Here is a 113,770-nt window from a genome sequence, read left to right on the forward strand (position 1 = left end):
CCGCTCCCCCGTCGTCACCGCCGGGCTGCTCGCCCGGCTCGGCCTGCCCGCCCTCCAGCCGTGGATCGACGTGCTCGCCGTCCGGCCCGCCGGCGAGGCCCTGCGCACGGTCTTCGCGCAGATGCTCGACGACGCCGCCGCGCCGCTGCGCGCCGAGGTCGAACGCGCCCTCGCCGGCGGCTCCGACCCCGAGCTGGCGCCGTACGCCGAGATCGCCGCGGCCTGCCCCGGCGACCCGGGAGTGGTGGCCGCCCTCCTGCTCAACCACGTCGACCTGCTGCCCGGCCAGGCCCTCTACCTCGGCGCCGGCGTGCCGCACGCCTACCTGGGCGGCGTCGGCGTGGAGATCATGGCCAGCTCCGACAACGTCCTGCGCTGCGGGCTGACCACCAAGCACGTCGACGCGCCCGAGCTGATGCGGGTGGTCGACTTCACGCCCGCCGAGCCGCACCTGGTCGAGCCCGAGCGTCCCGCCCGCGGCGAGCGGCGCTACGTGCCTCCGGCCCCCGAGTTCGCCCTCACGCGGTACGACCTGACCGGGGCCGACGCCTTCGAGCTGCCCGCCGGGCCGCCCAGGATCGTGTTGTGCCTGGAGGGCGAGGCCCGGCTCGGCGAGCTGACGCTGCGACCGGGCGAGTCGGCGTTCGTCCCGGCCGTGGCGGGTACGGGCCTGTCGGGCAAGGGCGTGGCGTACGTGGCCGAACCGGGCGCCTTTACGGTGTAGATCAGCACAACAGCGACATTTCGGCCGCCGGTTGAACGTCGCCTTCCTAGGCTCCCCCCATGAACACGGCAACCCTCGGCCACGTCGCCATCGAACCCAGCATCCTCTACTTCGGCACCCCGGTCGTGCTGCTGACCACGGAGAACCCGGACGGCTCGACCAACCTGGCCCCGATGTCGTCTGCCTGGGCGCTCGGCCGCACCGTCGTGCTCGGCCTCGGCTCCGAGGGGCAGACCGCGCGCAACCTGGCCGAGCGGCCCGACCTGGTGATCAACCTGCCGGCCCCGCACCTGTGGCCGCAGGTGGAACGCCTGGCGCCGCTCACCGGACGCGACCCGGTGCCCGCCACCAAGGCGGCCGGCTGCCGGTTCGAGCCCGACAAGTTCGGCGCGGCGGGCCTGCGGCCGGAGCCGTCGGAGACCGTACGTCCGCCGCGCGTGGCCGAGTGCCCCCTCCAGTTCGAGGCCGTGGCCGCGCAGATCCGGCCGAACGAGTCCGACGACTTCGTCATCATCGAGGCCGTCGTGCGCAAGGTGCACGCCGACCCGCGCATCGTCGTCCCCGGCACCCAGCACGTGGACCCGTCCGCGTGGAGCCCGCTGCTGTACAACTTCCGCCACTACTTCGGCCTCGGCCCGGAGCTCGGCCACTCCTACCGCTCGCAGACGCCGCACCCGGCCTGATGACCCGCGCCGGATCAGCCGGCCGACGAGGCGCAACCGGCGTAAGCCGACCGTACCGCCGCCTGAACGGGAGACTGGGCCGCCGACAGCGCCGACGGCTCCTCCAGCCCGCGCGGCGGCGGCGTGGGACGGTCGGCCGCCACGGTCAGCACGAGATGGCCGAACCGGCGCCACCACCCGTGCGTCACCCCGCGCCCGCCCGCCCGAACGGTCACCCTGCTCCATCCGTCGGAGGGCCGCCCGCAGCCGAGGGAGACCTCCAGCGCCCGGCTGTCGGCGCGGCGCAGCACCTTCGCCGCACTCTCCTTGGCCGACCACAGCAGGCTGCCCAGCAGCGGATCGTTGCCGATGATCCGCTGCTCCTGGCGGGTGAACCGGTCGGCGACGAACCCCGGGCCGCGCGGCTCGACCACCTGCAGGTCGCAGCCGACGGTCCCGGGCTCCAGTCCGAGCAGGCACACCGCCCATCCGTCGCGGCTGGTGAGCGAGATGCCCACCGGCAGCGGGCGGCCGTCCCGCCACGCCTCGGCCGCGCCGTCGGGACGCCGCCGCAGCTCCGGGTCGCCGGCGGGGCCGGGACAGACCAGGTGCAGCGCCTGACTGACGGTCCAGCGGGTGAGCGGGTGCTCGGCGGGCCACCCGTCGCCCGCCCGGCCCTCTCCCGCCGGGAGTTGCCCCTCCCTGCGAGCCAGCCACCTCATCGAGCCTCCATTCCGCGCTCCAGCGCTAGGGATGACCTCCGGCCGCGGCAGGGCGGCCGGGATCGCGTGATCGACCGACCCGGCCGCCACGCCCGGGCGGCCGTCTCGCGCAGCTTCCCCGCCCGCACCTCCTCGAACGCCTCGAACGCCTTGTACGGCGGCGGTCGCGCCCGGCGCCGCCCCGCGTGCGTGCTTCCCCGTACGTGCCCGCGCTCCGCCACCGGACACCCGCGGGACCTCTCGACTAGTGTGATCTTGTGACCGGAATTTTCACAGTGTTCCCAGCCTCGCCGGGCGACGGTGAGACGCTGGGAGAGATCCACGCCGAATCCTGGAAGGCCGCCTACGCCGGCCTCTTCGCCACGGAGTTCTTCGACCAGGCCGTCAGCCACCGGCGCGGCAAATGGCACGACGTGCTCGCCGAGACGCCGGGCGGCCTGGTGCTCGCCGCGCTCGACGGACGCCGGCTGGCCTTCTGCTCCTTCGGGCCCTCGCCGTCCCGGGCGGGCGCGGCGGAGATCTTCGGCTTCTACGGCCATCCCGACGGCTGGGGCACCGGCGTGGCCGCCGCCCTCATGACCGACACCCTGCGCCGCATCCGCGACGAGGGCTTCACCCGGGTGCACCTGTGGACGCCGCGCGACACGCCGCAGTCACGCCGTTTCTACGCCAAGAGCGGCTTCACCGAATCGGGCGCCACCCGCGCGTACGACTACGGCGACGGCAACCCGGTCGAGCAGGTGGAGTACGAGCTGTCCTTCCCCTGACCCGCCGGCCCTCCTCCCACGCGCGCCGACTTGACAGAGTTCCCCGGCGTATTTCGCGGTGCACAGCCCGGCGCGGGCTCTTTCGTTGACCGTCCCCATGGCCCATGACAACCATTCTTGAGTATGGCCAAGCGGGCACGAGAAACGGTCGAGTGATCGCGTGAGAGGAATGGCATGAGCGCGAATGCTTTGTACGCCGGTCGAGACTGGAAACTCGACCACGACAAGCGAGTCAAGGTCAGCAACGCGGAACTTCGTTACACGGTCGTGGGCCGCGGCGAGCCGGTCCTGTGCATTCACTGCACCTCCATTTCGGACGGCCTCATCACGCCGCTCCTGAAGTACAACCCGGAGCTGCTGGACAAGTACCAGTTCATCAGCTATTACCGTGCCGGTTACAACGGCAGCACGCTGGAGAAGGACAGCCTCAGCATCGAGGAGGGCGCCGAGCACGCCAAGCAGCTCCTCGACCACCTCGGCATCGACAAGGCGCACGTCATGTCGTACTCCTTCGGCGGGGTGATCGGCTTCCAGTTCATGCTCTCCTACCCCGAGCGCACGCACTCGGCGGTGCTGCTGGAGCCGTACCTGCCGCGTGAGGGCGCCGAGGCCGAGAAGGCCAACAACGACGCCGTGATGACGGCCATCGAGCTGGTGCACAAGGGCGACAAGCTCACCGCCGCCTGCGACTTCATGGCCGCCGTCTGCGGCCCGAGCTACCTCGGCTCCGTCGACATGAGCTGCCCCCTCGACGTGTGGGAGCGGGTCGAGGAGTGCGCGGACGTCACGTTCAAGGTGGACTTCCCGGCGCTGGGCGGCTGGGGCTTCCGCATGTCCAAGGCCGACCAGCTCGTGCCGAACAAGCCGCAGATGCCGGTGCTGGCCGTGATGGGCCTGGACAGCGAGGCGGCCATGCCCGGTTTCCGCGAGGCGCAGCACTTCCTCATGAACTGGCTGCCCCAGGCCGAGCGCTGCGGCATCGTCGGCGCCACCCACGGCCTGCAGATCATGAACCCGAGAGCGGTCGGCGAAGGCGTCTCGGCCTTCCTCGCCAAGCACCCGATGCAGTAGCACCCGACGCAGTGAGAGGAGAGCGATGTCGGATCTGACGGCTGAGCGACTGGCGGCGGCACACCAGGCGTTGCGCTCCGGCGACCGCGAGCGCGCGCTGGAGTACTGGCACCCCGACGTGCGGTTCCAGTCCCCCGGCAACCACCCGTACGCCGGATGGCACGACGGCCTCGACGCCTTCATGGGCTTCATCAAGACCTGGCAGCGGCTGGCCGGCGGCACCCTGCGCATGGAGCAGATCGCCTGCCTGGTCAACCCGGTGGACGGCTACACCATCGACGTCAACCGGTGCACCGCCGTGCGCAAGCGCACCGGCTCGGACGGCACCTCCTTCTACGAGCACCTGCAGATGGAGGGGGTGGACCTGATGCGGTGGGAGAACGGCCGCGTCGTGGAGGGCCGCGGCGGCATCTTCGGCGACGGGACCGCCAACTTCAGCTCCTTCTTCGGCCCGATCGGCCCCGACGGGCGCAGATCCGACGACTGAGCGGGCAATCCGGGCGGGCCGGTGACGACCGGCCCGCTTTCTCATGCCCGCGGTCGGCCCTCGCCGCCTTTGTGCCCTTTTCCCCAGGAACGCGCCCACAGGAGAAGACATGACCCGTTTCCGTGGCGTCCTCCGCGCCTCCGCCGCCGCCCTGGCCGTCACCGCCGCGCTGGCGGCGGCCGCACCGGCCCAGGCCCTCCTGGCCCCCGCCGTCCGGGCCGTGGACCCGCCCGGCGACCCCACCACCCTCTGGAACGTGGACGTGCTGGACGCCACCCACGCCTACGCCGTCGGCTGGCGCGGCTACGACGGCTCGCCGGACACCTCCGTGCTGCGCTGGGACGGCTCGGCCTGGAGCAGGCTGCCGCTCACCGCCGGGTACGACGTGCCCAGCCCGTGCTGCGTCGCGGCCGTCGCGCCGGACCAGGTGTACGTGACCGGCAGCCGGAGCATCGCCGACGTCTCCTGGCCGCGCTCGGCGTACTGGAACGGCTCGGCCTGGTCGGAGATCCCGCCGCCGCCCGGCTGGACGCCCCCGCTGCCCGGCGACGAGTGGACCGGCCCGATCGCCGCCACCAGGGACGGCTCGCTCTGGTCGATCAGGTTCAGGAACACCGGCGGCACCGACATCCTGCGCCTGCGCCAGGGCGTCTGGACCGTCTACCCGCGCACCGAGAACCTGGGCCTGCTGCGCGCCGTCGACGGCGGCGACCAGATCGTCTTCGCCGCCGAGAACGGCGTCGTCCTGTGGGACGGCACGGCCCTGCGCTCCCTGGGCAGGCCGGGCCTCAGCCCCAGAGGCGTGTACGTCGAGGGCCCCGGCCGGATCTGGGTCAGCGGCTACCAGCCCCGCCCCAACCGGCCCGCCACCCCCGCGATCGCCCGCTACGACGGGGCCCGCTGGACCGTCTCGGCGCTGCCCGGCGACCCCGGCAACGGCTCGGCGAGCATCAGCGGCGACGGCGAGGGCCACCTCGTCGTCCCCACCGGCGGCGGCACCACCGCCCCCGCCTACCTGTACTTCGACGGCACCTCGTGGACCCGGGTCAGCGGCCCGGCCCGCCCGTCGGCCGGGTACGCGGGCGCGTACGCGGTGGACCGCGTCCCCGGCACGTCCACGATCCTGTCGGTGGGCGGCGCCAACGTGACCAACCTGACCGGGTTCGCGATCAGTGAGCTGATCAGCCCCCGCTGAGCGGGCCGGCGCGGACCCCCGGGCGGGGAGGGGCGGCAGGCCCCTCCCCGCTCACGCGCGCCCTGACGCCGCCGGAGTACGGCCCGCGCGGACCGCCGCGAGCAGCGTGCCGGCCAGCAGCAGCGCCGAGGCGGCCGTCAGGACGACGCCCAGCCGGTGCAGGCCCTCGTCGGTGGCGCGCTCGCCGTAGGTCACGCTGATGAGCAGCGCCGAGCAGATGGCCCCGGCGTACTGCGAGGTGCGCAGCAGGCCGGCGGCCATGCCGATCTGGCCCGGCGGCGCCTGGGCGTACATGGCGGCCTGGTTGCCCACGATGTTCAGCCCGTTCTGCACCCCGAAGACCATGCTGAGCAGGCACAACGACAGGACGGACGCCTCGCCGTCGAGCGCCGGCAGCCAGGCGCAGCCCGCCAGCAGGAACGCCGCGCCGGCCGGCAGCATCCAGCGCGCCCGGCCCGAGGCGCCGTCGGCCCGCGCGGCCAGCCCCGAGACCACCGCGCCCACGGCCGAGGTGGGCATGAGCAGCAGCCCGGCGACCGCCGCCGTCAGCCCCCTGCCCTGCTCCAGCCACTGCGTCCAGCCGTACAGGAAGCCGTAGGTGGCCATGAACGTCACCGCGTTGCGCAGGTAGGTCACCAGCAGCGGCCGGTTGCGGGCCAGGTCGCGCAGGCTGCCGCCGCCGCCCGTACGGGCGCGCTCGTACGGCTCGTCGCGCGGCAGCCACACCAGCGCCGAGACCACCCCGGCCGCGGCCATCGGCAGGTTGACCAGGAAGATCCAGCGCCAGCCGCCGAGCGCGTCGAGCAGCCCGCCCAGCGGCGGCCCGAGCACCATGCTGACCTGCCCGGCCATGGCCAGCGCGCCCATCACCGAGGCGGGCGCGGCCCCGCCGGACCGCTCGGACCTGCGGCGGACCATGCTCATGGCGGCCGGGTAGGCGGCCGAGGTGCCGAGGCCGATCAGCACGCGGGCGGCCACGAGCAGGCCGAGGGTCGGCGCCCAGTAGCCGAGCAGCCCGCCGGCCGCGACCGTGACCAGCCCGGCCAGGTAGACGCGGCGCGGGCCGAGCCGGTCGGCCAGCCGGCCCAGCACCGGCTGGCCGATCGCGGTGGCCAGGTACAGGCCCGACACCAGCCAGGACGTGGCGTCCGCGCCCACGCCGAAGTGGTGGGCGATGGGCACGAGCGCGATGGCGATGATCGAGGAGTTGATCGGGTTCAGCAGCGAGCCGACCGAGACCGCCGTGACGAAGCGGGGGCCGAAGGGTGCCTGGCCGGGCTCGCTGTCCGGCCGGGGCGGCGCGGTCACAGCTGGTACTTCTCCTCAAGCTTCTCGTAGATCTCGATCTTGTAGTCGATGGCGGCCAGGTCGTCCTTGAGCTGGGAGATGCGCTTGGCCACCTCCTCGCGGTGGGTGAGCAGGATCTGCTTGCGCTCGGCCGCGGTGCTCTCGCCCGCGCGGACGAGTTCGGCGTAGCGGCGGACGTCGGCGATGGACATCCCGGTGCCCCGCAGCCTGGTCAGGAACCGGATCCAGGCCAGATCACGTTCGGTGTAGCGGCGGTGCCCGTTCCCGCCGCGCGGCGGCGTCTCCCGCATCAGGCCGGCCTTCTCGTAATAGCGCAGCGCGTGGGCGCTGAGGCCGGTCTCGGCTGCGACTTCCGCGATCGTCAGGCTCTGACTCATACCGATCATTGTCGCCCTTCGAGCGCGATCCAAGTCAAGTGCATTCGGCCGAATTCCGGTGAATGCGAGCCCGGACTTGACGGAATGGGATCGGCTACCTCCATACCGCCCGGTCACCGCCGGGCGGCGCGTTGACGCGTTTTCCGGCGGCTGGACATGATTTCCCCGTAGCGCCGGACGAAATGGTGGTGCCAATGGCGAAGAGCGAATTCGTGAGATTCCTCGGCGACCTCCGGGAGAATCCGCAAAGACGCGCTGAGTATAGCGCGAGAAATCTCAGTCAATTGTTGTTCCACGCCTCCGACGAGGGCTTCCGGTTCACCGCCGAGGAGCTGGTGTCGGTGGTCGGGGCCCTGGAGATCGAGGTCATCGTCGCCAAGGACGGCGAGCCCGTCGACGGCGGCAGCACGCTCTGGCGGCACATGTGGGGCAGGCGGTACCTGGACTACCTCCTCGATCACGTGGTGGCCAGGTTCGGCGAGGAGGAGCTGCGCGGGTTCGCGGCCGACGAGAGGCGGCCGGTGGCATGAGCGGGACGAACCTGATCGCGTTCCTGCGCCTGGCGGGCTCGCGTCCCGACGTGCTGGAGTCGCTGAAGGCCAAGAGCAAGGCGGAGGTCGTCGCCGCCGCGGCCGGGCACGGGCTGCCGTTCACCGAGGCCGACTTCGACGGCGTGGTGTGGGAGCTGGAGGAGCGCCTGGCCGACCTGCGCGGGGAGCCCTTCGACGCCACCTTCCCGCTCTGGCGGACGATGTGGGGCCGGCACTACCTGGAGTTCCTGGTCGGCGACCTGCTGCCCGCCCTGGAGCGGGCCCGGCTGCTGGAGTCGTCGTGAGCGCCTACGACTACATCGTGGTGGGCGCGGGCAGCGCCGGCTGCGTCCTGGCCAGGCGGCTGCTGGACGCGCTGGGCTGCCGGGTGCTGCTGCTGGAGGCCGGCGGCCCGGACGTCGCCGAGTCCGTGCACCGTACCGACGTGCCGTCGATGACCTCGATGTGGGGCTCGCCGGAGTTCGTGTGGGACTACGCGACCACCCCGCAGCCGGAGCTGGGCGGCCGGGTCGTGCCGATCCCGCAGGGCCGCGTGGTGGGCGGCGGCAGCTCGGTCAACGCCATGATGTACGTGCGGGGCAACCGCCGCGACTTCGACGGCTGGGCCGCGCTGGGCAACGACGGCTGGTCCTACGACGAGGTGCTGCCCTACTTCAGGCGTTCGGAGGACTACCCGGGCGGTTCGCCGGAGTACCGGGGCAGTGGCGGGCCGCTGAAGGTCGTCGACTACGGCTCGCCGTCGGACGCCTCGCGGGCCTTCGTCCGGGCGGCGATCGCCCGCGGCCGCGCCGACGGCACCGGCGACTACAACGGCCCCCGGCAGGAGGGGCTGGCCTTCTTCTACCAGTCCACCCGGGACAAGGACGACCGCCGGTCCAGCACGTCGGAGGCGTTCCTGGCGCCGGTGCTGGGCGAGCCCGGTCTGACGCTGGAGACCGGCGCCGTGGTCACCCGCCTCACCGTCGAGGGTGGCCGGGCCGGCGGCGTGGAGTACGTCAAGGACGGGCGTACGCACCGGGCCACCGCCGGGCAGGAGGTCATCGTGGCCTGCGGCGCGCTGGGCTCGCCCGCGCTGCTGCTGCGCTCGGGCCTCGGCCCGGCCGCCCACCTGCGCGAGCACGGCGTCGAGGTGGTCGCCGACCTGCCGGGCGTGGGCCGTAACCTGCAGGACCACGTGCTGTTCGGCATCGGCTACGAGAGCCTGCGCGAGCTGCCCTTCCCCGAGCTGCTGGCCGAGGCGGGGCTGTTCACCAACGTCCTGGGCGGCGACGGGCCGGACCTGCAGTTCTTCTTCGGCCCGGTGCAGTTCATCGACGACCGGTACAGGACGGACGGCCCGGGGTTCACCTTCGCGCCGATCCTGCTGCGGCCCGAGAGCAGGGGCGAGGTGCGGCTGCGCCCCGGCGACCCGCTGCGTCCCCTCGTCGACCCGCACTACCTGGAGGCCGCCGCCGACCTGCGGCTGCTGACCGAGGCCGTCGTCCTGGCCAGGGAGCTGGTCTCGGACGCGGCCTTCGACTCCCTGCGCGGCCGGGAGCTGGCCCCGGGGCCCGGCGTGACGAGCCCGGCGGCCCTGGCCGCGTACGTGCGGGCCAGCGCCTCGACCGTGTGGCACCCGGCCGGCACCTGCCGGATGGGCCGCGACGGCGAGGCGGTCGTCGAGCCCGACCTGCGGGTGCGCGGCGTGGACGGGCTGCGCGTGGCCGACGCCTCGGTCATGCCGGTCATCACCCGGGGCAACACCAACGCGGCCACGATCATGATCGCCGAGAAGGCCGCCGACCTGGTCGCCGCATCGGCACGGAGGTGAGCTGAGATGACACAGACCTTCGACTTCGTCGTCGTCGGCGGCGGCACGGCCGGATCGGTCGTCGCCGCCCGGCTGAGCGAGCTGCCCGGGGCCCGCGTGCTGGTCCTGGAGGCGGGCGACACGAAGATCACCGACGCGGTCGAGGACCCCGCGCGGTGGAACGAGGTGCTGCTGACCGAGCTGGACTGGGCGTACATGAGCGAGCCTCAGCCGGGGCTCGGCGGGCGCCAGGTCTATTCGGCGGCGGGCCGCGGCCTGGGCGGGACCTCGAACGTCTACCACATGATCCACACGCGCGGCCGTCCGGCGGACTTCGACGCCTGGGCCTACGACGGCTGCCCCGGCTGGTCCTTCGCCGACGTCCTGCCCTACTTCCAGCGCCTGGAGGGACAGCGGGACGCCACCAACCCCACGGCCGGCCACGAGGGCCCGATCAGGATCGTCAACGCCCGGGACATGGGCAACCCGGTCTCCCGGACGTTCGTCGAGGCCTGCGTGGAGCTGGGTTACCCGCAGGTCGAGGACTTCAACGCCGACAGCTTCGGCGTGAGCTGGCACCACGTCGACATCGACGTGGAGAAGGGCACCCGCTGCGGCGTGCGCGCCGCCTACCTGGAGCCCGCGCTGGAGCGGCTCAGCGTTGAGGTGGGCGCACTGGCCACCCGGCTGCTGTTCGACGGCGAGCGCTGCGTGGGCGTGGAGTACCTCAAGGACGGCGGGCTGCGGACCGTCAGGGCCGAGCACGAGGTGATCGTCACCGCGGGCGCGATCCAGTCGCCCAAGCTGCTGCAGCTGTCCGGCATCGGCCAGGCCGGGGAGCTGGCCGCGCTCGGCATCCCGGTGGTCGCCGACCTGCCCGGCGTGGGCGCCAACTTCCACGACCACCCGCTGGTCATCGGCCCGATCGGGTACATGGACAAGGCGGCGCCCGACCCGCGCGGCCAGGTGACCGAGGTCGGGCTGTTCTGGGGGTCGGAGCCGGGGCTGCCGGTGCCCGACATGGAGATCTGCCTGGTGCACCGGGCGCCGTTCGGCGACCAGTTCTTCGCCAACGTCATCAAGCGGGTGGAGACCGGGCAGCCGCTCACGCCGGTGCGCGAGCTGGTCGACCCGAAGATCGTGCTCACCCTGCCGGGGCTGGTCCGGCCGCTGTCGCGGGGCAGCGTACGGCTGGCCGGCACCGACCCGACGGCCTACCCGAGGGTCAGCGCGAACTACTTCGGCGAGCGCTCGGACCTGGAGCGCACGGTGACGATGGTGGAGATCGCCCGCGAGATCTACGCCAGCTCCGCCTTCCGGCGCGACTGGGGGCTGACCGAGGTCGCGCCCGGCCCGGACGTGCGCACCCGCGAGCAGCTCAGCGCGTGGGTGACGGAGAACGTCGGCTCGTACTACCACTTCGCCGGCTCCTGCAAGATGGGCTCCGACAGCCTCGCGGTGGTGGACACCCGGCTGCGGGTCCGCGGCGTCGAGGGGCTCCGCGTCGCCGACGCCTCGATCATGCCGACGATCGTCTCGGCCAACCCCCACACGACCACCGTGATGATCGGCGAGCGCGCCGCCGAGTTCGTCGCGGCGGACTTCCGCCCGGCCCGACAGGAGGCTACGCGATGATCCACCAGTTCATCTTCGGCGCTCCCAAGCCCGGCTTCACCGCCCAGCAGTTCCAGGACTACTGGGTCAACGTGCACGCGGTGAAGTTCGCCGGCAAGATCAAGCAGATCAGGCAGTACCTGGTCGACACCCGCATCCCCTTCGACGGCGACGTCGGCCGGCCGGCGCTGCCGCACCAGGGCATCGCCGAGATCTGGCTGCGGAACGCCGAGGAGCAGCTCGCCTCGCTGCAGAGCGAGGAGTTCCTCCAGGGCGCCCGGCTGGACGAGCCCAACTGGGCGGCGTTCTGGTCCACGATCGTGGTCGACACCGTCGCCCACGAGCTGGTGCCCGGCCCCAAGCCCCGGCCGGAGAGCTGGGTGAAGGTCACCACGCTGATCAAGCGGCGGCCCGGCCTGCCGCTGGACACCTACCGCAAGCAGTCCCTGGAGTCCTACGCCGCCGCGGTGGCCGGGCTGCCGGGCCTGCGCAGGCACCTGCACTGCCACACCGTGGACGGCGCGTACACCTTCGGCGAGGCCGGCTTCGACGCCGTGGACCAGCTCTGGTTCGACGACGTGGACGCGCTGCGCGCCGCACTGGCCTCGGCCCACCACGCCCGCCGGGTCAAGCCGGAGCTGGAGGCGATCGCCGACCCGGCCCACGTGTTCTCCATGACCTGCAAGGAAAACTGGATCATCCCCGGGGAGTCGGCATGACCAAGCGCGTTCTCGTGATCCTCTCGGAGTTCGGCTACTGGGGGGAGGAGCTCGTCGGCCCGCTGTCGGCCTTCGACGAGCGCGGCTACGACGTCGTGTTCGCCACGCCGACCGGCAAGCAGCCGCACGCCCTGCCGCCCAGCATGGACAGCGACTACGTCGACCCGCCGCTCGGCCGCTCGGTCACCACGCCCGAGGTGGCCAAGCTGACCCGCGACCTGGACGAGTCCGGCCGCCTGGCCAACCCGCTCAACCTGTCGGCGTGGGCGCCCGAGCGTCCCTACACCAGCAGCCCCGACTACCTGCGCCGGCTGGAGGCCTACCACCGGGCGGTGGCCAAGCTGGAGGCCGAGCTGGTGCCCTACGACGCGGTGCTGATCGTCGGCGGCAGCGGGCCGATCGTGGACCTGGCCAACAACGAGCGGGTGCACGAGATCGTGCTCGCGTTCGTCCGGGCGGGCAAGCCGGTGGCCGCCGAGTGCTACGGCGTGGCCTGCCTGGCCTTCGCCCGCGACTGGGAGGACCGCAAGAGCATCATCTGGGGCAAGCGCGTCACCGGTCACTGCAAGGAGTACGACTACAAGGACGGCACCGGGTTCCTCGGCGTGCCCGACTTCAACATGGGGCCGCCGCCGTACCCGCTGGAGTACATCCTGCGGGACGCCACCGGGCCCGAGGGGCGCTACGTCGGCAACTTCGGCCGGGAGACCTCGGTCATCGTGGACTTCCCGTTCGTCACCGGCCGGTCCACGCCCGACTCGTTCCTGACCGGGCAGAAGATCGTCGAAGTGCTAGAGGGCGGCCTGCGCCGCTTCGGCTGGTGATGGCGGGCCATGGCCAGGGACGGCAACACCGCGATCATCGAGCAGTTCCTCAGCGACGGCATCACGTACATGTTCGGCAACCCGGGGACGGTCGAGCAGGGCTTCCTCGACGCGCTGGAGGGCTTCGAGGACTTCCACTACATCCTCACCCTCCAGGAGACGGTGGCGGCCGGCATCGCCGACGGCTACGCCCGTGCCACGGGCGGTCCGGCGCTCCTGCAGCTCCACAGCGGCGTGGGGCTGGGCAACGCGATCGGCATGCTGTACCAGGCCAAGCGGGGGCACTCCCCGCTGGTGGTCGTCGCGGGTGAGGCCGGTGTCGGCTACGACGCGATGGACGCCCAGATGGCCGCCGACCTCGTGGCCATGGCCCGGCCCGTCACCAAGCACGCGATGCGCGTGATCGACCCGGGCTCGGTGCTGCGGGTGCTGCGGCGGGCGGTGAAGATGGCGATGACGCCGCCGCGCGGCCCGGTCTTCGTGGCGCTCCCGCTCGACGTGCTGGACCAGCCCAACCACGAGCCGGTCGAGCCGTCGGTGCTGCCGCACTCGGCCGTGCTGCCCGCCCCCGAGCTGGTACGCCGGGCCGCCGGGCTGCTGTCCGGCGCCCGGTCCCCGATCATCCTGGCCGGCGACGGCGTGTCGGTCTCCGGCGCGCAGGCGGAGCTGACCCGGGTGGCCGAGCAGCTCGGCGCGGACGTGTGGGGCGTGGAGTTCTCCGAGGCGAACATGGACGGCCGCCACCCGCTCTTCCGGGGCCAGCTCGGCCACATGTTCGGCCAGGTCAGCGCGGACGCGGTCAAGGACGCCGACGCCGTGCTGGTGGTGGGCACGTACCTGTTCCCCGAGGTGTTCCCCTCGCTGAGCAGCCCGTTCGGCAAGGACGCGCGGATCGTGCACATCGATCTGGACTCGTACGAGATCGCCAAGAACCACCCGGTCACGCTGGGTCTGGTGGCCGACCCGCGGCTCACGCTGGCGGCGCTGTCGGCGGAGCTGGAGGGCACGCTGAGCGCGGCCGACCGGCAGGCGGCGGCGGCGCGGCTGGCCCGGCGGACGGCCGCGCCGCGCCCGGCGCCGGCCGAGGACTCCATCCTCAACGCGTTCATGCGCGAGCTGGCCGCGCGGGCCCCCGAGGACGTGATCGTCTTCGACGAGGGGCTGACGGCCTCCGGCGTGATCGGCTCCTACTTCCCGCCGCGCGGGCCGGGGAGCTGGTTCCTGACCCGCGGCGGCTCGCTGGGCGTGGGCATCCCGGGCGCGATCGGGGCCAAGCTCGCCCACCCGGACCGCACGGTGATCGGCTTCACCGGCGACGGCGGCAGCATGTACACCTTCCAGGCCCTGGCCACCGCCGTCCGGTACGACGTCGCCGCCAAGTTCGTGATCTGCAACAACCACAGCTACCGGCTGCTGGACAACAACATCGAGGAGTACTGGCGCGGCCGGGGCATCCCCGGTCACCGTTTCCCTCGCTCCTTCGACCTCTCCTATCCCGATCTCCAGTTCACCGACCTGGCCAGGGGTTGCGGCGTGGACGGGCTACGGGTGGAGAAGGCCGACCAGATCGAGGAGGCCGTCGAGCGGCTGCTCGGCCACGACGGCCCCTTCCTCATCGACCTCGTCACCGAACCGGGGAGGCCATTGTGAGCGGCATCGAGCCACGGGCCGGCGCGGCGCTGAACGGCCGCAAGGTCGCCGTCCTGATGGAGAGCGACTACGTCGAGCCGGAGATCTTCTACTACGAGCGGCGCTTCGCCGAGGCCGGCGCCGAGGTGCACTTCATGACGCGCCTGTGGGGGCAGCCGTCGATCACCTTCACCGGCCACGAGTGGCGGGTGCCGTTCACCGTGGACCGCGGGTTCGAGAACCTCACGGACCGGGAGCTGCGCTCCTACGCCGCGGTGATCGTCCCCTCCGGCATCGTCTCGGACCGGCTGCGCTTCACCGACGACGTCAACCGGCTGGCGCCGGCCACCGCGTTCGTGCGGCGGGCGCTGGAGGAGCCGTCGATCATCACGGGCGTGATCTGCCACGGCCTGTGGCTGATGGCGGCCGCCCCCGAGACGATGCGCGGGCGCAAGGTCGTCGCGCACAACAACCTCGTGGGCGACGTGCGCAACATGGGCGCCGAGTACGTGGACCAGGACGTGGTCATCGACGGGAACCTGATCACCGGGCGCAGCGTGTACCACTGCCATCTGTTCGCCCACACCATCATCGGCCAGCTCGCCGAGACGCTGTAGGAGCAACGATGAACTTCACCTTCATGGACACCGTGGCCGGGCGGGTCGAACGGTTCGACGCCGGCTCCGGCTCCTTCCGGCTGGCGACCATCGACGGCCGCGTGGCCGAGGTGCGCCTGGACGGCGAGGTCTCGGCCGAGGTGCTGCGCAACCTGGGCGAGCCGTACGTGGACGCGGGCGACCACGTACGCGACATGCTGACGCCGGGCCGGCACCTGTTCGTCTACGGGATCTTCTACCCCGAAGGCGATGAGCCGGTCTTCTCGGCCAAGCGGCTGATCTTCCTGGGCCGCGGCCCGGGCGAGTACCGGTTCGAGCAGCCCGACTGGTGGATCAACCAGCTCGACGAGATCGCCGCGTTCTACCGCCGCGCCCAGTTCGGGCAGGGGCCGGTCGACTTCCGCGACTACCGGACGATCCTGCGCCTGGGCGGCGACAAGACCGCCAGCCACGTGCAGGAGACCGACACGATCTCGCGGCTGGTGTACGGCATGGCCTCGGCGTACCTGCTGACCGGCGACGACGCCTACCTGGAGGTGGCCGAGCGCGGCACCCGCTACCTGCGCGAGCACATGCGCTTCGTGGACCCCGAGAACGACGTTGTGTACTGGTACCACGGCATCAAGGTGGACGGCGAGCACGAGAAGAAGCTGTTCACCTCGGAGTTCGGCGACGACTACGACGCCATCCCGATGTACGAGCAGATCTACGCCCTGGCCGGCCCGACGCAGACCTACCGGGTGACCGGCGACAAGCGCATCGCCTCCGACGTCGACGCCACGCTGCGGCTGTTCGAGAAGTTCTTCCGCGACCACCGGCACGGCGGCTACTACTCGCACGTCGACCCGATCCTGCTCAACCCGCACCACGAGTCGCTCGGGCCGAACCAGTCGCGCAAGAACTGGAACTCCATCGGCGACCACGCCCCGGCCTACCTGATCAACTACTACCTGGCCACCGGCGACGAGCGTCACCTGGAGATGCTGGAGCGCACCTTCGACACCATCGTCGAGCACTTCCCCGAGCCGTCGAGCCCGTTCGTCAACGAGCGCTTCCACGACGACTGGAGCCACGACCTGACCCACAGCTGGCAGCAGGACCGCGCGGTCGTCGGGCACAACCTGAAGATCGCCTGGAACCTCCTGCGCATGAACGGCGCCCGCCCCAAGGACGCCTACCGGGACCTGGCCGAGCACCTGGCCCGCACGATGCCGGCGGTCGGCAGCGACCAGCAGCGCGGCGGCTGGTACGACGTCGTCGAGCGGCACCGGGCCGAGGGCCAGCGGTGGCACCGCTTCGCCTGGCACGACCGCAAGGCGTGGTGGCAGCAGGAGCAGGCGATCCTGGCCTACCTGATCGTCGCCGGCGAGCTGGGCGGCGACGACCACCTGGAGCAGGCCCGCCAGGCGGCGGGCTTCTACAACGCCTTCTTCCTCGACCACGACGAGGGCGCGGTCTACTTCAACGTGCTGGCCAACGGCCTGCCGTACCTGCTCGGGACCGAGCGGTTCAAGGGCAGCCACTCGATGAGCATGTACCACTCCTCCGAGCTGTGCTATCTGGCGACCGTCTACACGCGGCTGCTGGTCAACCGGCAGCCGCTCACGCTGCACTTCAAGCCGGGCCCGGACGCCGAGCGCATCCTGCGCGTCGCGCCCGACCTGCTGCCGGCCGGGCGGGTGCTGCTCACCGAGGCCGAGGTGGACGGCAAGCCGTACGAGGTGCTGGACCCGGTGGCGATGACCGTGGAGCTGCCGGACTCCACCGAGGCCCTGCGCGTCAAGGTGACGCTGACCCCGGTGCAGGAGTGAGCGTGCCGACCATGGAGATCACGACGGACACGATCGGCCCGGTCACCGTGATCGGGCTCACCGGCCAGCTCGACAGCAGGTCGGCGCCGGCCGCGCAGGAGCGCATCCTGTCGCTGCTGCCGGCCGGCCGCCCGGTGCTGCTGGACCTGACCGGCGTCGGCTACCTGTCCAGCGCGGGCCTGCGCACGATGCTGCTGGTCTACCGGCGGGCGCGGACCGTGGACAGCTTCATCGCCCTGGTGGGCCTGTCGGCCGAGCTGCGCGGGGTGATGGCGGCGACCGGGTTCCTGCGCTTCTTCGTCGTCGCCGACTGCGTGGCGGACGCGCTGGAGATCGTCCGGGCCGCCGAGCCGCGGGAGGAGGCCACATGAGCGTCGAGGCGCAGGGCGTGCCCGGCAGGATCGACTCCTTCCCGACGGCCGAGCTGGCCGGGTTCGGGGTGCGGGCGGGCCATCCGATGCCGTTCGGCGCCACGCTGGTGCCCGGCGGGGTGAACTTCTCGGTCTACTCCAGCGGCGCGAGCGCGGTCTCGCTGGTGCTGTTCCGGCACGGCGAGCGGGAGCCGTTCGCCGAGCTGCCCTTCCCCGGCGAGTACCGGATCGGCGGCGTGTGGGCCATGACGGTGTTCGGCCTCGACCACGAAGGCGTCGAGTACGGCTACCGCGTCACCGGCCCGGACACCCCGTCGCCGGGCGACCGGTTCGACCCGGCCAGAATTCTGGCCGACCCGTACGCCAGGACCATGTCGGGCCGGGACGTGTGGGGCGCCGAGGTGGACTGGGACGACCCCTACCCCTACCGGTCGGTGCTGGCCTCCGACGACTTCGACTGGGAGGACGACCGGCCGCTGCGCGTCGCTCCGGAGGACCTGGTCGTCTACGAGCTGCACGTGCGCGGCTTCACGGCGGACCCGTCCTCGGGGGTGTCGGCGCCGGGCACGTACGCGGGGCTGATCGAGAAGATCCCCTACCTCAAGGCGCTCGGCGTCAACTGCGTGGAGCTCATGCCGGTCTTCGAGTTCGACGAGTTCGACATGAGCCGGGTCAACCCGGTCACCGGCGAGCGCCTGTACAACTACTGGGGCTACTCGACGCTGGGCTTCTTCGCGCCCAAGGCGGGCTTCGCGGCCACCGGCAGGTACGGGATGCAGGCCGACGAGTTCAAGAACCTGGTCAAGGAGCTGCACCGGGCCGGGATCGCGGTGGTGCTGGACGTGGTCTTCAACCACACGGCCGAGGGCAACGAGAACGGCCCGACCATCCACTTCCGCGGCCTGGACAACGGCACGTACTACATGCTCACGCCGGAGGGCTACTACTACAACTTCAGCGGCACCGGGAACACCTTCAACTGCAACCACCCGGTGGTGCGCGACTACGTGCTCGACTGCCTGCGCTACTGGGCCGGCGAGTACCACATCGACGGCTTCCGCTTCGACCTGGCCGCGATCCTCGACCGCGGCCAGGACGGCGCGCCGCTGGCCGACCCGCCGCTGATCGAGACGCTGGCCCACGACCCGCTGCTGCGCGACTGCCTGCTGATCGCCGAGGCGTGGGACGCCGGCGGCCTGTACCAGGTGGGCTCCTTCCCCGGCTACCAGCGCTGGTCGGAGTGGAACGGCCGCTACCGCGACGCGCTGCGCCGCTTCCTGAAGGCCGATCCCGGCTCGGCCGGCGAGCTGGCCACCCGGCTGGTCGGCTCGCCCGACCTGTACGCCTCCCGCGGCACGCTCGCCTCGGTCAACTTCGTCACCTGCCACGACGGGTTCACGCTGGCGGACCTGTTCGCGTACGACGGCAAGCACAACGAGGCCAACGGCGAGGACAACCGCGACGGCAACGACGACAACCTGAGCTGGAACTGCGGCGCCGAGGGCCCGACGCGGGACCCGGAGGTGCTGGCGCTGCGCGGGCGGCAGGCCAAGAACGCGATGCTGCTGCTCCTGCTCAGCCAGGGCATCCCGATGATCCTGGCCGGCGACGAGGTCGGCCGCACCCAGCACGGCAACAACAACGCCTACTGCCACGACGGGCCGCTGTCGTGGTTCGACTGGGGCCTGGCCGAGCGCAACGGCGAGCTGCTGCGGTTCGTCCGCGAGTGCGTGGCCTTCCGCGCCGCGCACCCGATGGTGCGCGACCGCCGTCACCCGTGCGGCGACGAGGGCGCCGGCGGGCTGCCGCAGGTGTCCTGGCACGGCGAGCGGGCCGGCGAGCCCGACTGGTCGGAGGGCAGCGCGCTGGTGGCGATGCTGCGCAGCGGCACGGCGGCCGGCGGCGGCGGCGAGCACCTCTACCTGGCCGCCAACGCCCACTGGGAGGCGCGGGAGCTGGAGCTGCCCGCCCTGCCGGACGGCGCGGTGTGGCACCTGTTCGCCGACACCGGCGCGGCCGCCCCCGAGGACGTCCACACACCGGGCCAGGAGCCGCCGCTGGCCGACCAGCGGCGGATCGTCGTCGGCCCGCGGGCCGCGGTCGCGTTGGTCGGCCGCGCCCATCACTGAGATCCATGGAGGAGATCCCATGTCGTTCAACGCGATCCTGACCCACGACGGCAGCACCGCACTGATCACGCTGGAGGGCGAGCTGGACGCCCTGACCGCCGAGACCTTCAGGAGGGAGGTGGAGCGCGCGGCCGAGGCCGCCGCCGAGCTGCTGGTGCTGGAGATGTCGCAGCTCAGCTACATGTCCTCGGCGGGGCTGCGCGGGCTGGTGTTCGCCCGGCAGAAGCTGGCCGACGACGTGCGCATCGTGCTGGTCGGCGCCAACGACGCCATCGAGCAGACCATCCGGCTGGTCGGCTTCCATCACAGCGTGGACTTCAGCGATGCGATCCCAGAGTAGGCAGGCGATGGAGCGGCTCAGGCTCCCCGCCGAGCCCGAGTCGCTGGACGAGCTGATGGCCTACGTGCAGACGTTGAGCGCGCTCGGCGGGCTGACCCGCACGCGCGCCCACTGGCTGCGGCTGGCCGCCGAGGAGCTCATCGTCAACATCATCACCCACGGCCACCGCGACCGGCCGGGCGAGCTGGAGCTGACCGGCGGGGTCGAGCCGCGCCGGGTGTGGCTGCGCCTGTCCGACGCGGCGCCGCCGTTCGACCCGACCGCCTATGAGGCCGTTCCCGACCTGGAGCGGCCGCTGGGCGAGCGCCGGCCGGGCGGGCTGGGCGTCTACCTGGCCCGTACGGTCGCCGACGAGGTCCGCTACGAGTACAGCTCGGGTCGTAACGAGACGACCATCATCATGAACCGCGTCTAGGAGGTGCCGATGGATGCGGAGGCGACCCTCGTCGTCAGCGGCCCCTCACCAGCCGCGGAAGAGCTGTGCCTGCTGCTGGCCGCGGACGGCGCCCCGGTGGCCCGGCGCACTCCCGAGCAACTGCTGGCCGAGGCGCCTCCGCCCGCCGACCTGCTGCTGGTGAACGCGAGCCTCGACGTGGAGGTGGTGCGGGAGGTGACGCGGGTCGTCCAGGCGGGCGCGCGGCCTCCGGTCGTGGTCGCGTTCTCCGACGGCGACCTGCGCCAGCTCGCGCCGCACGTGCTGGCCGGGCTGGACTACGTCGTCCCGCCCTTCGTGCCGGAGCTGCTGCATCGCAGGCTGCGGGCGGGACAGGTGTTCGGCCGCCACCCCGGCGCCGAGGAGGAGGCGCTGCTGAAGTACGAGCGTGAGCTGCAGATCGGACGGGAGATCCAGGCGGGCTTCCTGCCCGACGCGCTGCCGGCCCGCGCCGGTTGGCAGCTCACCGTCCGGTTCCAGCCGGCCAGGGAGGTCGCGGGGGACTTCTACGACGCCCTGGAGCTGCTGGGCGGGGCGCGGATCGGGCTGGTGGTGGCCGACGTGTGCGACAAGGGCGTCGGCGCCGCCCTGTTCATGGCCCTGATCAGGACCCTGCTGCGGCACACCGCCGCCCATGTGGAGACCGGCGAGGCCGAGCCCGTCCAGGACGACGTCACGCCGCTGCTGCGCGCGGTGATCGCGACCAACGACTACCTGACCGCCAACCACCTGCGCCAGGGCTACTTCGCCACGCTGTTCTTCGGCGTGCTCGACCCGGTCACCGGCGCGCTCGTCTACATCAACTGCGGGCACAACCCGCCCATCATCCGCCACGCGGGCGGCGGCCACACCCTGCTGCGTCCCACCGGACCGGCGCTGGGGCTGGTGCCCGACTCCGTCTTCGAGGTCGGCAGGGCCCACCTGGACCAGGGGGACCTGCTGTTCGCCTACACCGACGGCGTGCCCGAGGCCAGGGACGAGTCCGGCCGCTTCTTCAGCGAGGAGCTCATGCTGACCCTCGTCTCGCAGCCCGCCACCGGGGCGGACGACCTGCTGGACAGGCTCGAACGGGAGATCAGCGCGCACATCGGGTCCGCCGAGCAGTTCGACGACATCACCATGATCGCTCTACGTAGGACACCCACGGGGAAGTACGGACAATGAACGAGATCGCCGGAATCGCACTGGCGGGCGGACAGGGCCTCCGGGCCCGGCCGCTCACCCTGGAGGCCCCCGGCCACCTGCGGAGCAAGGCCACGGTCTGCTTCGCCGGACGGCCGGTCATCGAATGGCAGATCATGGCCCTGCGCGACCAGGGGGTCAGCGACTTCTACTTGATCGCCAACGGCCGGGAGAACCGCTACCAGGCCAAGGACGTGCTCGGACACGGCGAGGGGCTGGGCGTGCGGGTGCGCTACTCGCGGCCCCGGATGGACTGGACCAACACCGGTTCCGGCGAGGCGACGCTGAGCAGCCTGGACTACTGGGAGCTCGACGGGCTGGCGCTGGTCTTCCCGACCGACTCGCTGTTCGAGTTCGACCTGGCCGAGCTGGTACGCCGCCACCGCGACAGCGACGCGGTGGTCACCGTGGCCGTGGTCGAGCGCCCGGCCGAGGAGGTGGCGGGCAAGTACGGGACGATGGTCACCGACGCCTCCGGGCGCATCCGCCGTTTCGTGGAGAAACCGCCGCTGGCCGAGGTGCACGCCCTGGCCGCCGACCCGGCCCGGGTGCCCGTCAACGCCGGGCTCTACCTGGTCGACTGCGGGCGGCTGCGGAAGCTGGCCGGGGAGCCGGCGCTGGCCGAGCTGGCCCGCGACCGGCTCGACTGGGGGCACGACCTGCTCCCGTGGCTGGTGGGCGCCGGGCACCGGGTCGGCATCGCGCCCATCGCCAAGCTGGGCGACCTGGGCAACCTGCGCGACTACCTCGACACGCTGACCGACGCGCTGAGCGGCGGCTACCCGCACGTGCTCAAGGGCATGCTGCGGGCCTACCCGGGCAACGTGCGCATCCACGAGTCCTCCCTGCGCCAGCGGGACGCGACGTCGGGCATGACGCTGGCCGAGAAGATGAGCGCCGGGCTGGTCAGGATCGGCCCGAACGTGCACATCGGCCGGGACGTCGAGATCGGCCCCGGCGTGGTCGTCTCCGACTCCGCGATCGGCGACGGCGTGGACCTGCACACCGGGTGCCGGCTGCAACGGGTGGCCTGCCTGGACGGCGCGATCATCGGGCCGTGGGCCCGGCTCACCGACACCCACGTGGGGACGATGGCCACGGTGGAGTCGTTCGTGGACTGCGTCACCGTGCTGAGCGGCTACAGCGCGCTGGGCAACGGGGTGACGGTCCAGGCCGGCGTGCGGCTGTCCGGGGTGACGGTGTACCCGGGGCTGACCGTGCCGGCGCACTGCGAGGCCGCCGCCGGCACCTCGATCGAGACGCTCGCCGACCTCCAGGACGCGTGACACATGACTGAGACGCTGGTGCTGACCGAGATCTCCGAGATCGTCGCGGGCCGCGTGCCCGTCGTGGGGGTCCGTCCCGTCGTGGCGGGCGGGTGCCGGCCCGCGCGCGCGGTGCCGGGCGAGCCGTTCGAGGTGTCGGCGACGCTGTTCAGGGAGGGGCACGGCGTGGTGGGCGCGAACGTCGTGCTCACCGACCCCGACGGCAAGCAGGCCGCCTGGATCCCGATGGCGGCCCTGTCCCAGGGCTCCGACAGGTACGCGGCCGAGGTGGCGGCGCACCGGGAGGGCGAGTGGACGTTCCGGGTGGAGGCGTGGAGCGACCCGGTCGCGACCTGGCTGCACGTGGCCGAGGTGAAGATCCCCGCCGCGATCGACGTGGCCGTGACGATGGAGGCCGGCGCCCGGCTGCTGACCAGGGCCGCCGCCCAGCCCGAGGTGCCGCCCGCCGACGCCCGGCTGCTGCGGGTGGCCGCCGCGACGCTGCGCGACGGCGAGCTCGACCCCGAGGCGCGGCTGGCGATCGCGCTGGCCGAGCCGGTGCTGCGGACGCTGGCCCGCCGGCCGCTGCGCGACCACGTGACCGCCGGGGAGGAGCTGCCGCTGCTGGTGGAGCGCGAGCGGGCGCTGTTCGGGGCCTGGTACGAGTTCTTCCCCCGCTCCGAGGGCGCCGTGGTCGACCCCACGGGGTGTCACCCGCCGCGCTCGGGCACCTTCCGGACCGCGGCCGCGCGGCTGCCCGCCGTCGCGGCGATGGGCTTCGACGTCGTCTACCTGCCGCCGATCCACCCGATCGGCCTGACCAACCGCAAGGGGCCGGGCAACTCGCCGATCGCCGGGCCGCACGACCCCGGCTCGCCGTGGGCGATCGGCTCGGCCGCGGGCGGGCACGACGCCGTCCACCCCGACCTGGGGACGATCGACGACTTCGACTTCTTCGTGGCCAGGGCCGGCGAGCTGGGCCTTGAAGTGGCGCTGGACTTCGCGTTGCAGTGCTCGCCCGACCACCCGTGGGTACGGGAGCACCCGCGGTGGTTCGAGCACCGGCCCGACGGCAGCATCGCCTACGCCGAGAACCCGCCCAAGAAGTACCAGGACATCTACCCCGTCTCCTTCGACGCCGACCCCGGCGGCATCCTGGCCGAGTCGCTGCGGGTGCTGCGGCACTGGATGGGCCACGGAGTGCGGATCTTCCGGGTGGACAACCCGCACACCAAGCCGGTGTTCTTCTGGGAACGCCTGATCGCCGAGGTCAACCGCACCGACCCGGACGTGCTCTTCCTGGCCGAGGCGTTCACCCGCCCGGCGATCATGCACACGCTGGCCGCCGTCGGCTTCCAGCAGTCCTACACCTACTTCACCTGGCGCAACGCCAGGCCGGAGCTGGAGAGCTACCTGGGCGAGCTGGCCGGGGAGGCGGCGGCGTACATGCGGCCGAACCTGTTCGTCAACACGCCCGACATCCTGCACGCCTACCTCCAGGAGGGCGGGCCGGCCGCGTTCCGGGTGCGGGCCGCACTGGCCGCGACGGCCTCCCCCACCTGGGGCGTGTACGCCGGGTTCGAGCTGTGCGAGCGCGAGCCGGCCGCGCCGGGCAGCGAGGAGTACAAGGACTCGGAGAAGTACCAGTACCGGCCGCGCGACTGGTCGGCGGACGGCACGCTGGCGCCCTTCCTGACCGCGCTGAACCGGGTCCGGCGCCGCCATCCGGCCCTGCGCCTGCTGCGCAACCTGCGTTTCCAGCACGCCGACGACGACGCCGTGCTGTGCTTCGCCAAGCAGGCCGGGGAGGACACCGTGATCGTGGTGGTCAACCTCGACCCGCACCACGTGCGGCAGGCCACGGTGACGCTGGACCTGCCCGACCTCGGGCCCTCCTTCCGGGTGCGCGACGAGCTGACCGGCGAGGTCTACCAGTGGGGGGCGCGCAACTACGTGCGGCTGGACCCGTCCCGGCAGCCCGCCCACATCCTGACGGTGGAGAGGTGATGGACGTGCTGACCGGCGGGGGCCCGTCCGTGCTGGGCGAGCTGGACCTGCACCTCATCGGCGAGGGCAGGCACGAGGAGCTGTGGCGGGCGCTGGGCGGGCGCGTCCGCACCGTGGGCGGCGTGGCGGGCGTGTCGTTCGCCGTGTGGGCGCCGGGCGCGCGCGAGGTGCGCCTCGTGGGCGACCTGAACGGCTGGGACGGCGCCGGGCACGCGCTGCGCCGGGCGCCCGGCGGCGGCCTGTGGGAGCTGTTCGTGCCGGGGGCCGGCGACGGCTGCCGGTACATGTACGAGATCACCGGCGCGGACGGCCGTACCCGGCGCAAGGCCGACCCGCTGGCCCTGGCGGCCGAGCACCCGCCGCGCACCGCGTCGGTGGTGTTCACCTCCCGGCACCGCTGGCGCGACGGCGCGTGGCTGGCGGCCCGCGGCGACGGCCCGGCCCGCGAGGCGCCCATGAGCGTGTACGAGCTGCACCTCGGCTCCTGGCGGCGCGGCCTGACCTACCGCGACCTGGCCGAGCAGCTCCCCGGGTACGTGCGCGGCATGGGTTTCACGCACGTGGAGCTCATGCCGGTGGCCGAGCACCCGTTCGGCGGCTCGTGGGGCTACCAGATCTCCTCCTACTACGCGCCGAGCTCCCGCTACGGCACCCCGGACGACTTCCGCGCCCTGGTCGAGGCGCTGCACCTGGCCGGGATCGGGGTGATACTCGACTGGGTGCCCGCGCACTTCCCCCGCGACGACTGGGCGCTGGCCCGCTTCGACGGCGGCCCGCTGTACGAGCACCCCGACCCGCTGCGCGGCGAGCACCCCGACTGGGGCACGCTCACCTTCGACCTCGGCCGCCCGGAGGTGCGCAACTTCCTCATCGCCAACGCCCTGTACTGGTGCGCGGAGTTCCACATCGACGCTTTGCGCGTGGACGCCGTCGCCTCGATGTTGTACCTGGACTACTCCCGCCCGGACGGCGCCTGGCGGCCCAACGCCCACGGCGGCAGGGAGCATCTGGAGGCGATCGCGTTCCTGCGGGAGCTGAACGACACCGTCCACCGGCTCTGCCCCGGCGTGCTGACGATCGCCGAGGAGTCCACGGCGTGGGAGGGGGTGACCCGGCCGACGTCCGCCGGCGGGCTGGGGTTCGACTTCAAGTGGAACATGGGCTGGATGCACGACACGCTCGGCTACATGCGGCGTGACCCGGTGCACCGGCCGTACCACCATCACGCGCTGACGTTCGGGTTGACCTACGCGTACGCGGAGGACTTCCTGCTGCCGCTCAGCCATGACGAGCTGGTGCACGGCAAGGGGTCGCTGGCCGGGAAGATGCCGGGCGACGAGTGGCAGCGGCTGGCGAACCTGCGCGCGTACCTGGCCTTCATGTGGGCGCATCCGGGCAAGAAGCTGCTGTTCATGGGCCAGGAGTTCGCGCAGCACAGCGAGTGGTCCCACGATCGCGAGCTGGACTGGGCGCTGCTGCGCGACCCCCGGCACAAGGGCGTGCGCGACCTGGTCAGGGACCTGAACCGGCACTACGCCGCCACCCCAGCGCTGTGGCGGCAGGACTGCTCCCCCGACGGGTTCACCTGGATCGACGCCGACGACGCCGGTTCCAGCGTCTACTCCTTCGTCCGCTGGGACCGGCAGGGGGCGCCGCTGGTGTGCGTGAGCAACCTGTCCCCGGTGCCGCGGCACGGGCACCGGCTGGCGCTGCCGTCCGGCGGACGCTGGCACGAGGTGCTCAACACCGACGCCGCCTGTTACGGCGGGGGGAACCTCGGCAACCTGGGCTCGGTCACGTGCACGGAGGGGGGTGCGGTCGCCGAGGTGCTGCTGCCGCCGCTGGCGACGCTCTGGCTGGCCCCCGGAAAGGAGGCGTCAGAGCGTCAGCAGTGAGGCGGCCATGGCCTTGTTCACCGCGTCGAGGCGGGAGGTGGCGTCGAGCTTGGTGAAGATGTTGCGCAGGTGACGCTTGACCGTGCCTTCGGCGATCATCAGCCGGGTGCCGATCTGGGCGTTGCTGAGGCCCTGGGCGGCCAGGGACAGCACGCTCAGCTCCCGCTCGGAGAGCTTGCCGGCGCGCGGCCGGCGGGACATCATCAGGCTCTCCCGCGACACCGACAGGACCACGCGCTCGGCGTCCGCGCAGACGCCGCGGATGGCCTGCACCAGTTCCTCCCGGCCGACGCTCTTGAGCAGGTAGCCGCGCACGCCGTGGGCGATGAGCTCCTGCACGAGCACCGGGTCGTCGTACATGCTCAGCACGATGACGCGGGACCGGGGCGAGACCCGGTGGATGTGCGTGGTGGTGCGCACGACGCCGTCCCCCGGCATCTCCACGTCGAGCACCACGACGTCCGGCCGCAGCGCCTCGGCCGACTTCACCGCCGCGCGCGCGTCCCCCGCCGTGGCGACGACACGAAGGTCGGGTTCGAGCTCCAGCGTCTGCTTGAGCGTCTCCCGCAGGATCGTGTGGTCGTCGGCGATGAGGACGTCAATGCTGCCTTCTCTTTGCATCCGATGTTTCCTTCGGCCGCTCGTCCCGGACAGCCCGGACAGGGGCACGGAAGACGACCTCGGTGCCCTTCCCGGGGGTGCTCTCTATCGTCACCAGGCCGCCCAGAGCGACCCCGCGCTCGCGCATGGAGGTCAGGCCGTTCCCATGTTTCGCGCGCCAGCCCGAGAACCCCCGGCCGTTGTCACGCACAATTGCTGTGATCCGGTCGTGCGCAATCTTGACGCACACTTCGAGCAGGTCGGCGCCCGCGTGGGAGATGCTGTTGGTAATGGCTTCGCGTAATATGAGGAATAACTCGTCCCGAATGTGCGGAGGCAGGCCGTCGACATCGCCGATAAGGGTGATCCGATGCTCCAGCCGAGGGTCCACGACCGTTGTCATGAGCCGCACAAGCGCTTGCTCCATTCCCGGCCAATGGGCATGAACGCGCAGGTCGGATAAGACGTCGCGGATTTCCTGGTGAGCCCGGAGCAGCGCCGCCTTCGCTTCTCTCACATGCACCGGGAAACTTCCCCTGCCACGTGCGTGCCCGATTTCGGCGAGCTCCAGCTGCCGGCTCGCCACGCTGATCTCGTGGCCCACCCGGTCGTGCAGGTCGCGGGAAATTCGCCGCCATTCCCGCGCGTCGGCGCGGCCGCCGTCCATTAGCGCGGTCAAGGCCCCGCCGGAAGGCTCCGTAGCGGCCTTGAGCCGGGCCACGATCAGGTCGAGGAGCTCTTCCGCCAACTCCGTGAACTCGTCCGGAGCGGCGCCGGAAGTTGATTCTTCAATTTCGCCGCACAGCTGTGCCAAGATCTCAGCCTTATGAGCTTCGATCCGTTCGGCTATCACAACCGTGGGCTGGATGTTGCATTGCACTGGTCATCCCCCGTAGTGTGTGTCGCCTTACCCAGTCACCGGCGCAGATCCCCGCATCATATGATCACATGATTCCGGCGGATGCAAGAGTGCACTCCAGACTCATCGGGCCTCCGATCCATTACCCGCACGCCCGACTGAGGCCGCATGTGACGTAATACCGGGTTATCGAAGAGCACTCCGGAGATGCCTCTCGGAGTACTCCCTTTAATACGCCTGGACAGCTCCGCTGCCACCTTGGTGTTACTCTCTTGTGCGCACTCGAACTTAACTGCGATCCTGACCGCGTTCGCCATTACGGATCTTCTCTAATGCAGGTGAGGGGCGGTCATGAGAGAACTCGCGGTGAACGAACGCGAAGAGTTCGCGGAATTCTTCGCGACGATATTCGGCTCGCTGCCGCGCTCCGACCAGCGTAGCGCGGCGGAGTCCTACGTGCTCGGCCTGCTGCACGCGGGCGGACGCAAGTCCATCCAGCGCATCGCCGACGAGGTGGGCGGCCCGCACAACGGCCAGTCGCTGCAGCAGTTCGTCAACCAGAGCCGCTGGGACCCGCGGCCGGTCCGCCGTACCGTCGCCGACGTGCTGTCGGCCGGCGCGCCCCCGGCCGCGTGGCTGGTGGAGGAGGTGGCCTTCGCCAAGCACGGCCGCTGGTCGGCGGGCGTGGAGCGCCAGTACGTGCGCGGCCTCGGCCGTACGGTCAACTGCCAGGTGGGGGCGGCGGTGCTGATGAACTCCGGCGAGGCGTCCGTGCCGGTCAACTGGCGGCTGTGCCTGCCGCAGTCGTGGGAGGCCGACCACGACCGGCGGGCCAAGGCGCACGTGCCCGACCAGGAGCGCCACCGGCCCTTCGGCGAGCACGTGATCGACCTGGTCGACGACCTGACGCTCGACTGGGGCACGCCCGTCGCGCCGCTGGTGGCCGACTTCACCCACGTCCGGGGCGCCGCCGACCTGGTGCGCGGCCTGGAGGACCGGGGCCTGGACTACGTGGTCGAGGTCGACGCCCGCCACCGGGTCAGGGCCTCGATGAGCGTGGTGCGCGGGGGCGGCCCGCGGGCCCGCGTCACGCTGGCCGAGGCGGCGCAGGCCGCGGCCGGGCTGGAGCGGCGCACGGTGGCCTGGTGGGAGGGGCCGCGGGGGCGGTCGCTGCGCTCGCAGTTCGTCCTCCTGCCGGTCTCCGACGAGCAGGCGCGCTCACGCCGGCTGCTGATCGAGTGGCCGCTCGGCCGCCCCCGGCCGCGCACGTTCTGGCTGACGAACATGTCCGCGCCGGCGCAGGAGCTGGTCGCGCTGGCCAAGTCCCGCTGGCGGGCCGCCCACGCCATCGCCGAGCTGGCCGACGGCTTCGGGCTGTTCGACTACGAGGGCCGTTCCTTCCACGGCTGGCACCACCACGTCACGCTGGCCTCGGCCGCCTACGCCTTCGACGTGCGCTGGCGGCTGGCGGCCGGCGCCGAGCCCGCGCTGCTGCCCGCGTGAGCACCCGTACGACGCACGAGGAGTCACACCGCTCGATGAAGCCGAAAGCAGACAAGCAAGTCACCTGGGTCGAGCTCTTCTTCGACCTGGTGTTCGTGTTCGCCGTCACCCAGCTGTCCGACCTGCTCCACCGCGGCCACGGCTGGGGCAGCGTCGGGCAGGCCGTCGTCGTGCTGGTGCCGACGTACTGGGCCTGGGTGGGCATGGCGGTGCACGCCAACACCCGCGACGTCAACAACACCCCCGACCGGCTGGGCATCCTGGCGCTCAGCCTGTGCGGCCTGTTCATGGCGCTGGCCACCCCGCTGGCCTACGAGGAGCGCGGCCTGATGTTCGGCGCCGCCTACTTCGCCCAGCGCTCGCTGCTGGCCGTCCTGTACTTCCGCGGGCGGCCGTTCGAGCTGGTCAACCCCTTCACGCTCTCGGTGTGCGTGACCGGGCCGCTGCTGCTGGCCGGGGGCCTGCTCGACAGCGGCACCCGGGTGTGGGTCTGGGCCGCGGCCGCCGCCATCGACCTGGCCGCGCCGGTGCTGACCCGCAGCCACCTGGTACGCGTCACCTTCCACCCCCATCACTTACCCGAGCGGTTCGGCCTGTTGCTGATCATCGCGATGGGCGAGCCGATCCTGGCCATCGGCGCGCAGGCGTCGGCGGCGCGCCCGCTCGCCGTCGGCTCGATCACCGCGGTCGCCGCGACGTTCGTGCTGGCCTGCGCCCTGTGGTGGGTGTACTTCATCTTCGCCGCCGAGTCGCTGCCCAAGGCCCTGGACGAGGCCGTGATCCGCACCGACCTGATCCGGCGCGTCTTCTCCTACGGCCACCTGTCCTTCATCGGGTCGATCATGGCGATGGCGGTGGGCATGGCCGAGGTCGTCTCCCATCCCGGCCAGGTCTTCACCGCCCCCGTGACCGCTCTGCTGTTCGGCGGCTGCGCCCTGTACTTCGCGACGTTCTGCTACGCCCGCTGGCACATCTTCGGCAGATGGTCGGGACCGCAACTGGCCATGCCGGTGGCCATCCTGGCCGTCATCCCGATCGCGTTGCAGGCGCCGGCGCTGCTGTCCGTGGTCGTGCTGGCGCTCGTGGTGATGACGTTCAACTTCCTGGAACATTCGCGGGCCAGATCCGAGAGCGACGCCTTGACTTAGCGCGCGCTCTAACCGGCAGGGTATGGGCGGCGGCGCCGGTCGTACGGGCGCCCGCAGGACCGGAGCCGAGGTGGAGAACTGAGGAGCGTCATGAAGAATCCCGCTGTTCGAGTCGCGGTCGCCTACCTGGTGTCCGCGGTCGTCGGCGCCGTGATCATCGGCTCGTTCGTCGGCGCGCTGCACCACCCGGTTCCGCACGGGGTGCCGCTCGCCGTGGTGGGCCCCGACGCCGCCCGGCTGGAGCAGGCCGCGGGCGGGGCCGTCGACGCGCGCCCGTACGCCGACGCGGCGGCCGCGCGGACGGCGGTGCTCCGGCGCGAGGTCGAGGCCGCCTACCTGGGCGGCGAGGGCCGCCTGCTGGTCGCGAGCGCCGGCGGCGACACCGCGGCCCCGCACTTCACCGCCCTGATGCAGCGCGCGGCCGGACGGCAGCTCGCCGTCGAGGACGTGCGCCCGCTGGCCGAGGGTGACTCCTCCGGCGTGTCCGGCATGTTCTACGTGCTGGGCCTGCTGCTGACGGCGCTGGCCACGACCGTGCTCACCATGCGCATGCAGCCGATGCTCAACCGGGGGCTGCGCCTGGCGGTGCTCGCGCTCGGCGCGGTGACCGGCGGCCTGGCGCTCACCTGGGTCGTGAACGGCCTGCTCGGCGCGCTCACCGGCGCCCCGCTCGGGCTCCTGGCCGTCTCCGGCGCGGTGATCTTCCTGGTCTCGGTCGCGGTGAACGGGCTGATGCGCCGCTTCGGGCCGCGCGGCGTGATCGCGGCGGCGGTGCTGTTCATCCCCATCGGCCTGCCGGCCAGCGGCGGCCCGTTCGGCGCCGCGTTCATCGAGCCCTGGTACGCCGCCCTCGGGTACGTGCTGCCCACCCGGTCGGCGCTCGAACTGGTGCGCAGCGTGGTCTACTTCGACGGCGCCGCCCTGGCCGTCCCGCTGACGGTGCTCGGTGTGTGGGCGGTGCTCGGCCTGGTCCTGATGGCTCTGCCGCCACGGCCGATGCCCCGCCCGGCCGCGCCCGCCGCGCCGGCGGTGCCCGCCGCCGGGGCCGCGCCCGCAGCCCACTGACCGGCCTCTCCTGGACCGGCGCGGCTGCGGGTGCGGGAGTCCGCGTCCGTGGTCGCGCCCTCATCGGGGTGTCAGCTGGCCGCCGGAAGCGCGAGGACCAGCCGTACGCCGGGCCGCAGCGGCTCGGCGCGGACCGATCCGGCGTGCGCCTCGGCGATCTGCCGGACGATGGCCAGGCCGAGCCCCGAACCCGGCAGGGAACGGGCCGACTCGGCGCGGTAGAACCGGTCGAACACGAACGGCAGGTCGTCGGGCGCGATGCCGGGCCCCTGGTCGGCCACCGACAACACGCCCGCCGCGTCCACCCGGACGAGCACCACGCCCCCGGGCGGGCTCCACTTGATCGCGTTGTCCACCAGGTTGGAGGCCGCCCGCTCGATCGCGTCGGCGTCGGCCGTCACCAGGCACTCGGCCAGCTCGGCGCGCAGCCGGACGTGCGGGGCGCGGGCCGCGGCCCTGGCCAGCACGCGATCGGCCACCAGGTCGAGCCGCACGTCCTCCAGGTGCAGTTCGGCGTCGCCGTGCCTGGCCAGCTCGACCAGGTCGTTGACCAGCACCCGCAGCTCCTCGGCCTGCACGCGGGCCTCGTGCACCAGGGCCGGGGCCTGCGGGTCGGCCGTGCCGCGTCCCTCCTCCAGCAGTTCCAGGTTCGTGGTGAGGCTGGTCAGCGGCGTGCGCAGCTCGTGGGAGGCGTCGGCGACCAGGCGGCGCTGGGCCAGCACCGACTCGCGCAGCGCGTGCGTCATCGTCGTGAACGAGCCGGCCAGGCGGGCCACCTCGTCCCGTCCCGCGCCCATGCCGTCCAGGCCGTCGGCGGTGAGGGTGCCGGTGGCGGTGACCCGCTCGACCACCGCCGTCAGCCGGGCGACGGGCCGCAACGCCCGGCCGGCGAGCCAGCGCGCGCCCGCCGCCGCGACCAGCGCGCCGCCCAGGGTCAGCGCCGCCAGCAGCAGCTTCAGCCCGTTCAGGGTCTGCTCATCCAGGTTCAGTGGGAACGCCGTCCGCACCAGGACGCCCTTGCCCAGGTTGAGCGGCGCGGTGTAGAGCCGGTAGCGCACGCCCTCGTACGTCACGTCCCGGAAATAGGGGGGCAGCTTGCCGTACGCGACCGCCGCGTCCTGCTCGTCCAGCGGCACGAAACCCTTGGTCGGACCGGTCAGCAGCGGGTCGGGGCAGAACTGCAGCAGCGTGTTGCCCAGCGGGAGCGGCGTGGCCGGCAGCGGCGAGTCGGCGGTCTTCAGGGACTCCAGCAGCCGCGGCGCCTGCCCGGCCGCCAGCACCAGCTCGCCGTCGTGCTGCCCGGCCAGCCCCGCCGCGGTCGCCGGGTAGACCACCAGCGAGACGGCCACCAGCGCCGCGGCCACCACGGCGGCGACCGTCAGCGCGACCCTGGTACGCAGCCTCACGGCTCCTCCCGCAGCACGTACCCCAGGCCGCGGACGGTCTGGATCAGCCGCGGCTCTCCTCCGGCCTCCAGCTTGGCCCGCAGATAGCTGATGTAGACCCACAACGCGTTCGAGGACGGCCCGAAGTCGTACCCCCAGACCGAGTTGAAGATGACCTCGCGGCTGAGCACCCGGCCGGGGTTGCGCAGGAACACCTTCAGCAGCGTGTACTCGGTCCTGGTCAGGTCGAGCGGGCGGCCGCCGCGCGTGGCCCGGCAGGCGGCCGGGTCCAGCTCCAGGTCGGCGTGGCGGAGCAGCCCCTGCGCGGGCGCGCTGCGACGCAGCAGCGCGCGCAGCCGGGCCCGCAGTTCCTCCAGCGCGAACGGCTTGACCAGGTAGTCGTCGGCACCCGCGTCCAGCCCCGCGACCCGGTCGCCGACCAGGTCGCGGGCGGTGAGCATCAGGATCGGGGTGCGATCGCCGACGGCCCGCAGGCGGCGGCACACCTCCAGGCCGTCCAGGCCGGGCATCATGATGTCCAGCACGACCGCGTCCTGGCGGCCGCCGGTCGCCGCCTCCAGCGCGCGCAGGCCGTCGGCGGCGACGCTGACGTCGTAGCCCTCGCGGGTGAGCGCGTGGGTCAGGGAGCGGCGGACCGCCTCGTCGTCATCGGCAACAAGGACGTGCATGGTGCCACTCTCCCCTCCGCACCCCCGGCTGAGGAAGATCGATGGCGGTCTCTATGCGGGCCCGGACTTGGCCAGCGAGCGCTTGACGTTCCGCAGCGCCCGCTCCAGCCGGTCCGGCGTGACGCCGAGGTGCTCGGCCACCGCGCGGAACCCGGCCGAGCCCGGGTCCACCCGGCCCTTCTCCGACAGCGCGTCCAGTTCCTTGACGGCTCGCAGGGCGCGGTCGTGGGCGACGCCCAGCTCGGCCGCGAGAGCCTTGGCGATCGCCTCCTGGGAGATGCCGCGGTCCTTCTTGTCCCCCTTTCCCGGCTTACCCGACTTGTCGGGCTTTCCGGGCTTGTCCGGGCCGCAGCCGGGCTTGCCGTCCCGGTGGCGGTCCTCGCGGCCGGGCTTGCCGTCGCCGGGGTCCTTCCGCACGTCTCCGGACTTCTCGTCCGCGGGGTCCTTCCGCACGTCCACGACCTTCTCGCCCGCGTGGGCCTCGGCCACGTCGGCGGGCGAGCAGGTCGCCGAGACCTGGGCACACGGGCCGGCCGCCGCGGCCGGCAGCGCTCCGGAACCGGTCAGCGTCAGCGCCGCCGCCGTCCCGAGGGCCAGCGCGGTCTTTCGTGCGTTCATGTCGGTCGCCCTTCTGGCGGCCGGTCCCCAGTGGCCCGGCCCGCTGCGGGCAACTCAACCGCGACGACCTTCACCCCACCGTCGGGGAACCTTAGAAACGCCATAGAAGCGTCGCGGCTCCACCACGAACGCCCCCGGCGGCGGGGAATTGTGCCGGGCCCCTGGGGAAGAGACCCATCCGCCCAGCGGAAGGGAAGGCGAGGACCCGTGAGACTTCTGGTGATCTGCAACCGGCAGGCCGGCGGCGTCGGCGAGGACGGCACCCGGGAGGTGCTGCGGCTGCTGCGGACGGAGGCCGACGTGCGGGTCTGCGACGGCGGCGCGGAGGAGGCCGCGCGCTCGCACGACGACCGGGTCCCGGTGGTGATGGGCGGCGACGGGAGCGTGCACGCGCTGGTCGCCGCGCTGCTGGAGCACGGTCGCCTGGACGCCGGCCCGATCGGCCTGATCCCCATGGGCACCGGCAACGACCTGGCCCGCACCCTGGGCATCCCGCTCGACCCGGCCGAGGCCGCCCGCGTCGTGCTGGCGGGGCACGAGCGGCCCGTCGACCTGCTGATCGACGACGACGGCGGGATCGTGGTCAACGCGGCCCACCTCGGCGTGGGCGCGCACGCCGCCGAGCGGGCCGCGCCGCTCAAACCGCTGCTGAGCCGGGCCGCGTACGCGGTGGGCGCGGTGCTGGCCGGCGCGGGGACGGGCGGCTGGCGGCTGCGGATCAGGGTGGACGGCGCCCAGGTGTGCACCGGCCGCCGCCGCGTGCTCATGGCCGGCGTCGGGAACGGCGCCACGATCGGCGGCGGCACCCCGCTGGCCCCGGCGGCCCGGCCCGACGACGGACTCGCCGACGTGGTGGTGTCCTACGCCACCGGACCGCTGGCGCGGCTGGCCTTCGCCACCGGCCTGCGCCGCGGCAAGCACCCCGACCGGCCCGACGTGCGCACCTACCGGGGCAGGCGGATCACCGTCGCGGGCGGTCCCGTCCCGGCCAGCGTGGACGGCGAGCTGGAGCAGGTGGCGGACCGGCGTACCTGGATCGTGCGGCCGGCCGCCTGGCGGGTCCTGGCGCCGCCCGCGGCCTGACCCGGTCAGTGCTCGGGGTGCAGGGACTGGCCCAGGTACATGGCGGTGAGCATGGTGAACAGGTACGCCTGCAGGAACATGACGAAGATCTCGAACGCGGTCAGCAGGCACGTCATGAACACGCCCAGCACGCCCACCGCCACGCCGCCCACGGTCGGCCGCTCCACCAGGAACCAGTAGCCGACCGCGCTAAAGAAGGCCAGCAGCGTGTGCCCGGCGAACATGTTCGCGAACAGCCGCACGGCGTGGGTGAACGGCGCGGTGACGAAGATGTAGAACAGTTCGAGCGGCGCGTACAGGGTGATCGCCAGGGCCTTGGGCAGGCCCTCGGGGAACATGGCGTTCCTGAGGTAGCCGGCCAGGCCCTGGTGCCGGAAGCCCAGGTAGAGCTTGAGCACGTAGACCGCGCCGGCCAGCACCCAGGGGAAGGCGACGTGCGCGGTGACCGGGAACTGGAGCAGCGGGATCACCCCCATCACGTTCCAGAGCAGGATCAGCAGGAAGAGCGTGAGCAGCAACGGCATCCAGCGGTCGGCGTCCGCGCCCAGCGAGGGGCGGGCGATCTGGTCGCGGACGAACAGGTAGGCGTACTCGCCGGCGTTCTGCAGGCCGCGCGGCACCAGCCTGGGACGGGAGAAGGCGCCCCAGGCCAGCGCGCACACCACGAGCACGCCGGCGACGGCCAGCAGCACCGGCTTGGTGAGCCAGAGCGGCGCGCCGTCCCACAGCGCGGGGTAGTCGAACAACTCCGGTCCGGGCGGGCGGAAGTCGCCGGAGGGCATGGCGAAGCTCCTCTGAGAGGTTGCGGGATCGTTCGGGGGTTTCCCGAGGGGTGCGGATTCAGAGCCAGCCGCGTGACTCGGCCACGCGGACGGCCTCGGCTCGGTTGCGGGCGCCGGTCTTGGTGATCGCCGAGGACAGGTAGTTGCGGACGGTGCCCTCGGTGAGGAACAGCGTCCGGGCGATGTCGGCCACGGTGGCGCCACCGGAGGCGGTCCGCAGCACCTCGGCCTCGCGCTGGGTGAGCGGGCTCGGCCCGACGGTCAGGGCGGACACCGCCAGCTTGGGGTCGATCACCGTCTCCCCCGCCATCACCCGGCGCACGGCCGCGGTCAGCTCGGCCACTGGCGCGTCCTTGACGACGAACCCGGACACGCCCGCGTCGAGGGCGCGGCTGAGATAGCCGGGCCTGCCGAACGTGGTGACGATGACCACCCGATGGCCGCGCAGCCGTTCGGCGACCTCCAGGCCGGACATGCCGGGCATCTCGATGTCGAGCAGGACCACGTCGGGGCGGTGCTCGGCCACCGCTCGCTCGACCAGGTCGCCCCGGCCGACCTCGGCCACCACCTCGATGCCGTCCTCCAGGGCGAGCAACGCGGCCAGGCCGCCCCGGACGAGGTCCTGGTCGTCGGCGATGAGGACGCGGATCACGGACCCTCCAAGGGAACTCGGGCGAGCAGACGGTAACCGCCGCCGGGCAGCGGCCCGGCCTCCAACCGACCACCGACGGCGGCGATCCGCTCGGCGAGCCCGGTCAGCCCATTGCCTCCGACGGCCCCCGCAAGCCCGGCACTGCCGGCCCCGGCAGCCTCAGCCCTGGTCGCTTCGGGGGCGGGGGTGGTGGCTGTGCCGTCGTCGCGGATCTCGACGGTGGCGGTGTGGCCGTCCACGCCGAGGTCGATGTGGCAGCGGTGGGCGCGGCTGTGGCGCACGACGTTCGTGGCGGCCTCCCTTACGGTCCAGGCGAGCAGCGTCTCGGCGGCCGCCGGGACGGGGCCGCCCGCGGGCGAGATCTCCAGCCGGATCCCGGCCAGGTTCAGGCTGTGGGCGGCCGCGCGCAGTTCGCCCGACAAGGAGGGGACACGACAGCCCGCCACGGCGTGGCGCACCTCGTCGAGCGCCTGGCGGGCGGCGCGCTCCACGTCGGCCATCTCGCGGGCGGCCCGTTCCGGGTCGGTACGGGCCAGCCGGGCGGCGAGCTGGCTCCTGATGGTGATCGAGGTCAGCGTGTGGCCGAGCGTGTCGTGCAGGTCGCGGGCGAAGCGCAGGCGTTCGTTGTCCACGGCGAGCCGGGCGACGTGGGCGCGGGCCGCGTCGAGCCGGGCGACCAACTCGCCCAGGTGCTTGATGCTCGCCACCGTCACCGCCTCGACCACGATCGCCAGGGGCACCCACCAGACCTGCCCGAACGGCCGCCCGTACGCCGTCAGCGAGACCACCACCACGACGATCGTCACCGCCACCGACGCGGCGAAGGCGGCCCGTCCGAGGTAGGCCGACAGGGCGCTGACCACGTACACGAACGCGACGTAGGCCCACGGTGCCCGCAGCACCGGCAGCAGCGCCAGTGCCGCGGCCACCAGCCCCACCACCGGCCAGGTCAGCGTCGCCGCCCCCAGGGGGCTGAGCACCCGCCACATCACCCGCAGCCAGCACGCCGCGAAAACCGCGACTCCGGCGACCACCCACACCGCCGCGAGCACGCCGGGACGCGAGGAGAGGAACGACCACAGCGGCCACCCCAACAGCAGCAGCCACACGCACGACCCGGCGCGCGCCGCCACCCGTCCCCGGACGAACTCCAGCTCCCGCACCGCAGCGTCACCCGTCACAGGGCCCGACGGTAACGCCCGGCGGCCGGCGCGGCGACTGTCGGGGGCCGCCGTCCTTGATTCTCAGCATGGGAACAGCCTGCTGGGAGGGGCCGGGCCGGGTGTAGTGCCAGGCGTCAGAGACACCGACATGACAAACGTCATGGAACGCAAGGGGGGCTCGGTGGTGGTGACGGAAAGGCGGAGTCAGGTGGACGTGCGGCGGGTCAGGACGAGCAGGCCCGCGGTGACGAGCCCGGCGGCGTGCAGGCACAACGCCGGGACGATGCCCACGACCTCCCCCAGCACCCCGGCCGCCGCCATGCCGAGCAGCGAGGTCACGGCCTGGGCACTGCCGAGCAGCCCGATGACGCCGCCCCGGCGATCGTCGGTGGTGGCCGTCTGGGCCAGCGTCGTGAACCCGGCCATCGCGGCCGCCGCGGGCAGCCCGGCCAGCGCGATCAGCAGCAGGGCGGGCCACAACGCGTCCAGCGCGAGGGGGTAGGCGAACAGCGCGAGGTCCAGCAGCCCGAACGCGACCGTCCCCCAGCCGAGGAGCGTGCGCGGCGCCGGGTCGCGCCGGGGTAAGGCCACGGCCAGCGCGCCGGCCAGGCCGCCGACCGCCTGCACCGACAGGAACAGACCGTACGCGTCGCCCTGGCCGCCCAGGACGTCCGCCACGAAGGGGGCGGCGAGCGTGGCGAAGATCCCTTCACCCAGCCCCGTGATCACCATGTACGCGACCAGCAGCCGGATACCGGCGTTCCCCATGGCCAGCCGCAGCCCGGAGGCCCACTGGGCGCGGACGGACGGCGCCCGCGTGCCGGACGGCGGCCGGGCCGGGACACGCAGGGTCGCCTGCAGTGCCGCGGAGATCATGAAGCTGGCCGCGTCGAGCAGGACGATCGCGGGCAGCCCACCCGCCGTGACGGCTACGCCGCCCAGCATCGCGCCGAGCAGGCGGGCGAGCTGGCCGCTCTGGCCGTGCAGGGCGTTGGCCCGGACGAGCCCGGAGGCGGGCACGAGCTGCGGGACGAGCGCCCGTTGCGCCGGGGCGAGCAGAGTGCCGAGCACGCCGGTCCACAGGGCGACCGCGTAGACGATCCAGACCTGGGCCGGGTCGCGTACCGCCAGCAGGGGCAGCAGCCCCAGCCCGAGCAGCACGTCGGTGACGACCAGCAACCGGCGGCGGTCCCAGCGGTCGGCCAGCACCCCGGCGACGGACCCGAGCAGGACGTGGGGCATCCGGGAGACCAGCAGCATGATCGCGGTGGACAAGGTGGAGCCCGTCAGGCGGTAGACGTGGAACGCCAGCCCGGTGCTGATCACCCAGTCGCCCGTCTGGGACACGACGGACGCGACCAGCAACCGCCCGAACCCACGCCCTCCACCCACCAGCGCCCGCACCCCACCATCCCGCCCCGACGCCTCCGCGACGGGCCGCCCACCGGCACGGTCGGCGAGCGATTCCACGGCCGGCCGCTCACCGGCGCGGTCGGCAAGCGGCTCAGTGGCAGGCCGTTCACCGGCGCGGTCGGCAAGCGGCTCCGGGCCGGGTCTTTCGCCCGCTTGGCCGGCCGCCCCGGTGAGGCTGCGGCGCTCAGTCACCGGAGGCCGTCGGAGCGAGGGGGATCAGCAGTTGGGTCATCAGCACGGGCCGGGCTCCTTCGGGGCGGGCCGCCGTGTCGTCCACGCGGGCCATCAACGGCCGCAGCAGGTCCGCGACGGCGTCGCTGAGCGCCGTGACCTCCGCCGGGGTGACGTAGAGGTAGCTGTTGCCGATGCCGCCGACGCCCCGCCAGGGCTCCTCCTCGTCGCGCCGCGCCTGCTGCCATTCCACCAGCCGCGACAACGCCCGCTCGGCCATGACCTGCTCCAGCAGGCTCCGGGCGGCCGACTGCTCCGCCCCCGCCACGTCGTCGTCCCACACCTGGACGCTGACGGTGACCTTCCAGGGCCGCTCCCGCTCGTCGCGCGCCTCGGCCTGCTCCACCAGGCCGTACTTGGCCAGTTGCCGCAGGTGGTAGGAGGCCAGCGCCTGGCTGATGCCGACCTCGCGGGCGGCGTCGGCGGCGGTGGTGGCCCCCGCCCGCAACAACAGCTCGTGCAACGCCAGCCGGACCGGATGGGCGAACGCCCGCATCGCGGCCGGATCGTTGAGCACCAGCCGCCGCCCCGAGGATTCCAAAGACATGCTTGGAATGTTCCGCCACCCCGGCGACCGATGTCAAGGATTCCTTTGGAATCCGTCCGGTGGTCGCCCGGCAGGCGCGGGAGCCACCTCCGGCCGTGTACGGATCGCATGACCTGCGGAGTAATCGACGGCGTACGGGCGCGCCGGAAGACTGGGGGCATGACGACGACGAGGGGCATCCGGCGGTGCCGTGGATCCGGCCCTGGTCCGGCCGGGACGAGGTGGCCGATCACTACCGGTCGCTGGGCACGCATCACGTGCCGGAGCTGAACGCCACCACGGTGCGGCAGATTCTGGTGGACGGGCCGGACGCCGTGGTGCTGGGACGGATCGTGCAGACCGTGCGCGCCCACGGGGTTTCCTACACGTCGCCGTTCGCGCTGCATCTGACCGTCGAGGACGGGCTGATCACCCGTTGCCACATCTACGAGGACAGCCTGACGGTCGCGGAGGCCGTGAGCGCCAAGGGGTGAGCGGGCGGCGCGCCACCGGCGGGACCGGTGGCGCGCCGGGTCAGCGCTGGATCAGCGGTGGATCAGCGGTGGATCAGCGGTGGATCAGTGGTGGTAGGCGTGGACGACGGCGTGGCCCTTGCCGCGTCCGATGATCCACTTGTTGATCGGGGTCGTGACGAGGAACGCCACCACCAGCGAGATCGCCAGGGCCGCCCAGAACAGGACGGACGCGAGCCCGGCGTCCATCGCGCCCGGGATGATCAGCATGACGCCGTTGTCGACGATCTCCATGACGAGGATGGACAGCGTGTCGGCGGCCAGGGCGAGGCGCAGCGCGTTGCGCCAGTCCACGCCGGCCCTGAACAGCCCGCGCAGGGTGAGCGCGTAACCGAAGAAGAACGCCAGGACGATGGCCAGGACGACGCTGGGCAGGTTGTGCCAGCCCAGAGCGGTGGCGATCACCATACCGAGCACCTCGCCGATGGCACACCCGGTGAGGCAGTGCAGCGTCGCGGAGGCGGCCACCCCCCAGGTCGCCTGCATCGTGTGCCCGTGGCCTCCGCCGTCATGCTGCGCGTGGTCGCCGTGGGCGGATTCCTGGTGGTGGGCGTGGTGGGCGTGGTCGCCGTGGGCGGAGTCCTGACCGTGGTGGGCGTGCGCGCCGGGGGCGGCGGTGTGGGGGTGGGGGTGGGGGTCGGGGTGGGGGTCGGGGGCAGCGTCCTGGTCGTGGGGGTGGGGGTCGGGGTGACCGGAGTCGTGCCGACCGTGCCTCATAGATTCCGACATTTGCTACCTTCTACCTCGAACAGCCACATCTCAACCCGCGCAAACCTATACCCCCCATCTGTATTCGGCAATGTTCGGTACCGTTTTGCCCCTCGACCAGGTCAGAGACCCCCGCCGCCCCACCCGGCCCGGGTTACGGTGATCACCACAGTCCGTACGGTCGGAGGGATGGGATGGACGGCCGTGCCCCGCTCCGGCTGCGCGTCAACGGGCAGCCGCACGAGCCGCCGGCGGACCCGCGCGTGTCACTGCTCGACTTCCTGCGCGACCACCTCCGCCTGACCGGCACGAAGAAGGGCTGCGACCAGGGAGCCTGCGGCACGTGCACCGTCCTGGCCGACGGCCTGCGGGTCTACGCGTGCCTGCTGCTCGCCGTCCAGTGCGTGGGGATGGAGATCGTCACCGTCGAGGGCCTGGCCGACGACGAGCTGGGGGCGCGGGTGCAGGAGGCGTTCGTCCGGCACGACGCGCTGCAGTGCGGATACTGCACACCCGGCCAGGTCTGCTCGGCCGTCGGCCTGCTGGCCGAGCTCCGGGACGGCGTGCCCAGCGCCGCGACGCCCGACCTGACCGCTCCCCCGGGCGAGCTGACCGACGCCGAGCTCGGCGAGCGCATGGCGGGCAACGTGTGCCGGTGCGGGACGTACCACCACATCGCCGCCGCCATCAGGGAGGTGGCCGCGACGTGAGGGAGTTCGTCTACCTGCGGGCGGCGAGCGTGGCGGAGGCCGTCGCGATGGCCTCGGACGACGGCCCGGCCCGCTACCTGGCCGGCGGGACGAACCTGGTCGACCTCCTGCGGGAGGAGGTCGAGCGTCCGGCCCGGGTCGTGGACATCTCGGGCCTGCCGCTGTCGGCCGTCGAGGACCTGCCCGGCGGCGGCCTGCGGCTCGGCGCGCTGGCCGGCAACACCCAGGTGGCGGCCGACGCGCGGGTGCGGCGGCGGTATCCGGTGCTCGCCCGCGCCATCCTGGCGGGCGCCTCGCCGCAGCTGCGCAACCGGGCGACCGTCGGCGGCAACCTGCTGCAACGTACGCGCTGCCGCTACTTCTACGACACCGGCGCCGCCTGCAACAAGCGCACGCCCGGCGCGGGCTGCGACGCGCTGGAGGGCTTCAACCGCGCGCACGCCGTCCTGGGGGCGAGCCCGAGCTGCGTGGCCGTCCACCCGTCGGACATGTGCGTGGCGCTGGCCGTCCTCGACGCGACCGTCAACCTGACGGGGCCCGAAGGGGAGCGGAGCGTCCCGTTCACCGGCTTCCACGTCCTGCCCGGCCTGACGCCGCAGGTGGAGACCGTGCTGCGGGACGGCGAACTGGTCACCAGCGTGGACCTGCCGCCCGCGCCGCCGGGACACGGGACGTACGCCAAGGTCAGGGACCGGGCCGGGTTCGCGTTCGCGCTGGTGAGCACGGCGCTGCTGCTGCACGTCGAGGACGGCCGGATCGTGTTCGCCCGGGTAGCGCTCGGCGGGGTGGCGCACAAGCCGTGGCGCGCCCGCGCGGCCGAGGACCTGCTGGAAGGAGCGACGGCGGACGCGGCCTCCTTCGAGCGGGCCGCGAGCCTGGCCCTGGCCGACGCCCGCCCGCTGCGGCACAACGGCTTCAAGCCGATCCTGGCCGCCCGCCTGGTCCGCCGCACCCTCACCGAACTCGCCGCCATCACGCCGTAGATCCGCCGCGCGCCCGGCGTCCCGGGCGAGTAGGTCTGGTAACCATGACGCTGAGGACGTTCTACCCGCCCGTCGAGCCCTACGAGAGCGGCCTGCTCGACGTCGGCGACGGCGCCGAGATCTACTGGGAGACCTGCGGCAACCCCGACGGCAAGCCGGTCGTCGTCCTCCACGGCGGCCCCGGCGGCGGCCTGCTGCCGGTGCAGCGCCGCTTCTTCGACCCGGCCGCCTACCGGATCGTCCTGTTCGACCAGCGCAACTGCGGACGCAGCCGCCCGCACGCGGGCGACCCCGGCGTGTCGCTGGCGGCCAACACGACCTGGCACCTGGTCGCGGACATGGAGCTGCTCAGACGGCGGCTCGGGATCGACCGCTGGCAGGTGTTCGGCGGCTCGTGGGGGACGACCCTGGCCCTGGCGTACGCGCGCCGGCACCCCGGCCGGGTGACCGAGCTGGTGCTGCGCGGCGTCTACCTGGCGAGCGCGGCCGACGAGGAGTGGGCGTTCACCGGCTCGGGGGCGGCCCGGCTGTTCCCCGCGGAGTGGACGGCCTTCCGCGACGCGATCCCGGAGCCCGAGCGGGACGACCTGCTCGCCGCCTACCACCGCCGCCTGTTCGACCCGGACCCGGAGGTGCACCTGCCGGCGGCGCGGGCGTGGGCGGCGTGGGAGCTGGCGGCCAACACGCTGCTGCCCGTCCCTCCCCCGCCCCTGGAGGACCGGGAGGTGCTGGGCTTCGCCCGGATCGAGGCGCACTACTTCACCCGGCGCTGCTTCCTGGAGGAGGGCGAGCTGCTCGACGTGGCGGCGATCCGGCACGTCCCCTGCGTCATCGTCAACGGCCGCTACGACATGAAGACGCCGCCCGACGCCGCCTGGGAGCTGCACCGCGCCTGGCCGGAGGCCGAGCTGCGGATCGTCGAGGACGCCGGCCACGGCGGCGCCGAACCGGGCACCCTGCACGAGCTCGTCAGGGCCACCGACGGCTACCGCCGGAAGGCCCGTGCACCACACGATTCGTGATCTACACTACGAATTTGTAGTGGTTTTGCGGGACTTGCTGGTTCCGTGCACCTCTGCTCACCGTTGTTGACATGTCACCACGTTCGCAGCCTGCCGCGGAGCAAGACGTGATCCGGATCGCCGTGATCGACGACCACGAGCTGATCCGCCATGGGCTGGAGTACCTCCTTCACCGGCACGAGGACCTGAAGGTGGTGCTGCGGGGCTCGTCCGTCGGGGACCTGCGCGGCTTCGACGCCGGGTACGACGTGCTGATCCTCGACCTCTACCTGGCCGAGGACCGGCCGTGCCTGGCCGCGGTCAAGGAGCTGGCCGCCGTCACGCGGGTCCTCATCGTGTCGGCCTCGGGACGGCCCGCCGACGTACTGGCGGCGATCCGCGGCGGAGCCAACGGCTACGTCACCAAGGACGCCCCCTCCGAGCTCATCGTCGCCGCCGTGCGCACGGTGGCCACGGGCGGCTTCTACCTGTCGGCGGGCCTGGCCGACATCCTGCAGAGCGAGCTGGACGACACCACCCGTCCGCCCGCCGGGGACGGTGGCGGCGAGGACGCCGAGGCGAGGCCCCGGCTGTCGGCCCGGGAGGAGGAGACCCTGTCCTACATCGCCCAGGGCTTCACCCACGCCCAGGTGGGCCGCCGGATGGGTGTCAGCAAGGCCACGGTCGACACCTACGTCGAGCGCATCAGGGCCAAGCTCCAGGTCGGCAACAAGGCCGAGCTCACGCGCGCGGCGCTCAACCGGCTCGAACGCCGCGACCGGCCGTGAGCCCCCCGCGCCCGCCGGGGACGGCGGTCGCCGGCATCGAGCGCAGCCGGGCCATCACCATGGTGGTCGTCCGGGTGGGCGCGCTGGTGCTGTGCGGGTCGCTGGAGGTCCTGGGCGACGGGCGGTGGCTGACGCTTGGGCCGCTGCCGTACCTGCTGGGCGTGATGGGGGCCGTCAGCCTGCTGGTGTGCGTGGTCACGACCGTCCGCGCCGCGCTCGCGCCGCGCGCGCTGCTCGCCGCGGACCTGGGCCTGGTGACCGTGGCGGTGCTGGCCGCCGGTCACTACGCGGGCTCGCGGGTGACCGACGGCTGGCCGGGCACGGTCCTGCCGTACGTGCTGCTCGTCGGCATCATGGCCGGGATCTCCTTCCGCACGTTCCCGGTCGTGCTGGCGTGGACGGCGGCGCTGGGCGGCGCGCTGGTCCTCGGTTACGTCCAGGCGGATCTGGCGTGGTGGGCCGGCCTGCCGCACGTCGCCGGGCTGACGACGAACGCCACGATGGCCGCGTACGTCATGCGCATCCTGTTCAGGACCGCCCGCGACCTGGACGAGGCCAGGGCCGGAGAGCTGCGCCGCTCGGCGCAGCTGTCGCAGGAGCGCGAGCGCGGCCGGACGGCCCGCGTGCTGCACGACCGGATCCTGCAGACCATGGAGGCGCTGACCCGCGACGGCTGGATCGCCGACGCCTCGGTCAGGGCGCGGGTGGCGGAGGAGTCGCAGTGGCTGCGCGCCTTCCTGCGCGGCGACGACGGTGACCCGGCCGAGGACGTCGTGGCCGCTCTGGAGGAGGTGGTGCGGCAGGCCGTCGGCAGCGGGTTGCGGGTGGAGTTCAACGCGGGACGGCTGCGTTCCGCGCCGGAACGCGAGGGCATGCCCGCCGAGGTCGTCGAGGCGCTGAGCGGCATCCTGCGCGAGGCGCTGACGAACGTGCGCAAGCACGCGGGCGTGCGGCACGCCGTGGTGCGGGCGGAGTGCCGGTCCGGGACGCTGGCGCTGAGCGTGCTCGACCACGGCAGCGGCTTCGACCCGGACGCGCCCACGACCGGCCTCGGCATCGCCCGGTCCATCCGGGAGAGCGCCCGCGCGGTGGGCGGCAGCGCCGACGTCGAGGCCGCGCCCGGCGAGGGGACGCTGGTGTCGGTGCGCATCCCGCTGCCGTCCGGCGAATGACGTCCTGTCAACGCACCACGAGCCGCACGACAGATCCGGACCCGCCGCCCGGCCCCCGATCGCGCCGACGAACCCGAACTCTCCCTGGAGGTGGCCGAAGCTGCTCCGGACCGGCCTTCGACGGCTGCCTCGAACTGCGGCGGGCGCCGACGGCACGCGGGGGGGTCAGCCGAAGCCCTGGGGGCACAGGAAGCTCTTGATCGAGGCGGGGGCGTTCGCCAGCAACGCCGGGCGGTCCTGCTGGGAGCAGAAGTTGCTGCCGATGTCGGCGTCGAGGAACCGTGTGGCGTTCCGCCGGGCGATGAGGTCGATGCCGCCGACGCTCGGCGAGCTGAGCTCCGCGGCGACCCAGGAGCCGACGCAGCGTTTGCGGGCGACCACGGCGTCCTGGGGAAGGCTGCCGCCGTTCAGCGCGGCGGCCTCGCGCAGGATCGAGCCCGAGGACGCGCACGGCAGCGCGCGGGGCCTGTGCGTGGTGGGCGTGTCCTCGGGCGTCTTCTCGGGGGTCTCCTCCGGGGTGCCGGTCTCGGTCGGGGTGTCCTCCGGGGTGTGCGTCTCCTCGGGGGTCTCGCTCTCCTCGGGGGTGTCCGTCGGGTCCGGGTCGGCGGAGGTGGCGGGCGGGTCGGTGTAGGCGGAGGTGGTGGGGCCGTCGTCCGGGGACTGCAGCGCCTCCGGCGTCCCGGCCGCGTTCAGCGCGAACGCCGCGCCGACCCCCACGACCGCGACGACCGCCACGGCGGCGACCGCCACCGGCCACAGCGGCGCCCGCCTCCCGGACGGGGACGGCGGCCCCTGCCCGCCAGACGGGGGCGGCGGCGTCAGGGAGAGCGTGCCGGGCGGAGGTGGCGGCGGCGTCAGGCTGAGCGTGCCGGACGGCGGCCGCGGCAGAAGCACGGTGCCCGACCCCGAGCGGAGTGCGGCGAGCAGGTCGCCGGACCCCGGACGCGCCGCCCGGTCCTTGGCGAGCGCCCCACGGACCAGGTCGCGCACGCCCTCGGGCACCTCGGACAGGTCGGGATCGACGCTCATGACCCGGTAGGCGAGCACGTCCGGCGCCCCGATCCCGAACGGCGGCCGCCCGGTCGCGGCGTAGACCATCAGCGCGCCCCAGGCGAAGACGTCGGCGGCGGCGTCGGCCTGGTCACCCCGGTACTGCTCGGGGCTGATCCAGCCGGGCGAGCCGATGAGCGCGCCGGTGCCGGTCAGCCCGCTCTCGTCGAGGGCCCGCGCGATGCCGAAGTCCAGCACCTTCGCCCCGGACGCGGCCACGATCACGTTGCCCGGCTTGAGGTCGCGGTGGACGATCCCGGCCCGGTGGATGTCGGTGAGCGCCTCGGCGATGTCCACCCCGAACGCACCCAGCTCGTCCGGCGGCAGCGGCCCGTGGTCGCGTACGTGATCGGTCAGCGTCTGGCCGGGCACGAACTCGGTGGCCAGCCACGGCGGCGAGGCGGCGGTGTCGGCGGACAGGACCGCGACCGTGCATCGCCCGCGCACCCGCGACAGCACCTCCACCTCGCGGACGAACCGGTCGTGGAAGTGCGGGTCGGCCGCCAGCCCCGGATGGATGACCTTGACCGCGACCCGGGCCCCGTCGGGCGCGACCCCGGCGTAGACGACGCCCATGCCGCCCGCGCCCATCCGGCCCACGATCCGGTAGGGACCGATCCGCTCGTGCTCGTCCATCTCCAGGGGGCCGAAACCGCCGGGGTCGCTCATCGTGCTCCCGATCGCCGGATCTTCGCAACAGCGACGATCTTATTGACCATCGGTGTAAAGCGCGCCCCCTCAGGCGGTTGCTTCGTCGAGGAGCTCCAGGAGATGCCGGTAGGTCTGGCCGGTGGCGCGGGTCAGGCCCAGCTCGCAGGTGCGGTTGACCGAGGCGTGGGCGGCGCAGCCCGCCTCGGCCACGGAGGCGGCCTCGGCGCGGGTGGCCGAGGCGGTCAGCTCGGGGTGCAGCAGGCCGCGGTCGCCGGCGAAGGCGCAGCACTGCCAGCCGTCCGGGATCACCACCTGCTCGGCGACCGCCTCGGCGACGCGGGCGACGGCGGCGTCCAGGCCGAGGCGGGTGGAGGAGCAGGTCGGGTGGAGCGCCAGCGACGGCAGGCGGCGCGCCTCGGGCAGGCGGGGCAGGATGTGCTCGGCGGTGAAGGCGACCGCGTCGACCACCTGGAGGCCGGGCACCAGGTGGGCGTAGCCCTCGGTGCAGGAGGCGGCGTCGCTGACCACGGGCAGGCGGCCGCCGTCGGTGGCCCGCGCGAGCACGTCGCCGACGCGCTCGCCCATGGCCTCCTGGCCTCCGGCGAAGCCCTTGGACGACCACGGGGTGCCGCAGCACAGGCTGGCGATCTTCTCGGGGACGTGCAGCGTCACCCCCGCGCGGGCGGCCAGGCGCTGGAAGGCGGTCATCACGCCGGGGCCGCCGTCGGCGGGGGCGAAAAGGGTGTTCAGGCAGGACGGCAGGTAGACGGCGTCGGCGCCCCCGGCCGGGGACGGGCGGCGCCTGGTCCCGCCGCGCGGCAGGTCGCGGCTCCAGCTCGGGACGTCGTCCGCGCCGGCCAGGGCGCGGGCGGCGCGGGAGGCGGCCTCCGGGAGCGCGGGCGGGACGGCGGCGGCGGTGTCGAGGGCCAGGTTCATGGCGCGGGTGACGCCGTCCCAGTGGCGGGCGGCGCTCGTCCAGGCCCGGCGGGCGGACCGGCCGTGGCGCTCGGCGCGCAGGCGTTTGGTCAGGTCGCCGGTGTTGATGAGGACGGGGCAGGCGGTGGCGCACATGCCGTCCACGGCGCAGGTGTCCACGGCGTCGTAGGCGTAGGCGTCCTCCAGCTCGCGGGCCAGGGCGTCGTCGCCGGCCGCCCGGGCCGCGGCCAGCTCGCGGCGCAGCACGATGCGCTGGCGCGGGGTGGTGGTCAGGTCGCGGCTGGGGCAGACCGGCTCGCAGTAGCCGCACTCGACGCAGCGGTCGACCTCGGGTTCGACGGTCACGACGGTCTTGAGGTCGCGCAGGTGGGCCTCGGGGTCGTCGGTGAGGACGACGCCGGGGTTGAGCGTTCCGGCCGGGTCGCACAGGCGTTTGACCTCGCGCATCACCTCGTACAGCTCGTCGCCGTACTGGCGGCGCACGAACGGGGCCATGACGCGGCCGGTGCCGTGCTCGGCCTTCAGCGTGCCGCCCCTGGCCAGGACGGCCTCGACCATGTCCTCGGTGAACTCGGCGTAGCGGTCGAGGTCGGTGGCGAAGCGCTCGTTGAGCATGAAGTGCAGGTTGCCGTCCTTGGCGTGGCCGAAGACGACGCTGCGCTCGTAGCGGTGCTCGGCGAACAGGCGGGTCAGGTCGTCGCACAGGTCGGCCAGGGCGGGCACGGGGACGGCGACGTCCTCCAGCAGGGCGGTCGTGCCGCTGGGGCGGGCGCCGGCGACGGTGGCGTACAGGCCCTTGCGGATGTGCCACAGCGCGGCCCGGCCGCCGGCCTCCCTGCTCAGCCGGGCGGGGGTGGCCAGGCGCAGCCCGGCGAAGAGCCGCTCGGCGGCCTGTTCGCGCTCGGTGAGCAGCTCGGCGTCGGTCTCCTGCCATTCGATCAGCAGCGCGGCGTGCTCGGCGACGGCCAGCGCGCGCAGCGCGTCGTCGGCCTTGGGGTCGGTCTGCGCGACGCGCAGCGACTCGGCGTCCAGCAGCTCGACGGCGGCGGGCCCGGCGGCCACCAGCTCCGGCATCGTGGCCATCGCCGCCCGCAGCGTCGGGAAGACGAGCAGGCCGGTGGCGGCCAGCCGATGGGCGGGGACGGTGCGGAAGACGGCCTCGGCGACGAAGCCGAGGGTGCCCTCGCTGCCGATGACCAGGTGGGCGAGGATCTGCGCCGGGCCGTCGTGGTCGAGGAAGCTGTTCAGGCCGTAGCCCATGGTGTTCTTCAGCGAGAACTGGGCCTGGACGCGGCGCACCGAGTCGGGGTTGCCGCGCACGCGGTCGCGCAGCCGTTCGAGGCCGGCCGCGAGGTCGGGCTCCAGGGCGCGCAGCCGCTCGTCGGCGTCGGGGGCGCCGGTGTCGACGACGGTGCCGCTCGGCAGCACCAGCGTCATCGACTCCAGCGTCTGGTAGGTGTTGGCGTGCGTGCCGCAGGTCATGCCGCTGGAGTTGTTGGCCACGACGCCGCCGATCGTGCAGGCCGACTCGCTGGCCGGGTCGGGGCCCAGCTTGCGCCCGTACGGGGCCAGGCGGGCGTTGACCTGCCGCAGCACCGCGCCGGGCTGGACCCGTACCCGGGCGCCGCCGTCGAGGACCTCGATCGAGCGGAAGTGCCGGCGGGTGTCCACGAGCAGGTGCTCGCTGACGCCCTGGCCGCTCAGGCTGGTGCCCCCGGAGCGGAACGTCAGCGGCAGGCCGGTGCGCAGCAGCGCGGCGACCTGGCCGGCGCTCTCGGCCACCAGCACGGCCTGCGGGGTCAGCAGGTAGTGGGAGGCGTCGTGGGCCATGCCGAGCCGGTCGCTCGCGCGGGCGCGGGTGATCCCCGGGACGGCCGTCTCGACCGCCGCCAGGACGGCGGCGTCCGGCGCGTTCAGCCGTCGCGGTTCACGGTGGGTCATGCTCGTGCTCACTTCCGAGTTCATTACCGGGGGTCGATGTGGATCTTGGGCCCCGGGCCGGCGCCGGACGGTCGCCGTCCGGCCAGGACGCCGGCCGTGTCCGCCAGCCCGACCGTGGCGGCCACCAGCGAACGGGCGTCCACCGAGCCGCCGGCGTAGGCGTCGATGGCCCCGGCCAGCCCCGCCGAGCCCCCCAGGACGCCGACCGCGGTGACGTCCTTGAGCACCAGGTCGCGGGTGTCGAGCGTGGACGGCGTGCCGGCCAGGCCGATGTAGACGACGCGGCGGGCGGGTTCGGCCAGGCCGAGGGCGAACGCGGGCAGCTCGGCGGCGTTGGTGGCGTCGAGGACGGCGTGCCAGGGCAGGCCGGGCAGGGTCGCCCGCGTCCAGGCGTGCCGGAAGCCGAGGTCGGCGGCCAGGCGCAGGTCGGCCTCGGCGCGGCCCATGAGGTGCACGTCGGCGCCGCCGGCGCGCGCGAACAGCGCGGCCAGCAGGCCGATCGTGCCCGTGCCCAGAACCAGCAACCGCTCCCCCGCCTCCAGCCCCGCCGCGCGGACGGCGCGTAAGGCGTTGCCACCGGGCTCGACCAGCGCGCCCAAGGTCTCGTCCACCGTATCGGGCAGTGCGTGGAGCGCCGCGACCGGGACGGCCAGCCGCTCGGCCAGCGCCCCCGCGGCGCCCCGGCTGATGCCGAGCTCGGCCAGGTCGGGGCACACGTGGTGGCGGCCCTGGCGGCAGCGGTCGCAGCGTCCGCAGCCGAGCATGGTGTCGCCGACGACCCGCCGCCCCAGCCACGACGGGTCCACGCCCTCGCCCACCTCGGCGACGCGCCCGCACCACTCGTGGCCGGGGCGCAGCGGGTAGCGGGAGCGGCCGGTGCGCAGGTAGCTCATCTCGCCGCTGAACAGCTCCATGTCGGTGCCGCACACACCGGCGCGCTCGACGTCCACGACGACCTGGCCGGGCCCGGCGGACGGGGGCTCGACCTCCTGGACCTCGGCCGCGCCCGGCCCGGTCAGGACGAGCGCCCGCACTACCGGGGCTCCACGACCCGCTGGCGCTGGCTGCCGAGCCCGTCGATGCCGAGCTCCATCACGTCGCCGGGCCGCAGCCAGATCTGCGGGTCGTGGCCCATGCCGACGCCGGGCGGGGTGCCGGTGTTGATCAGGTCGCCGGGCTCCAGCACCATGAACTGGCTCAGGTGGTGGACGATGACGTACGGGTCGAAGATCATCGTCTTGGTGTTGCCGGTCTGGCGGCGTACGCCGTTGACGTCCAGCCACATGCCCAGGTCGCGGACGTCGCCGAGCTCGTCGGGGGTGACCAGCCAGGGGCCGGCCGGGTTGAACGTCTCGGCCGACTTGCCCTTGCTCCACTGGCCGCCGCGTTCCATCTGGAAGGCGCGCTCGCTGACGTCGTTGACCACGCAGTAGCCGGCGATCGCGGCCGCGGCCTCCGCCGGTGAGTCGAGGTAGGAGGTGCGCCTGCCGATCACGATGCCGAGCTCCACCTCCCAGTCGGTCTTGGTGGCGCCGCGCGGGATGCGCACGTCGTCGTCCGGGCCGACCAGGGTGTTGGGCGACTTGGTGAACAGGATCGGCTCGGCGGGGACGGCCTGGCCGGTCTCGGCGGCGTGGTCGCTGTAGTTGAGGCCGATGCACAGGATCTGGTGCGGGCGGGCGATCGGCGCGCCGATCCGCTCGCCGGCGAACGCCTGCCGGGGGCCGTCGGCGACCCGTCCGGCGAGCAGGGCGGGGCCGCCCGCGGCGAAGAAGCGCTCGTCGAAGTCGGGGGTGAGGTCGGAGACGTCGACGTAGTGGTCGTCGTCCACGCGGACGACCGGCTTCTCGGCGCCGGGCGCGCCGATGCGCATGAGGTACAAGGGATTCTCTCCAGTTCTGCGGGGGTCAGGGAAGGTCTTGTCCGGCGGCGAGCGCGCGGATGGCCGGCACGTCCTCCACGAGCGCCCGCAGGGGCGTGCGGTAGGCCAGGCCGCTGATGCTGATCGCGCCGCTCGGCACGGTGGGCGAGGTCAGGTACGCCGGGACCGCCACGCAGTTGACGCCCGGCTCGTTCTCCTGGTCGTCGGCCGCGTAGCCCTGCTCGCGGACGCGCACCAGCTCGGCGTGCAGCTCCTCGGCGGTGCCGATCGAGCGTTCGGTGGGCCGTTCCAGCCGCCGGCCCCCCACCCAGGCGCGCACGGCGGCCTCGTCGCGCAGCGTCTCGGCCAGCAGCACCTTGCCGACACCGGTGCAGTGGGCCGGGTTGCGCCCGCCGACGACCGAGGTCAGCCGCACCGCGCCGGACGGCGGGTCGAGCTTGGACCGGTAGACCACCGACGCGCCCTCCAGCACCGCGTAGTGGACGGTCTCGCCGTAGCGGTCGCACAGCGCCTGGAGGATCGGGGTGACGCGGACGTGGTCGGGCCGGGCCTCGTGATGGGCGAAGGCCATGCGCAGGAACTCGTCGCCGAGCACGTAACGGCCGTGGCCGTTGCGGACGGCGAACCCGGCGCGGCGCAGCGCGGCCAGGGCGCGGTGGGCGGTCGGCTTCGGGCTGGACACCGCGCGGGCCATCTCCTCCAGCCCGATGCCGTCGGGATGCCGGGCTAGCTCGGCCAGCACGGCCAGCACGCGGTCGGCTCCCACGAGCTTGGCGTCGCTGTCGGACATGTTCCGAAGGTTAGACCACCGTTCCGGAAAACGGAAGTTCGCTCCCTCCGCGCCCTCCGTTGACGCAACCGAATGGTTGCCATAATGTGGCAACCATTCGGTTGCTACTAGTTGGAGGCCGCAATGAGTGTTCCTGTCGCGACCGTTGAGGCCGCCCCGCCGCGCCTCGACGGCAGACAACGATTGATCGCGTTCGTCCTGCTCGGCGCCGGTTTCATGCTGGCGGTCGACTTCTCGATCCTGAACGTCGCCCTTCCCCAGGCCGGCGCGGGCGTCGGGCTGAGCCCGGCCCAGTGGCCCTGGATCACCTCGGCGTACGCGCTGCCGGCGGCCGGGTTCACCCTCGTGTTCGGCCGGACGGCGGACCTGTTCGGCCGCCGCAAGCTGTTCCTGGCCGGCATGGTCGTCCTGGCCGGGGCCTCCCTCCTCGGCGGCTTCGCCGACGGGCCCGGGACGCTGCTGACCGCCCGCGTGCTGCAGGGCCTGGCCACGGCGATGACGATCCCCGCCGCGCTGTCGCTGCTCACCACCACCTTCAAGGAGGGCCCGCTGCGCGCCCGCGTCCTCGGGCTGAACGGCGCCCTGCTGTCGGGCGGGTTCACCGTCGGCGCGCTGCTCGGCGGCGCCCTGGTCAGCCTGCTGAGCTGGCGGGCGGCGTTCCTGTTCAACGTGCCGGTCGCGGTGGCGATCGTGGTGCTGACGCCGTTCCTGATCCGCGAGAGCGTGCTGCCGGAGCGGGTGCGGCTGGACCTGCCCGGCGCGGTCACCGTGACCGGCGGCCTGCTGGCCGTGATCTACGCGGCCGTCGAGACCGACCTGGTGGCGGCCGTCGTCGGCGTGGTGCTGCTGGGCGCGTTCTGGCGGATCGAGCTGCGCGCGCCGGCGCCGCTCGCGCCGGTGCGCATCCTGCGGCGGCCCACGGTGAAGTGGGGCAACTTCGCCGGCTTCGTGATCTTCACGATGGAGCCCGCCATGATCTTCCTGGTGACGCTGTACCTGCAACGCGTCCTGGGGCTGTCACCGCTGGCCACGGGCCTGGTGTTCGGGATACCCGGGCTGGCGTCGGTGGTCGCCGGCGTGATCGCGGGGCGGTTCGTCGGGCGCTACGGCAGCCGTCTGGTGCTGCTCGTGGGCATGACGGTCCAGGCCCTGGCGACCCTGCCCACCGTCCTGCTCGGGACCGGCTGGACGGCGCTCGCGGTGCTGGTCCCCGCGTTGTTCGTCGGCTTCTTCGGGCATGTCACCGCGATCGTCGCCTACACCGTCACCGGGACCTCGGGCCTGCCGGACGAGGAACAGGGGCTGGCGACCGGGCTGACGTCCATGACGCAGCAGGTGGCCGTCACCGTCGGCGTCCCGCTCCTCGGCGCCGTCGCCGCCACGCGCGGCGGGGAGCTGGCCGGCATCCGCCTGGCCCTGCTGGTGGACGTCGCGATGACGCTCGCCGCCGTCGCCCTCATCTCCTACGGCCTGCGCCGGCACCCACGGCCGGAGCAGTGACCGTCCACCGGTCGCCACAAGATGTGGCAACCTTTTCCCTGCTGCATATGGAGGTCGTCATGGGATTCCCCGATCGAGTCGAGCGCACCGTCGAGCTGGCGCACCCGCCCGGCAAGGTGTGGGCCGCGCTCACCACCCCCGAGGGGCTGGCCGCCTGGTTCGGCCAGGAGGCGGCGATCGAGCTGCGTCCCGGCGGGCCGGCGCGGATGAGCTGGAGCCACGGGCACACGGTCGACATGCGCGTGGAGCGTGTGGAGGAGCCGTCGGTGTTCGGCTTCACCTGGCCGGTCTTCGGCATGCCGGAGGACGACCTGCGCCGCACGTACGTCGAGTTCACCCTCGAACCGGCCGGCACGGGCACGCGGCTGACCGTCGTCGAGACCGGCTTCGCCCAGCTCCCCGACGACCACCACCGCAAGGCGTACGACGCCCACACCGAGGGGTGGGCGAGCGAGCTGGGCGAGCTGGTCGAGCACCTTGACGCCGCCTGACATCGAGGCGGTGGCCGAGCAGGTCTTCGTCGCCCTGGCCGACCCGAGCCGGCGCGCCATCCTGGCCGAGCTGGCCTCCCGGGGCCCGGCCACGGCGACCGACCTGGCCGCCCGCCTGCCGATCACCCGGCAGGCGATCGCCAAGCACCTGACACTGCTGGCCGAGGCCGGGCTGGTGACGGCCGAGCCGGGCGAGCGCCGCCGCGTCCGCTACCGGCTGCGCTCGGCCCCGATGCGGGTGGCCCAGCAGTTCCTGGCGGCGCTGGCGAGCGACTGGGACGGCCGCCTCGACGCGCTGAGGAACCACCTCGACGGCTGACCGCCCGTCCCCGCCCCGCTCACGCGGCCCGGCGGGGACGGGCGAGCCAGGAGAAGGACCCGGCCATCAGCAGCGCGACCAGCCCGCCGGCGACCATCACGGCCGATACCGAGTAGGCGTCGACGATCACGCCGCCCAGCAGCGCGCCGAGGGCGAAGGTCGCCTGGAACGAAGAGGTGAAGATGACGGTCGCCGCCTCCGGCGTGCCGGGCGCGGCCCGCAGGAACCACGCCTGGGAGCAGACCGGCACTCCGCCGTAGGCCAGCCCCCACAGCACCAGCAGCACGACGGCCCCGGCCTGGGACGTGCCGGCCAGGGGCAGCAGCGCGGTGGCGGCCGCGATCAGGCCGCCGCAGACGACGAACGTCGCGCGCGGCGCGGTGGCCACGGCCCGGCCAGCCAGGAAGTTGCCCGCGATCCCCGCCACGCCGTACGCCAGCAGGACGGCGCTGACGGCGGCCGGGGACAGCCGGGTGACGTGCTCCAGGAACGGGGTGACGTAGGTGTAGGTGCCGAAGTGCGCCAGCACGACGAGGAACGTGGCCAGCAGCGCGATTCTGGTGCCGTGCAGGCGCAGCAGGTCCAGCAGCACGCGCGAGCCGGTGGCCTGACGGGCGGGCAGCGGCGGCAGCAGGGTCAGCAGCGCGAGCAGCACGAGCACGGCCAGCCCGGCCAGCACCAGGAACGCCGTCCGCCAGCCCGCCAGGTGGCCGATGAGGGTTCCGGCCGGCACCCCGAGCACCGAGCCCAGCGGCACGGCCGAGAAGATCAGGGCCGTGGCGGCGCCCACGGCGGACGGCGGCACCAGCCGGGAGGCCAGCCCCGCCGCGATCGACCAGAAGCCGCCGATGGTGAGGCCGACGAGCACCCGCGAGACCAGCACGACCCAGTAGGCCCCGGCCACGGCCGCCAGGACGTCGGCGGCGGCCAGCACGGCCATCATGACGCAGAGCATCACGCGGCGGTCCAGGCGGCCGGTGGCCACGGTCAGGACGGGGGCCGCGACGGCGGCGACGAACCCGGGCAGCGTCATGGTGAGCCCGGCGGTGCCGTCGGTGACGCGGAAGTCGGCGCCGATGGTGGTCAGCAGGCCGATGGGCAGGATCTCGCTGGTGACGATGGCGAAGATGCCCAGGGTGATCGAGGCGACCGCGAGCCAGGAGATCAGCGGCGGGCGCGGCGGGGCGAGGGTGGTGGTGGTTGCCATGGTTCCGTTCCGGACAAGGAATGATCTACGGCGAACCAGCCAACCAGCCACGACGTCCCTGACACCGGCCGATTTCGGACCACACCATCACCCGCCTCCCGCTCCCCGGGAGGCGCTGTCAGTCGGCGTGGAGCGCGGTCCGGAGTCCGGCGAGCAGGTCGGGCGCGGCAGCGCCCGGCGTCCGGAGCCGGACCGACAGCAGCCGCCCGTTCCACCGGGCCGGGACGCGGTAGCGGTCGGAGACGGGCAGGCCGAGGTCGTGGCCGAGCCGCAACCCGGCCCCGCCGTGCTGGAGCGCGACCGGCAGCAGGCCGTCGAACGCCAGGGCGCCCACCACGACGTCCTCCTGCGTCAGGTGAAACGCCGATCCTCCGGGACCCGTCGTGTGGACGACGCCCACGGACCGGCGGCCGGCGGGAAGTGGACGGTCGGCGGTGAGCTCCAGCAGTTCCCCGGCCCGCGAGAAGGCGAAGGCCAGGCGGCCTTCCGTGACGTACAGGGCGAAGCCGCCGTTCCAGTCGCCCAGCGCGAACAGCACCCCTTCGGGCTCCGCCGCCGCCTCGATCTCGGCCGTCCAGCGGAAGCCGCCGAACAGCAGCGGCAGCGACTCGTCGCACACGGGCGAGGCCCCCGGCCGGAACGTGCGGTCGTCGCCGGGCGGCCAGGCCGGGCCGATGAGGGCGCCGAAGCGCGCCACGAGGTTGTCGAACAGCGGCAGGACGTTGTTGCGCCCGGCCTCCCGCTCCCACAGCCGCCGCAGCCCGGCGACCACCTCCGGATGGTCGGCGGACACGTCGGCGGCCTCGGAGAAGTCGGCCGCCAGGTCGAACAGCGCCCAGTGGTCGCCGTCGAGGTCCCGGCTGCCGGTCAGGAGCTCCTCCTCGTCCAGGACGCCCGTGGACACGTGGTCGGTGGTGACCTTCCAGCGTCCGTGGATGAGGGAACGTGAGCCCAGCATCTCGAAGTACTGGGTCTCGCGCGGCGCGGGCGCGGCGGCGTCGCCGAACGTGGCCAGGAAGCTGGCTCCGTCGACCGGCTGCTGCTCGATCCCGTCCACGACCGCCGGCGGCTCGATGCCGACGGCGTCCAGGAGCGTCGGGAACAGGTCGTTGACGTGCACGATCTGGTCGCGCACCGCGCCTCCGCCGGTGATCCCGGCCGGCCAGTGCACGATGAGCGGCGTACGGGTGCCGCCGAGCCAGGTGTAGCGCTTCCACAGCCGGAACGGCGTGTTCCCGGCCCACGCCCAGCCCCACGCGTAGTGGTTGTAGGTGCGCGGGCCGCCCCAGTCGTCGTGGTGGGCGAGGTTGTCCTCCAGGGACTCGCGGATGCCGGCGGAGAAACGGTGCTCGTTGACGCTGCCGTCCACGCCGCCCTCGGCACTGGCGCCGTTGTCGGAGAAGAGCACGACGATGGTGTCGTCGAGCCGCCCGGTCTCCTCCAGATGGGCGAGCAGGCGGCCGAGCTGGGCGTCGGCGTGGGTCAGGAAGCCCGCGAAGACCTCCTGCTGGCGGGCGTACAGGCGGCGCCGGTCGGCGGTGAGGTCGTCCCAGGCGGGCACCCAGTCCGGGCGCGGGGTGAGCACGGTGCCGGGCGGGACGACGCCGGTCTCCACCTGGCGCCGGAAGATCTCCTCCCGCCAGGCGTCCCATCCCCGGTCGAAGCGGCCGCGGTAGGGCTCGCTCCACTCGGGCCCGACGTGGTGCGGCGAGTGCGTGGCGCCCAGGCCGAGATAGAGGAGGAAGGGCTTGCCGGGGGCGGCGTGGCGCTGGTCGTCGAGGTAACGGACGGCCTGGTCGACGAGGTCTTCGGTGAGGTGGTAGCCCTCCTCGGGGGTGGCGGGCGGGTCCACGTGGTGGTTGTCCCGGACGAGGTTGGGCGCGTAGTGGTTGGTGTCGCCCTGCAGAAAGCCGTAGTGGCGCTCGAAGCCCAGGCCGAGCGGCCAGTGGCCGAACGGGCCCGCGGCCGAGCGCTCGTAGCGCGGCGTGAGGTGCCACTTGCCGACGGCCAGGGTGGAGTAGCCGTGGTCGCGCAGGATCCGCGGCAGGGTCGCGGCCGAGCGCGGGATGCGGGCGGTGTAGCCGGGGTGGTCGAGCGGGAGGTCGGCGAGGAAGCCCATGCCGACCGCGTGGTGGTTGCGCCCGGTGAGGAAGCAGGCGCGCGACGGCGAGCACAGGGCCGTGACGTGGAACCGGTTGTAGCGCAGGCCGCCCGCCGCGAGCCGGTCGATGTGCGGGGTGGCGATGTCGGAGCCGAAGCAGCCGAGCTGGGCGAAGCCGGTGTCGTCCAGGACGACGGCGAGCACGTTCGGGGCACGGTCCGGGGCACGGTCCGGGGCACGGTCCGGGGCACGGTCCGGGGCACGGTCCGGGGCACGGTCCGGGGCACCGTTGGAGGCACGGGGGGTCGGTTCTGCGGTCACGGCGAGGCTCCTGCGAGGAGAGGCGTACGGTCTTGGACAGCAGACGGCGGCAGAGTAAGACAGGGTGTCTTAATCCGCGACGATACCTCGGCGATCTGGAAAAGGTGGGAATGCAGGCCAAAGAGAAGATCCTCCTGGCGGCCGAACGGCTCTACGCCGAGCGCGGTCTCGACGTCTCGCTCCGGGAGATCGCCCTCGCGGCCGGGCAGGGCAACCATTCGGCGGTCCAGTACCACTTCGACGGCAAGGCCGGCCTGATCGACGCCCTGTACGCCCACCGCATGACCCCCCTCAACCACCGCCGCCGCGAGCTGATCGACGACCTGCGCGCCCACGGCCTGGAGCAGGACCTTCCCGCCCTGGTCGAGGCCTACCTCGCCCCGCTGGCCGAGCACGTGCTCACCCACCGGGGCGCGAGCTGGTACCTACGCTTCACCAGCCGGTACGTGCTGTCCGGCGCCTACCGGTCCTGGCCCTGCTCCAGCGACCACCACCCCGGCGTCGGCGAGCTGGCGGGCCTGCTGCGGCGGCGGCTGCCCGGCCTGACGCGGGAGCGCCTGCGGGTGCTCAACCTGCACGTCGTCGTGGTGCTGGCCGACCTGGAGCAGCGATTGGGCGACCCGGCCTTCGACGCCGCGCGGGCGGCGGCGGCCGTGGCCGACCTGCGCGTCACCGCCCACGCCCTGCTCACCGCCTAGCGTCCGGGCGCGAGGGCCACCGACGGCGTGCGGGCCAGGCGGGGCAGCACGTACTCGCCGACCCGGTAGGCCTCCTCCAGGTGCGGCCAGCCCGACAGGACGAACTCCGCCACCCCCGTGGCGGCGTACTCGCGCAGCAGCGCGGCGACCTCGTCGTACGAGCCGACCAGGGCGGTGCCCGCGCCCTCGCGGACCAGCCCGACCCCGGCCCACAGCCCCGGATGGATCTCCAGGTCGCGGGTGCCGCCGGCGTGCAGGTCCACCATGCGCCGCTGGCCGACGGAGTCGTAGCGGGCGAAGCGGCGCTGGGCGGCGGCCACGCGGACGGGGTCCATGCCCGCCAGCAGCCGGTCGGCCTCGGCCCAGGCGGCGGCCGAGGTGTCGCGGGCGATGACGTGCACGCGCAGGCCGTACCGGAGCTCGCGGCCCAGCGGCTCGGCCAGGGCGCGCAGCCGGGCGACGCGCTCGGCGACGGCCGCCGGCGGCTCGCCCCACATGAGCACCACGTCGGCGTGGCGGGCGGCGACCCGCTCGGCCGCCGGGGAGGCGCCGCCGAAGTAGAGCGGCGGGCGCGGGTCGAGCGGCGCGGCCAGCCCGCCGCCCTCCACGCGGTAGTGCTCGCCGTGGTGGTCGAACGGCACGCCGTCCCAGGCGCGGCGGAGCACGTGCAGGAATTCGGCGGTCCTGGCGTAGCGGGCGTCGTGGTCGAGGAAGTCGCCGTAGGCGCGCTGCTCGACGGGGTCGCCGCCGGTGACGACGTTGAGCAGCAGCCTTCCTCCGGAGATCTCCTGGAAGGACTGGGCCTGCTGGGCGAGCAGGGTGGGCAACGCGTAGCCGGTGCGGAAGGCGACCAGCGTCCTGAGCCGGTCGGTGTGCTGGGCCAGGGCCGCGCACACGATCCACGGGTCGGGGCAGCCCGCGCCGACGGGGGTGAGCGCGCCCTCGAACCCGGCCTGCTCGGCGGCCCTGGCGACCTGTGTCAGGTAGCCGAGCGTGGCGGGGCGGGCGGCCGGGCGGAAGGCGTCGGTGGTGGTGATGGCCGAGCGCACGTCGTGGCCGTCGCCGGTCGTGGGCAGGAACCAGTGAAAGCGCATCGGGGCTCCTCGGGACACCGGGCCATTGTCCTGCAAAAACGACTCGTTTAGTATGAAATAACCTCCGTCGCCGCGCAAGCCTCCGGGCACGCGGAACGCCCGGGGCAACCGCCCCGGGCGTTCCGGTCACGCTCAGGCCAGGTCGAACCGGTCGAGGTTCATGACCTTGTCCCACGCCGCGACGAAGTCACGGACGAACTTCTCCTTCGCGTCGTCGCTCGCGTAGACCTCCGCGACCGCGCGCAGCTCGGAGTTCGCGCCGAAGACGAGGTCGGCGCGGGTGCCGGTCCAGCGCACCTCGCCCGTGACGGCGTCGCGGCCCTCGAAGACGTTGGCGTCCTCGGTCGAGTGCCACGTCGTGCCCAGGTCGAGCAGGTTGGCGAAGAAGTCGTTGGTCAGCGTCCCCGGGGTCGTGGTGAGGACGCCGAGCGTCGACTGCCGGTGGTTGGCGCCCAGCACGCGCAGGCCGCCCACCAGGACGGTCATCTCCGGCGCGCTCAGCGTCAGCAGGTTGGCCCGGTCGAGCAGCAGGTACTCGGCCGGCAGGCGGTTGCCCTTGCCGAGGTAGTTGCGGAACCCGTCGGCGGTCGGCTCCAGCGCGGCGAACGACTCCACGTCCGTCTGCTCCTGCGTCGCGTCGGCCCGTCCCGGCGTGAAGGGCACCTGGACGTCGTAGCCGGCCTCCTTGGCGGCCCGCTCGACACCCGCGCACCCGGCGAGCACGATCAGGTCGGCCAGCGAGACCTGCTTGCCGCCGGTCTGAGCGCCGTTGAACGTCTTCTGGACGCCCTCCAGGGTGCCCAGCACGGTCGCCAGGCGGTCGGGGTCGTTGACCTCCCACGCGCTCTGCGGCTGCAGGCGGATGCGCCCGCCGTCGGCGCCGCCGCGCTTGTCGCTGCCGCGGAAGGAGGAGGCCGAGGCCCACGCGGTGGACACCAGCTCCGCCACCGACAGCCCCGAGGCGAGGATCTGCTCCTTGAGGGCGGCGACGTCGGCCGCGTCGACGAGCTCGTGCGTCACCGCGGGCAGCGGGTCCTGCCACAGCAGCGTCTCGGACGGGACCTCCGGGCCGAGGTAGCGGGCGACCGGGCCCATGTCGCGGTGGGTCAGCTTGAACCACGCGCGGGCGAAGGCGTCGGCGAGCTCGTCGGGGTGCTCCAGCCAGCGGCGGGTGATCTGCTCGTAGACCGGGTCCACGCGCAGCGACAGGTCCGTCGTCAGCATCGTCGGGGCGTGCCGCCTGGCCGGGTCGTGGGCGTCGGGGACGGTGCCGGCCCCGGCGCCGTCCTTCGGCCGCCACTGGTTGGCGCCCGCGGGGCTCTGGAACAGCTCCCACTCGTAGCCGTACAGGATCTCCAGGAAGCTGTTGTCCCAGGTCGTGGGGGTGTTCGTCCAGATGCCCTCAAGGCCGCTGGTGATCGCGTCGGCGCCCTTGCCGGTGCCGTGGCTGTTGCGCCAGCCGAGGCCCATCTGCTCGATCGGGGCGGCCTCGGGGTCGGGGCCGACGCTGTCGGCCGGGCCCGCGCCGTGGGTCTTGCCGAAGGTGTGACCGCCCACGATCAGGGCGGCGGTCTCCTCGTCGTTCATCGCCATGCGGCGGAAGGTCTCGCGGATGTCGCGGGCCGCGGCGAGCGGGTCGGGGTTGCCGTTGGGGCCCTCGGGGTTGACGTAGATGAGGCCCATCTGGACCGCGGCCAGCGGGTTCTCCAGCTCGCGGTCGCCGGTGTAGCGCTGGTCGCCGAGCCAGATGGACTCGGGGCCCCAGTAGACGTCCTCGTCGGGCTCCCAGGCGTCCTCGCGGCCGCCGGCGTAGCCGAAGGTCGTGAAGCCCATCGACTCCAGGGCCACGTTGCCGGTGAGGATCAGCAGGTCGGCCCAGGAGATCTTGCGGCCGTACTTCTTCTTGACCGGCCACAGCAGGCGGCGGGCCTTGTCGAGGTTGCCGTTGTCCGGCCAGCTGTTGAGCGGCGCGAAGCGCTGCTGCCCGGCCCCGGCGCCGCCACGTCCGTCACTGATCCGGTACGTGCCCGCGCTGTGCCAGGCCATCCGGATCATGAACGGGCCGTAGTGGCCGAAGTCGGCCGGCCACCAGTCCTGCGAGGTCGTCAGCACCTCGGCGATGTCCCGCTTGACGGCCGCGAGATCGAGGGTCTTGAACTCGGCGGCGTAGTCGAAGTCCGCGCCGAACGGGTTCGCCACGGCCGGGTTCTTGGCCAGGATCTTCAGGTTGAGCCGCTCCGGCCACCACTGGCGGTTGCCGCCGCCCTGGGTCGGGTGCGGGGCGCGCTCGTGCGCGACCGGGCAGCCGCCGCCGTCCTCCGACTTGGCGTCTGTGACGATCGCATCATGGTTCTCAGACATGGGAATCCTTCCGGACTAGGCGGATCGGGTGCTCAGGCACTGCTGCCGGTGGAACAGGCGGGACACAGGCCCCAATAGATGACCTCGGCCTCGTCGACGGCGAAGCCGCGGTCGTCGGAGGCGGTCAGGCAGGGCGCGTGGCCGACGGCGCAGTCGACGTCGGCCACGGCGCCGCACGACCGGCACACGAGATGGTGGTGGTTGTCCCCGACGCGGCCCTCGTACAGGGCCGAGCTGCCGGGAGGGTCGATGCGGCGGACGAGCCCCGCGGCGGCGAGCGCGTGGAGGGCGTCGTACACGGCCTGCAACGAGATATGACCCACGCGCTCGCGCACCCCGGAGGCGATCGCCTCGACCCCGAGATGGTCGCCGTCCCGGACGGTTTCGAGCAGCGCGACCCGGGCGGCGGTCACCCGCAGCCCGGCGCCACGCAGCTCCTCGGCGGTCGTCGGAGCGTTCGATGCGGTCATAGCCGCCAAACCTACCCACATAAACCTGAATGACACAAGAGAACGAATCATCCAAGTTTAGTAAGATGTCCGGAAATGTTCCCCCAGAAGGGGCATCACGCCGGGGCCGGACCCCCTTCCAGCAGCCGCCCGCCGGACAGCTCCAGCCTGCGGTCCACCCCGATCTCCGCCAGGAACCTCTCGTCGTGACTGACCACCACGAACGCCCCCTCGTACGCGCCGAGTGCGCTCTCCAGCTGACCCACGCTGAGCAGGTCGAGGTTGTTGGTCGGCTCGTCCAGCAGCAGCAGCTGGGGCGCCGGCTCGGCGCACAACACGCAGGCCAGCGTGGCGCGCAGCCGTTCGCCGCCCGACAGCACGGCGACCCGCAGGTGGGCCCGCGCGCCCCGGAACAGGAAGCGGGCCAGCAGGTTCATCCGCTCGGCGGCCGGCATCGCGGGGGCGAAGGCGGCCAGGTTCTCGGCGACGGTGAGCTCGTCGTCGAGCAGGTCGAGCCGCTGCGACAGGTAGGCCACCCGGCCGTCGGCCCGCCTGGTCGTGCCGCTGTCGGGTTCGAGCTCGCCGGTGATCAGGCGCAGCAGCGTGGACTTGCCGACGCCGTTGGAACCGGTCAGCGCGATCCGCTCGGGCCCGCGGACGACCAGGTCGAGGCCCGGCTCGGCGAACAGCCCGCGGGCCATGAGGTGCTCGCCCTGGAAGACCGTGCGCCCGGCGGGCACGTTGGTGCCGGGCAGTTGCAGGGAGATCCGCTGGTCGTCGCGCAGGGCGCGGCCCGCCTCGTCCAGCCGGGCCTTGGCGTCGCTGACGCGGGCGGCGTGCGTCTGGCTCGCCCGGCCGGCCGACTCCTGGGCGCCGCGCTTCATGTTCCCGGCGAAGATGCGCGGCAGGCCGGCGTTCTTGAGGTTGCGGGCGGCGTTGCCGGCCCTGCGCTCGGCGCGCTCGCGAGCCTGCTGCATCTCCCGCTTCTCGCGCTTGAGCTCCTGTTCGGCCGTGCGCACGTTGCGCTCGGCGGCCTCCTGCTCGGTGCGTACGGCCTCCTCGTAGGCGGTGAAGTCACCGCCGTAGAAGCGCACCTCGCCCCGATCCAGCTCGGCGATGCGGTCCATGCGGTCGAGCAGGGCGCGGTCGTGGCTCACCACGAGCAGGCAGCCCTTCCAGTCGCCGAGCACGGTGTGCAGCCGGTCGCGGGCGTCGAGGTCGAGGTTGTTGGTGGGCTCGTCGAGCAGCAGGACGTCGGGCCGCCTGAGCAGCTGCGCGGCCAGGCCGAGCGAGACGATCTGCCCGCCGCTCAGCGTGCGCAGCGTGCGGCCGAAGTCGAGGTGGCCGAGGCCGAGCCGGTCGAGCTGGGCGCGGGTGCGCTCCTCGATGTCCCAGTCGTTGCCGATGGTGGTGAAGTGCTCCTCGGCGGTGTCGCCCGCCTCGATGGCGTTGAGCGCGGCGATCACCGGGGCGATGCCCAGGACCTCGGCCACGCTCAGGTCGCCGGCCAGCGGCAGGCTCTGCGGCAGGTAGCCGAGCACGCCGGCGACGGACACGCTGCCGGCGCGCGGCCGGTACTCCCCGGCGATGAGCTTGAGCAGCGTGCTCTTGCCCGCGCCGTTGGGGGCGACCAGGCCCGTACGGCCGCCGGGCACGCTGAAGGACAGGTCGCTGAAGACCGGGGTGTCGTCAGGCCAGGAGAAGGACAGGTTGGAGCAGACGATGAACGCGTCGGACATGTGAAGAAGACCTCAACGGAGAACGCGGGCATGCCGAAGCCGCCCGGTGAAAGGACAGGGATTCGGGAAACGACGAACAGGGCCACACCGGCGGCGCACACGCGTTCACGCCGGGGCCGATCAACCTCCGGTATCACCCGGAGATGTCGTCGTCACCTGCCATGTCTGGTCTCCTAGCTGAGAATCACAAGCATTTCACACCTTAGCAGGCGGCCCGTCGTGCTCCGGCCGCCTGCTTCCCGGGTGAGGTGTCAGTGGGCTCCGGCGGCGCGGAGCAGGGCGGCCACCTGCCTCTGGCCCTTGGCCACGGCGTGCGCGAGTGGGGTGACGCCGTCGCGGTCGGCCAGGTCGACGTCGGCGCCCGCGGCGATCAGCAGCCGGACGATCTCCTGGTGACGCTCACCGCCGTCGCCCAGGATGACCGCCTCCAGCAGGCCCGTCCAGCCCAGGTCGTTGACGTGGTCGACGTCGATGCCGGTCTTCAGCACCTCGCGGACGTACTCGACGTGCCCGCGTTCGCAGGCGGGGATGAGGGAGACGCCGCCGTAGCGGTTGCGCTTGGTCAGGTCGGGCCCGGCGGGCAGCAGCGCCCTGAGCATCGCGACGCTTCCGGTGACGCCGGTGACCAGCCAGGGGGTGTCCTTCCTGAAGTCCTGGGCGTCGGGGTCGGCGCCCGCCGCGACCAGCAGCTTGGCCACCTCGACGTGGTCGGCCGCCGCCGCGAGCAGCAGGGCCGTACGGCGTTGCGCGTCGCGGGCCTCGACGTCGGCCCCCGCCCCGAGCGCGTCCCGGACGGCGGCGGCGTCACCGCGCGCGGCCCCCGCCAGCAGTTCCTCGTCGGCCATTCCCGCTCCTTTCACCTCGCGCCCGCCGCAGGCCGCGAGCATCAGACCGAGCCCCCAGGTCAGGACGGCTCGGCGCTTCATCCCTTCATCCTTCCGCCTTCCCGCCCCCGGCCGCGCGCCGGGGGCCGGGCACGGCCGGTCAGCGCAGCTGCCCGGCGACCGCCTTGAGGCCCGCCTGGGCGATGGACTCGTCGATGTCGCCGCTGGGGGCGCCGCCGACGCCGATGCCCGCGACGGGGGCGCCGCCCGAGGCGACGGGCACGCCGCCGCCGAGGAAGAGGGTGCCCGGGATGTCGGCGATGGACGGTCCGCCGCCGGTGATGCCCTTGCCGAGCTCACTGGTCGTCCGGCCGAAGGAGACCGCGGTGAACGCCTTGCGCCTGGCCGACTCCTCGGTCTGCGGGCCCGCGCCGTCGCCCTTGAGCACCAGGCGGGTCGCGCCGGACCGGTCGACGATCACGACGGAGACGCGCTGCTTCTGCTTGACGGCCTCCTTCAGCACGGCGTCGGCGATCTTCAGGGCGGCGTCGGCGGAGAGCGTCCCGGTCTGCACGACGGGCTCGGCGGCGGCCACGCGGGCACTGTGGGCGGCGTCGGCGGCCTGGGCGGGCGAGGTGGCGGCGACGGCGCCGGCCAGCACGGCCAGCCCCGACAGCGAGCCGGCGACCAGGCGAGTACGGATGTTCATGGTTTCTCCAGTTCGGCAGGGCGAAGTCGGACACCTCAAGGTTTCCCGGCGGACCGCGCCGGGCCATCGGGAGCACGGGCGATCCCCGCGCGCCGGCCGGTCGAGCGCCGGGTCAACCGATCGGTTGATGCGCTCCCGTGCTGGTGGGGGCCACCATCGGGCAGGGGATAGTGTCGGAGGGCATGGCGACGGGGAGGGCGATGAGGGAGCGCACCTGGCTCAACTGGGCCATGCACGTGGGGTTCTACCTGCTGCTCGCCGCCTCGGCCCTGCGGCTGGTGTCCCGGCACGGCATGGTCCCGCAGACGGTGACGTCGTTGGCCGTCTGCGCCCTGCTCGCGCTCGCGTACGCGGCCGGGATCATGGGGTGGAACCGGCTGGGGCGGCGGGGGCGGCTCGTCTGGCTGGGCGGCGTCGCGGCGGTGTGGCTGGCGCTGGTGATGCTGGCGCCGTCGTTCAGCTGGTGCGCGGTGCCCCTGCTCTTCCTGTGCCTGCGGCTGCTCGACGCGCGCGGTTTCACGGTGGCCGCCGCGGCGCTGACCCTGGTGGTGATCGTGGCCCAGCTGGAGATCGCCCGGGAGCTCGACGTCAGCCTGATCCTCGCGCCGGTCGGCATCGCGGCCATGACGGCGGTCATCTTCGGGGAGCTGCAACGCGAGAGCGCCGCCCGGCAACTGCTCATCGACGACCTGATCAGCACCCGCGGCACGCTGGCCGACTCCCGCCACCGCACGGGCGTGCTGGAGGAGCGCGAGCGGCTGGCCAGGGAGATCCACGACACGCTCGCCCAGGGCCTGACCAGCATGGGCATCCTGCTCCAGGCCGCCGACCGCATGTGGGCCACCGACCCCGCCCAGGCCCGCGCCCACGTACGGCGGGCCGCCGCGGCCGCCGCCGACAACCTCGACGAGGCGCGCCGGTTCGTCCGCGACCTCCAGCCGCCCGGCCTGGTGGACGTCTCGCTGCCCGAGGCGCTGGCCCGGCTCTGCGCCGACGCCGACGGCACCGGGCCACGGGTGCGCTTCCGGCTGGCGGGCGAGGAGTACCCGCTGGCTCCGGAGGTGCAGGCGGCGCTGCTGCGGGTGGCGCAGGCGGCGCTGGCCAACGTACGCGACCACGCCGGACCGGCGGCGGGCACAGCGGCGGGAACAGCGGCAGGGACAGCGGCGGCCACGGTGACGGCCACGGTGACGGCCACGGTGACGCTGTCCTACCTCGACGGCGAGGTCACGCTCGACGTGTTCGACGACGGCGTGGGCTTCGCCGAGCCCGCCCCCGCTCCCGGCCGCGGCTACGGGCTGCGGGCGATGCGCGACCGGCTGGCGGAGGTGCACGGCGTCCTGGTGATCGAGAGCGCGCCCGGCGAGGGCACGGCGGTCGCGGCCCGGGTGCCCGCCGCGTGGCCCCCGTGCGTCCTGGACGGCGGTGGCCCGGCATGAGGCTGTTCCTGGTCGACGACCATCCGGTGGTCCGGGCGGGGCTGGTGGCCCTGCTCGGCGGCGAGGACGACATGGAGGTCGTCGGCGAGGCCGCCGACGGGGCCGAGGCGCTGCGCGGCATCGCCGCCCGCTCCCCCGACGTCGTGCTCATGGACCTGCAGCTCGGCGACGGCATCGACGGCGTGGAGGTCACCCGGCGGGTCCGCGAGCTGCCCGCGCCGCCGCAGGTGCTGGTGCTGACGACGTACGAGAGCGATGCCGACATCATGCGGGCCGTCGACGCCGGGGCCATCGGCTACCTGCTCAAGGCGTGCCCGCCGGAGGAGCTGTTCCAGGGCATCCGGGCCGCGGCCAGGGGCGAGAGCGTGCTGTCGGCCAAGGTGGCGACCCGGATGATGCGGCGCATGCGCGAGCCCGGCCCGGCGCTGAGCGCCCGCGAGGTCGAGCTGCTGGAGCTGCTGGCCAGCGGGGCGAGCAACCGGGAGATCGCCCGGCGGCTCTTCATCACCGAGGCGACGGTCAAGACCCACCTGGTGCACATCTACGACAAGCTCGGCGTGGACACGCGCACGGCCGCCGTCACGGCCGCCGTCGAGCGCCGCCTCATCCGGCTCCCTTGAGCACCGGCCGCCCGCCCGGACGGCCGGGCGAGCGGCCGGGCGCGAGGGGGCGCGCCAGGCGTCAGCGGATGGCGGCGGGGGAGGTCGCGCCGGGGACGAGCCGGTGCGGCGGGCCGCCGGTGACGTCGGCCGCCCACACGTCGCCGTCCTTGGCGTACATGACCGTGCGGTCGTCCAGCCAGGCGGCCTGGTCGTCGATGCTGGCCCGCTCCCCCAGCGGGCTCTCCCGCATCGTGGCCAGGTCCAGCAGGTGCAGCCGCCACGGGCCGGGTGAGACGCGTTTCTTGAACACCAGCCGGGTCCCGTCGGGCGACAGGGACGGGCACTCGGCGTTCTCCCTGAGCACGCGGGCCCGCCAGGCCCCGAAGTCGCCTTCCACCAGGTACGTCCGGCCCTTGGTCCCGACGGTCGCGTAGAAGCGGTTGTCGTCGGCGGCGAACGTGACCCCCCAGTAGTTGACGTCGGCGGAGTGGTAGCGGCGGCCGTCGAGGTAGAGCGGGATGTCCTCCATGTTCGTGATGAGGTAGCCGGTCCGGGTGTCGAGGATGCCGGTCCAGGTGGAGAAGCCGCCGGTGCTGTAGGAGTCGCCGGTGACGAACACCGTCCAGGAGGCCATCCGGCCGCTGGCGGACACGCGGGCCCGGCTCGGCACCCCGGCCAGGTTGACCCGGCGGGTCTCCTTCAGCGACCGGTCCAGGACGAGCGCCTCGGTCTTCGGCAGCGGGCCGGGGCGGGTGGCCAGGCACAGGGTGGTGCCGTTCGCCGTGTAGAAGCGGTCGCAGGCCCGGGAGCTGACCCTCGGCGGCGCGCCCGGGTCGGCGAGGGGCACGGACGCGACGCGTCCGCCGCTGCGCACCAGCACCCGGCCGGGCTCGGCGGCGTCGAACCCCGCGACGGCGGGCGCGACCTGGCGCGAGGACGCCGCCCAGGTGGCGTACGCGGTCGCGCCGCCGGCCAGCAGCACCACCGCGGCCAGGAGTACGAGCACCCGTCTCATTGACGACCTCCTTGTCATCGCAGCGTCCGCCAGGCGATCACGGACGCCGTCACCAGCCCCGCGGCCATCACCGCCAGCGCCGGCCCCTCCCCCGTCCCCGCCCACAACAGGCCGAACAGGATGGACGACACCATCCGGGCCGTGGCCTGCCCGGTCTGGAGCAGCGCCAGGCCGCCGGTCCGCGCGCTCTCGGGCAACATCGGCCCGGTCAGCGCCATGAGCACGCCGTCGGTGGCGGCGTAGAACAGGCCGTGCAGCAGCAGCGCGGGCACCAGCCAGGCCGGGCCCAGCAGCACCAGGTACACCGCGAGCAGCGCCACGTGCCCGGCGACGAACACCGCCGCGCGCCCGAACCGGTCCGACAGCCTGCCGAGCGGCACCGCCAGCAGCAGGTACGCGCCCGCCGTGCCGACCGGCAGCAGCGGGAACAGCTCGGGCGCGATCGCCAGCCGCCGTTGCAGCACCAGGTAGACGAACGAGTCGCTGACCGTCACCAGGCCGAGCGCCACCGCCACCAGGCAGGCCCGGCGGAACCCGGGCTCCCGCGTCACCGCCGCCCGCAGCCGTACGCGGACGGTCAGGGGGCCGCGCCGGTCCCGTACGTACAGAACGAGCAGGAGCACGCCCAGGGCGGCCACGCAGAAGCTCGTCACGAACACCGCGTCGTAGGCGCCCGCCGTCGCCGTCAGCACCGCGAACGCGGCCAGCGGCCCGAGGAAGGCGCCCACGGTGTCCATCGCCCGGTGCACCCCGAACGCGCCGCCCAGCCGTTCGGGCGGGGCGCTCAGCGTGATGAGCGCGTCCCTGGGCGCGGTGCGCAGCCCCTTGCCGGTGCGGTCGGCGGCCACCACCAGGCCGAGCGCCGCGGCCGACCCGCCGGCCGCGAGCAGGCCCAGCTTGCAGACGGCCGAGAGCCCGTACCCGAGCCCGGCGACCAGCTTGCGGCGGCTCCACCGGTCGGCGGCGTGCCCGCCGGCCAGCCTGACCAGCGCGGTGACGCCGAAGTACAGGCCGTCCAGCAGCCCGAACTGCACCAGGCTGAGCCCGAGCGCGCCCACCAGGTACAGCGGCAGCACCGCGGTGACCATCTCCGACGAGATGTCCGTGACCAGGCTGACCAGGCCGAGCGCCACCACGTTGGCGGGCACCGCCCTGGTCAGCCGGGTGCCGAGAAGCGAGATGTACATCTAGTGGCAGGAGTAGGTCGGGCTGCTGTCCTTGACCGAGCCGTCGGTCCCGACCAGCTGCCAGCCGAACGTGCTCCCGGCGAACGTCAGCTTCAGCACGCCGAAGGTGTCGGTCAGCCGCTTCTGGCTGTTCGGCTGCACGTTCTCGATCTGGTACGGCGACGCGCCGCCCATCCCGCCGAGCACCTCGACGATGCCCTTCGCGGTGTCGGCCTGGGCGCTGGGGTTCTGCGGCCCGAACCGCTCGTAGTGGTGGTCGTGCCCGTTGAGCACCAGCTCGGCGCCGGCCGCGTACAGCGCCTGCCAGACGGGCTTGGAGACGGGGTCGTTGCCGTGCTCGCCGGAGCTGAACAGCGGGTGGTGCCAGTACGCGGCCACGCACGGCTTGGTGGTGGCGGCGAGGTCGTTCTTGAGCCAGGTGAGCTGGGCCGACTGGTCGAAGTGGTTGGAGTCGAGCGCGACGAAGTGCCAGTTGCCGCGGTCGTAGCTGTAGTAGCTCTTGCCCTGTGGGAAGGCGATGGCGCCGAAGTAGGACTTGTACCCGGCCTCGGACCCGGCCGGGTCGTAGGTCTCGTGGTTGCCGGGGACCGGGCGGGTCTTGGCCTTGAACCTGCCCCACGTCTTGTCGTAGTAGTTGCGGAAGTCGGACAGGAGGGCGTCGTCGTACTGGTTGTCGCCCATGGTGATGACGAACTCCGGGTTCATCGACTCGACCAGGGCGGCCGTCTTGGGGTGCACGCAGGAGGAGGAGCTCGCGGTGCACTGCTCGGCGATGTCACCGGCGGCGGCCACCACGAACGTGTCGCCCGGCGGGTCGGTGGGCGGGTCGGTCGGCTGGGTGCCGCCGCCGTAGACCTGCATCTCCCACAGGGAGTAGCCGTAGGAGGTGCCGCGCGCGGTCCCGTACATGCGGACGTAGCGGCCGGTGGCGGTCAGGGCGAGGTCGTCCACGCCGCCGTCGCCGGTGGTGGTGGAGTAGACGTCGGTCCAGGCGCTGCCGTCGGCGGAGGTCTGGATCTTGTACGACTTGCCGTAGGCGTCCTCCCAGGTCAGCTTGACCCGGCTGATCTGCTGGGAGGCGCCGAGGTCCACCCGCAGCCATTCGGGGTCGTGGCCTTCGGCCGAGGCCCACCGGGTGGCGGCGAGGTCGCCGTCGAAGGCCTTTGCGGCGGCGTAGGAGGAGGCTTCCTTGGAGGAGGAGGTGGCGGGTCTGCCCTGCGAGAGGAGCGTCTCGGCGGTGCCGGCCGAGGCGGTGGCGGCCACGAGCAGGCCGGCCACCAGGCCGATCACGGCCATGACGGCCAGGCGGACTCTGGACATGGCGATTCTCCTGGGGGTGAGAGATCGGAGCACGGTCCGGTGGGCGGCCGGGGCAGGAGTCTTTCGCTGAGCGCGTCACCTCCTCGTGGGAGGCCGCGCCGAGCCGCTTACCGGGATCGTGGCCCAGGGCGCGGAGGGCTGTCAATAAAGTTAGGAAGCTTTCTTAACCCTGTTGGGCGGGGTTCATCCGGCCGCCGCGCGGCACGCCGAGGCCGCCGCCCGGAGACCGGGCGGCGGGTCCGCGCCGCCGGTCAGCCCGGGGTCACCGGGACGTTCGTCAGGCCCCGGGTCGCGCCCGTGACGGTGTTGGAGGAGTGCACGACGTTCGGGTCGGCCACGCACTTCGAGGTCGAGGTGATCTTGATGGCGTACGCGCCGACGCCGCCGAGGTCGGAGCGGTTGCCGCGCCAGACGTTCCCGCAGCCGTTGAGGAGGGACGGCGTCGTGGCCGGATTGTGCGTCTCGTAGCCGTTGGCGAAGGTGCCGGGCGGGGCGAACGTGCCCGTGTTGTTCTCGATCGTGTAGCGGGAGCCCTTGACGTCCACCCAGGAGTCGGCGGAGTTCTGGCCGCTGACGCCGGTGCCGTCGAAGGTGTTGCCGCTGATCAGGCCGCCGCTCGTGCCCTCCTTGACGTCGATGTGCTCGGCGGCGACGTACGGGCCGATCGTGTTGCCGGTGACCTGGACGCGGTCCGACCGGTCCACGCCGCCGGTGTTGCCGTGGCAGCCCCAGTTCGAGCCGGCCGAGCCGAGGTAGACGCCCTCGCCGTAGCCGGGCTGGACGAGGCCCGTGTAGGCGACGCGGGAGTTCCTCAGGACGCCGTCGGAGGAACTGCGCCGGAAGTGCACGCCCTCGTCCTCGACGTGGTGGACGTACACGCCGTCGATCACCACGTGGGCGGAGGCGTCCAGGACGACGCCCTTCTTGGAGTCCTTGACGGTGAACCCGGTGAGCCGCCAGTAGGGAGCCGCGTACAGCCAGAGCCCGTAACCGGAGTCCCAGCCGCCGCCGGGCGCGGGACAGGACGGCGCGACGCCCGAGGGACCGTCGTTGACCAGGACGGCGTTCGCCGGGCCGGTCAGCGTGATGGGCGCGGCGGCGGTACCGGGGCGCTGGGCGACGAAGACGCCGTGGTACTCGCCGGGCGCGAGCCTGATGGTCTGCCCGGGAGCCGCCCCGGCCAGCGCGCTCACGAGCTGAGCCGCCGTGGACACGTCGACCACCTCACCCACCTCACCCACAGCGGCGCCGGGCGGAGAGGTGAGCAGGAAGGGCAGCAGGCCGGCCAGCAGGGTCCGTCTCATGGGGGTTCCTCCCTTCGGTGGGCCGTGCCCGCGAACGCCGTCCGCGGGCACGGCCGAGGGTTCCGCCGCCGGTCAGGGCACCCAGTGGTTGCCGGTCACCGTGATCATGACCTGGAGCTGGATGCTGGCCGAGTAGTAGCTGCTCGCGTCGATCGGCGTGCCGAGCATCTTGTTCCACAGCGCGTCCAGCCACGCCTGGCTGCCGGAGTCCGTCATCGCCGCCACCGCGAACGGCGCGAAGAAGGCGGCCTCGCTGCCGCTGGAGATCTGCGTGCCGTTCAGCTTGTAGCCGATCGCGATCTTGCTCGGGTCGCCGCCGGTCTTGCCCTTGATCCAGGAGTTGATCTTCCTGGCCGAGGCGAGCGACTTGGCGTCCCCGCTCGTGACGGCGTCGTCGCCGATGCGCCACGGGGTACGGCAGGCGTTCCACCAGTACTGGCCGTCGTTCGGGTCCTCCAGGACCTGGCCGGGGGCCGGCTTGGCGGTGGTGTTGGTGTTGACCACGAAGTCCGGCAGCAGGCCGGTGGCGGAGGCGTAGTTGGCCTGGAGCGTGGTGATCAGGTTCTGGTGGGCGGTCCTGATCGTGTCCCAGGCGCTGTTCCCGGTCGCCTTCCTGAAGGCCCTGAAGTGGTCGATCATCCAGTCCGAGGTACGGGTGATGTAGTAGTACTGGTCGCCCGAGCTGCTCCAGTCGCCCAGCTTGAGCAGGTTCGTGGACGGGTTGATCTCGTCCTTCTTGATGGCGTTGATGTGCTTGACCGCCAGGTCGAGGTAGTTGTACGTGCCGGAGCTGCCCCACTGCCGGTGGGCCAGGAGCAGGCCGTAGGCGACGTCCATGTCGCCGTCGGTGGCGCCGTCGCTCCCGTCGACGCTCTTGCAGGCGGTGTCCTGCTCGGCGGCCAGCAGGTCGGGGTTGATGGACGACGGGTGGTCGATCATCCACTTGACCATGCCGTCGAAGATCTTCTTGGCGTCGGGGTCGGCCCCGGCCATGGTCGCGACGATCGCCATGCCGTATCCCTGGGCCTCGGCCACGTACGGGTGGTCGGCGTCGGGCGAGATCACCTCGTACCAGCCGTTCCCGCAGTTCTGCCGGACGAAGGCGGCCTTCCACCGCTTGTAGTAGTCGACCACCCGCGCGTCCAGCGTGGCCTGGTCGCCCGTGGGACGCAGCATGCCCGCGGCGTACGGGATGGTGTGGCTGCCGAAGGGCACCGCGGGACCGCTGCCGCCGGGCTGCGTGGTCGCCGTGACGCCGCCACTGGCCGCCGACTGGTTGCCCGCGGCGTCGCGCGCCTTGACGGTGTAGCCGTAGGCGGTGGCCGGGGTCAGGCCGGTGTCGGTGTACGTGGTGCCCGCCACGGTGGTCACCAGGGTCGAGCCCCGGTAGACGAGGTAGCCGGTGACGCCCACGTCGTCGGTGGCGGCGTCCCAGGCCAGGGACACGCTGGTGGAGGTGGTGCCGGTCGCGCGCAGGTTGCCCGGGACGGAGGGCGGGGTGGTGTCGGTGCCTCCGCCGCCGCCGCTGCCGTAGACCTCCAGCTCGTACAGCGAGTAGCCGTACGTCGTGCCGCGGGCGGTGCCGTACATGCGCACGTACCGGCCGCTGCCGCTGACCGTCAGGTCGTCGGTCGCGCCGTTGCCGGAGGTGGTGGAGTAGACGTCGGTCCAGGTGCCGCCGTCGGGAGAGGTCTGGATCTTGTACGACTTGCCGTACGCCGCCTCCCAGGTCAGCTTCACCCTGGAGACGGTGTACGTGTCGCCGAGGTCGACCCGGATCCATTCGGGGTCGTGGCCTTCGACGCTGGCCCAGCGGGTGGAGGCGTTGCCGTCCACCGCCTTGGCCGCCTCGAAGCCGCTGCCCTCGACCGAGGACGAGGTGACCGGCCTGCCACGGGACAGCAGCGTGTCGGCGCTGACGGAACCGGCCGCGGCCGTGGCCGGTGGCGCCAAGGGCGTCGCCGCCATCAGCGCCGCGACCAGGGCCGTGACGAGAAGCGACGACCGCCGGGGGCGCCGCTCAGGACGTCTGATCATGCGTTGATCCTTCGGATAGGGGGTGCCATGGGGCCATCCGCAGGTGGACCGTGATCGAAAGGCGGGCGTTAGGAAACTTTCCTAACCCTCACAGCGGACGCTAAACAAGAACACCCTCTTCCGCAACCCTTCCCCCCAAACCAACCGCCCCCGTTCACCTCCCCGCCACCCCACCCCCTCCCCAAACCACCCCAAACCCACCCGAGCCCACCCGACAGCGGGCACCCCCAACGGCGCCAGGAGATGGGACGTGACGGCGGGTCGCCCTCAGCGACGTCAGCAGGCGGGATGTGACGGCGGGTCGATCTCGCCGGGCGGTGCCGTGACGTACCGGTCGCGGCGCCTGCGGGGGGCGCGTCTACCCCGGCCAGGGGGCCGGTGCCGCCGGGAACGTCCCGGCGGCAGGTGGGATCAGAGGCGTTCGAGGAGCTTGCGGAGCTGGGCCACCTCGGCCTGCTGCGCGCTCTCGATGCCCTTGGCCAGCTCCTTGGCCCGCGGGTCGGCCCCGCTCGCCTGCTCGGTACGCGCCATCTCGATCGCGCCCTCATGGTGGGCGATCATCTGCTCCGCGAACAGCTTGTCGAAGGCGGTCCCCTTGGAGCCTTCGAGCTTCTTCATGTCCTCGGCGGACATGATCCCGGGCATGTCGTGCCCCATCCCGCCGGACGGGACGGGCTTGCCCCACTCGGCCAGCCAGCCCTTCATGGTCTGGATCTCCGGGTCCTGGGCGGCCTTGATCTTGGCGGCGAGCTCCTTGATCTCCGGGTCCTTCGCCCGCTGCGGGGCCAGCTCGGCCATCTCGACCGCCTGCTGGTGGTGCGGGATCATCATCTGGGCGAACATGACGTCCGCGTCGTTGAACGACGCCTGCGACGGCTGGGCACCAGCGGTGGTGGCGGCCGCGTCGGGCGTGGCCGTGGAGGCGGTGTCGGTGCCGCCGCACGCGGTGAGCAGGGCGAGCGCCCCTGCGGCGACGACGACGGCGATCTTACGGTTGCTGGACATGCTGAGGTGATCTCTCGATTCGCTGGGACGGTCGGCAGGTTCTCGCGGATCGCCATGGAGGGCGTCCGCGCCGGCCGCCGGCCTATATGCGCAGGATCGAGAGGTGGGCCAGCCGTAGGGACGTGGGCCGTGGCGGCGGCCTGGCGACCGGCCGGAGAGACGACCCAGCGCCGGCGCCACCGAAGGCACGCCGCCGCGCGCCGACCCAGAAGGCCAGCAGCGCCACGACGAGCAGCGAGCTCAGCACGGCCAGGCAGACCCCGGCCGGATCGAGCCCCGGCATCTCGTGGCCCGATTGAAGCCCCGCGTGGCCGGACTGAAGCCCCGCATGGGCGGCGGGGGCCTCGTGGGCGATCGCCATGTCGTGCCGGGCGTTCACGTGCCCGAGAGTGTGCATCCCGCACACGCCGAGAGCGAGGACGACGAGCAGGAGGGCACGCGCACCCCGCCGCAGGATCCCCACCGGCCCTCCCCCGTAGCTCCGGCTCTGACGAACGAGCACGATACGGGAGCCGCCCACCTTGAGCAACCTGGACCCGGTACGGGTATATGAGACCTGAATCACGATGGTGACCCGGAGCCTTCCTCCTACATTCCCGGCTTGACCAGCGCGCCGCTCTCCCCGATTCTCGGCAGGCAGGCGGAGATCTCCCCTTCGTCGACGAGATCCCGTATCACCTCGACCATCCCGGCGACGCCCGCCTCCCGCACGAGAACCAGGTCGGGGGTGCAACAGTACCGACCGCCCATGCTCTCCCCGGACCGGGCGTGCCGGTCCATGATGCGCCCCGCCTCCTCCAGGGTGAGCATGAGAGCGCTGTATCGCTCGCCGGACGGCAACGTGACGATCGCGTCGCCCGCCTCCAGCCGCGAGGGGTCGGCCTCGCCGTCGAGCAGGATGTCCAGGGTGAAGCCGTCTTCGGCCCAGGTGAAGTAAGGGCTGTCGTCCAAGGGAGTTGCTCCGAGGGCGGCGGGGTCGTGGGACGCCTGAGTGTGTCAGAAGAACTGGGCGAGGCGGAACGGACGCACCACCAGCGGGACCTCCGAACGGCTGAGGACCTTGACCTTCCTGAAGCCGGTCCGCCAGTCCGCCGTCACCTTGACGCACTTCAGCCGCACCTCGTGCTCCCCCGGCGGCGCGAACCGCGAGATGACGACGCCCTTCTTGCCGAACCCCATCCCGCCCAGCCCGATGCCCACCTCGCGGAACATCCGCCACGACCCCTTGACGGGGAACGCGGTGGACCCGACGACGGCGTGGTTGGCCTGGGTGGGGCAGTGGATGAGCAGCCGGATGGCGTCGTTCTGGTGCGGCGCCGCCGGCGAGACGCGGAAGGACGTGAGCTTCTTCCAGGACGTGTCCCCGTCCTGGCCGGAGGCCACCTCGGCGAGGACGGCGGGCCCCACGGGGACGCCCGCGAGGGCGACCGCCGCCAGCACAGTGATCGACAGCATCTTTCCCCTCACGCATTGTGACCAGATGGTTCCATTCTGACCACTTCGCCCAGGCGAAGGACGACGCCACGCCGGACCAGCCGCGCGGATGAGGCCGCACGTCCCCCCGGGGCGAGGGGACGTGCGCGGTCAGGAACCCTGGTGCAGCCGGGCGATGCCGCGTTCGACGGCCTCGATGATCCGCGGACGCAGCTCGGCGGCGCTGACGATCGCGTCGACCGAGCCGACCTCGACCGCGCGCTGGATGTTGTGCACCCGGTCGAACTCCGCGGCCACCTCGCCGAGCTTCTCCGCCCGTACGGCCGGCTGGACCTCGGCCAGGCGGGCGTTGAGCGCGGCCCGTTCGGCGCCGCTCGCCGCCGCGACCTGCCGTTGCAGCTCGCTCACGCGCGGGTCGGTCGCGGTGCGGTTGTTCACCTCGCCGGAGAAGACCACCGCCGCCGCCGGGGCGCCGCCGAGCACCGAGGCGAACGAGCCCTCCAGCGCCAGCACGGTCATGTTCGGGTTGAGTGCCTTGGAGAACACCACGAACGCGCCGCCGTGGTAGCGGGAGATGACGCAGAACACGATCGGGCCCTCGAAGTTGACGATCGCCCGGCCGATCTCCGCGCCGTACTCCAGCTGGAGCTTGCGCATCGACTCGGGTGAGCCGTCGAAGCCGGACAGGTTCGCCAGCACCACCAGCGGCCGGTTGCCGGAGGCCGCGTTGATCGCCCGCGCGGTCTTCTTCGACGAGCGCGGGAACAACGTGCCGGCCGTGTACGCGTCCGGCCCGTCGGCGGGCGGGAAGCCGCGCCGCGGCACCGGCCGGGACTCGATGCCGATCAGGCAGACCGGCCGGCCGCCGATGTGCACGTCCTGGACGGCCGAGGTGTCGGCGTCGGCCATGCCCGCCCAGCGTTCCAGCACCGGGTGGTCCTGGTCGGACAGGGCGCGCATCACCGTGCGGATGTCGAAGGGCTTCTTGCGGTCGGGGTTGTGCTCGGCGGAGAAGATCTGGCCGACAGTGGTGAAGTCGCTGCCCGCCACGGTGTGCGGGTAGTCGCGGACGTCCCGGTCGGCCGGGTCGGCGGTGGGGGCCCGCCGGGGGCCGCTCTCGCCGGGCACGACGTAGGTGTGGTCGTAGTGGGCCATCAGCACGTCGCGGGCGGCCGGCAGGTTGGGCGCCCAGTACTGGGCCTGGCCGTTGGGGCCCATCACGCGGTCGTAGCCGCCGATGCCGAAGTTGTCCTCGGCCGACACGCCGCCGGAGAAGTCGAGCGACTGCTTGCCGGTGAGCACCATCGCCGAGTCGGGGGTCATGACCAGGATGCCCTTGGTGTGCATGAGCATCGTCGCCTCGGCGTTCCAGTACGGCTGCGCCCCCACGGTGATGCCCGCGACCACGATGTTGATCTCGCCGCCGGCCTGGGTGAAGGTGACGATGCGCTTGAGCGCCGCCGCCACCCAGTCCATGTTCTCGGTGCCCGAGGTCATCGAGATCCGGGCGCCGGCCGACAGCGCGAACCACTCCAGGGGCACGCGCATGCGCTCGGCCAGGTCGAGCGCCGCGATCACCCGCGAGCACTCCGGCTCCGACAGCGCGCCCAGCGCCTTGGTCGGGTCGCCGAGCAGCACCACCCGGGTGACGCCTTCGGGATGGCGGGCGGTCGGCGTGGTGACCACGCCGGCCACGATCGCCGCGGAGTTGTTGCCCTTGGGCCGCTCGACCGGGACGAGCACGCCGTCGGCGTCGAGGTCGTGCTCGACGAAGCCGCCCTGCGGGCCGGTGAGCAGGCCGGTCAGCTCGTAGGGGTAGGCGTTGCCGCGCCGGGCGGCGCGCAGCACCTTCTGGCGGTAGTCGTCGAGTGGCTGGACCGGCTCGTCCGACGGCTTGCCGACCTGGAGGCTGGCGCCGTGGCCGGGGTCGAGGGTGATGCGCACGGCGACCTCGCTCAGCTCGCCCGAGGGGGTGCGCTGGCGGGCCACGAACTGGACCTCCTCCAGCCCGGCGCCCGCCGTGGTCGGCAGGATGCGCTGGACCAGCATGTTGAGCTCGTCGGTGGTCAGCTCGGTCGAGGGCCAGACGTACATCATGATGCGGTTGGTGTCGAACCGCTTGTTCTGGGGGCGCTGGGCCTGGATGTTGCGGATCGCGTCGAGGCCGGCGTTGAGGGCGTCCTCGACGGCGGGCAGCGCGACCAGGCGGCCGTCGGCCTCGCGCAGCGGCGTCAGGTCGCGGACCTGGCCCATGGCGATGAGCCGCTCGTCGGCCGGGTTGCTCTTGGCGACGGCCTTGAACAGGTAGAGCTCCTCGTCGACCGAGGGCAGCCGGGTGAGGTCGAACTCCTGGAGCCGGTGCAGTTGCAGGCGCTGGGCGATCTGCGGGTGCAGGCCGCGGATCAGGCGGTCCTCGGCGAAGCCGGCGCCGTCGGGGCGGAAGGTGAAGTGGTGGTGCATCACCGCGCCGCTGGTGCCCACGACGGTGGTGGTGATCCGCCGGATGCCCGCGGGCTGCGGGCGCTCGGCCAGGACCCGCCCGAGCCGTACGGCCATCTCCTCGGCGTCGGGCTGGTCGTCCCAGGTGAGGTAGAGGTCGGCGACGAGCCCGCGCCCGCCGACCCCGTCGGCCAGCGCGCCGACGGCGTCGATGACGTCGGGCAGGGCGGCGATGTCGGCGGCGGTGGTGACCAGGCGGGTCACGCCGCGCGGGCCGGTGTGCTCGGCGGTGACGAACCGGCAGCCCGCGCTGTCGCTGGTGGCGACCTGCGACAACCCGCGGTTGCCGTAGTAGCGGCGGGTCAGGACCTCCAGCAGGGGGGCGAGGTCGCGTTCGGGCCGGCCGATGCGCTGGCCGAGCAGCCGGACGAGCGGCTCGGAGCTGGCCACCATGGCCTGGATGCGCTCGGCGCGGTCGGGCGCGTCGGGGTCGCGGTCGAGGTGCCGCAGCTCGTCGCGGACGGCGGCGTAGACCTTGGCGCGGTTGCGGCGCAGCAGCGGCTGGGCGAACCAGCGGAACACCACGCCGCGGGCCAGGTCGGCGACCACCGGGAAGCGCACCTGCGTGGCCTCGACCAGGTGTTCCAGGGCGAGCCCGGCCCGCTCGCCGAGCGGCTCGCGCGGGGGCGAGCCGGCCAGCCAGGCGCGCAGCAGCTCCGACATGACGGTGACGCCGGTGGTCATCTGCTGCTGGGCCAGGAAGATCCGGAAGACCGCGGCCTCCAGCTCCGGCGTACGGTCGAGCTCCTCGACGCCGTAGTGCCTGAGCATGCGGCGCAGCTTGGCCTGGAACGCCTCGGGCAGGCCGGCCCGTTCGACGTCGAGGCTCTGCAGGTAGCTGTGGAAGTACTCGCGCGGGCTGTGCACCGGGCTGCCCGGCTCGACGTCGAGCTCGCCGCCCGGCTTGTTGCGGCTCAGCTCCGACAGGTCGGCGAAGACGGTGAGCAGGTCGAGCTCGCCCTCGACGACGCGGTCGTCGAGCTCGGCCCGCGCGGCCAGGTAGTGCGACACCATGCGGCGGCGGTCGTGGGGGGCGGCGTCGAAGCCGAGCAGCAGGTCGCGCAGGTCCTGCACGCCGCGCTCGGCCTGCTCGGCGGCCGACGCCCGCGGCGGGGCGGCGGGCAGGTCGATCTCGGGGGCGGTCGTCGCGGCGGCGGCCGGTTCGTCCTCGGCGCCCGCGAGGGGTTCCAGGCGCATCAGCGGCGCGCCCGCCTCGACCTGGCTGCCGACCGAGACGGCGCACTCGCGGACGCGGGCGCGGAACGGCGCGCGCAGCACCGTCTCCATCTTCATGCTCTCCAGCACCAGGATGGGCGCGCCCGCCTCGACCTCGTCGCCGGCCGACAGGGGCGTCGCCACGACCAGCGCGGGCGCGGGCGAGCGGACGACGCCGCCCTCGTCGCGGCTGATGCGGTGGGTGACGCCGTCGACCTCGACCAGGTGGATCGGGCCGTGGGTGGCCGACATCAGGCGGAAGCGGCGGCCGTTGACCGTGATGCGGCCGCTGTGCTCGTCGAAGCGGTCGATCTCGACGTCGAGCGGGTGGGAGCGGTCGCCGTCGGAGATGCCGACGCGGAAGCGCCGCTGCCCGGCCCTGGCCACCGTGAGCCGGTATCCGGCGCCGCGGAGCTTGAGGGTCAGCGGGCGGCCGGTCTCGTGCTGTACCTGCGGGCGCCCGCCGTGGGCGGTGGCCAGCAGCCGGTTGCGGCTGACCTCCTCCTCGTCCTGGTAGGCCTCGATCGCGGCGGCGGCCAGGGCGACCGCGGAGTGGCGGTGACTGACCAGGCGGCCCTCGGCGCGTACGCGGTCGATCCAGCCGGTGTCGGCGACGGCGTCGACGACCTCGGGCTGGTCGAGCAGGTCGAGCACGAAGCTCTTGTTGGTGGCGCCGCCCTCGATGATCACCGTGGTGGCGGACATCGCGCGGCGCAGGCGGGCCAGGGCCTGCTCGCGGTCGCGGCCGTAGGCGATGATCTTGGCGATCATCGAGTCGAAGTCGGCCGGGATGGTGTCGCCCTCGCTGACGCCGGTGTCGACGCGGATGCCGGGCCCGGCGGGCAGCACCAGGCGGGCGATGCGGCCCGGCGCGGGGGCGAAGTCGCGGTCGGGGTCCTCGGCGTTGAGCCGGGCCTCCACGGCGTGGCCGCTCTCGCGCGGCTGGGGGCCTTCCAGGCGGCCGCCGGCGGCGACGTGCAGCTGCAGCCGGACCAGGTCGGTGTCGGTGGTCAGCTCGGTGATCGGGTGCTCGACCTGGAGCCGGGTGTTGACCTCCAGGAAGGCGAACAGCTTGTCGCCGGGGTGGTAGAGGAACTCGACGGTGCACGCGCCGCGGTAGCCGACGGCCACGGCGAGCCGTGCGGCCGACGCCTTCAGCTCGGCGGTCTGGTCGTCGCTCAGGACCGGGGAGGCGGACTCCTCGATGATCTTCTGGTTGCGCCGCTGCACCGAGCAGTCGCGGACGCCCAGCGCCCACGCCGTGCCGTGACCGTCGGCGATGACCTGCACCTCGACGTGGCGGGCGCCGGTGACCAGGCGCTCCAGGAAGACCACGCCCGAGCCGAACGCGCGCTCGGCCTCTTGGCTGGTGCGCTCGTAGGCGTCGGCCAGCTCGTCGGCCGAGGCGACCATGCGGATGCCCCGCCCGCCGCCGCCCGCGGTCGCCTTGAGCATCAGCGGGTAGCCGATCGCGTCGCCGGCGCGCAGGGCGTCCTCGAGCGTGGCCACCTCGCCGCGGCTCCACGGCGCGACGGGGACGCCGACCTCCTCGGCGATGAGCTTGGCGCCGATCTTGTCACCGAGCCGGCGCATCGCCTCCGCGCTGGGCCCGACGAAGGTGACGCCGATCTTCTCGCACAGCTCGGCGAAGGCCGGGTCCTCGGCGACGAACCCCCACCCGACCCACGCGGCGTCGGCCCCGGTCTCGACCAGCGCCCGCTCCAGCACGGCGTGGTCGAGGTACGGGCGCGCCGAGGCGGGCCCCAGCGAGTGGGCGACGTCCGCCTCGCGGACGAAGGTCGCGTCGCGGTCGGCGTCGGTGTAGAGCGCGATCGTCTCGATCCGCTTGCCGGTCTCCGCCGAAAGATCCCGGACGGCGTGGATGAGCCGCATCGCGGCCTCTCCGCGGTTGACGATGGCGACACGATTGAACACCGGTTGAGCCTCCCACGTACCCCGTACAAGTAGGCGAGTCCGGGGTGATCCCCCGGAGCCTCGCCCGTCACTGTCTCTACCGTGCTCGATCACCGCCGCGTGTACCAATGTCCGCATAGTGCACGCCGGGGCTCCTGCTTTGTGCGGTTTCCACAAAAAGTGACCCCGCCACAGGGTTCGAGCGCCGGTTCCCGTGGCACCCTGCCACAAGCCGCCACGGTACTGACGACTGTACCGGCGACCTGCCCCGCGCCCGCGCAGCGCTCGCCCTCGCGGCCGCCCTCCTGGGACGGAACGTCCGTGAATGTGGCAGAGTGCGGTGAACCTCAAGATCGAAAGGTGCGTGCCTTGGCAGTCCCCCTCGCCGGCCCCTTCGCCGCCTTGACGCTGGCCTCACTCCTCACCTCTCCGTCCGCCGCGCTGCCCGCCTGCCCGCAGATCTTCGGGCACGGCGGCTACCCCACCGGCGCCAACGCCTGGGAGCGGGACCAGGTGCGCCAGCCCAACAACCCCACCGCCGTACGGCGTTACAAGGGCTGGGGCGCCTCCGGCGTCGAGGCCGACCTCCAGCTCACCAAGGACGGCACCAAGGCCGTCATGTGGCACAACACCTCGACGTGGGGCCTGTCGGGCACCAAGAAGAACATCACCGAGATCTGGTGGGCGGCGGGCGACACCGCGCTCAAGGGCCGGACGATCGTGCGCGGCCTGTTCAAGGGCGAGACCGTCTACACCTTCCGCGAGTGGCTGGCCGCGATGCGCTCGTCCGGCATGGTCGGGCTGGTCGAGATCAAGCCCGAGGCCCGCCAGTCGCTGCTCAGCTCCAACGCCACGATCAAGGCGCAGGGCTGGAAGGAGGTGCTCGACCCGGTCAAGGAGAACTACCGGTCGCAGGAGATCATCCTGTACTCGCACGACAGCGCGATCGCCGCCGAGCTCAAGAGCCGCGTGACCGCCGCGGGGCTGAGCCAGGTGCTGACCGGCGGTCCGATCTGGCCGGAGGTGACCAAGTGGGAGGAGCCGCCCCCCTCCTGGACCCTGAACGTGAACGCGTGGAAGTCGGCGCTCGCGAGCGGGGCCAAGCGGGTGGCCACCGACTACACGCCGGAGTTCAGCGCGTGGCTGAAGGGCAAGTGCCAGTGACCACGTCCTGAGGGACGCGCTCGGCCGGGCCCGCCGCCCGGCCGCCGCGACCGGGGAAGGCGGCCCGCCGGGTCCGCGACCGGGCTCAGGGCGGCGGGGCGTCCGGGCCGGGGGCGGGCAGCGGGAGGCGCAGGACGAACCGGGGGCCGTCGGGGAAGTCCTCGATGTCCAGGTCGCCCTGGTGGGCGCGGGCGATGGCACGGGAGATGGCCAGGCCGAGGCCGCTGCCCTCGGGGTCGCGCCGGCGTCCCTCGGACAGGCGCACGAAGGGCTGGAAGACCCGCTCGCGGTCCTCGGGCACGACGCCGGCGCCGTCGTCGCGGACCGAGACCACCGCCTGGCCGTCGCGGCGCTCCACCCGGACCTCGACCACCGTACGGGCGTGCCGCTGGGCGTTGACCAGCAGGTTCGTCAGCACCTCCCCGAGCTGCACGCGGTTGCCGAGCACCTGGAGATCCTCGGCGACGTCCACCCGGATCAGCAGCCCGGCCCGCCGGGCGGCGACCTCCTCCCGGACCAGCTCGCTCAGCCGCACCGGCTCCCGGTCGCGCGGGGAGGCCGTGCGGACGCGGGCCAGCAGCAACATCTCCTCGATGATCGCCTGGAACCGGTCGGCGGTGGACAACGCGTCGCGCAGGGCGGCGCGGGGGTCGACGTCGGGGTAGGTCAGCGCCTCCTCCAGCCGGGCGCGCAGGCCGGTCAGCGGCGTGCGCAGCTCGTGGGAGACCATGGAGGAGAAGTTGCGCTGCTGCTCGACGGCCTCCTCCAGGCGCGCCAGCGTCCCGTTGGCGGTGCGGGCGAGCTGGGCGACGGCGTCGCCGCCGGGCGGCTCGGGCACCCGCATGCTGAGGTCGGTGACGGTGATCTCGGCCATCCTGGCCCGCATCCCCTCGACCGGCCGCAACGTACGCCCGATCAGGAACGCGGCGATCCAGGTGAGCAACGCGCTGACGGCCAGGCCGCCGGCGGTGATGATCAGCTCCAGGCGGTGGGTGGCCAGGAGGGGCGGCTCGGCCCGCGCGGCGTAGACGACGTGGGACGCCCCGCCCCACAGGAACTGCTCCTCCTGCGGCGAGGGCCTGGTGGCGGTGAACATCACGCACTCGCCGCGCGCGCAGGCCACGCCGTGCCGGATGCGGTTGCCGGAGGCGGGCCACAGCGTGCTGACGGGCGGCCTGCCGGAGGCGGCGCGGCTGGCCGCGACCACGTGGCCGTGGGCGTCCACGAGCTGGAGCAGGTCGACGGAGGACGTGGTGACCGGGGGCGGGAAGGCGGTGCCCATCGAGCCGATCCACTCGGTGGTGGCGCGCTGGGTGTCGGCGAAGACGTCCTGCCGGATGCGCTCGCGGATCAGCACGTCTAGGGCGACGCCGATCGCCGCGCAGACGATGAGCGACAGCACGGCGGTGGCCAGGATGAGACGCGCCTGGACCGAGAGCCGAAGCGGCCGCAGGGCCCCCACCCCCTCACCGGTCTCGCCGGGTCCTGCCGCCCAATGATCTCAACCCGGGTCTCATCGCACGTCCAAGGAGCGGCAATGACTCCGTGGCGGCCCGGACGTCGAGAATTGATCCCACAAAGGCCAAAAATATAGGCGTATTACCGATTTACCGTCACTTATACCGACGGTCAGGTCATTCGGATAAATGCCCGCTTTGTTTCATGGCGGCGGTCACGACTCCTGCTGTACGATCGCCATTCGTGGCAGCGGGGGTTCCGGTGGTGCCGAATGCGTCGGGGGGCTCGTTCGATTCGGGCCCGCGCTTGTCCGGGCGCGCGCCGCGATTCTCGCATTGCCCGGCCAGGAAACGCGCCGGCAGTCAGGAGAGAGCATCGTGAAGATCGCACACGCCGCCGCCGCGCTGGCCCTCGTCGCGGGCCTCGCGGCCTGCGGCGGCGGCGCGGCCCCCACCTCCACCAGCGGTTCAGGCGGTTCGGGCGGGCTGGAGAAGACCCAGCTCCTCGTCGGCGTGGTGCCGGTGCCGTCGGCGGCGCCGCTGTTCATCGCCGAGAAACGCGGCTTCTTCAAGGCCGAGGGCCTGACCGTCAAAACGGAGATCATCCAGGCCCCTCAGGCGGTCATGCCGAAAATACTCAACGGCAGCATGGACGCGTTCCTGACCTCCTATGTCTCGCTGCTGTCCATCAACGATTCCGGCGCGGCCAGGCTCAAGCTGTTCCAGCACAGCCAGGAGTCCGCGCCCGGCATCGCGGGCGTCGTCGTGCCCAAGGGGTCGCCGGTCAGGTCCGCCACCGACCTCAAGGGCCGCACGGTCGCGGTCAACGTGCTCAAGGCGCTGGGCCAGACGGTCACCAACGCCCACCTCCAGCAGGCCGGCCTCGCGCCCGGCGACGTCAAGTACGTGGCGATGCCGTTCAACGAGCAGCTCGGCGCGCTGGCCTCGGGCAAGGTCGACGCCGCCTGGCTGGTCGAGCCGTTCCTGACGGCGGCCAAGAAGGCGGGCGGCACCGAGGTGATCGACACCATGTCGGGCCCGACCGCGGGCATCCCGATCGACGGCTGGGGCGTGTCGCAGGACTGGCTGACCAGGAACCCGCGCACCGCCGCCGCCTTCCACCGCGCGCTGGCCAAGGCCCAGCGGATCGCCGCCGCCGACCGCTCGGCGATCGACGAGGTCATCCCGACGTACACGCAGATCGACGCGGCGAGCGCGGCCGCCATGAAGCTCGGCGTCTTCTCGATGGAGCCGCCTCAGGCGGGCTTCCAGAAGCTGGCCGACCTGCTCGTCGGCTACGGCTACCTGAAGAGCAGGCCGGTCGTCGCCCAGCAGATCGCGACCGGCCTGGGATGATCACGCGGGGCAGGCGGCCGGCGCTCGGGGTCGCGGGGGTGGCCGGGGTGCTCGTCCTGACCGAGATCGCGGGGCGGGCGGGGCTGGTCGACCCGGGCGTGCTGCCGTACACCTCCGACGTCCTGGCCGCCGCGGCCGGGCTGGCGGCCGACGCCGGGTTCCACGCCCAGGTGCTGGCCACGCTGGGCGCGTGCGCGGCGGGCCTGCTGATCGCCATCGCGCTGGCGGTGCCGGCCGGGCTGCTGCTCGGCACGGTGCCGGTGGTGGAGCGCTCGGCGCGGCCGCTGGTGGAGTTCCTGCGGCCGATCCCGTCGGTGTCGCTGATCCCGCTGGCCATGTTCCTGTTCCCCGACAGCGCCGACGCCAAGACCTCGCTGATCGTCTACACCTGCTGCTGGCCGCTGCTCGTCAACACCATGTACGGCCTGGCCGACGTCGACCCGCAGGCCAAGGAGACGCTGCGCAGCTTCGGCTTCGGCCCGCTGGCGGTCGTGCTGCGGGTCTCGCTGCCGAGCGCCGCGCCGTTCGTCGCCACCGGCGTGCGGATCTCCGTCGGGGTCACCCTCATCGTCGCCGTCAGCGTGGAGCTCATCGCGGGCGGCGACGGCATCGGTACGTTCCTGCTCCAGGCCGGCACCGCCAACCACGTCGACCGGGTGCTGGCCGGCACGCTGTGGGCGGGCCTGCTCGGGCTGGCGGCCAACCTGCTGGTCACGTCGGCCGAGCGGCGCCTGTTCCGCTGGCACCACGCCCGCGCGGAGGTCGCGGCGTGACCCGGTCCGGGCCGGGCGGGCCTGCGGCGAACACCTGGCGGTGGGCGCGCCGCCACTGGCTGCTGCCCGTGGTGGCGGTGCTGTGGGAGCTGGTCGCCCGGCGGGCGGAGGCCGTCTACTTCCCGCCGCCCAGCACGATCCTGACCCGGCTGCGCGAGATGTGGTTCTCCGGCTCGCCGGGCCGGCTGTTCCTGACCGACGAGGCGGTCGCCGACCTGCTGCCCAGCCTGGGGCGGCTGGTGGTGGGGTGGGCGCTGGCGGCGGTGGCGGGGGTGGCGCTCGGCGTGGCCCTGGGCCGGCTGGCCTGGCTGGCGGCGCTGGCCGAGCCGCTGCTGCACCTCGGCCGTTCGGTGCCGCCCGCGGCGCTGCTGCCGGTGTTCCTGCTGCTGTTCAAGATCGGCACCCCGATGCAGCTCGCCTCGATCGTGTACGGGGTCGTGTGGCCCGTACTGATCAACTCGATGGACGGGGGCCGCCACGTCGACCGCGGCTACCTCGACACCGGCCAGGTCTTCCGCCTGTCGGCGGCCACCCGCCTGTTCCACGTCATCCTGCCCGCCGCCGCGCCGAAGATCCTGGCGGGCCTGCGGCTCAGCGTCTCGCTGGCGCTGATCATGATGGTGATCTCCGAGCTGTACGGCAGCAGCGAGGGCATCGGCCACCGCCTGCTGGAGGCGCAGAGCCAGTTCGACATCCCGGCCATGTGGGCCGGGATCGTGCTGCTGGGCGTGCTGGGCGTGGCGCTCAACTCGATCTTCCTGGCGGCCGAGCGGGGGCTGCTGCGCCGCTACGCCCGCGCCTGACGTTCACTCCCGGCCGTACAGCCGTTCGATGACCTCGCGCTGCCGGGCGGCGTAGAAGGCGCGGTCCGGGGCGTCGGTCAGCTCGCCGGGCCGTTCGACGTCGTGCGCGGCGTACGCCTGGGCCCACAGCCGCGTCTTGACGCGGCTGGGCAGGTTCGCCATGCCGGGCCCGCGGCGGGCGCGGCGCAGCGCGGCCAGGTCCAGCTCGGCGGCGGCGACCAGTGTCTCCCCCGGCCCGGCCTGGGCCAGCGCGCGGCCCTCGGGACCGATCACCTCCGAGCCGCCGTTGACCGAGTCGCCCGGGATCGCGATGCCGGACAGCCCGGCGGTGTTGGCCGAGACGACGAAGGCCAGGTTCTCCACGGCGCGGGCGCGCCGGGCGACGGCCTTGGGGGTCAGGGCCGGCGAGTACGCCTCGGAGGTCGGGTTGCAGAACACCTCCGCGCCACGCAGGGCCAGCGCCCTGGCCAGCTCGGGCACCAGGATCTCCTCCGAGGCGAGCGCCGCCAGGTTCCCGATCTCGGTACGCGCGACCGGCAGCACGCCGTCGGGGCCGTAGCGGTCGAGGTAGCGCTCCCACACGTCGTACGGCGTGGGCGTGAACATCGAGTGCAGCCGCCGGTAGCGCAGCACCGCCTCCCCCGCCGGGGAGAGGATCACGCACGCCTGGAAGTACAGGCCGGGGAAGTGCTCGTCGCGCTCGTAGGCGTTCACGCAGAGGAACACGTCGTTCGCGGCGGCGATCGCGCCCAGCGCCCGGTACTCGGGCCCGTCCACGTCGAGGGCGGCCTTCTCGCGCCACTCGGCCGGGCCCTGCCGGGCGGGGAAGCCGGTCAGGACGTACTCCGGCAGCACCACCAGCCGCAGGGCCGGGCCGAGCCACGCCTTGCTGCCGCCGACGCGCTCTGCGACGCGCTCGACGGCGCGGGCCAGGTCGGCGCGGCCGGTGAGGGCCCTGGCCTCGATCTGGAGCGCCAGGGCGGCGTAGGCGGTCATGTCAGGCCGTCCGGCGCTCGTCGATCAGGGTGCGCCGGACGCATTCGCCGTTCCTGATCCACTGCCAGGTGCGGCTGCGGGAGTCGCCGTCCGCGCTCAGCACGATCAGCTCGAACAGCCGCAGGTCGTCGCCTTCGGCTTTGAAGCGCCAGGTCAGGTAGATGGTGCTGTCGTCGAGCTCCCAGAACTGGCCGGTCAGCCGTTCGGTGTCGAAGCCGCACCGGCCGCCGCCCAGGTACGTGCCGGGGAACTCGTGCACCTCGGTGCGGCCGTCGTCCCAGCGGTAGCGGTTGGTCTGGTGGTAGTGGGCGTCGCCGACGATCGCGCAGGTCATCTCGACGTGGTGCCGGTCGATCACGGCGCCGTCCTTGTCGACGTGCACGTACTCGCCGGCCCACTCGCCCTCGTGGCGGGCCAGCAGCGGCATCTCGGCACGCAGTCCCATGCTCTATCCCTTCCTCGGGTGCCACCACGGATCGGCGGCCCCGGACCGGTTGACCAGGTACGCCCTGCGGCGCAGGAACCGGCCGATCGAGGCGGCGCCCATGCGCGAGCCGCCGAGCCCCGACAGGCCGAAGGAGTTCTTCTCACCCTCGTGGACGAGCGCGGTCAGCGCGGCGTCGTTGACGCTGACCGCGCCGGCGTTCAGCCGGGCCGCGACGGCCAGCGCCTCCCGCTCGGTGGCGGCGAACACGGCGGCCGACAGGCCGTACACGCTGTCGTTGGCCAGCGCCACCGCCTCCTCCGCCCCGGACACGGCCATGACCGGCAGCACCGGCCCGAACGTCTCCTCCGTCATGACGAGCATGTCGTGCCGCACCCCCGACAGCACGGTGGGACGGCACCACAGGCCGCCGCCGTGCCGCTCGATCGCGCCGCCCGTGTGGGTCAGGGCGCCCTTGGCGGCGGCGTCGGCCAGGTGAGCCGCGATCACGTCGGCCTGCGCGGGGTCGATGATCGGCCCGATGGGACCGCCCTCGCAGGTCAGCCGGGTCGCCGCGGCCCGGTCGGCCAGCAGGCCGAGGAAGGCGTCGTACGCGCCGCGCTCGACGTAGACGCGTTCGACGGACTGGCAGGACTGCCCGGCGTTGGCCGTGCCGCCCCACAACACGGCCTCGGCCGCCCGTTCCAGGTCGGCGCCCGCGAGGACGATCGCCGGGTCCTTGCCGCCCAGCTCCAGGTGGGCGGGGACGAACGCGCGCGCCGCGGCCTCGGCCACCCGGCGGCCCGTCGGCACGCTGCCGGTGAACACGACGGTGTCCACCAGGCCGACGAGCCGTTCGCCGGTCTCGGCCGCGCCCTCGACCAGCCGCAGCGGCAGCTCGTCGGGGATCAGCCGCGTCAATGGCTCGATGAAGCGCGGCGTCACCTCGCTCGGTTTGACCAGCACCGCGCAGCCGGCCGCCAGCGCGGGCACCGCGTCGATCAGGCCGAGCAGCAGCGGGAAGTTCCAGGGACTGATCACCCCGGCCAGCTCGTACGGCACCGCGTCGCCGCCCACCGCGATCCCCGGCAGCGCGGCCGGTCGTTCGGGCGGGGGCGCGAGCAGGGCGGGGGCCTGGCGTGCCCATCGTTCGACGAGGCCGGCCGTGAGCTGCCGTTCCAGCCTGGACTCGGCCTCCCGGCCGGTGTCGGCCACCAGCGCGGCCAGCAGTTCGTCGTCGGCCGCCAGCGCCCTGCCGAATGCGGCCAGCACCTCCATCCGTTCGGGGATGCGGCCGGGGGCCCGCCAGGCGGGGGCCGTCGCACGCAGCCCGGCCGCGATCTCCGCCAGCCGCTCGGGGCCGACGGGCGCGAGCGGCCGCTCGACCCGCCCGGTGAGCGGGTCCCTGACGACGTGCCCGGTCGAAGGCGTCACGAGGCCCATTCTGAACACGTTGACCGTCGCGGTGTCCAGCCGTACGCTACCCCGAATGATCTTCGATGCCGGGGAGCTGCTGCGGGTACGCGCGGCGCTGCGCGCGGTCGGCTGCGCGGTGTGGATCGCCGGCGGCTGGGGCGTCGATGCCCTCGTCGGCCGGGCCACCCGCGACCACCACGACCTCGACCTGCTGCACCGGGCCGAGCAGGAGCCGCGCGTGATCGGGGCGCTGGAGGCGCTCGGCTACACCGAGCGGGACGGCGCGGTGCCCGGCCGTCCGGCCCGTTTCGTCATGGCCGACGACCTCGGCCGCGAGCTCGACCTGCATCCGCTCCGCTTCGCCGCGGACGGCTCGGCCGTGCAGGACCTCGACGACAGGGGCGGCGCGCTCTTCTACCCGGCGGCCGCCTTCACCTCGGGCACGGTCGCCGGGCGGCGCGTGCCGTGCCTGTCGGCGGCCCAGCAGCTCGCCTTCCACCAGGGGTACGAGCCGAGGGAACGTGACCTGCACGACCTGGCGCTTCTGCGGTCGCTGCCCGAGGCCACCGGCGGCTGAGCCGGTCAGCCGGGCCGGTCAGCCCTGGAGCAGCGCCGCGATCGTCGCCAGCAGCGCGATCGGCCCCATGACGGCCACCGTCACCACGGTCGCGCTGCGGCCGGGCAGAAGGCGGGCCAGCCACGCCGAGGCCCTGCGCCGCACCGGCGCCGCGCCGGGCAGCACGAACAGCCCCAGCGTGAACCCGCCCGCGGCCAGGGCCTCGGCGTGGCTGGTGCTCGATCCGGCCGCCTCCAGCAGGCCGGCCACGCCCAGGCCGCAGGCCAGCGACAGGAGCAGGTTGCCCATGGCCACGAGCGCGGCGCGGGACGCCGTCGGCCGCTCCTCGGTGAGGAAGTGGTCGGCGGCGCGCAGCGCCAGCGAGAGCGCCACCGCCAGCAGGCCGCCGACGACTGGCGTGACGACGGTCGAGGCCGACAGCGTCACCAGCGCCAGCACCCCGACGAACCCGCTGCTGGTCACGAACCGCCGCAGGTCGAAGGGTTCGGCGGGCGCCGGGGGCGCCGCGGGCTCGGCGGGACGCCGCGGGCGTTCCTCCGGCCGGCCCGCGTGGACCGTGGGGGCGGGGGGCGGCCGGTGCTCGTGGCCGCGCGGCGCGTACTCGACCGGCGGGAGCAGGGCGGAGACGACGTCCATGGTCAGCGTGCTCGCGGCGGGCGGCTCGGCCCTGATCGGGCGGCCGACCGGGTCGAGCGCCCCGGCCTGCCGCAGCAGCTCCCGGGCGCCGGGCCGGGCCGCCGGGTCGACCCGCAGCGCGCCGGCCAGCCAGCCGCGCAGCCATTCGGGCGCCTGGTCGAGCCGGGCCCGTCCCTCCATGGTGTTGAAGCAGACGGCCTCGAACGACCCGGTGCCGAACGGCGGCAGCCCCGTGGCGGCGAAGAACACCGTCGAGGCCAGCGCGTGCACGTCGGCCGCCGGGGTGACCTGCGAGGCCCGGATGATCTCCGGAGCCAGGTAGCCGGGCGTGCCGACGAACATGCCGGACTGCGTCAGCCGGGCGGCGTCGACCAGGTGGGCGATGCCGAAGTCGATGACCAGCGGCTCGCCGCCGACCAGCATGACGTTGGCCGGTTTGAGGTCGCGGTGGATCACGCCCGCCGCGTGGATGTCGACCAGCGCCTGGCACAGCCCCTGCGCGAGCCTGACGACCGCGCGGGCCTCCAGCGGGCCGTCGGTCAGGACGGTCTGCTCAAGCGTGCGGCCGTCGGCGAAGCGCGTCACGACGTAGGGCCGGTCCGCGTCGAACTCGGCGTCGACGACCTCGGCGACGAACCGGCTGCGCACCCGGCGCATGGTCTCCACCTCGCGCACCAGGCGGTCGCGCGCCTTGAGGTCGGAGGCGACGTGCGGATGCAGCACCTTGATCGCGACCTGGCGCCCCGCGCCGTCGAGACCGAGGTGGGCGACCCCCATGCCACCCTCGCCGATCTTCCTGATCACCCGGTAAGGGCCGAGATGCTCCTGCGTCTGAGCACTCATCCTCGACGTCATCCTCCGTGATTCCCCCGTGAGCCGTGCACCGGTGCGCGGCGAGGACATTCTCCCGCAGCGCACCTCCCCAAATGCACAGTAAGCGAAGATCTACCGAAGTGCGGCGAGATGGGATCAGAGCCAGCCGCGGGCGGCCGCCTCCGCGCCCGCCTGAAAACGGCTGGTCACGCCGAGGCTCTCCACCACGGCGGCGATCTTGCGGGTGGCCGTCCTGGCGCTGACGCCGAGGTGGCGGCCGATGGCCTCGTCCTTGAGCCCGGCGTTGAGCAGGCGCAGCACCAGCAGGTCCGCCTCCGCCGGGCGTTCCTGCGCCGCCTGCGGCAGCCCGGCCAGTGGCCGGCCGCGCTCCCAGTAGACGTCGAACAGCTCGACCAGCGCGTCCAGCAGCCGCGAGGGGTGCAGCAGCGCGATGTTGTCGTAGACGCCGTCCACCAGCGGGAACAGGCCGATCCTGCGGTCGGCGATGCGCAGCTTGAACGGCAGGTGGGCGACGAACCGGGAGCGCTCGCCCTCCTCGGCCAGCCGGATCAGCGTCTCCAGGCGGCCGGGCCGGTCCAGGGACTCGGCGCAGTAGACCACGCGGATGTCCACGCCGCGCGCCAGCAGCTGCCGGGTGCCGTCCAGCTCCGACTCGTTGGTGTCGTGGGAGTCGTCGGGGCGTCCCACGTACGGGGGGCGGTCGACGCCGAGCAGCTCCACGCCGACCGTGCGCTGGAGCTCGGTGATCACCCGCTTGACGGCCTCCTCCCCGGCCAGCACCTCCACGATCCCGGCGGGCCCGGAGCCCATCCGGCCGGAGTGGTAGAGCTGGGTGAAGTCCGACACAACCGTCCTGACCGCCGCGAGCCGTGCCTCGGTCTCCAGCCTCCGGCGGTCCAGCAGCCACTCGATCGCGGCCTCCGGGGGCACGGCGTCGTACCGGCCGGGTCCGGTGCGGCGCAGCAGCCCGGCGTCGGCCAGACGGGCCAGCGCGGGGCGCACCCGGGCGGCGCCGACCTCCAGCGCGGCCGCGGCCTCGGCCGTGCGCAGGCCGGGCCGGCGCAGCAGCAGCCGGTACAGCCGCTCGTCGAAGTCCGACAGGCCCACCGCGCCGAGCACCGACCCGTCCCCCAAGAAGCACCTTCCAAAATGTCGTTTTTGGTCATGTGGCCGAAAATGTCAGCACTATATCTCGACATCGATCTCCACTGGCCGCTTGACTCCATGACGGCCCTCCGGTGATCCTCCCCGGACGGGTGACCAGGCTCGCCCCCCTTGAGGAGCAATGTCCCGCAACACCCGCGTTCACCGCGTCCTGGCGCTGGCCGCCGCGCTGGCGGTCACCGCCGCCGTCCCGGCAGTGGCCCGCCCCGCGGCGGCGTCCACGCCGCCCGCCGCCCCCTCCCCCGGCCCGTCCCCCTACGTCGTCACCCTGACCGAGTCGCCCCTGGCCACCTATGACGGCGGCGTGACCGGCATCGCGCCCACCAAGGGCGGCAAGGGCAGGAAGGTCGACACCACCAGCGCCCACGCCAAGCGCTACCGCGACCGCCTGACCGGGCGGCAGGACGAGGTGGCCCGCAGTGTCGGCGCGTCCGCCACCTCCCACCACGTGGTGGCCTCCAACAGCTTCACCGCCGACCTCACCCCCGCCCAGGCCCTGCGGCTGCACGCCGCCCAGGGCGTGCTGTCGGTCACCCCGGACGTCCTGCACAAGGCCCTGGACGACCGGAACTCCGCCGACTTCCTGCGCCTGTCCGGCGACCGCGGCCTGTGGGCCGCGCTCGGCGGCACGGCCAAGGCGGGCAAGGGCGTGGTCGTCGGCGTCGTCGACACCGGCATCTGGCCGGAGAACCCGTCCTTCGCCGGCCCGGCCCTCGGCACGGAACCGCCCGCCGGCGCCGACCCGTACCGGCCCTACCTCAAGGACGGGGCCACGGTCATGAACAAGGCCGACGGCTCCACGTTCACCGGCGTGTGCCAGACCGGCGAGCGCTTCACCGCCGACCTGTGCAACGGCAAGCTGATCAGCGCCCGCTACTTCGGCGAGCAGTGGCTGCGGTACAACCCGCCGGAGCAGCGCGACGACTTCGCCTCCCCGCGCGACGCCCAGGGGCACGGCTCGCACACCGCCGGGACCGCGGCGGGGAACAACGGCGTCCCGGCCGCCGCGGGCGGCATCGACTTCGGCACGGTCTCCGGCGTCGCGCCGGGCGCGGCGATCGCCGTCTACAAGGCCCTGTGGCAGGGCAAGAACGGCGGCACGACCGGCGGTTACAGCTCCGACCTCATCGCGGCCATCGACCAGGCGGTGGCCGACGGCGTGGACGTGATCAACTACTCGATCGGCAGCGAGATGTCGGAGTCGGCCGCGGACGACCCGATCCAGCTCGCCTTCCTCGCCGCCGCCCAGGCCGGCGTCTTCGTCTCGACCGCGGGCGGCAACTCCGGCCCCGACGCCTCCACGCTGGACAACACCGCGCCCTGGACGACGACCGTCGCCGCCGGCACGATCGCGCCCCGCCGGGGCGAGGTCCGGCTCGGCGACGGCTCCGCCTACCGCGGCATCAGCACCTCCGTCGTCGCGCCGGTCGGTCCCAAACCGCTGGTCACCGCCGTGTCGGTGAAGGCCGGCCCGGCCGCCGACGCCGACGCCGAGGTGTGCGCGGCCGGCTCGCTCGACCCGGCCAGGGCCGCCGGGAAGATCGTCTACTGCGCGCGCGGGACGACCCCCCGCGTGGAGAAGTCGGCCGAGGTCAGGCGGGCCGGCGGCGTGGGCATGGTGCTCGGCAACCCGACCGTCCAGTCCACCGACGCCGACCTGCACGCCGTGCCGACCGTGCACGTGGACGCGCCCGACGCCGGGAAGATCGCGGCGTACGCGGCCACGCCGGGCGCGACCGCCACCCTGCTCCCGGCCCCCGCCGACGGCGTGGCCTACCCCGAGGTCACCAGCTTCTCCTCGCGCGGCCCCGCCCTCTCCGCCAAGGGTGACCTGCTCAAGCCGGACATCACCGCCCCCGGCTCGGCGATCCTGGCCGCCGTGGCGCCTCCGGGCAACGACGGCAAGGACTTCGACTTCTACTCCGGCACCTCGATGGCCACCCCGCACATCGCCGGCCTGGCCGCCCTCTACCTCGGCCGGAATCCGCGGATGTCGCCGATGGCGATCAAGTCGGCCATGATGACCACCGCGTACGACACCAGGACCCCGGACGTCTTCGCCCAGGGCGCCGGCCACGTGGACCCGTCCCGCATGTTCACCCCCGGCCTGGTCTACGACGCCGGGGCCGCGGACTGGTACGGCTTCCTGGAGGGCCTCGGGGTCGCCACCGGCACCGGCGTCAAGCCGCTGGCCGCCTCCGACCTGAACTACCCGACGATCTCGGTGGGCGAGCTGTTCGGCTCCCGCACGGTCACCCGCCGGGTGACGGCGCTGACGCCGGGCGTCTACCACGCCTCGATCGAGCTGCCCGGGTTCAAGGCCAAGGTCAAGCCGTCCACGCTGGTGTTCAAGGAGGCCGGTCAGGCCAAGGAGTTCACCGTCACGCTGGAGACGCTGCCCGAGGCCACCGGGGACACCGTGAGCGGGCACCTCACCTGGACCGGCGCGGGCACCAGCGTGCGCAGCGCGGTCGTGGCCACGCCGCTGAGCGCCAAGGCGCCCGCAGAGGTGCGGGGCACGGGCGCGGCCGGTTCGCTGTCGTTCGAGGTGACGCCGGGGCTGCGGAAGTTCCAGGTCACCCCGTACGGGCCGGTCTCGGGCGAGGAGCGGCCGGGCACGGTCAGCCAGGACGAGATCATGGGCCGCGAGATCCCGGTCACGGTGCCCGAGGGCGCCAAGGCCGTCGCGTTCCGCATCAAGGCGGTCGACCCGGAGGCGCAGGTCGGCGGCCTGCTTCTCTACGAGGGCAAGGGCGGGCGCGAGTTCGAGTCGTGGGTGTCCGCCCCGGACGGCGACCACCGCGCGGTGCTGTCCCGCCCCCGGCCCGGCCGGCACACCCTGCTCGTGCTCTCCCTCGGGGACCTGCCGGGGACCACGTCCACGGCGTTCACCACGCAGGTCGACATCGTGGAGCCGGGTCACGAGCGCGGCGCGCTCACCGTCACGCCGGCCAGGCCGAAGACGAGCGCCGGCACGCCGTTCACGCTGACCGCGTCCTGGACGGGGGCGACGCCGCGGGTCAACACCGGCTACGTCGAGTACCCCAACGGCAGCGGGACGATCGTCACGATCAACTAGCCGCCCGCCGCCCCGGCCGCCACGGGAGAACCTGTCCGAACCGGACGAGTTCCCCGTAGTGGCCGGGGTCCACCGGGCCGAGGGCCAGATCGAGCAGGGGGACGGCGGCCCGCTCCGGCGAAGGGGCGCCGCTGACGTCCCACCAGAGGCCGGACGTCGGCGTGTTGATCATCCCCGGGCAGACGGCGGCCAGCAGGATCCCGCGGCTCGCGTCCTCGTCCCGCCGCTGCCCGGCCAGGGCCCGCACCGCGGCCACCTGTGCGATCTTCGACGGGATGTTGACGAATCCCGGCCAGGCCTGGGCGCGGGCGCTGCCGTCCTTGACCGCGTCACGCCAGGCGGCCACCTGCGCGTCCACCTCCTCCAGGCTCTCCAGCCCGTCGAAGCGATCGTGCAGGACGGGCGCCAAATGGTTCAGCGTGCCCAGCGAGCTGACGACGACGAGGAGGCGGCCGCCGTCCCGCAGCAGCGGCGCCAAGGCGCGCAGCAGCCGGGTGGTGCCGAAGTTGTTCACCTCGGTGTAGGCGTCGATGAGCCGGCGCATGTCGTCGTCCGGGCCGACGCGCATGACCGCGTTGCCGATCACGACGTCCACGCCGCCGTGCCGCTGGCTCAGCAGGCCGGCCAGCTGGGCGGCGGCCTCGGGGTCGGCCACGTCGAGCAGTTCGCCGCGTACGCGGGCGCCGGTGGCGGGCATCGCCGTCACCGGCCGCGAGGACGGCAGCTCGGCACTGGTCCGCGCGCTGCGAGCCGGCACACTGGACGTGGCCCTGCTCAGTTCGGCGCCGCCCTTCCGCGCCCCGGACGCCGAGACGCCGGCGCTGGAGATCGAGATCCTGGCCGAGCGCGGCCTGCGCGTCGCCGTCCCCGCCGGGCACCCGCTGGCCCGGGGGGAGTACGTGGACGTCGCCGACCTGCACGGCCGTCCCTGGATCGCCGGCCCGGCCGCCGCGGCGGGCGAGAGCCCCACCCTGGGCGTGTGGCCGGGCCTGGACGAGCGTCCCGAGACGGTGCTCGTCGCCCGCGACTGGCTGGCCAAGCTCGCCCTCGTCGCCGCCGGCTGCGGCCTGACCACGGTGCCGGCGTCGATGGGCCCGGCCGTGCCGGAGGGCGTACGGGTGCTGCCGGTGCGGGGCGGGCCGCGCGAGCAGCGCCGGCTGCTGCTGGCCCGTCTTCCCGGCCCCGTCCCCGGCCCGGTCGCGCACCTCGCGGGCGCGTTGCGCGCCGCCGCCGTCGGCTCCTGACGCGGCCGCCGGTTATGGTGTGGCCTGTGATCCGTTCCGTGGTGGTTGATGTCGACGACACGTTGTGCCTCACCGAGGCCGCGTGCTTCGAGCTGGAGAACGAGGTCCTGGCGCGCCTCGGCCGAGGGCCCATGTCCAGGGCGGTGCACGTGGCGACGTGGGGCCGGCCGCTGCACGAGGCGATGCCGCTGCGCTCGCCCGGCCTCGACCTGGCCGCCTACCTCCCCCTGCACCACGCCGTGCTGCGCGAGTACGTGGCGGCCGGGCTGGTCGACGTCGTCCCTGGCGAGAACCTGCGCGTGATCGACGAGCTCAACGCGGCCGGGCGCGCGGTCATGCTGCTGACCTCCCGCACCGAGGCCGAGATGGAGCACCTGATGGCGCCCGGCCACGTGCTCGACGGCCGGATCGCGGCCGTCTACCACGCCGACAACACCCGTTTCGGCAAGCCCGACCCGCGCGCCTTCGACGAGCTGCTGGCCGTCACCGGCCTGGCCCCCGGCGAATGCCTCTACGTGGGCGACTCACCCACCGACGCCCAGGCGGCCACCGGCGCCGGGCTGCGGTTCGTGGCCTGCATGCAGAGCGGGCTGCGCGAGCCCGCCGACTTCGCCCCGCACCCCGTCGACGCCTTCATCGACGCCTTCCCCGACCTGGCCGTCACCGTCGCCCTGTTGGAGGAGGCCGCGCGCGGCCCGCTGACGACGGCCCTCGACTAAGGGCGCGGGTCGCAATATCCCAATTGACCCGCTTTTGTGTTTATATCCGATAAGTCATATGCGTAACGCTTATCCGCCCCGGGGATGACCAGGCCAGCTAATCGCCACTCATTCACCATGAGTCCGATCCGGGGGATATTTCAATGCAGGCAATCAGGGCTTATCAGTTTATCGGGGGCGTCTTTCTCTCGGCCGCCGCATTCGCGGCCGGAACACCCGCGGCCAGTGCGACGGTCGCCGTCGTACCGTGCGCCGGGCCCGCGCTGATCAACGCGATCAACGGCGCCGCGCCCGGCGCCACGCTTTTCCTGACACCCGGCTGCACCTATGTCCTGAACAACTCGACCGGCCCCCTCCCGCCGATCAACAAGCCGCTCACCATCCATGGCCAGAACGCCACGATACAGCGCGACCCGGCGGCGGCCCGGTTCCGTCTGTTCACCGTCAACAGCAACTTCAACCTCGACCGGGTCAGGCTGACGGGAGGCGACGCGACGACCTCCACAGGAGGGTTCGGCGGGGCCGTCGCGGTCAACAGCGGTACCACGAACCTCGATCGGGTGCTCATCCAGTACAACACCGGCACCCTCTCCGGCGGCCTCGGCGGCATCGGGGGAACCGTCGTCAACGTGTCGAACAGCAATATTCTGAATAACTCCGCGCACAGGAACGGCGGAGGCGCGGCCACCGACGGAAGAATGACCTTCACCAACAGCCTTCTCACCGACAACCGCGCCGGAGAAAGGGGTGGCGGAATCGCTGGCGACGGAATTCTCACCATAATCCGGAGCACCATCAACGACAATTCGGCCGGCATCGCCGGTGGCGGTGTGGCGAACATCGGTCCCGGCACCGCGACGATCAGCCGCAGCGTGATCGACAACAACCGCGCGGGCGGCGCGCCCGGAGGGATCGACAACGAGGGCGCCCCCGGCTCGGTGACGCTGACGGCCTCGGTGGTGCGCGGCAACACCCCGACCAACTGCTCGCCCACACCCGTTCCCGGCTGCGTCAACTAGCCGTGTCCCGGTGATGGCCGCACGAGGAGGTCTGCGGTAGCCGGTTCGCCGGAGACCTCCTCGTCTCGCGCGTCCGGCGTCCGCATCGGTCAGCGGCGCCGGATCCTCAGCACGTTGTCGGTGCGGACGGCCTGCCCGCCGCCCGGGGCGGCCTGGACGCGCGCGAACTCCTCGGCCCGCAGCACCTCCCACTCCCCCTCGGCGAGTTCCAGCGCGTCGAGCACCTGCTCCGGGGTCGGCAGGTGGACGCCGGGGTGGGCGTCCGGGTCCCACGGCGGCGGGCCGGCGTGCCCGATCACCAGGAGCTGGCCGCCGGGCGCGACGGCCGCGGCGGCGGCGCGCAGGACCTTCTCGCGCGACAGCTCGGCGGGCGAGTGCAGGTAGCTCGCGGTGACCAGGTCGTACTCGCCCTCGGGGAAGGACTCGGCCAGGTCGTGGCGCTGCCAGTCGATGAGCTCGGCCACGCCCTCGTCCGCGGCGTGGGCGGCGGCGCGGGCCAGGGCCACGCCGGAGACGTCGGCGGCGGTGACCCGCCAGCCGCGGCGGGCGAGCCACACGGCGTCCGCGCCTTCGCCGCAGCCCAGCTCCAGCGCGGTGCCGGGCGTCATGTCCGCGATCTCCTCGACCAGGCGCGCGTTGGGGTCGCCGCTCCAGATCCGTTCGGACTGCCCGTAGCGGTCGTCCCAGAACCGCTCGCCGGAGACGGGCGCGCCGGTGTGGGCCGCCAGGGCGCGGCGGGTCTCCTCCTCGATCAGGTCGGCGTTGATCGCCGCCGCCGCCCTGACGCCCGCCGCCGCGGCCCCGATGACGTTCTCGCCCAGGTTGGCCACGTTCCCGGCCACCCACACGCCGGGGACGCCGGTCGCGCCGGTCGGGTCGGCGGGCACGTGGGCGCCCATGACGTGCCCGTTCATGAGCTGCTCGGCCGTCTCGACGCCGAGCCCGGCCAGCAGACCCGAACGGGCGACGAAGCGCGGGGCGACGACGAAGGCCCGGCACGGGACGACGTCGCCGTTCTCCAGGGTGACGCCGGTGAGCGGGCCGGAGTCCGGCGACAGGCCGGCGATCGGCCCCTCGACGACGGTGACGCCACGCGCGGCCAGCCTGGCCAGGTCCTCCTCGCCGGGCGGCGGGGCCGTGTGCGTGAAGAGGGTCACGTCGGCGCTCCACTGCCGCCACAGCAGCGCCTGATGCGCGGCGATCGAGCCGGCGGCCAGCACGCCGATCGGCTGGTCGCGCACCTCCCACCCGTGGCAGTACGGGCAGTGCAGCACCTCCCGCCCCCACCGTTCGGCCACGCCGGGCAGGTCGGGCAGCTCGTCCACCAGGCCCGTGGTGACCAGCAGCCGGTCCGCGACGACCGACGACCCGTCCGCGAGCCGTACGCGGAAACCGCCGGCGTCCAGGCGTTCGGCCGACACGGCGGCGCCGGTGACGATCTCGCCGCCGTACCCGGTCACCTCGTCGCGGCCGGCGGCCAGCAGATCGAGCGGCGGGACGCCCTCCCGGCCCAGGTAGGTGTGCACGCCGTCGGCCGGGGCGTTGCGCGGCCGGCCCTCGTCGATCACCAGCACCCGGCGGCGGGCCCGGCCCAGGGTCAGGGCCCCGCTCAGCCCGGCGGCCCCGCCGCCGACGACCACCACGTCGTACTTCTCGTCCATCGCGTTCCTCCAGTACGTGCCGAAGGCACACTGTGCGTCGCGCGCGACGAGGTTGACAAATGCCGTTGCCGAAATGGCAACCGGCCGCCCCACCGCCGGGGTGGGCCGGTGGTCAGGAGGTGCCGAAGCCGTCCAGCTTCTCCCGCTCCTCCGAGGTGGCGAGCTCCTGGAAGACGGTGATGTGCAGCCCGGCGGGCGCGTCGAGGCGGGAGTTGAGCGACTGCCAGGGCGTGAGGGTGGGCGGGGCCACCTCGGCCGCGCCGGCCGACACCAGGCGGGCGGTGGTCTCACGGGAGTCGTCCACCTCGAACGCGACCCGGAGCTTGGGCGCGACCTGCCGCCCCACCTCGACGTCGTCGATCATCTTCTTCTGGGCCGGGTTCGCGATCTCCAGCGTGGCCCGGCCCGCGTCGAGGATGGCCACGCGGGCGCCGTCGCCGGAGGAGTAGGCGGCCTCCTCGGGCAGGCCGAGCACGTCGCGGTAGAAGGTCAGCGCCGCCTCGTAGTCCTCCGCCTCGACGACCAGCCGGAGCTGTCGGACGGCCGGGACGTCGGGCTGGTCGTTCATGGGTTCTCCTCATCAGGTACGGACGATCACCCGGCCCAACCCGCGCACGCGCCCGGAAATTCCGCCACAGGTCTCCGGCGTGTCCAGGGGCCGGGCGGACGACCGGTCAGCCGGCGGCGAGGGCCTTGACCAGGTTCGTCGAGGACGACGCCGGCGGCCGGCGGGGCGCCGCGGGTGCTCCAGACCGAGCCGTTCACCGACACCACGTGCCCGGCCTCGACCGCCTTCAGCTCCTTGACCGCGGGCGTCTGCCTGACCTCGTCGAACGTCTTCTCGCCGTCGGCGGTCAGCGTGGAGACGAACAGCCCTTCGCCGTCGATGTCCGACAGCGCCTCCAGGCTGAGCGGCACGGAGTGGGCGGCCGCCGTCCAGCTCGGCCGGGGCCCTGAGCACCGCGGCGGCGTAGGCGGCCGGCTCGGGCCCCCGCCTGCTCCACCAGGGGGCGGCGGAGGATGGGGATCGGCGATGTCACCGCAGGTCAGGGGCAGGAAACGAAGAAGGCGGCGCGGTCGCGGCCCGAAGGCACGCGGCCACGCCGCCGGTCGTGCGCGCAGGAGGCACGCTGAGGTCGGATCATCAGGTCAGGGCGGGGACGCGCAGCGCCGGGTAGTCGGTGTAGCCGGTGTGGTCGCCGCCGTACCAGTGCTCGGCGCGGACGGGGTTGAGCGGGGCGCCGGCGGCGAACCGTCCGGGCAGGTCGGGGTTGGCCAGGAAGGCCCGCCCCAGCGAGACCAGGTCGGCCCCGGCGTCGAGCAGCCGTTCCGCCTCGCGCAGGCCGCCGTCGGCGGGCAGCGGGCCCGGCCACGGCTGGGCCGGGTTGGCGATCAGGGCGCCCGGCCACGCGCCGCGCAGCCGCCGGTACAGGGGCTGGTCGGGCTTGGCCCACACCAGGTGCAGGTAGGCCAGCCCGGCGCCGGACAGCTCCTCGACGAGCGCCGGATAGAGCAGGTCCGTGTCGCTCTCGCTCATCCCCGCCCCGGGGAACCCGGGCGACAGCCGCAGCCCCACCCGTTCCGGCCCGACGGCGGCGGCGACCGCGCGCACCACCTCGACGGCGAAGCGCATGCGGCCCGCGGGCGACCCGCCGTAGGCGTCGGTGCGGTGGTTGGTGCCGTCGGCCAGGAACTGGTGGATGAGGTAGCCGTTGGCGCCGTGCACCTCGACCCCGGCGAACCCGGCGTCCACGGCCCGGCGCGCGGCGGCGGCGAAGTCGGCCACGGTGGACTCGATCTCGTCGAGGCCCATCTCCCTCGGCACGACGGCCGGGCGGTTCCCGCCGGGGGTGGCGACCGGCTCGGGCAGGGGCAGCGGGGAGGGCGCGACGGGCGTCAGGCCGCTGGTGGCGGGGTGGCCGATCCGGCCGCCGTGCTGGAGTTGCACGAACATCCGTCCGCCCGCCTCGGCCACGGCCCCGGTGACCCGCCGCCAGCCGGCCACGTGCCTGGGCAGGTGCAGGGCGGGGATGTTCGGGTAGGTCTGGCCGACGGCGTTGGGCGTGGTGGCCTCGGCGATGATCAGCCCGGCGGCGGCCCGCTGGGCGTAGTACTCGGCCATGAGGGCGGTGGGCGTGCCGTCGGCGGCGGCGCGGTTGCGCGTCATCGGCGCCATCACCAGGCGGTTGGGCAGGCTCAGCGGGCCGAGCATCGTGGGCTGGAACAGGGGTGACGTGCCGGACATGGTGGCGCTCCGATCTGTGCGGGGTGGATCTCCGTGACTCGTGACCGACTCTGCACCCGGGCGCTGCGGGAATCCTGACGGTCCGCTGACGGTCCTCCTCCGGCGCGTGTGTACGGTTCTCGCATGCGGTTCGCAGTGCTCGGCCCGCTCGCCGTGTGGGACGACGAGGGGAGGCCCGTCAAGATCGTCGAGAGCAAGGTCAGGGCTCTGCTCGCCGACCTGCTCGTGCACGAGGGGCGGCCGGTGTCGGCCGACCGGCTCATCGACGACCTGTGGGGCGCCGAGCCTCCGGAGCGGGCGGGCAACGCGTTGCAGGCCAAGGTGTCACGGCTGCGCGCGGCTCTGGGGCGTGACCGGGTGCCGTACCAGGCGGCGGGGTACCGGCTGCGGCTGGAGCCGTCCGACGAGGTGGACGCGGCGCGCTTCCGCTCCCTGGTCGCGCCGGCCGGTCCGGCCGCGGGTCCGCGGGAGCGGGCCGCGCTGCTCACCGAGGCGCTGGGGTTGTGGCGGGGACCGGCGTTCGCGGACGTCGCCGACGAGGAGTTCGCGCGGGGCGCGGCGCGGCGGCTGGAGGAGCAGCGCCTGTCCGTGCTGGAGGAGCAGGCCGAGGCGCGGCTGGCGGCGGGCGACCACCTCCTGCTGGCCGGCGAGCTGGCCGGGCTGGTGGCCCGCCATCCGCTGCGGGAGCGCCTGCGCGCCGTCCAGCTCCGGGCCCTGTACGTGGCCGGGCGCCAGAGCGAGGCCATCGCCTCGTACGCGGACCTGCGCGACCGGCTCGCCGACGAGCTGGGCGTCGATCCCGGCCCCGCCCTCACCACCCTCTTCGAGGCCATCCTCCGGCAGGACCCCGCCCTCCTCGCCGGGACTCCCGCCCCCGCCGAAAGCGGTACGGCCCCCGACGGGGAGGCGCGGACGAACCTGCCGGCGCCGCTCGGCGACCTCGTGGGACGGGACGCGGCCACGGCCGAGGTGCGACGGCTGCTGAGGGCCGGACGACTGGTGACGCTGACCGGTCCCGGCGGTGTCGGCAAGACCCGGCTGGCCCTGGAGGCCGCCCGTGGAGCCGCCGCCTCGCCCGAGGAGGGGCCGGCCGAGGAGTTCGGTGACGGGGTGTGGCTGGTGGAGCTGGCCGGGTGGCGTGGTGGCGCCGACGACCTGGCCCAGCACGTCGCCGCCGTACTCGGCCTCCGCGACGACGCCACCCCGGCGTCCGGCGCGGACGCGGCGCCCGTCTCCGGCGGGGACGCGGCGGGAGGAGCGGCGGGGGCGCGGGTGGCCGGTGCGCTGCGGCGGCGCGAGCTGCTGCTGGTGCTGGACAACTGTGAGCACGTCGTCGAGGCCGCCGCGAGCCTGGCCGGTGGCCTGCTGGCCGCCGCGCCCCGGCTGCGGGTCCTGGCCACCGGCCGCGAGCCGCTGGACCTGGCCGGCGAGCGGGTGTTCGTGGTCGAGCCGCTGCCGGAGGCCGACGCGGTCAGGCTGTTCGTCGAGCGCGCCGCCGCGTCCGCGCCCGGTTTCTCCCCCGCCGACGACGAGACCCGGGAGCTGGTGGCCGCCGTCTGCCGCCGCCTCGACGGCCTGCCGCTCGCGCTCGAACTGGCCGCGACCCGCGTCCGGGGGCTCGGCGTACGGGAGCTGGCGGCGCGGCTGGAGGACCGGTTCGCGGTGCTCACGCGGGGGCGTCGCGGCGCGCCGGAGCGGCAGCGCACGCTGCGCGCGGTGATCGACTGGAGCTGGGAGCTGCTGAGCACGCCCGAACGCGTCGTGCTGCGCCGCCTGGCCGTCCACCGCGACGGCTGCACGCTGGAGGCCGCCGAGGAGGTGTGCCCGGGTGACGGCGTCGCCGCCGACGAGGTGCTCGACCTGGTGACCCGGCTGGTCGACCGTTCGCTCGCCGTCATGACCGACGGCCCGGCGGGTCCCCGGTACGGGTTGCTGGAGTCGGTGGCCGCGTACGCGCGGGAACGCCTGCGCGAGGCGGACGACCTCGACGAGACGCGCGAGCGGCACCTGCGGTACTACACGGCCCTGGCCGAACGCGCCGAGCCCGCCCTGCGCGGCGCCGGGCAGCGGGAGTGGCTGGCCCGGCTCGACGCCGAGTCCGCGAACCTGCGCGCGGCGCTGGAGGAGGCGGCCGGGCGCGGGGACGCCGTCCTGGCCGACCGTCTGGGGTGCGCCCTGTCGTGGTGGTGGTTGTTGCGCGGCCGATTGCACGAGGGCCGCCGCAGCCTGGCACGGGTGTGCGCGCTCGCCCCCGGGTCGGCCGGCGCGCGGGTGGCGCACGCCGCGTTCACGCTGCTGACCGGGGGCCGTCCCGAGCCGGTGCCGCTCGGCGACCTCTCATCCAGCGGCGCGGCCGTGCCGGGGCGGGTGGTCTGGTTGTACGCCTACGCCCTGTTCAACGCCGGCGACCTCGACACCGGCGCGCTCGACCTGGCGGCCGCGTCCGAGGACCCCTGGACCACCGCCGCCACGCTCAGCCTGCGCGCCATGCACGCGCTGCTCGACGGCGACCTGGCCGCGGCCGCCCGGCACGCCCGGCGTGGCGCGGAGCTCTTCCGCGAGCTCGGCGACCGCTGGGGCGAGCTGCAGACGGTGCCGCCGCTGTCGGCGGTCGCCGAGATCCGGGGCGACTACGCCGAGGCCGCCCGGCTGCAGGAGGACGGGCTGCGCATCGCCGAGGACCTGGGCCTGGCGAACGAGCTGTCGGCCCGCCGATCGGGCCTCGGCCGTCTGGCGCTGCTCGCCCACGACTGGGAGCGCGCCCGCGACCTGCACGAACGCGCCAGAGACCAGGCCGCCCGGCACGGCCACGTCTACGGGGAGGTGCACGCGGTGATGGGCCTGGCGCTGGGCGCCCGGCGTTCGGGCGACCTCGACGCCGCCGAGTCCCACCTCGTCCGCCTGCGCGACGTCCACCCCTCCTCTCCGGCGGGCGAGCACCTGGTCCACGCCGAGCTGGGGTTCGTGGCCGAGCTGCGCGGAGACCACGGTTCGGCCGCCGACCGCCACCGCCGGGGCCTGGAGCTGGCCCGCTCGGCCGGGGAGCCGCGGGCCGTCGCGCTCTCGCTGGAGGGGCTGGCCGGCGCGGCGGCGCTGGCCGGGGACGCGGGGCGGGCCGCGCTGCTGCTCGGCGCGGCCGACGGGCTGCGCGGGAGCGTGGGCGCTCCACTGCCGGCGGCCGAGCGCGGCGACGTCGAGAGGATCACCGCGTCCGCCGTCGCGACGCTGGGTCAGGACGCGTTCGCCGCGACGTTCCTACAGGGCGTAAACAACTTTGTTGACATCGCCGAAAATACCGAAACGAACTTTTCATGAGTCCTGCTCGGGCCGGTGCGATCTCATTTTCCAGGGCGTCAGGCCAGGTCAGTGACCTGCAGGGGGTGGTGACGCTCCTTCCCTGGTCTCTTACTGACGGTCAAAAAATCAGTATGACAGCCCCTTGCCCTCCTTAGGGATTTTGTTCATATTTGCGGGCAAGTCACCCCACCCTCAGGAGGCTCCAGTGAGCATCCATGGCTTACGGATCCGGCGCGCCGCACTGATCGTCGCCACCACCGGACTCCTCACCGGCGCGGTCACGGGCGTACCCGCCCAGGCATCGCCCGCGCCGGCCCAGCCCGCCGCCGACCCGGCCGCCGCCGCGGCCAGGCTGGAGGGGCAGCTCGGCGCCCGCACCGCCGGCTCCTACTTCGACCAGGCACAGGGCAAGATGGTGGTCACCACCACCGATCCCGCCGACGCGCAGGCCATCGCCGCCTCCGGCGCCGTGCCTCGTGTCGTGTCCCGCAGCGGCCCCTCGCTAGAGGCCATCATGTCCTTCCTCGACCGCACGGCCGCCGTCCCCGGCACCGCGTGGGCCGTCGACCCGGCCTCCAACCAGGTCGTCGTCTGGGTGGACAGCACCGTCGCGAGCACCGCTCGCACCAAGGTCCAGATCGCGGTCCAGCAGGCCAACACCCAGGCGGCCGCCGCGCAGGGGCAGAGCGCCGAGGCGGCCACGCCCGCCGTGCGCGTGGAGAACGAGCCCGGCACGTTCAGCCTCTTCATCCAGGGCGGCGACGCGATCTACGGCGGGCAGTACCGGTGCTCGCTGGGCTTCAACGTGGTCAGCGGTTCGACCTACTACTTCCTGACCGCCGGCCACTGCGGCAACATCGCGTCCACGTGGTACTCCAACTCCGCGAAGACCACGACCCTGGGCAACACGACGGGCTCCAGCTTCCCGGGCAACGACTACGCGATCGTCCGCTACACCAACACCAGCATCGCCCACCCGGGCGGCGTGGACCTCTACAGCGGCTCGCGTGACATCACCAGCGCGGGCAATGCCTACGTCGGCCAGTCCGTGCAGCGCAGCGGCAGCACGACCCACGTGCACAGCGGCTCGGTGACGGCGCTCAACGCCACCGTGAACTACGCCGAGGGCACCGTACGCCAGATGATCAAGACGAACGTCTGTGCCGAGGGCGGCGACAGCGGCGGCGCCCTGTTCTCCGGCGGCATCGCGCTCGGCCTGACCTCCGGCGGCAGCGGCAACTGCACCAGCGGCGGGACGACCTTCTTCCAGCCGGTCACCGAGGCGCTGAGCGCCTACGGGGTGAACATCTTCTGATCGCCCGGCCCGTGACACGGGTAGGACGATCTCACGTGCGGGCCGCGTCCAGGCGCGGCCCGCACGTTCACGTTAAAGAACCTGTACAAACCAGACAAAACACCCTAATGTTGGCATCGCCCCAGTCGGAAACGACTGGGGCGCCAAACTTCTCCCGCCGGCGCGCGCGACGACCGCCCACGGCCCCTTCCCCCGGACATCCCTCCCCTCCGGGCGTCGTACGACCCCCTCAATTACGCGTCGTAACGGCTGTGTTACTGTCCGCGTTATGAACAAATCGGCCACTGAGCGGCAGATCGAAATCCTCTGGCCCACCATCGGCGTATCGGTCACAGCAGACCTCGACGGACGCAACCGCGACCTAGCCGACGCGTTGTGGCAGACCCTGCCCTATCGCAGCCTGCAAGGCCACGCCCTCGTGGCGGGCCACCACCTCTACCACCTGGCCCCGATGCCCGAGTTGCTGCACGTCCCGGGCGTCCACAAGATCGACCGGAGGATCGCGCCGGACGGCTCGGTGTTCTGCTCCCGCCTCCAGCACCTCGGCATCAAGTACGGCCCGCTGAGCGAGCCGATGCCCGCCACGCCCATCGGCACCGTCCGCGAGGAGGACCTCGACGCGCTCGCCGAGGCCGGGCAGGCGGTGTGGCAGTCGGTGTACTCCGGCGGCGAGCCCGTGATCGTCGAGGTCCGCAGGGCCGGCGACGGCGGCGGCCACCAGCTGCGCCGCCCTACGGCCCGGCACGCCGAGGCCGACCAGCTCCTCGCCGAGCTGCACGACGAGATCGAGCGCATCTGGCTCGACCCGCCCCAGGAGCTGGTCGACCTGCACGAGGGCCGGATCGCCTCGGGCGCGGGCAGCTTCGGCACCACCCTGACCACGATGCTGTTCGTCAACGGCGAGACCCGCCCGCTCGGCTACTGCTGCTACTCCGGCCTGGTCAGGGCCGCCCAGCAGCAGCAGCTCCCGCTGGAGTTCCTGCAGCAGATGGCGCGCATCATGGCCGCCACCCCGGCCGAGTTCCTCGGCTACTGCGGGCTCAACAAGCTGCACCAGTTCACCGAGCGCGCGCTGGAGATCACCGACCAGCTCCAGGACCGCGAGGACTTCGTCGCGCTCATGAGCCACATGGCCCTGTACGTCAACTGCCTGGGCGCCTGGAACCTCCAGCTCTTCCCCTGGCAGGTGGACGAGCACCTGCGCGCGGACGGTTCGGTGGCCCCGGTCACCGGCCCGATGCTGACTCCGTTCAAGGGCGGGACGGTGGCCCCGGCATGAGCCAGGCCGACCAGGCCGAGGTGGTGGTCATCGGCGGCGGGGTGATCGGGCTGTCGATCGCGGCCCACCTGGCCGAGGCCGGGATCGAGACCATCGTGCTGGAGCGCGACGACCTGGCCTCCGGCGCCTCGCGGGCCACCGCGGACGTGCTGCGCGCCTACTTCTCCGGCGACCCGGTCAGCTCGGCGATGGCGGTGCGCAGCCTGTCGGCCTATCACTCGTTCCCGAGCTGGCCCGGCACCGAGCTGCCGATGCGGCAGGTGGGCTACCTCGTGCTGTTCACCGAACGGGAGCAGGTGAACAGGTTCGAGGCCGAGCTGCCGGCGCAGCGGGCCGCGGGCGTGGACGTGTCGCTGATCGGCGCGGAGGAGGCCCGGCGGCTCAACCCGCTGGTCGAGGAGCCGTCGCTGCTGGCGGCCGCGTGGTCGCCGCAGGCGTTCGTGAGCGACACGGCCGCCATCGTGCAGGCGTACGCGGAGGGGGCGGCGCGGGCGGGGGCCTCGCTGCGCACCGGCTGCGCCGTCACCGCCGTCGACCCGGCCACCGGGCGCGTCGAGACCGCGGACGGCACGTTCACCGCGCAGGCGATCGTGTGCGCGGCAGGGGCCTGGTCGGGCTGGATCGCGTCGGCGGCGGGCGTTGACCTGCCGCTGACCGGTCCGGCGGTGCAGGAGCTGCTCACCACCGGCCCGCTGCCCGAGGTGCCCGACATGCCGGTCACCCTGCACGCCGCCAGCGGGCTGCTGATCCGCCGACGCGGCGACCGGATCCTGATCGGCATGGGCAACCCCGGCACCGACCGGGACGCCTGGTTCGTCAGGGCCAGGGAACAGCTCGCCACCACCTACCCCGGCCTGGACCTGTCCGGGCTGGAGACGGCGGTGCGCGGCCCGCGGGACGCCAGCCCCGACCGGTCGGCCTTCATCGGCCGGCTGCCCGGATCGCCGGCGTTCCTGTACGCGACCGGGTTCTCCGGCCACGGGCTGTGCAACGCCCCGGCGGCCGGGGAGCTGGTCCGCGACCTGTATCTGGGCAACGACCCGGCGGACGCGTTCGGCTTCGACCCGGCCGCGCTGTCGGCCGGCGCGCGGCGGCTCTCACGCTGAACCGCGCTGGGGGGAGACAACGATGACCACGAATCCGTACGCCACTTCACCCTTCGGCTACGCGGCCGAACCGACGGCCGCGCCGTACTCGATCGTCGAGCTCATGCCCGGCGCCCGCAACCTGGTGCACTACCTGCGGGTGGCGCCGGGCGAGCGGGTGCTGGTGCTGGCCGAGCACACCGTCGATCCGGTCGTCGTCCAGGCCATCGCGGCCGCGGCCGCCTACCGGGACGCCGACGTGCACATCCTGTCGGTGGCGCCGTTCAGCCCCGGCGGATGGGACAGCGGGGCCGGGCACCACGTCGAGCGGGCCGCCGTCGGGGCGTCGGACGTGGTCATCGCCTGCACCTGGTGGGGCGAGGTGCACACCGCGCCGCTGTTCTTCGACGAGATCGCTGCCCTGCCGGTCAGGTTCGCGTCCCTGCACATGAGTGCCACGGCGGGCGCGCTGCTCACCGGCGCCCGCCTGCCCAACGAGGTCTTCTACGCCCTGGCGCACCGCACGCTGGAGAAGCTGGGCGCGGCCGCGAGGATCCGGGTCACCTCGACGGCCGGCACCGACCTCACGCTGTCCGGGCTGACCCTCATGCCGGACGCCGAGCCGCCGGGCCCCGGCCAGTGGCGGCCCTTCCCGTACGGGGGCGTCAACTTCTGGCCCGCCGACACCGAGGGCGTGCTCGTCGTCGAGGACTCCACGGTCACCGGCGTGCCCGAGGAGCCGCTGAGCGTCATCCTGGCCGGCAACGTGGTGCAGAAGATCGAGGGCGGGACGTCCGCCGATCGGCTGCGCCGCTTCTCGCCCGGCGGCTACTACCTGCGGCACGCGCTGATCGGACTGAACCCGAAGGTGCGGGTGGCCGGCGGCACCCAGTTCGAGCGGGAGAAGCACGCCGGCGCGTTCTACTGCGGGCTCGACGCGCTCACCGACGGCGTGGCCGTCACCACCGCGCCCGGCCACGCCCACTGCGACTGCCAGGTCGACCGGCCCACCCTGTACGCCGACGACGAGCCGCTCGTCCTCGACGGCCGGCTCCTGCTGCTCGACGACCCGGAGATCCGCCGGGTGGCCGA

At 73.2% G+C, this 113,770-nt stretch carries 101 protein-coding genes (2 of these 101 cut by a window edge); 53 read left to right on the forward strand and 48 right to left on the reverse strand.

What is annotated here, in order from left to right:
• Both manA and AB0J97_RS12535 read left to right on the forward strand, forming a co-directional pair.
• Positions 1 to 724: the 3' portion of a mannose-6-phosphate isomerase, class I gene (gene manA / locus AB0J97_RS12530; protein WP_364087602.1), read on the forward strand. It extends 446 nt beyond the left edge of the window; 724 of the gene's 1,170 nt are visible here — the last part of the coding sequence; the start codon falls outside the window, past its left edge; it ends in the stop codon at positions 722 to 724.
• Positions 725 to 783: 59 nt separating this feature from the next.
• Positions 784 to 1,407 (forward strand): flavin reductase family protein, encoded by a 624-nt coding sequence (locus tag AB0J97_RS12535; protein WP_364087604.1) that lies wholly within the window; start codon positions 784 to 786, stop codon positions 1,405 to 1,407.
• Positions 1,408 to 1,421: 14 nt separating this feature from the next.
• Here AB0J97_RS12535 and AB0J97_RS12540 read toward each other — a convergent pair whose 3' ends face one another.
• The gene (locus tag AB0J97_RS12540) at positions 1,422 to 2,108 is read right to left on the reverse strand and encodes a hypothetical protein (protein WP_364087605.1); all 687 of its coding nucleotides are present in this window, start codon (positions 2,106 to 2,108) and stop codon (positions 1,422 to 1,424) included.
• 275 nt (positions 2,109 to 2,383) lie between these two features.
• Between AB0J97_RS12540 and AB0J97_RS12545 the strand changes: the two genes are divergently transcribed.
• From AB0J97_RS12545 to AB0J97_RS12560, 4 genes are all read left to right on the forward strand, one after another.
• On the forward strand, positions 2,384 to 2,875 hold the full coding sequence (locus tag AB0J97_RS12545) for a GNAT family N-acetyltransferase (RefSeq protein WP_364087607.1): 492 nt from the start codon (positions 2,384 to 2,386) through the stop codon (positions 2,873 to 2,875).
• Positions 2,876 to 3,049: 174 nt separating this feature from the next.
• Entirely contained in the window at positions 3,050 to 3,946 is an 897-nt protein-coding gene (locus AB0J97_RS12550) for an alpha/beta hydrolase (RefSeq protein ID WP_357697090.1), read from the forward strand.
• Between the two features lie 25 nt (positions 3,947 to 3,971).
• On the forward strand, positions 3,972 to 4,433 hold the full coding sequence (locus tag AB0J97_RS12555) for a nuclear transport factor 2 family protein (RefSeq protein ID WP_357697088.1): 462 nt from the start codon (positions 3,972 to 3,974) through the stop codon (positions 4,431 to 4,433).
• Positions 4,434 to 4,542: 109 nt separating this feature from the next.
• On the forward strand, positions 4,543 to 5,628 hold the full coding sequence (locus tag AB0J97_RS12560) for a hypothetical protein (protein ID WP_364087610.1): 1,086 nt from the start codon (positions 4,543 to 4,545) through the stop codon (positions 5,626 to 5,628).
• A 51-nt stretch (positions 5,629 to 5,679) separates the two neighbouring features.
• On the opposite strand, the gene AB0J97_RS12565 is transcribed toward AB0J97_RS12560, so the two are convergent.
• Complete coding sequence (locus AB0J97_RS12565; protein ID WP_364087612.1) at positions 5,680 to 6,936, reverse strand: MFS transporter; 1,257 nt, start codon at positions 6,934 to 6,936, stop codon at positions 5,680 to 5,682.
• A complete protein-coding gene (locus AB0J97_RS12570) occupies positions 6,933 to 7,313 on the reverse strand; it encodes a MerR family transcriptional regulator (RefSeq protein WP_357697082.1) in 381 nt (126 codons plus the stop codon). The genes AB0J97_RS12565 and AB0J97_RS12570 overlap by 4 nt, the downstream gene beginning before the upstream one ends.
• Before the next feature lie 284 nt (positions 7,314 to 7,597).
• Here AB0J97_RS12570 and AB0J97_RS12575 point away from each other — a divergent pair, with 284 nt between their 5' ends.
• The 17 genes from AB0J97_RS12575 to glgB are packed head-to-tail and all read left to right on the forward strand — an operon-like array spanning position 7,598 to position 26,489.
• Positions 7,598 to 7,843 carry a hypothetical protein gene (locus AB0J97_RS12575; protein WP_364087616.1) on the forward strand — a complete coding sequence of 82 codons (246 nt, stop codon included), beginning with the start codon at positions 7,598 to 7,600 and terminating at the stop codon, positions 7,841 to 7,843.
• A complete protein-coding gene (locus tag AB0J97_RS12580) occupies positions 7,840 to 8,148 on the forward strand; it encodes a Nif11-like leader peptide family natural product precursor (protein WP_357697077.1) in 309 nt (102 codons plus the stop codon). Before AB0J97_RS12575 ends, AB0J97_RS12580 begins: the two co-directional genes overlap by 4 nt.
• Positions 8,145 to 9,674: a GMC family oxidoreductase N-terminal domain-containing protein gene (locus AB0J97_RS12585; RefSeq protein WP_364087618.1), complete on the forward strand. Its 1,530-nt coding sequence runs from the start codon at positions 8,145 to 8,147 to the stop codon at positions 9,672 to 9,674. Before AB0J97_RS12580 ends, AB0J97_RS12585 begins: the two co-directional genes overlap by 4 nt.
• 6 nt (positions 9,675 to 9,680) lie before the next feature.
• Positions 9,681 to 11,288: a GMC family oxidoreductase N-terminal domain-containing protein gene (locus AB0J97_RS12590; protein WP_364087620.1), complete on the forward strand. Its 1,608-nt coding sequence runs from the start codon at positions 9,681 to 9,683 to the stop codon at positions 11,286 to 11,288.
• Complete coding sequence (locus AB0J97_RS12595; protein WP_357697069.1) at positions 11,285 to 11,986, forward strand: EthD domain-containing protein; 702 nt, start codon at positions 11,285 to 11,287, stop codon at positions 11,984 to 11,986. The genes AB0J97_RS12590 and AB0J97_RS12595 overlap by 4 nt, the downstream gene beginning before the upstream one ends.
• A complete protein-coding gene (locus AB0J97_RS12600; RefSeq protein WP_357697067.1) occupies positions 11,983 to 12,810 on the forward strand; it encodes a type 1 glutamine amidotransferase domain-containing protein in 828 nt (275 codons plus the stop codon). Before AB0J97_RS12595 ends, AB0J97_RS12600 begins: the two co-directional genes overlap by 4 nt.
• 9 nt (positions 12,811 to 12,819) lie before the next feature.
• A complete protein-coding gene (locus tag AB0J97_RS12605) occupies positions 12,820 to 14,460 on the forward strand; it encodes a thiamine pyrophosphate-binding protein (RefSeq protein ID WP_364087624.1) in 1,641 nt (546 codons plus the stop codon).
• A complete protein-coding gene (locus tag AB0J97_RS12610) occupies positions 14,457 to 15,056 on the forward strand; it encodes a DJ-1/PfpI family protein (RefSeq protein ID WP_357697063.1) in 600 nt (199 codons plus the stop codon). Before AB0J97_RS12605 ends, AB0J97_RS12610 begins: the two co-directional genes overlap by 4 nt.
• 8 nt (positions 15,057 to 15,064) lie before the next feature.
• Positions 15,065 to 16,867 (forward strand): AGE family epimerase/isomerase, encoded by a 1,803-nt coding sequence (locus tag AB0J97_RS12615; RefSeq protein WP_364087626.1) that lies wholly within the window; start codon positions 15,065 to 15,067, stop codon positions 16,865 to 16,867.
• An 11-nt stretch (positions 16,868 to 16,878) separates the two neighbouring features.
• Positions 16,879 to 17,238, forward strand: coding sequence for an STAS domain-containing protein (locus tag AB0J97_RS12620; RefSeq protein WP_357697059.1), 360 nt, complete (start codon positions 16,879 to 16,881; stop codon positions 17,236 to 17,238).
• The gene (glgX, locus tag AB0J97_RS12625; protein ID WP_364087629.1) at positions 17,235 to 19,367 is read left to right on the forward strand and encodes a glycogen debranching protein GlgX; all 2,133 of its coding nucleotides are present in this window, start codon (positions 17,235 to 17,237) and stop codon (positions 19,365 to 19,367) included. The genes AB0J97_RS12620 and glgX overlap by 4 nt, the downstream gene beginning before the upstream one ends.
• A 19-nt stretch (positions 19,368 to 19,386) precedes the next feature.
• Complete coding sequence (locus tag AB0J97_RS12630) at positions 19,387 to 19,707, forward strand: anti-sigma factor antagonist (protein ID WP_352329001.1); 321 nt, start codon at positions 19,387 to 19,389, stop codon at positions 19,705 to 19,707.
• Positions 19,691 to 20,122 (forward strand): ATP-binding protein, encoded by a 432-nt coding sequence (locus AB0J97_RS12635; protein ID WP_357697055.1) that lies wholly within the window; start codon positions 19,691 to 19,693, stop codon positions 20,120 to 20,122. Before AB0J97_RS12630 ends, AB0J97_RS12635 begins: the two co-directional genes overlap by 17 nt.
• 9 nt (positions 20,123 to 20,131) lie before the next feature.
• Complete coding sequence (locus tag AB0J97_RS12640; RefSeq protein WP_364087632.1) at positions 20,132 to 21,304, forward strand: PP2C family protein-serine/threonine phosphatase; 1,173 nt, start codon at positions 20,132 to 20,134, stop codon at positions 21,302 to 21,304.
• Entirely contained in the window at positions 21,301 to 22,608 is a 1,308-nt protein-coding gene (locus tag AB0J97_RS12645) for an NDP-sugar synthase (protein WP_364087634.1), read from the forward strand. The genes AB0J97_RS12640 and AB0J97_RS12645 overlap by 4 nt, the downstream gene beginning before the upstream one ends.
• 3 nt (positions 22,609 to 22,611) lie before the next feature.
• Positions 22,612 to 24,594 carry an alpha-1,4-glucan--maltose-1-phosphate maltosyltransferase gene (locus tag AB0J97_RS12650; RefSeq protein ID WP_364087636.1) on the forward strand — a complete coding sequence of 661 codons (1,983 nt, stop codon included), beginning with the start codon at positions 22,612 to 22,614 and terminating at the stop codon, positions 24,592 to 24,594.
• Entirely contained in the window at positions 24,594 to 26,489 is a 1,896-nt protein-coding gene (gene glgB / locus AB0J97_RS12655; protein ID WP_364087638.1) for a 1,4-alpha-glucan branching protein GlgB, read from the forward strand. The genes AB0J97_RS12650 and glgB overlap by 1 nt, the downstream gene beginning before the upstream one ends.
• Here the strand turns inward: glgB and AB0J97_RS12660 are convergent.
• Positions 26,472 to 27,110 (reverse strand): response regulator transcription factor, encoded by a 639-nt coding sequence (locus tag AB0J97_RS12660; protein ID WP_357697043.1) that lies wholly within the window; start codon positions 27,108 to 27,110, stop codon positions 26,472 to 26,474. The two genes, glgB and AB0J97_RS12660, sit on opposite strands and share 18 nt — an antisense overlap.
• A complete protein-coding gene (locus AB0J97_RS12665) occupies positions 27,088 to 27,969 on the reverse strand; it encodes an ATP-binding protein (protein ID WP_364087642.1) in 882 nt (293 codons plus the stop codon). Before AB0J97_RS12665 ends, AB0J97_RS12660 begins: the two co-directional genes overlap by 23 nt.
• Before the next feature lie 330 nt (positions 27,970 to 28,299).
• Here AB0J97_RS12665 and AB0J97_RS12670 point away from each other — a divergent pair, with 330 nt between their 5' ends.
• The 3 genes from AB0J97_RS12670 (at position 28,300) to AB0J97_RS12680 (ending at position 31,664) form a co-directional block, all read left to right on the forward strand.
• Positions 28,300 to 29,451: an IS701 family transposase gene (locus AB0J97_RS12670; RefSeq protein WP_364087644.1), complete on the forward strand. Its 1,152-nt coding sequence runs from the start codon at positions 28,300 to 28,302 to the stop codon at positions 29,449 to 29,451.
• 35 nt (positions 29,452 to 29,486) lie between these two features.
• Positions 29,487 to 30,599: a low temperature requirement protein A gene (locus tag AB0J97_RS12675; protein ID WP_364087646.1), complete on the forward strand. Its 1,113-nt coding sequence runs from the start codon at positions 29,487 to 29,489 to the stop codon at positions 30,597 to 30,599.
• Positions 30,600 to 30,689: 90 nt separating this feature from the next.
• On the forward strand, positions 30,690 to 31,664 hold the full coding sequence (locus AB0J97_RS12680) for a hypothetical protein (protein ID WP_364087647.1): 975 nt from the start codon (positions 30,690 to 30,692) through the stop codon (positions 31,662 to 31,664).
• 71 nt (positions 31,665 to 31,735) lie between these two features.
• On the opposite strand, the gene AB0J97_RS12685 is transcribed toward AB0J97_RS12680, so the two are convergent.
• From AB0J97_RS12685 to AB0J97_RS12695, 3 genes are read right to left on the reverse strand one after another with little or no spacing between them, the layout of a single operon-like run.
• A complete protein-coding gene (locus tag AB0J97_RS12685; RefSeq protein ID WP_364087649.1) occupies positions 31,736 to 33,070 on the reverse strand; it encodes a HAMP domain-containing sensor histidine kinase in 1,335 nt (444 codons plus the stop codon).
• On the reverse strand, positions 33,067 to 33,738 hold the full coding sequence (locus tag AB0J97_RS12690; protein ID WP_364087651.1) for a response regulator transcription factor: 672 nt from the start codon (positions 33,736 to 33,738) through the stop codon (positions 33,067 to 33,069). The genes AB0J97_RS12685 and AB0J97_RS12690 overlap by 4 nt, the downstream gene beginning before the upstream one ends.
• A gap of 51 nt (positions 33,739 to 33,789) precedes the next feature.
• On the reverse strand, positions 33,790 to 34,356 hold the full coding sequence (locus AB0J97_RS12695; protein WP_364087653.1) for a hypothetical protein: 567 nt from the start codon (positions 34,354 to 34,356) through the stop codon (positions 33,790 to 33,792).
• Positions 34,357 to 34,563: 207 nt separating this feature from the next.
• On the opposite strand from AB0J97_RS12695, the gene AB0J97_RS12700 reads away from it, so the two are divergent.
• Positions 34,564 to 35,439 carry a diacylglycerol kinase family protein gene (locus AB0J97_RS12700; protein WP_357697027.1) on the forward strand — a complete coding sequence of 292 codons (876 nt, stop codon included), beginning with the start codon at positions 34,564 to 34,566 and terminating at the stop codon, positions 35,437 to 35,439.
• Between the two features lie 5 nt (positions 35,440 to 35,444).
• Here AB0J97_RS12700 and atpB read toward each other — a convergent pair whose 3' ends face one another.
• The 5 genes from atpB to AB0J97_RS12725 all read right to left on the reverse strand — a co-directional run bounded on the left by atpB (position 35,445) and on the right by AB0J97_RS12725 (position 40,227).
• A complete protein-coding gene (gene atpB, locus AB0J97_RS12705; RefSeq protein ID WP_364087656.1) occupies positions 35,445 to 36,221 on the reverse strand; it encodes a F0F1 ATP synthase subunit A in 777 nt (258 codons plus the stop codon).
• A 58-nt stretch (positions 36,222 to 36,279) separates the two neighbouring features.
• A complete protein-coding gene (locus AB0J97_RS12710) occupies positions 36,280 to 36,873 on the reverse strand; it encodes a response regulator transcription factor (RefSeq protein ID WP_364087658.1) in 594 nt (197 codons plus the stop codon).
• The gene (locus AB0J97_RS12715) at positions 36,870 to 38,054 is read right to left on the reverse strand and encodes a sensor histidine kinase (protein ID WP_364087660.1); all 1,185 of its coding nucleotides are present in this window, start codon (positions 38,052 to 38,054) and stop codon (positions 36,870 to 36,872) included. Before AB0J97_RS12715 ends, AB0J97_RS12710 begins: the two co-directional genes overlap by 4 nt.
• A 186-nt stretch (positions 38,055 to 38,240) precedes the next feature.
• A complete protein-coding gene (locus tag AB0J97_RS12720; protein WP_364087664.1) occupies positions 38,241 to 39,506 on the reverse strand; it encodes an MFS transporter in 1,266 nt (421 codons plus the stop codon).
• A 127-nt stretch (positions 39,507 to 39,633) separates the two neighbouring features.
• On the reverse strand, positions 39,634 to 40,227 hold the full coding sequence (locus AB0J97_RS12725) for a helix-turn-helix domain-containing protein (protein ID WP_357697018.1): 594 nt from the start codon (positions 40,225 to 40,227) through the stop codon (positions 39,634 to 39,636).
• 95 nt (positions 40,228 to 40,322) lie between these two features.
• Between AB0J97_RS12725 and AB0J97_RS12730 the strand changes: the two genes are divergently transcribed.
• A complete protein-coding gene (locus AB0J97_RS12730; protein ID WP_364087671.1) occupies positions 40,323 to 40,700 on the forward strand; it encodes a nuclear transport factor 2 family protein in 378 nt (125 codons plus the stop codon).
• An 84-nt stretch (positions 40,701 to 40,784) separates the two neighbouring features.
• On the opposite strand, the gene AB0J97_RS12735 is transcribed toward AB0J97_RS12730, so the two are convergent.
• Positions 40,785 to 41,456: a DUF4396 domain-containing protein gene (locus AB0J97_RS12735; RefSeq protein WP_364087674.1), complete on the reverse strand. Its 672-nt coding sequence runs from the start codon at positions 41,454 to 41,456 to the stop codon at positions 40,785 to 40,787.
• Between the two features lie 185 nt (positions 41,457 to 41,641).
• On the opposite strand from AB0J97_RS12735, the gene AB0J97_RS12740 reads away from it, so the two are divergent.
• From AB0J97_RS12740 to AB0J97_RS12760, 5 genes are all read left to right on the forward strand, one after another.
• Entirely contained in the window at positions 41,642 to 42,157 is a 516-nt protein-coding gene (locus AB0J97_RS12740) for a 2Fe-2S iron-sulfur cluster-binding protein (protein WP_364087676.1), read from the forward strand.
• Positions 42,154 to 43,140: a xanthine dehydrogenase family protein subunit M gene (locus AB0J97_RS12745; RefSeq protein ID WP_364087678.1), complete on the forward strand. Its 987-nt coding sequence runs from the start codon at positions 42,154 to 42,156 to the stop codon at positions 43,138 to 43,140. Before AB0J97_RS12740 ends, AB0J97_RS12745 begins: the two co-directional genes overlap by 4 nt.
• A gap of 50 nt (positions 43,141 to 43,190) precedes the next feature.
• A complete protein-coding gene (gene pip / locus AB0J97_RS12750; RefSeq protein WP_364088065.1) occupies positions 43,191 to 44,162 on the forward strand; it encodes a prolyl aminopeptidase in 972 nt (323 codons plus the stop codon).
• Between the two features lie 107 nt (positions 44,163 to 44,269).
• Complete coding sequence (locus tag AB0J97_RS12755) at positions 44,270 to 44,929, forward strand: response regulator transcription factor (protein ID WP_364087680.1); 660 nt, start codon at positions 44,270 to 44,272, stop codon at positions 44,927 to 44,929.
• Positions 44,926 to 46,101 carry an ATP-binding protein gene (locus tag AB0J97_RS12760; protein WP_364087682.1) on the forward strand — a complete coding sequence of 392 codons (1,176 nt, stop codon included), beginning with the start codon at positions 44,926 to 44,928 and terminating at the stop codon, positions 46,099 to 46,101. Before AB0J97_RS12755 ends, AB0J97_RS12760 begins: the two co-directional genes overlap by 4 nt.
• A gap of 165 nt (positions 46,102 to 46,266) precedes the next feature.
• Here AB0J97_RS12760 and AB0J97_RS12765 read toward each other — a convergent pair whose 3' ends face one another.
• The 5 genes from AB0J97_RS12765 to AB0J97_RS12785 form a co-directional block, all read right to left on the reverse strand.
• Positions 46,267 to 47,820: a serine/threonine-protein kinase gene (locus AB0J97_RS12765; protein ID WP_364087684.1), complete on the reverse strand. Its 1,554-nt coding sequence runs from the start codon at positions 47,818 to 47,820 to the stop codon at positions 46,267 to 46,269.
• 69 nt (positions 47,821 to 47,889) lie between these two features.
• Complete coding sequence (locus AB0J97_RS12770; protein ID WP_364087686.1) at positions 47,890 to 50,679, reverse strand: FAD-binding and (Fe-S)-binding domain-containing protein; 2,790 nt, start codon at positions 50,677 to 50,679, stop codon at positions 47,890 to 47,892.
• Positions 50,680 to 50,702: 23 nt separating this feature from the next.
• Complete coding sequence (locus tag AB0J97_RS12775) at positions 50,703 to 51,713, reverse strand: alcohol dehydrogenase catalytic domain-containing protein (protein WP_364087688.1); 1,011 nt, start codon at positions 51,711 to 51,713, stop codon at positions 50,703 to 50,705.
• A complete protein-coding gene (locus AB0J97_RS12780) occupies positions 51,713 to 52,561 on the reverse strand; it encodes a fumarylacetoacetate hydrolase family protein (protein WP_357697000.1) in 849 nt (282 codons plus the stop codon). Before AB0J97_RS12780 ends, AB0J97_RS12775 begins: the two co-directional genes overlap by 1 nt.
• A 25-nt stretch (positions 52,562 to 52,586) precedes the next feature.
• Entirely contained in the window at positions 52,587 to 53,351 is a 765-nt protein-coding gene (locus tag AB0J97_RS12785; protein ID WP_364087691.1) for an IclR family transcriptional regulator, read from the reverse strand.
• Between the two features lie 123 nt (positions 53,352 to 53,474).
• Between AB0J97_RS12785 and AB0J97_RS12790 the strand changes: the two genes are divergently transcribed.
• Genes AB0J97_RS12790 through AB0J97_RS12800 form a run of 3 tightly spaced genes read left to right on the forward strand, consistent with a single transcriptional unit; the run spans position 53,475 to position 55,661 of the window.
• Complete coding sequence (locus AB0J97_RS12790) at positions 53,475 to 54,851, forward strand: MFS transporter (RefSeq protein WP_364087697.1); 1,377 nt, start codon at positions 53,475 to 53,477, stop codon at positions 54,849 to 54,851.
• Positions 54,852 to 54,910: 59 nt separating this feature from the next.
• Entirely contained in the window at positions 54,911 to 55,342 is a 432-nt protein-coding gene (locus AB0J97_RS12795) for an SRPBCC domain-containing protein (protein ID WP_357696994.1), read from the forward strand.
• A complete protein-coding gene (locus tag AB0J97_RS12800) occupies positions 55,329 to 55,661 on the forward strand; it encodes a metalloregulator ArsR/SmtB family transcription factor (protein ID WP_364087700.1) in 333 nt (110 codons plus the stop codon). Before AB0J97_RS12795 ends, AB0J97_RS12800 begins: the two co-directional genes overlap by 14 nt.
• A 19-nt stretch (positions 55,662 to 55,680) precedes the next feature.
• Here AB0J97_RS12800 and AB0J97_RS12805 read toward each other — a convergent pair whose 3' ends face one another.
• Both AB0J97_RS12805 and AB0J97_RS12810 read right to left on the reverse strand, forming a co-directional pair.
• Positions 55,681 to 56,868, reverse strand: a complete 1,188-nt coding sequence (locus AB0J97_RS12805; RefSeq protein ID WP_364087703.1) for an MFS transporter — start codon at positions 56,866 to 56,868, stop codon at positions 55,681 to 55,683.
• 118 nt (positions 56,869 to 56,986) lie between these two features.
• Positions 56,987 to 59,173, reverse strand: a complete 2,187-nt coding sequence (locus AB0J97_RS12810) for an arylsulfatase (protein ID WP_364087706.1) — start codon at positions 59,171 to 59,173, stop codon at positions 56,987 to 56,989.
• A 227-nt stretch (positions 59,174 to 59,400) separates the two neighbouring features.
• On the opposite strand from AB0J97_RS12810, the gene AB0J97_RS12815 reads away from it, so the two are divergent.
• Positions 59,401 to 59,988 (forward strand): TetR family transcriptional regulator, encoded by a 588-nt coding sequence (locus AB0J97_RS12815; RefSeq protein ID WP_364087708.1) that lies wholly within the window; start codon positions 59,401 to 59,403, stop codon positions 59,986 to 59,988.
• Here the strand turns inward: AB0J97_RS12815 and AB0J97_RS12820 are convergent.
• The 6 genes from AB0J97_RS12820 to AB0J97_RS12845 all read right to left on the reverse strand — a co-directional run bounded on the left by AB0J97_RS12820 (position 59,985) and on the right by AB0J97_RS12845 (position 67,164).
• Positions 59,985 to 61,082, reverse strand: a complete 1,098-nt coding sequence (locus AB0J97_RS12820; protein WP_357696985.1) for an LLM class flavin-dependent oxidoreductase — start codon at positions 61,080 to 61,082, stop codon at positions 59,985 to 59,987. The genes AB0J97_RS12815 and AB0J97_RS12820 overlap by 4 nt on opposite strands.
• A gap of 132 nt (positions 61,083 to 61,214) precedes the next feature.
• Positions 61,215 to 63,443, reverse strand: a complete 2,229-nt coding sequence (gene katG / locus AB0J97_RS12825) for a catalase/peroxidase HPI (RefSeq protein ID WP_364087712.1) — start codon at positions 63,441 to 63,443, stop codon at positions 61,215 to 61,217.
• A 32-nt stretch (positions 63,444 to 63,475) separates the two neighbouring features.
• The gene (locus tag AB0J97_RS12830) at positions 63,476 to 63,913 is read right to left on the reverse strand and encodes a Fur family transcriptional regulator (RefSeq protein WP_364087714.1); all 438 of its coding nucleotides are present in this window, start codon (positions 63,911 to 63,913) and stop codon (positions 63,476 to 63,478) included.
• A gap of 95 nt (positions 63,914 to 64,008) precedes the next feature.
• Positions 64,009 to 65,631 carry an ABC-F family ATP-binding cassette domain-containing protein gene (locus AB0J97_RS12835; protein ID WP_364087716.1) on the reverse strand — a complete coding sequence of 541 codons (1,623 nt, stop codon included), beginning with the start codon at positions 65,629 to 65,631 and terminating at the stop codon, positions 64,009 to 64,011.
• 251 nt (positions 65,632 to 65,882) lie between these two features.
• Positions 65,883 to 66,557: an ankyrin repeat domain-containing protein gene (locus tag AB0J97_RS12840; RefSeq protein ID WP_364087719.1), complete on the reverse strand. Its 675-nt coding sequence runs from the start codon at positions 66,555 to 66,557 to the stop codon at positions 65,883 to 65,885.
• A gap of 58 nt (positions 66,558 to 66,615) precedes the next feature.
• Positions 66,616 to 67,164 (reverse strand): heme-binding protein, encoded by a 549-nt coding sequence (locus AB0J97_RS12845; protein WP_357696975.1) that lies wholly within the window; start codon positions 67,162 to 67,164, stop codon positions 66,616 to 66,618.
• Positions 67,165 to 67,364: 200 nt separating this feature from the next.
• Between AB0J97_RS12845 and AB0J97_RS12850 the strand changes: the two genes are divergently transcribed.
• Positions 67,365 to 68,603, forward strand: a complete 1,239-nt coding sequence (locus AB0J97_RS12850) for a histidine kinase (RefSeq protein WP_364087721.1) — start codon at positions 67,365 to 67,367, stop codon at positions 68,601 to 68,603.
• The gene (locus tag AB0J97_RS12855; RefSeq protein ID WP_364087723.1) at positions 68,600 to 69,223 is read left to right on the forward strand and encodes a response regulator transcription factor; all 624 of its coding nucleotides are present in this window, start codon (positions 68,600 to 68,602) and stop codon (positions 69,221 to 69,223) included. Before AB0J97_RS12850 ends, AB0J97_RS12855 begins: the two co-directional genes overlap by 4 nt.
• 61 nt (positions 69,224 to 69,284) lie before the next feature.
• Here the strand turns inward: AB0J97_RS12855 and AB0J97_RS12860 are convergent, their stop codons facing one another.
• From AB0J97_RS12860 to AB0J97_RS12905, 10 genes are all read right to left on the reverse strand, one after another.
• Positions 69,285 to 70,220, reverse strand: a complete 936-nt coding sequence (locus AB0J97_RS12860) for a hypothetical protein (protein ID WP_364087725.1) — start codon at positions 70,218 to 70,220, stop codon at positions 69,285 to 69,287.
• Positions 70,221 to 70,234: 14 nt separating this feature from the next.
• On the reverse strand, positions 70,235 to 71,407 hold the full coding sequence (locus AB0J97_RS12865; RefSeq protein ID WP_364087727.1) for an MFS transporter: 1,173 nt from the start codon (positions 71,405 to 71,407) through the stop codon (positions 70,235 to 70,237).
• Complete coding sequence (locus AB0J97_RS12870) at positions 71,408 to 72,727, reverse strand: discoidin domain-containing protein (RefSeq protein WP_357696965.1); 1,320 nt, start codon at positions 72,725 to 72,727, stop codon at positions 71,408 to 71,410.
• 251 nt (positions 72,728 to 72,978) lie between these two features.
• Positions 72,979 to 74,031, reverse strand: a complete 1,053-nt coding sequence (locus AB0J97_RS12875; RefSeq protein ID WP_364087730.1) for a right-handed parallel beta-helix repeat-containing protein — start codon at positions 74,029 to 74,031, stop codon at positions 72,979 to 72,981.
• 72 nt (positions 74,032 to 74,103) lie between these two features.
• A complete protein-coding gene (locus AB0J97_RS12880) occupies positions 74,104 to 76,068 on the reverse strand; it encodes a glycosyl hydrolase family 8 (protein WP_364087732.1) in 1,965 nt (654 codons plus the stop codon).
• Between the two features lie 411 nt (positions 76,069 to 76,479).
• A complete protein-coding gene (locus AB0J97_RS12885; RefSeq protein ID WP_357696960.1) occupies positions 76,480 to 77,073 on the reverse strand; it encodes a DUF305 domain-containing protein in 594 nt (197 codons plus the stop codon).
• Positions 77,074 to 77,155: 82 nt separating this feature from the next.
• Positions 77,156 to 77,536 (reverse strand): hypothetical protein, encoded by a 381-nt coding sequence (locus AB0J97_RS12890; protein WP_364087734.1) that lies wholly within the window; start codon positions 77,534 to 77,536, stop codon positions 77,156 to 77,158.
• A 125-nt stretch (positions 77,537 to 77,661) separates the two neighbouring features.
• Positions 77,662 to 78,024, reverse strand: coding sequence for a hypothetical protein (locus AB0J97_RS12895; protein ID WP_364087736.1), 363 nt, complete (start codon positions 78,022 to 78,024; stop codon positions 77,662 to 77,664).
• A gap of 45 nt (positions 78,025 to 78,069) precedes the next feature.
• A complete protein-coding gene (locus tag AB0J97_RS12900) occupies positions 78,070 to 78,528 on the reverse strand; it encodes a hypothetical protein (RefSeq protein ID WP_364087738.1) in 459 nt (152 codons plus the stop codon).
• Between the two features lie 129 nt (positions 78,529 to 78,657).
• Positions 78,658 to 84,156 carry a carboxyl transferase domain-containing protein gene (locus AB0J97_RS12905; RefSeq protein WP_364087740.1) on the reverse strand — a complete coding sequence of 1,833 codons (5,499 nt, stop codon included), beginning with the start codon at positions 84,154 to 84,156 and terminating at the stop codon, positions 78,658 to 78,660.
• A 348-nt stretch (positions 84,157 to 84,504) separates the two neighbouring features.
• Between AB0J97_RS12905 and AB0J97_RS12910 the strand changes: the two genes are divergently transcribed.
• Positions 84,505 to 85,299, forward strand: a complete 795-nt coding sequence (locus tag AB0J97_RS12910; RefSeq protein ID WP_364087743.1) for a glycerophosphodiester phosphodiesterase family protein — start codon at positions 84,505 to 84,507, stop codon at positions 85,297 to 85,299.
• Between the two features lie 85 nt (positions 85,300 to 85,384).
• On the opposite strand, the gene AB0J97_RS12915 is transcribed toward AB0J97_RS12910, so the two are convergent.
• A complete protein-coding gene (locus tag AB0J97_RS12915; protein WP_364087745.1) occupies positions 85,385 to 86,761 on the reverse strand; it encodes an ATP-binding protein in 1,377 nt (458 codons plus the stop codon).
• A 373-nt stretch (positions 86,762 to 87,134) separates the two neighbouring features.
• On the opposite strand from AB0J97_RS12915, the gene AB0J97_RS12920 reads away from it, so the two are divergent.
• Genes AB0J97_RS12920 through AB0J97_RS12930 form a run of 3 tightly spaced genes read left to right on the forward strand, consistent with a single transcriptional unit; the run spans position 87,135 to position 89,688 of the window.
• Entirely contained in the window at positions 87,135 to 88,112 is a 978-nt protein-coding gene (locus AB0J97_RS12920) for an ABC transporter substrate-binding protein (RefSeq protein ID WP_364087747.1), read from the forward strand.
• A complete protein-coding gene (locus AB0J97_RS12925; RefSeq protein WP_364087749.1) occupies positions 88,109 to 88,885 on the forward strand; it encodes an ABC transporter permease in 777 nt (258 codons plus the stop codon). Before AB0J97_RS12920 ends, AB0J97_RS12925 begins: the two co-directional genes overlap by 4 nt.
• Positions 88,882 to 89,688 carry an ABC transporter permease gene (locus tag AB0J97_RS12930; protein ID WP_364087751.1) on the forward strand — a complete coding sequence of 269 codons (807 nt, stop codon included), beginning with the start codon at positions 88,882 to 88,884 and terminating at the stop codon, positions 89,686 to 89,688. Before AB0J97_RS12925 ends, AB0J97_RS12930 begins: the two co-directional genes overlap by 4 nt.
• Before the next feature lie 3 nt (positions 89,689 to 89,691).
• On the opposite strand, the gene AB0J97_RS12935 is transcribed toward AB0J97_RS12930, so the two are convergent.
• The 3 genes from AB0J97_RS12935 to AB0J97_RS12945 are packed head-to-tail and all read right to left on the reverse strand — an operon-like array spanning position 89,692 to position 92,542.
• Complete coding sequence (locus AB0J97_RS12935; RefSeq protein ID WP_364087753.1) at positions 89,692 to 90,684, reverse strand: nitrilase-related carbon-nitrogen hydrolase; 993 nt, start codon at positions 90,682 to 90,684, stop codon at positions 89,692 to 89,694.
• A gap of 1 nt (position 90,685) precedes the next feature.
• Entirely contained in the window at positions 90,686 to 91,129 is a 444-nt protein-coding gene (locus AB0J97_RS12940) for a hypothetical protein (protein ID WP_364087755.1), read from the reverse strand.
• Between the two features lie 3 nt (positions 91,130 to 91,132).
• Complete coding sequence (locus AB0J97_RS12945) at positions 91,133 to 92,542, reverse strand: aldehyde dehydrogenase family protein (protein WP_364087757.1); 1,410 nt, start codon at positions 92,540 to 92,542, stop codon at positions 91,133 to 91,135.
• A 55-nt stretch (positions 92,543 to 92,597) separates the two neighbouring features.
• Between AB0J97_RS12945 and AB0J97_RS12950 the strand changes: the two genes are divergently transcribed.
• Positions 92,598 to 93,101: a hypothetical protein gene (locus AB0J97_RS12950; protein ID WP_364087759.1), complete on the forward strand. Its 504-nt coding sequence runs from the start codon at positions 92,598 to 92,600 to the stop codon at positions 93,099 to 93,101.
• An 18-nt stretch (positions 93,102 to 93,119) separates the two neighbouring features.
• Here the strand turns inward: AB0J97_RS12950 and AB0J97_RS12955 are convergent, their stop codons facing one another.
• Entirely contained in the window at positions 93,120 to 94,580 is a 1,461-nt protein-coding gene (locus tag AB0J97_RS12955) for a serine/threonine-protein kinase (protein WP_364087761.1), read from the reverse strand.
• A 126-nt stretch (positions 94,581 to 94,706) separates the two neighbouring features.
• Positions 94,707 to 95,705, reverse strand: coding sequence for a helix-turn-helix domain-containing protein (locus AB0J97_RS12960; RefSeq protein WP_364087764.1), 999 nt, complete (start codon positions 95,703 to 95,705; stop codon positions 94,707 to 94,709).
• A gap of 151 nt (positions 95,706 to 95,856) precedes the next feature.
• Here AB0J97_RS12960 and AB0J97_RS12965 point away from each other — a divergent pair, with 151 nt between their 5' ends.
• Positions 95,857 to 98,814, forward strand: a complete 2,958-nt coding sequence (locus AB0J97_RS12965) for a S8 family serine peptidase (protein WP_364087766.1) — start codon at positions 95,857 to 95,859, stop codon at positions 98,812 to 98,814.
• Here AB0J97_RS12965 and AB0J97_RS12970 read toward each other — a convergent pair.
• Positions 98,807 to 99,511: an SDR family NAD(P)-dependent oxidoreductase gene (locus tag AB0J97_RS12970; protein ID WP_364087768.1), complete on the reverse strand. Its 705-nt coding sequence runs from the start codon at positions 99,509 to 99,511 to the stop codon at positions 98,807 to 98,809. The genes AB0J97_RS12965 and AB0J97_RS12970 overlap by 8 nt on opposite strands.
• Between AB0J97_RS12970 and AB0J97_RS12975 the strand changes: the two genes are divergently transcribed.
• The 3 genes from AB0J97_RS12975 (at position 99,501) to AB0J97_RS12985 (ending at position 101,796) form a co-directional block, all read left to right on the forward strand.
• Entirely contained in the window at positions 99,501 to 100,058 is a 558-nt protein-coding gene (locus AB0J97_RS12975; protein ID WP_364087770.1) for a LysR substrate-binding domain-containing protein, read from the forward strand. The two genes, AB0J97_RS12970 and AB0J97_RS12975, sit on opposite strands and share 11 nt — an antisense overlap.
• A 26-nt stretch (positions 100,059 to 100,084) precedes the next feature.
• The gene (locus AB0J97_RS12980) at positions 100,085 to 100,777 is read left to right on the forward strand and encodes an HAD-IA family hydrolase (protein WP_357696925.1); all 693 of its coding nucleotides are present in this window, start codon (positions 100,085 to 100,087) and stop codon (positions 100,775 to 100,777) included.
• Positions 100,778 to 100,920: 143 nt separating this feature from the next.
• A complete protein-coding gene (locus AB0J97_RS12985) occupies positions 100,921 to 101,796 on the forward strand; it encodes a hypothetical protein (RefSeq protein ID WP_364087773.1) in 876 nt (291 codons plus the stop codon).
• Between the two features lie 89 nt (positions 101,797 to 101,885).
• Here the strand turns inward: AB0J97_RS12985 and AB0J97_RS12990 are convergent, their stop codons facing one another.
• The 4 genes from AB0J97_RS12990 to AB0J97_RS13005 form a co-directional block, all read right to left on the reverse strand.
• Entirely contained in the window at positions 101,886 to 103,457 is a 1,572-nt protein-coding gene (locus AB0J97_RS12990) for a bifunctional NAD(P)/FAD-dependent oxidoreductase/class I SAM-dependent methyltransferase (RefSeq protein ID WP_364087775.1), read from the reverse strand.
• 112 nt (positions 103,458 to 103,569) lie between these two features.
• Entirely contained in the window at positions 103,570 to 104,025 is a 456-nt protein-coding gene (locus tag AB0J97_RS12995) for a VOC family protein (protein WP_364087777.1), read from the reverse strand.
• Positions 104,026 to 104,051: 26 nt separating this feature from the next.
• Positions 104,052 to 104,375, reverse strand: a complete 324-nt coding sequence (locus tag AB0J97_RS13000; RefSeq protein WP_364087779.1) for a hypothetical protein — start codon at positions 104,373 to 104,375, stop codon at positions 104,052 to 104,054.
• 226 nt (positions 104,376 to 104,601) lie between these two features.
• A complete protein-coding gene (locus AB0J97_RS13005) occupies positions 104,602 to 105,702 on the reverse strand; it encodes an alkene reductase (RefSeq protein WP_364087781.1) in 1,101 nt (366 codons plus the stop codon).
• Between the two features lie 123 nt (positions 105,703 to 105,825).
• Between AB0J97_RS13005 and AB0J97_RS13010 the strand changes: the two genes are divergently transcribed.
• From AB0J97_RS13010 to AB0J97_RS13030, 5 genes are all read left to right on the forward strand, one after another.
• The gene (locus AB0J97_RS13010; protein WP_364087783.1) at positions 105,826 to 109,017 is read left to right on the forward strand and encodes a BTAD domain-containing putative transcriptional regulator; all 3,192 of its coding nucleotides are present in this window, start codon (positions 105,826 to 105,828) and stop codon (positions 109,015 to 109,017) included.
• A gap of 187 nt (positions 109,018 to 109,204) precedes the next feature.
• Entirely contained in the window at positions 109,205 to 110,314 is a 1,110-nt protein-coding gene (locus tag AB0J97_RS13015; RefSeq protein ID WP_364087786.1) for a S1 family peptidase, read from the forward strand.
• Between the two features lie 268 nt (positions 110,315 to 110,582).
• Positions 110,583 to 111,593, forward strand: a complete 1,011-nt coding sequence (locus AB0J97_RS13020) for a hypothetical protein (RefSeq protein WP_357696912.1) — start codon at positions 110,583 to 110,585, stop codon at positions 111,591 to 111,593.
• Positions 111,590 to 112,699 carry an FAD-dependent oxidoreductase gene (locus AB0J97_RS13025; RefSeq protein ID WP_364087788.1) on the forward strand — a complete coding sequence of 370 codons (1,110 nt, stop codon included), beginning with the start codon at positions 111,590 to 111,592 and terminating at the stop codon, positions 112,697 to 112,699. Before AB0J97_RS13020 ends, AB0J97_RS13025 begins: the two co-directional genes overlap by 4 nt.
• A 22-nt stretch (positions 112,700 to 112,721) precedes the next feature.
• On the forward strand, positions 112,722 to 113,770 hold the 5' portion of the coding sequence (locus AB0J97_RS13030) for a hypothetical protein (protein ID WP_357696908.1). It continues 88 nt past the right edge of the window; 1,049 of the gene's 1,137 nt are visible here — the first part of the coding sequence; it begins with the start codon at positions 112,722 to 112,724; its stop codon lies off the right edge, out of view.

Source organism: Nonomuraea sp. NPDC049607 (assembly GCF_040675375.1).
Classification (GTDB): Bacteria; Actinomycetota; Actinomycetes; order Streptosporangiales; family Streptosporangiaceae; genus Nonomuraea.

Excerpts from the sequence above, each read along its gene's own strand:
- AB0J97_RS12790 (WP_364087697.1), top strand. The coding sequence starts at position 53,475 with ATGAGTGTTCCTGTCGCGACCGTTGAGGCCGCCCCGCCGCGCCTCGAC.
- AB0J97_RS13010 (WP_364087783.1), top strand. The coding sequence starts at position 105,826 with ATGCGGTTCGCAGTGCTCGGCCCGCTCGCCGTGTGGGACGACGAGGGG.
- glgB (WP_364087638.1), top strand. The coding sequence starts at position 24,594 with ATGGACGTGCTGACCGGCGGGGGCCCGTCCGTGCTGGGCGAGCTGGAC.
- AB0J97_RS12570 (WP_357697082.1), bottom strand. The coding sequence starts at position 7,313 with ATGAGTCAGAGCCTGACGATCGCGGAAGTCGCAGCCGAGACCGGCCTC.
- AB0J97_RS12600 (WP_357697067.1), top strand. The coding sequence starts at position 11,983 with ATGACCAAGCGCGTTCTCGTGATCCTCTCGGAGTTCGGCTACTGGGGG.
- AB0J97_RS12650 (WP_364087636.1), top strand. The coding sequence starts at position 22,612 with ATGACTGAGACGCTGGTGCTGACCGAGATCTCCGAGATCGTCGCGGGC.
- AB0J97_RS12950 (WP_364087759.1), top strand. The coding sequence starts at position 92,598 with ATGATCTTCGATGCCGGGGAGCTGCTGCGGGTACGCGCGGCGCTGCGC.
- AB0J97_RS12955 (WP_364087761.1), bottom strand. The coding sequence starts at position 94,580 with ATGAGTGCTCAGACGCAGGAGCATCTCGGCCCTTACCGGGTGATCAGG.
- AB0J97_RS12645 (WP_364087634.1), top strand. The coding sequence starts at position 21,301 with ATGAACGAGATCGCCGGAATCGCACTGGCGGGCGGACAGGGCCTCCGG.
- AB0J97_RS12865 (WP_364087727.1), bottom strand. The coding sequence starts at position 71,407 with ATGTACATCTCGCTTCTCGGCACCCGGCTGACCAGGGCGGTGCCCGCC.
- AB0J97_RS12580 (WP_357697077.1), top strand. The coding sequence starts at position 7,840 with ATGAGCGGGACGAACCTGATCGCGTTCCTGCGCCTGGCGGGCTCGCGT.
- AB0J97_RS12695 (WP_364087653.1), bottom strand. The coding sequence starts at position 34,356 with ATGAACGCACGAAAGACCGCGCTGGCCCTCGGGACGGCGGCGGCGCTG.
- AB0J97_RS13025 (WP_364087788.1), top strand. The coding sequence starts at position 111,590 with ATGAGCCAGGCCGACCAGGCCGAGGTGGTGGTCATCGGCGGCGGGGTG.
- AB0J97_RS12965 (WP_364087766.1), top strand. The coding sequence starts at position 95,857 with ATGTCCCGCAACACCCGCGTTCACCGCGTCCTGGCGCTGGCCGCCGCG.
- AB0J97_RS12540 (WP_364087605.1), bottom strand. The coding sequence starts at position 2,108 with ATGAGGTGGCTGGCTCGCAGGGAGGGGCAACTCCCGGCGGGAGAGGGC.
- AB0J97_RS13020 (WP_357696912.1), top strand. The coding sequence starts at position 110,583 with ATGAACAAATCGGCCACTGAGCGGCAGATCGAAATCCTCTGGCCCACC.
- AB0J97_RS12830 (WP_364087714.1), bottom strand. The coding sequence starts at position 63,913 with ATGACCGCATCGAACGCTCCGACGACCGCCGAGGAGCTGCGTGGCGCC.
- AB0J97_RS12560 (WP_364087610.1), top strand. The coding sequence starts at position 4,543 with ATGACCCGTTTCCGTGGCGTCCTCCGCGCCTCCGCCGCCGCCCTGGCC.
- AB0J97_RS12860 (WP_364087725.1), bottom strand. The coding sequence starts at position 70,220 with ATGAGACGGGTGCTCGTACTCCTGGCCGCGGTGGTGCTGCTGGCCGGC.
- AB0J97_RS12555 (WP_357697088.1), top strand. The coding sequence starts at position 3,972 with ATGTCGGATCTGACGGCTGAGCGACTGGCGGCGGCACACCAGGCGTTG.
- AB0J97_RS12675 (WP_364087646.1), top strand. The coding sequence starts at position 29,487 with ATGAAGCCGAAAGCAGACAAGCAAGTCACCTGGGTCGAGCTCTTCTTC.
- AB0J97_RS12985 (WP_364087773.1), top strand. The coding sequence starts at position 100,921 with ATGCAGGCAATCAGGGCTTATCAGTTTATCGGGGGCGTCTTTCTCTCG.
- glgX (WP_364087629.1), top strand. The coding sequence starts at position 17,235 with ATGAGCGTCGAGGCGCAGGGCGTGCCCGGCAGGATCGACTCCTTCCCG.
- AB0J97_RS12640 (WP_364087632.1), top strand. The coding sequence starts at position 20,132 with ATGGATGCGGAGGCGACCCTCGTCGTCAGCGGCCCCTCACCAGCCGCG.
- AB0J97_RS12690 (WP_364087651.1), bottom strand. The coding sequence starts at position 33,738 with ATGCACGTCCTTGTTGCCGATGACGACGAGGCGGTCCGCCGCTCCCTG.
- AB0J97_RS12770 (WP_364087686.1), bottom strand. The coding sequence starts at position 50,679 with ATGACCCACCGTGAACCGCGACGGCTGAACGCGCCGGACGCCGCCGTC.
- AB0J97_RS12660 (WP_357697043.1), bottom strand. The coding sequence starts at position 27,110 with ATGCAAAGAGAAGGCAGCATTGACGTCCTCATCGCCGACGACCACACG.
- atpB (WP_364087656.1), bottom strand. The coding sequence starts at position 36,221 with ATGCCCTCCGGCGACTTCCGCCCGCCCGGACCGGAGTTGTTCGACTAC.
- AB0J97_RS12850 (WP_364087721.1), top strand. The coding sequence starts at position 67,365 with ATGAGGGAGCGCACCTGGCTCAACTGGGCCATGCACGTGGGGTTCTAC.
- AB0J97_RS12590 (WP_364087620.1), top strand. The coding sequence starts at position 9,681 with ATGACACAGACCTTCGACTTCGTCGTCGTCGGCGGCGGCACGGCCGGA.
- AB0J97_RS12795 (WP_357696994.1), top strand. The coding sequence starts at position 54,911 with ATGGGATTCCCCGATCGAGTCGAGCGCACCGTCGAGCTGGCGCACCCG.
- AB0J97_RS12935 (WP_364087753.1), bottom strand. The coding sequence starts at position 90,684 with ATGACCGCCTACGCCGCCCTGGCGCTCCAGATCGAGGCCAGGGCCCTC.
- AB0J97_RS12615 (WP_364087626.1), top strand. The coding sequence starts at position 15,065 with ATGAACTTCACCTTCATGGACACCGTGGCCGGGCGGGTCGAACGGTTC.
- AB0J97_RS12635 (WP_357697055.1), top strand. The coding sequence starts at position 19,691 with ATGCGATCCCAGAGTAGGCAGGCGATGGAGCGGCTCAGGCTCCCCGCC.
- AB0J97_RS12620 (WP_357697059.1), top strand. The coding sequence starts at position 16,879 with ATGGAGATCACGACGGACACGATCGGCCCGGTCACCGTGATCGGGCTC.
- AB0J97_RS13005 (WP_364087781.1), bottom strand. The coding sequence starts at position 105,702 with ATGTCCGGCACGTCACCCCTGTTCCAGCCCACGATGCTCGGCCCGCTG.
- AB0J97_RS12670 (WP_364087644.1), top strand. The coding sequence starts at position 28,300 with ATGAGAGAACTCGCGGTGAACGAACGCGAAGAGTTCGCGGAATTCTTC.
- AB0J97_RS12785 (WP_364087691.1), bottom strand. The coding sequence starts at position 53,351 with ATGTCCGACAGCGACGCCAAGCTCGTGGGAGCCGACCGCGTGCTGGCC.
- AB0J97_RS12900 (WP_364087738.1), bottom strand. The coding sequence starts at position 78,528 with ATGCTGTCGATCACTGTGCTGGCGGCGGTCGCCCTCGCGGGCGTCCCC.
- AB0J97_RS12630 (WP_352329001.1), top strand. The coding sequence starts at position 19,387 with ATGTCGTTCAACGCGATCCTGACCCACGACGGCAGCACCGCACTGATC.
- AB0J97_RS12605 (WP_364087624.1), top strand. The coding sequence starts at position 12,820 with ATGGCCAGGGACGGCAACACCGCGATCATCGAGCAGTTCCTCAGCGAC.
- AB0J97_RS12815 (WP_364087708.1), top strand. The coding sequence starts at position 59,401 with ATGCAGGCCAAAGAGAAGATCCTCCTGGCGGCCGAACGGCTCTACGCC.
- katG (WP_364087712.1), bottom strand. The coding sequence starts at position 63,443 with ATGTCTGAGAACCATGATGCGATCGTCACAGACGCCAAGTCGGAGGAC.
- AB0J97_RS12765 (WP_364087684.1), bottom strand. The coding sequence starts at position 47,820 with ATGAGCGACCCCGGCGGTTTCGGCCCCCTGGAGATGGACGAGCACGAG.
- AB0J97_RS12835 (WP_364087716.1), bottom strand. The coding sequence starts at position 65,631 with ATGTCCGACGCGTTCATCGTCTGCTCCAACCTGTCCTTCTCCTGGCCT.
- AB0J97_RS12680 (WP_364087647.1), top strand. The coding sequence starts at position 30,690 with ATGAAGAATCCCGCTGTTCGAGTCGCGGTCGCCTACCTGGTGTCCGCG.
- AB0J97_RS12840 (WP_364087719.1), bottom strand. The coding sequence starts at position 66,557 with ATGAAGCGCCGAGCCGTCCTGACCTGGGGGCTCGGTCTGATGCTCGCG.
- AB0J97_RS12820 (WP_357696985.1), bottom strand. The coding sequence starts at position 61,082 with ATGCGCTTTCACTGGTTCCTGCCCACGACCGGCGACGGCCACGACGTG.
- AB0J97_RS12855 (WP_364087723.1), top strand. The coding sequence starts at position 68,600 with ATGAGGCTGTTCCTGGTCGACGACCATCCGGTGGTCCGGGCGGGGCTG.
- AB0J97_RS12550 (WP_357697090.1), top strand. The coding sequence starts at position 3,050 with ATGAGCGCGAATGCTTTGTACGCCGGTCGAGACTGGAAACTCGACCAC.
- AB0J97_RS12970 (WP_364087768.1), bottom strand. The coding sequence starts at position 99,511 with ATGCCCGCCACCGGCGCCCGCGTACGCGGCGAACTGCTCGACGTGGCC.
- AB0J97_RS12735 (WP_364087674.1), bottom strand. The coding sequence starts at position 41,456 with ATGAGGCACGGTCGGCACGACTCCGGTCACCCCGACCCCCACCCCCAC.
- AB0J97_RS12880 (WP_364087732.1), bottom strand. The coding sequence starts at position 76,068 with ATGATCAGACGTCCTGAGCGGCGCCCCCGGCGGTCGTCGCTTCTCGTC.
- AB0J97_RS12535 (WP_364087604.1), top strand. The coding sequence starts at position 784 with ATGAACACGGCAACCCTCGGCCACGTCGCCATCGAACCCAGCATCCTC.
- AB0J97_RS12990 (WP_364087775.1), bottom strand. The coding sequence starts at position 103,457 with ATGGACGAGAAGTACGACGTGGTGGTCGTCGGCGGCGGGGCCGCCGGG.
- AB0J97_RS12740 (WP_364087676.1), top strand. The coding sequence starts at position 41,642 with ATGGACGGCCGTGCCCCGCTCCGGCTGCGCGTCAACGGGCAGCCGCAC.
- AB0J97_RS12845 (WP_357696975.1), bottom strand. The coding sequence starts at position 67,164 with ATGAACATCCGTACTCGCCTGGTCGCCGGCTCGCTGTCGGGGCTGGCC.
- AB0J97_RS12940 (WP_364087755.1), bottom strand. The coding sequence starts at position 91,129 with ATGGGACTGCGTGCCGAGATGCCGCTGCTGGCCCGCCACGAGGGCGAG.
- AB0J97_RS12875 (WP_364087730.1), bottom strand. The coding sequence starts at position 74,031 with ATGAGACGGACCCTGCTGGCCGGCCTGCTGCCCTTCCTGCTCACCTCT.
- AB0J97_RS12885 (WP_357696960.1), bottom strand. The coding sequence starts at position 77,073 with ATGTCCAGCAACCGTAAGATCGCCGTCGTCGTCGCCGCAGGGGCGCTC.
- AB0J97_RS12870 (WP_357696965.1), bottom strand. The coding sequence starts at position 72,727 with ATGTCCAGAGTCCGCCTGGCCGTCATGGCCGTGATCGGCCTGGTGGCC.
- AB0J97_RS12995 (WP_364087777.1), bottom strand. The coding sequence starts at position 104,025 with ATGAACGACCAGCCCGACGTCCCGGCCGTCCGACAGCTCCGGCTGGTC.
- AB0J97_RS12925 (WP_364087749.1), top strand. The coding sequence starts at position 88,109 with ATGATCACGCGGGGCAGGCGGCCGGCGCTCGGGGTCGCGGGGGTGGCC.
- AB0J97_RS12595 (WP_357697069.1), top strand. The coding sequence starts at position 11,285 with ATGATCCACCAGTTCATCTTCGGCGCTCCCAAGCCCGGCTTCACCGCC.
- AB0J97_RS12805 (WP_364087703.1), bottom strand. The coding sequence starts at position 56,868 with ATGGCAACCACCACCACCCTCGCCCCGCCGCGCCCGCCGCTGATCTCC.
- AB0J97_RS12725 (WP_357697018.1), bottom strand. The coding sequence starts at position 40,227 with ATGTCTTTGGAATCCTCGGGGCGGCGGCTGGTGCTCAACGATCCGGCC.